This is a genomic window from Propionivibrio pelophilus DSM 12018 (assembly GCF_059569095.1).
This window is the reverse complement of record NZ_JCANUT010000009.1, coordinates 1-82547: the sequence shown is the minus strand read 5'-3', so window position 1 is coordinate 82547 and position 82547 is coordinate 1. Positions and strand designations below refer to the sequence as shown.

79 protein-coding genes, 1 tRNA gene, 1 pseudogene and 1 riboswitch are annotated in these 82547 nt (G+C 62.7%); of the genes and pseudogenes, 29 read left to right on the top strand and 52 right to left on the bottom strand.

Features of this window, described 5'->3' with window-relative positions; translation table 11 throughout:
- The coding region (locus BO74_RS06520) for a transposase (RefSeq protein ID WP_496440942.1) at positions 1-260 on the bottom strand (260 nt) is incomplete at its 3' end.
- A gap of 68 nt (positions 261-328) precedes the next feature.
- Here BO74_RS06520 and BO74_RS06515 point away from each other — a divergent pair.
- From BO74_RS06515 to BO74_RS06490, 6 genes are all read left to right on the top strand, one after another.
- On the top strand, positions 329-979 hold the full coding sequence (locus tag BO74_RS06515; protein WP_496440941.1) for a hypothetical protein: 651 nt from the start codon (positions 329-331) through the stop codon (positions 977-979).
- Positions 980-1040: 61 nt separating this feature from the next.
- Complete coding sequence (locus BO74_RS06510; protein WP_496440940.1) at positions 1041-1361, top strand: putative quinol monooxygenase; 321 nt, start codon at positions 1041-1043, stop codon at positions 1359-1361.
- Positions 1362-1450: 89 nt separating this feature from the next.
- Positions 1451-2440, top strand: a complete 990-nt coding sequence (locus BO74_RS06505; RefSeq protein WP_496440939.1) for a TRAP transporter substrate-binding protein — start codon at positions 1451-1453, stop codon at positions 2438-2440.
- Between the two features lie 136 nt (positions 2441-2576).
- Positions 2577-3110, top strand: a complete 534-nt coding sequence (locus BO74_RS06500) for a TRAP transporter small permease (RefSeq protein WP_496440938.1) — start codon at positions 2577-2579, stop codon at positions 3108-3110.
- Positions 3107-4369 carry a TRAP transporter large permease gene (locus tag BO74_RS06495; RefSeq protein ID WP_496440937.1) on the top strand — a complete coding sequence of 421 codons (1263 nt, stop codon included), beginning with the start codon at positions 3107-3109 and terminating at the stop codon, positions 4367-4369. The genes BO74_RS06500 and BO74_RS06495 overlap by 4 nt, the downstream gene beginning before the upstream one ends.
- A gap of 65 nt (positions 4370-4434) precedes the next feature.
- Entirely contained in the window at positions 4435-5469 is a 1035-nt protein-coding gene (locus BO74_RS06490; protein ID WP_496440936.1) for a hypothetical protein, read from the top strand.
- Here the strand turns inward: BO74_RS06490 and BO74_RS06485 are convergent.
- From BO74_RS06485 to BO74_RS06405, 17 genes are all read right to left on the bottom strand, one after another.
- Positions 5454-6095 (bottom strand): SLOG cluster 4 domain-containing protein, encoded by a 642-nt coding sequence (locus tag BO74_RS06485; RefSeq protein WP_496440935.1) that lies wholly within the window; start codon positions 6093-6095, stop codon positions 5454-5456. The genes BO74_RS06490 and BO74_RS06485 overlap by 16 nt on opposite strands.
- Positions 6079-6897: an ABC transporter permease gene (locus BO74_RS06480; RefSeq protein WP_496440933.1), complete on the bottom strand. Its 819-nt coding sequence runs from the start codon at positions 6895-6897 to the stop codon at positions 6079-6081. Before BO74_RS06480 ends, BO74_RS06485 begins: the two co-directional genes overlap by 17 nt.
- 10 nt (positions 6898-6907) lie before the next feature.
- Complete coding sequence (locus BO74_RS06475) at positions 6908-7978, bottom strand: extracellular solute-binding protein (RefSeq protein ID WP_496440932.1); 1071 nt, start codon at positions 7976-7978, stop codon at positions 6908-6910.
- 21 nt (positions 7979-7999) lie between these two features.
- Positions 8000-9055, bottom strand: a complete 1056-nt coding sequence (locus tag BO74_RS06470; RefSeq protein WP_496440930.1) for an ABC transporter ATP-binding protein — start codon at positions 9053-9055, stop codon at positions 8000-8002.
- Positions 9056-9057: 2 nt separating this feature from the next.
- Complete coding sequence (locus BO74_RS06465) at positions 9058-9849, bottom strand: ABC transporter permease (protein WP_496440929.1); 792 nt, start codon at positions 9847-9849, stop codon at positions 9058-9060.
- Positions 9850-10003: 154 nt separating this feature from the next.
- Positions 10004-10882: a DMT family transporter gene (locus BO74_RS06460; protein ID WP_496440928.1), complete on the bottom strand. Its 879-nt coding sequence runs from the start codon at positions 10880-10882 to the stop codon at positions 10004-10006.
- Positions 10875-12359, bottom strand: coding sequence for a sensor domain-containing diguanylate cyclase (locus BO74_RS06455; protein WP_496440926.1), 1485 nt, complete (start codon positions 12357-12359; stop codon positions 10875-10877). Before BO74_RS06455 ends, BO74_RS06460 begins: the two co-directional genes overlap by 8 nt.
- A 285-nt stretch (positions 12360-12644) precedes the next feature.
- Positions 12645-13223, bottom strand: coding sequence for a lipocalin family protein (locus tag BO74_RS06450; protein WP_496440924.1), 579 nt, complete (start codon positions 13221-13223; stop codon positions 12645-12647).
- A gap of 41 nt (positions 13224-13264) precedes the next feature.
- Positions 13265-14386, bottom strand: a complete 1122-nt coding sequence (gene tcuB, locus BO74_RS06445; protein WP_496440922.1) for a tricarballylate utilization 4Fe-4S protein TcuB — start codon at positions 14384-14386, stop codon at positions 13265-13267.
- Positions 14373-15785: an FAD-dependent tricarballylate dehydrogenase TcuA gene (gene tcuA / locus BO74_RS06440; protein ID WP_496440921.1), complete on the bottom strand. Its 1413-nt coding sequence runs from the start codon at positions 15783-15785 to the stop codon at positions 14373-14375. The genes tcuB and tcuA overlap by 14 nt, the downstream gene beginning before the upstream one ends.
- A 78-nt stretch (positions 15786-15863) precedes the next feature.
- Complete coding sequence (locus BO74_RS06435; protein WP_496440919.1) at positions 15864-16790, bottom strand: LysR family transcriptional regulator; 927 nt, start codon at positions 16788-16790, stop codon at positions 15864-15866.
- 130 nt (positions 16791-16920) lie between these two features.
- On the bottom strand, positions 16921-18198 hold the full coding sequence (locus BO74_RS06430) for a TRAP transporter large permease (protein WP_496440917.1): 1278 nt from the start codon (positions 18196-18198) through the stop codon (positions 16921-16923).
- Positions 18195-18752 (bottom strand): TRAP transporter small permease, encoded by a 558-nt coding sequence (locus BO74_RS06425; RefSeq protein WP_496440916.1) that lies wholly within the window; start codon positions 18750-18752, stop codon positions 18195-18197. Before BO74_RS06425 ends, BO74_RS06430 begins: the two co-directional genes overlap by 4 nt.
- Complete coding sequence (locus BO74_RS06420) at positions 18749-19669, bottom strand: amidohydrolase family protein (protein WP_496440915.1); 921 nt, start codon at positions 19667-19669, stop codon at positions 18749-18751. Before BO74_RS06420 ends, BO74_RS06425 begins: the two co-directional genes overlap by 4 nt.
- Before the next feature lie 21 nt (positions 19670-19690).
- Positions 19691-20677: a TRAP transporter substrate-binding protein gene (locus BO74_RS06415; RefSeq protein ID WP_496440914.1), complete on the bottom strand. Its 987-nt coding sequence runs from the start codon at positions 20675-20677 to the stop codon at positions 19691-19693.
- A gap of 104 nt (positions 20678-20781) precedes the next feature.
- Positions 20782-21798, bottom strand: a complete 1017-nt coding sequence (locus tag BO74_RS06410) for a TRAP transporter substrate-binding protein (RefSeq protein WP_496440913.1) — start codon at positions 21796-21798, stop codon at positions 20782-20784.
- 51 nt (positions 21799-21849) lie between these two features.
- A complete protein-coding gene (locus BO74_RS06405) occupies positions 21850-22824 on the bottom strand; it encodes an amidohydrolase family protein (protein WP_496440912.1) in 975 nt (324 codons plus the stop codon).
- Positions 22825-22947: 123 nt separating this feature from the next.
- On the opposite strand from BO74_RS06405, the gene BO74_RS06400 reads away from it, so the two are divergent.
- The gene (locus BO74_RS06400; RefSeq protein ID WP_496440911.1) at positions 22948-23895 is read left to right on the top strand and encodes a LysR family transcriptional regulator; all 948 of its coding nucleotides are present in this window, start codon (positions 22948-22950) and stop codon (positions 23893-23895) included.
- Positions 23896-23944: 49 nt separating this feature from the next.
- On the opposite strand, the gene BO74_RS06395 is transcribed toward BO74_RS06400, so the two are convergent.
- Together BO74_RS06395 and BO74_RS06390 are read right to left on the bottom strand one after the other, a co-directional pair.
- Positions 23945-24199: a hypothetical protein gene (locus BO74_RS06395; RefSeq protein WP_496440909.1), complete on the bottom strand. Its 255-nt coding sequence runs from the start codon at positions 24197-24199 to the stop codon at positions 23945-23947.
- Between the two features lie 92 nt (positions 24200-24291).
- Positions 24292-25158 carry a YicC/YloC family endoribonuclease gene (locus BO74_RS06390; RefSeq protein WP_496440907.1) on the bottom strand — a complete coding sequence of 289 codons (867 nt, stop codon included), beginning with the start codon at positions 25156-25158 and terminating at the stop codon, positions 24292-24294.
- A 102-nt stretch (positions 25159-25260) separates the two neighbouring features.
- Here BO74_RS06390 and BO74_RS06385 point away from each other — a divergent pair, with 102 nt between their 5' ends.
- Genes BO74_RS06385 through hemW form a run of 5 tightly spaced genes read left to right on the top strand, consistent with a single transcriptional unit; the run spans position 25261 to position 29686 of the window.
- Complete coding sequence (locus tag BO74_RS06385; protein WP_496440906.1) at positions 25261-26229, top strand: serine/threonine protein kinase; 969 nt, start codon at positions 25261-25263, stop codon at positions 26227-26229.
- Positions 26226-27146: a PP2C family protein-serine/threonine phosphatase gene (locus BO74_RS06380; protein ID WP_496440905.1), complete on the top strand. Its 921-nt coding sequence runs from the start codon at positions 26226-26228 to the stop codon at positions 27144-27146. The genes BO74_RS06385 and BO74_RS06380 overlap by 4 nt, the downstream gene beginning before the upstream one ends.
- A gap of 7 nt (positions 27147-27153) precedes the next feature.
- A complete protein-coding gene (rph, locus tag BO74_RS06375; RefSeq protein WP_496440903.1) occupies positions 27154-27870 on the top strand; it encodes a ribonuclease PH in 717 nt (238 codons plus the stop codon).
- Positions 27867-28457, top strand: a complete 591-nt coding sequence (gene rdgB, locus BO74_RS06370) for an RdgB/HAM1 family non-canonical purine NTP pyrophosphatase (protein ID WP_496440901.1) — start codon at positions 27867-27869, stop codon at positions 28455-28457. Before rph ends, rdgB begins: the two co-directional genes overlap by 4 nt.
- On the top strand, positions 28454-29686 hold the full coding sequence (gene hemW, locus BO74_RS06365; RefSeq protein WP_496440900.1) for a radical SAM family heme chaperone HemW: 1233 nt from the start codon (positions 28454-28456) through the stop codon (positions 29684-29686). The genes rdgB and hemW overlap by 4 nt, the downstream gene beginning before the upstream one ends.
- Before the next feature lie 9 nt (positions 29687-29695).
- Here the strand turns inward: hemW and BO74_RS06360 are convergent, their stop codons facing one another.
- Together BO74_RS06360 and BO74_RS06355 are read right to left on the bottom strand one after the other, a co-directional pair.
- Positions 29696-30505: a PEP-CTERM sorting domain-containing protein gene (locus BO74_RS06360; protein WP_496440899.1), complete on the bottom strand. Its 810-nt coding sequence runs from the start codon at positions 30503-30505 to the stop codon at positions 29696-29698.
- Between the two features lie 103 nt (positions 30506-30608).
- Positions 30609-31766 (bottom strand): ankyrin repeat domain-containing protein, encoded by a 1158-nt coding sequence (locus BO74_RS06355; protein ID WP_496440898.1) that lies wholly within the window; start codon positions 31764-31766, stop codon positions 30609-30611.
- 50 nt (positions 31767-31816) lie between these two features.
- On the opposite strand from BO74_RS06355, the gene BO74_RS06350 reads away from it, so the two are divergent.
- Positions 31817-32368: an energy transducer TonB gene (locus BO74_RS06350; protein ID WP_496440897.1), complete on the top strand. Its 552-nt coding sequence runs from the start codon at positions 31817-31819 to the stop codon at positions 32366-32368.
- Here BO74_RS06350 and trmB read toward each other — a convergent pair whose 3' ends face one another.
- The 6 genes from trmB to BO74_RS06320 all read right to left on the bottom strand — a co-directional run bounded on the left by trmB (position 32369) and on the right by BO74_RS06320 (position 39588).
- The gene (gene trmB, locus BO74_RS06345; RefSeq protein WP_496440896.1) at positions 32369-33094 is read right to left on the bottom strand and encodes a tRNA (guanosine(46)-N7)-methyltransferase TrmB; all 726 of its coding nucleotides are present in this window, start codon (positions 33092-33094) and stop codon (positions 32369-32371) included.
- A gap of 42 nt (positions 33095-33136) precedes the next feature.
- Positions 33137-34735, bottom strand: a complete 1599-nt coding sequence (locus BO74_RS06340; RefSeq protein WP_496440895.1) for a bifunctional aminoglycoside phosphotransferase/ATP-binding protein — start codon at positions 34733-34735, stop codon at positions 33137-33139.
- A 106-nt stretch (positions 34736-34841) separates the two neighbouring features.
- Positions 34842-35609 (bottom strand): 3'-5' exonuclease, encoded by a 768-nt coding sequence (locus BO74_RS06335; protein ID WP_496440894.1) that lies wholly within the window; start codon positions 35607-35609, stop codon positions 34842-34844.
- 15 nt (positions 35610-35624) lie between these two features.
- Positions 35625-37502, bottom strand: a complete 1878-nt coding sequence (locus BO74_RS06330) for a DUF294 nucleotidyltransferase-like domain-containing protein (protein ID WP_496440893.1) — start codon at positions 37500-37502, stop codon at positions 35625-35627.
- Between the two features lie 47 nt (positions 37503-37549).
- Positions 37550-39181 (bottom strand): BCCT family transporter, encoded by a 1632-nt coding sequence (locus tag BO74_RS06325; protein WP_496440892.1) that lies wholly within the window; start codon positions 39179-39181, stop codon positions 37550-37552.
- Between the two features lie 333 nt (positions 39182-39514).
- Positions 39515-39588, bottom strand: a tRNA-Gly gene (locus tag BO74_RS06320).
- Between the two features lie 225 nt (positions 39589-39813).
- Between BO74_RS06320 and fusA the strand changes: the two genes are divergently transcribed.
- Positions 39814-41871: an elongation factor G gene (fusA, locus tag BO74_RS06315; RefSeq protein WP_496440891.1), complete on the top strand. Its 2058-nt coding sequence runs from the start codon at positions 39814-39816 to the stop codon at positions 41869-41871.
- Positions 41872-41935: 64 nt separating this feature from the next.
- Here fusA and BO74_RS06310 read toward each other — a convergent pair whose 3' ends face one another.
- Positions 41936-42640, bottom strand: a complete 705-nt coding sequence (locus tag BO74_RS06310; protein WP_496440890.1) for a transglycosylase SLT domain-containing protein — start codon at positions 42638-42640, stop codon at positions 41936-41938.
- A 254-nt stretch (positions 42641-42894) separates the two neighbouring features.
- Here BO74_RS06310 and BO74_RS06305 point away from each other — a divergent pair, with 254 nt between their 5' ends.
- From BO74_RS06305 to cbpB, 5 genes are all read left to right on the top strand, one after another.
- Positions 42895-44079: a VanZ family protein gene (locus BO74_RS06305; RefSeq protein ID WP_496440889.1), complete on the top strand. Its 1185-nt coding sequence runs from the start codon at positions 42895-42897 to the stop codon at positions 44077-44079.
- Between the two features lie 32 nt (positions 44080-44111).
- Positions 44112-44420: a (2Fe-2S) ferredoxin domain-containing protein gene (locus BO74_RS06300; protein WP_496440888.1), complete on the top strand. Its 309-nt coding sequence runs from the start codon at positions 44112-44114 to the stop codon at positions 44418-44420.
- Between the two features lie 10 nt (positions 44421-44430).
- Positions 44431-45069 (top strand): alpha/beta hydrolase, encoded by a 639-nt coding sequence (locus BO74_RS06295; RefSeq protein ID WP_496440887.1) that lies wholly within the window; start codon positions 44431-44433, stop codon positions 45067-45069.
- Positions 45070-45111: 42 nt separating this feature from the next.
- A riboswitch (cobalamin riboswitch) is annotated at positions 45112-45303 on the top strand.
- Positions 45304-45379: 76 nt separating this feature from the next.
- Complete coding sequence (gene cbpA, locus BO74_RS06290) at positions 45380-45526, top strand: modified peptide precursor CbpA (RefSeq protein WP_496440885.1); 147 nt, start codon at positions 45380-45382, stop codon at positions 45524-45526.
- The gene (gene cbpB, locus BO74_RS06285) at positions 45527-46906 is read left to right on the top strand and encodes a peptide-modifying radical SAM enzyme CbpB (protein WP_496440883.1); all 1380 of its coding nucleotides are present in this window, start codon (positions 45527-45529) and stop codon (positions 46904-46906) included.
- 65 nt (positions 46907-46971) lie between these two features.
- On the opposite strand, the gene BO74_RS06280 is transcribed toward cbpB, so the two are convergent.
- The 6 genes from BO74_RS06280 to BO74_RS06255 form a co-directional block, all read right to left on the bottom strand.
- Entirely contained in the window at positions 46972-48594 is a 1623-nt protein-coding gene (locus BO74_RS06280) for an NAD(P)-binding protein (protein ID WP_496440881.1), read from the bottom strand.
- Positions 48594-49607, bottom strand: a complete 1014-nt coding sequence (locus tag BO74_RS06275) for a thiamine pyrophosphate-dependent enzyme (RefSeq protein WP_496440879.1) — start codon at positions 49605-49607, stop codon at positions 48594-48596. The genes BO74_RS06280 and BO74_RS06275 overlap by 1 nt, the downstream gene beginning before the upstream one ends.
- Before the next feature lie 10 nt (positions 49608-49617).
- The gene (locus tag BO74_RS06270; protein WP_496440876.1) at positions 49618-50874 is read right to left on the bottom strand and encodes a transketolase C-terminal domain-containing protein; all 1257 of its coding nucleotides are present in this window, start codon (positions 50872-50874) and stop codon (positions 49618-49620) included.
- Positions 50867-51460, bottom strand: a complete 594-nt coding sequence (locus tag BO74_RS06265; protein ID WP_496440874.1) for a 2-oxoacid:acceptor oxidoreductase subunit gamma family protein — start codon at positions 51458-51460, stop codon at positions 50867-50869. Before BO74_RS06265 ends, BO74_RS06270 begins: the two co-directional genes overlap by 8 nt.
- Before the next feature lie 240 nt (positions 51461-51700).
- Complete coding sequence (locus tag BO74_RS06260; protein WP_496440872.1) at positions 51701-52837, bottom strand: PilT/PilU family type 4a pilus ATPase; 1137 nt, start codon at positions 52835-52837, stop codon at positions 51701-51703.
- A gap of 21 nt (positions 52838-52858) precedes the next feature.
- A complete protein-coding gene (locus BO74_RS06255; RefSeq protein ID WP_496440870.1) occupies positions 52859-53905 on the bottom strand; it encodes a type IV pilus twitching motility protein PilT in 1047 nt (348 codons plus the stop codon).
- A 67-nt stretch (positions 53906-53972) separates the two neighbouring features.
- Between BO74_RS06255 and BO74_RS06250 the strand changes: the two genes are divergently transcribed.
- Genes BO74_RS06250 through BO74_RS06235 form a run of 4 tightly spaced genes read left to right on the top strand, consistent with a single transcriptional unit; the run spans position 53973 to position 56316 of the window.
- Positions 53973-54662 carry a YggS family pyridoxal phosphate-dependent enzyme gene (locus BO74_RS06250; protein WP_496440945.1) on the top strand — a complete coding sequence of 230 codons (690 nt, stop codon included), beginning with the start codon at positions 53973-53975 and terminating at the stop codon, positions 54660-54662.
- Positions 54659-55471, top strand: a complete 813-nt coding sequence (proC, locus tag BO74_RS06245) for a pyrroline-5-carboxylate reductase (RefSeq protein WP_496440868.1) — start codon at positions 54659-54661, stop codon at positions 55469-55471. The genes BO74_RS06250 and proC overlap by 4 nt, the downstream gene beginning before the upstream one ends.
- 1 nt (position 55472) lies before the next feature.
- Positions 55473-56021, top strand: coding sequence for a YggT family protein (locus BO74_RS06240; RefSeq protein WP_496440866.1), 549 nt, complete (start codon positions 55473-55475; stop codon positions 56019-56021).
- A 7-nt stretch (positions 56022-56028) separates the two neighbouring features.
- Positions 56029-56316: a DUF167 domain-containing protein gene (locus tag BO74_RS06235; RefSeq protein ID WP_496440865.1), complete on the top strand. Its 288-nt coding sequence runs from the start codon at positions 56029-56031 to the stop codon at positions 56314-56316.
- Between the two features lie 3 nt (positions 56317-56319).
- Here BO74_RS06235 and BO74_RS06230 read toward each other — a convergent pair whose 3' ends face one another.
- Genes BO74_RS06230 through BO74_RS06210 form a run of 5 tightly spaced genes read right to left on the bottom strand, consistent with a single transcriptional unit; the run spans position 56320 to position 60051 of the window.
- Complete coding sequence (locus BO74_RS06230) at positions 56320-57576, bottom strand: dihydroorotase (protein WP_496440863.1); 1257 nt, start codon at positions 57574-57576, stop codon at positions 56320-56322.
- 3 nt (positions 57577-57579) lie between these two features.
- A complete protein-coding gene (locus tag BO74_RS06225) occupies positions 57580-58539 on the bottom strand; it encodes an aspartate carbamoyltransferase catalytic subunit (RefSeq protein WP_496440861.1) in 960 nt (319 codons plus the stop codon).
- Entirely contained in the window at positions 58532-59038 is a 507-nt protein-coding gene (gene pyrR / locus BO74_RS06220; protein ID WP_496440859.1) for a bifunctional pyr operon transcriptional regulator/uracil phosphoribosyltransferase PyrR, read from the bottom strand. The genes BO74_RS06225 and pyrR overlap by 8 nt, the downstream gene beginning before the upstream one ends.
- Positions 59016-59498: a Holliday junction resolvase RuvX gene (gene ruvX, locus BO74_RS06215; RefSeq protein WP_496440858.1), complete on the bottom strand. Its 483-nt coding sequence runs from the start codon at positions 59496-59498 to the stop codon at positions 59016-59018. The genes pyrR and ruvX overlap by 23 nt, the downstream gene beginning before the upstream one ends.
- A complete protein-coding gene (locus BO74_RS06210) occupies positions 59491-60051 on the bottom strand; it encodes a YqgE/AlgH family protein (RefSeq protein ID WP_496440856.1) in 561 nt (186 codons plus the stop codon). Before BO74_RS06210 ends, ruvX begins: the two co-directional genes overlap by 8 nt.
- A 57-nt stretch (positions 60052-60108) precedes the next feature.
- Between BO74_RS06210 and BO74_RS06205 the strand changes: the two genes are divergently transcribed.
- On the top strand, positions 60109-61557 hold the full coding sequence (locus BO74_RS06205) for a cryptochrome/photolyase family protein (protein WP_496440854.1): 1449 nt from the start codon (positions 60109-60111) through the stop codon (positions 61555-61557).
- On the opposite strand, the gene BO74_RS06200 is transcribed toward BO74_RS06205, so the two are convergent.
- From BO74_RS06200 to BO74_RS06180, 5 genes are read right to left on the bottom strand one after another with little or no spacing between them, the layout of a single operon-like run.
- Complete coding sequence (locus BO74_RS06200) at positions 61535-67189, bottom strand: hybrid sensor histidine kinase/response regulator (protein ID WP_496440853.1); 5655 nt, start codon at positions 67187-67189, stop codon at positions 61535-61537. The genes BO74_RS06205 and BO74_RS06200 overlap by 23 nt on opposite strands.
- A gap of 34 nt (positions 67190-67223) precedes the next feature.
- A complete protein-coding gene (locus BO74_RS06195) occupies positions 67224-69389 on the bottom strand; it encodes a methyl-accepting chemotaxis protein (protein ID WP_496440852.1) in 2166 nt (721 codons plus the stop codon).
- A 59-nt stretch (positions 69390-69448) separates the two neighbouring features.
- Entirely contained in the window at positions 69449-69964 is a 516-nt protein-coding gene (locus BO74_RS06190) for a chemotaxis protein CheW (RefSeq protein ID WP_496440851.1), read from the bottom strand.
- Positions 69965-69978: 14 nt separating this feature from the next.
- A complete protein-coding gene (locus BO74_RS06185) occupies positions 69979-70341 on the bottom strand; it encodes a response regulator (RefSeq protein WP_496440850.1) in 363 nt (120 codons plus the stop codon).
- Positions 70342-70392: 51 nt separating this feature from the next.
- A complete protein-coding gene (locus BO74_RS06180; RefSeq protein ID WP_496440944.1) occupies positions 70393-70752 on the bottom strand; it encodes a response regulator in 360 nt (119 codons plus the stop codon).
- Between the two features lie 448 nt (positions 70753-71200).
- Here BO74_RS06180 and thiE point away from each other — a divergent pair, with 448 nt between their 5' ends.
- The gene (gene thiE, locus BO74_RS06175) at positions 71201-71848 is read left to right on the top strand and encodes a thiamine phosphate synthase (RefSeq protein ID WP_496440849.1); all 648 of its coding nucleotides are present in this window, start codon (positions 71201-71203) and stop codon (positions 71846-71848) included.
- Positions 71835-73115: a glutamate-1-semialdehyde 2,1-aminomutase gene (gene hemL / locus BO74_RS06170; RefSeq protein ID WP_496440847.1), complete on the top strand. Its 1281-nt coding sequence runs from the start codon at positions 71835-71837 to the stop codon at positions 73113-73115. The genes thiE and hemL overlap by 14 nt, the downstream gene beginning before the upstream one ends.
- Before the next feature lie 24 nt (positions 73116-73139).
- On the opposite strand, the gene corA is transcribed toward hemL, so the two are convergent.
- From corA to BO74_RS06135, 7 genes are all read right to left on the bottom strand, one after another.
- On the bottom strand, positions 73140-74444 hold the full coding sequence (gene corA / locus BO74_RS06165; RefSeq protein ID WP_496440846.1) for a magnesium/cobalt transporter CorA: 1305 nt from the start codon (positions 74442-74444) through the stop codon (positions 73140-73142).
- 119 nt (positions 74445-74563) lie between these two features.
- Entirely contained in the window at positions 74564-75283 is a 720-nt protein-coding gene (gene mtgA / locus BO74_RS06160; protein ID WP_496440844.1) for a monofunctional biosynthetic peptidoglycan transglycosylase, read from the bottom strand.
- Entirely contained in the window at positions 75280-76098 is an 819-nt protein-coding gene (aroE, locus tag BO74_RS06155; protein ID WP_496440843.1) for a shikimate dehydrogenase, read from the bottom strand. The genes mtgA and aroE overlap by 4 nt, the downstream gene beginning before the upstream one ends.
- 37 nt (positions 76099-76135) lie before the next feature.
- Positions 76136-77086 carry a cell envelope integrity TolA family protein gene (locus BO74_RS06150; protein WP_496440841.1) on the bottom strand — a complete coding sequence of 317 codons (951 nt, stop codon included), beginning with the start codon at positions 77084-77086 and terminating at the stop codon, positions 76136-76138.
- Positions 77037-78980, bottom strand: coding sequence for a ribonuclease catalytic domain-containing protein (locus BO74_RS06145; RefSeq protein WP_496440839.1), 1944 nt, complete (start codon positions 78978-78980; stop codon positions 77037-77039). Before BO74_RS06145 ends, BO74_RS06150 begins: the two co-directional genes overlap by 50 nt.
- Positions 78981-78988: 8 nt before the next feature.
- Positions 78989-79558, bottom strand: a complete 570-nt coding sequence (locus BO74_RS06140) for a YqiA/YcfP family alpha/beta fold hydrolase (RefSeq protein ID WP_496440837.1) — start codon at positions 79556-79558, stop codon at positions 78989-78991.
- Positions 79555-80379 (bottom strand): undecaprenyl-diphosphate phosphatase, encoded by an 825-nt coding sequence (locus BO74_RS06135; RefSeq protein ID WP_496440836.1) that lies wholly within the window; start codon positions 80377-80379, stop codon positions 79555-79557. Before BO74_RS06135 ends, BO74_RS06140 begins: the two co-directional genes overlap by 4 nt.
- A 147-nt stretch (positions 80380-80526) precedes the next feature.
- Between BO74_RS06135 and BO74_RS06130 the strand changes: the two genes are divergently transcribed.
- The 3 genes and pseudogenes from BO74_RS06130 to BO74_RS06120 all read left to right on the top strand — a co-directional run.
- Positions 80527-80976: a rhodanese-like domain-containing protein gene (locus tag BO74_RS06130; protein ID WP_496440834.1), complete on the top strand. Its 450-nt coding sequence runs from the start codon at positions 80527-80529 to the stop codon at positions 80974-80976.
- Entirely contained in the window at positions 80973-82196 is a 1224-nt protein-coding gene (locus BO74_RS06125; RefSeq protein WP_496440832.1) for an MFS transporter, read from the top strand. Before BO74_RS06130 ends, BO74_RS06125 begins: the two co-directional genes overlap by 4 nt.
- 147 nt (positions 82197-82343) lie before the next feature.
- A pseudogene (locus BO74_RS06120) lies at positions 82344-82547 on the top strand (IS110 family transposase); the annotation flags it as partial.

The following is an 82547-nucleotide window of genomic DNA, read 5'->3' as shown; positions in this document are numbered from 1 at the left end:
AGATCACGCTCCAGTTTCACTTCCGCCAATTCCTTGCGCAGTCGCGCCAGTTCAATTTCCGTTTCCGTCGGCACCCTCTGGCCTTGCCCAACCTTCGCCAGGTTGCCTGTACGCGACGCCCGCACCCAATTGCCAAGACTGCTCTTTGGCACCGACAAGCGCTTCGCTGCCGCATCCACCGACAGCCCTTCCGCTTCCACCAGCTTCACCGCTTCCGCCCGAAATTCCAGCGTGTAGATCCCTTTCGGTAGTCGTTCCATCCTTGTCCTCCGTTCCTCACATTTTACGAAACGTTGGACTCCACTTTTTTCAGCCTACCTCAATCGCCGTGGCCAACGGCACCGGTCTCGACTGTCCGGACGACGGCCTCGCCTTCCCGCCGACCGGCCTGCACGACCTGGCCAAGGTCTTCCGCCCGGCGGCCGACGGCGGGCGTCTGCCGCGCGCCGGCCTGGTTGACATCGCCGCCAGCCAGGAGCCGGATGGACGCGAGGTGGTCAACAACATCCGCTACGGCGTCTTCGTCACCTTCAAGGCACCGAACGAGTACGCCAAGGCCTGCTTCAAGCAGTACGGCCTGCTGGTCGATCCGTCCGGCTGGTACGGCTCGATGTGGCGCCCGTTCCACATGATCGGTCTGGAAACCAGCATCAGCGTGCTCTCCGCGGTGCTGCGCAACGAGCCGACCGGCTGCTCGAAGGAATTCCGCGGCGACGCGGTGGCCACCGCCAAGCGCGACCTCAAACCCGGCGAGATGCTCGACGGTGAGGGCGGTTATGCAGTCTGGGCCAACGCCATTCCGGCGAAGAAGAGCCTCGCCGTCGGTGGCCTGCCGATCGGCCTGGCGCACAACGTCAAGCTGATCCGCCCGGTGGCCAAGGACACGCCGGTCACCTTTGCCGACGTCGAACTGGTCAATGACCTTGATGTCGTCGCGCTGCGCAAGCAGATGGAACGCGACTTTCCCAGCCAGGCCTGATCCGGCCCGCTTGTTCCCAGTCCTTTGATGCCGGCCCGCAGGGGCCGGCGGGGAGACCTGTATGCAAAACAAGGCAAGCCACGTCGTCATCGCGGAATTCGAGGTCCGGCCGGAGCGCTTTGCGGAATTCATCGCCCTGGCCCGGCGCTTTTCGGTGGAGTGCGTCGAGAGCGAACCCGGTTGCTGGCAGTTCGACGTCGTCGAGCTGACAACGACGCCCAACGGCGTGCTGTTCTACGAAGCCTACGATGATGTCGCCGCCTTCCAGGCGCACTGCGCTACCCCGCATCTCGCGGCGTTCAAGAAAGCGTTCAAGGATCTGGTCGTCGGCGAAAAACCGCTGCGCCAGGGTTCTCGCGCCAGCGCGCCGATCGCCGATTGATCCGTCTCACGCATTACCCGTTCGGTTTCCGATACTGCAGTCAGTTTTCTGTTTTACCCGTAGCACCACTCACAACAGGAGGAGCAAACATGAAGACTCGATTCAACTGGTTGGCCATTACCCTCGCCGCCGGCACGCTCTGTGCCGCGCAATCCGTACTCGCCCAGGCCCCGCTCAAGCTGACCCTGGCCCATGCCGTCGCGCCGAGCAACCCGCGGGCGATGGCCGCCGTGAAGTTCGCCGAGCTCGTCAGCCAGAAGAGCGGCGGGCGCGTGACCATCCAGGTTGCCGGCGCGGCCCAGCTCGGCGACGACCTGACGATGCTGTCGGCCCTGCGCACCGGCACGCTGGACATGAGCATGAACTCGCAGGGACCGGTCTCGTCGGTGTTGCCGGAACTCTCCGCGCTCGGCCTGCCCTACATCTTCTCGAGCCAGCAGAAGGCGTGGGAACTGCTCGACGGCCCGATCGGCGACGAACTGGCGAAGAAACTCGAACCGAAAAACCTGATCCTGCTGTCCTGGATGGACAATGGCATCCGCCAGATCACCAACAACAAGCGGCCGATCACCACGCCGGACGACCTCAAGGGCATCAAGATCCGCACGCCGCCCGATCCGTCCACCGTCGATGCCTTCCAGGCGATGGGTGCCAGCACGCAGCAGATCAACTTCAGCGAGCTGTATATCGCGATCCAGACCGGCGTCGTTGATGGCCAGGAAAACCCGCTGGCCAACATCCACGCCGGCAAGCTGCACGAAGTACAGAAGTACATCTCGATCACCAACCACAAGTACGAATCGACGCCGTTCCTGATGAGCAAGATCACCTGGGGCAAGCTCTCCGCCGACGACCAGAAGCTGATCAAGGAAGCCGCCAAGGAGGCCACGGCCTACCAGCGCAACCTGATGGCTGAGGCCGACGTGAAGCTGATGGCCGAATACAAGGCCATGCCGTCGCTGCAGATCAACGTCGCCGACCAGACACCGTTCAAGGCCGCCACCCAGAAGGTCTGGGACGCCTGGGAACAGAAGCCCTTCGGCGATTTCGTGAAGAAGCTGCGCGCCGCGGCGAACTGAGCGACCTGAGCGACTTGCAGCGGACTGGCGGGTCTGTCGCTGTCGCCCCACCGTTCCGTCGCCCCGGCCGTCCAGGCCGGGACTGTCCCCTCCGGTCCCGGCCTGGCGGCTTCCCGCCTGATCTTGAGGAGTTCCCATGAATCAATTGCTTGTTTCCACCGCGCAGCTGATCGACCGGGGTGTCGGGTCGTTCTGCCGGCTGGTGCTGATCACGACCGGGTTGTTCATGCTGGCCGTCCTGACCATCATCGTCCTGCAGCGCTACACCGGTATCGGCACGTTCGACTCCGGTAACGAGCTCTGCTCGCTCACCTTCCCGATCTTCGTCATGGCCGGCATCGTCGACGCGGCCCGCAAGGGGGCGCACGTCGCCACCCAGATCCTGCTCAATGCGCTGGGCGCGACCGGACGGATCTTCCTGGTGGTTTTTCTGCACGGGATCACGGCCATCGCGTATTTCTACCTGGCCTGGTATGCCTACCAGAATGCGCTGATCGCCCACGACGAACTGAGCACCGTCCTGCAGGTTCCCGGCAGCCTTGGCTACGGCAGCCTCACCGTCGGTCTGTTCCTCGTCGGGCTGTGCAGCCTCGGCGCGATCGTCCGCCACACGCTTGGTGGCGAAAACGTTCATGTCAATCTTGCCGATGCCGGCCCGGGGGTCGTATGAGTCTGATCATGGTCATTGTCTTCGCCTTCCTGCTGGCGATTTCCTATCCGGTCGCGCACGCGCTGGTCGTCGGCACCACGCTCGGCATCCTCTCCAGCGACCGCATCCCGATGTTCGCCGTCATCCAGCAGCTGATGGCGCCGTCGCAGAGTTTCCCGCTGATCGCCATTCCGTTCTTCGTGATGTCCGGCGAGCTGATGATGTCGGGCAAGCTCGGCAAGCATCTGATCGACTTTGCCACCGATCTGGTCGGGCGCTTCCGCGGCGGCCACGCCCAGGTCAGCGTGCTCGGCTCGACGCTGTTCGGCGGCGTCTCCGGTTCCGCCGTGGCCGATGCCACCGCGCTTGGTTCGATCCTCGTGCCCTGGCAGAAGAAGCTCGGCTACCCGGGCGCGTTCTGCGGCGCCACCATCGCCGCCGCGTCGACGATCGACATCCTCATCCCGCCGTCGATCCCGCTGATCCTCTATTCGCTGGTCTCGAACGCATCGATCGGCGGCCTGTTCTACGCGGGAATCATTCCCGGCGTCCTGCTCGCTTCCGGATTCCTCGCGGTGTGCAATATCAGCGCGCGGCTGCGCGGCTTCCCCTACGAGAAGAACCCGGTCGACTGGGGGCAGATGGCCAAGCGCGCCATCTATGCCCTGCCGGCGCTGATGCTCCCCGTCTTCGTCCTGGTCGGGCTGCGCTTCGGCTTCGCCACGCCGACGGAAGTCTCGGTGATCGCGGTGTTCTACGCACTGTTCGCCGGGATGTTCATCTACCGCGACATGACCTGGGAGCGCATCACCAAATCCGTGGTCTTTGCGGGCGCCGCCTCGGGCGTTGTTCTCCTTCTGATCATGGGTTCGTCCTGTGCCGGCTGGATCATGACGCTGGAGCAGATTCCCGAGCGCTTCATTGAATGGGCGCAGGGCAGCTTCGACAGCCAGGTCGGCATCCTCGCGCTGATGAACCTGCTGATGCTCTTCGCCGGGATGTTCATCGACCTGCCGGCGGCGATCCTGCTGCTCGGCCCGCTGTTCGTGCCGCTCGCCACCGCTTACCACATCGACCTGATCCAGCTCGGCGTGATGATGGTGGTCAATCTGGCGATCGGACTGTATTCGCCGCCGGTCGGCACGACGCTGTTCATCGGCAGCATGCTGGCCAAGGCCAGTATCGGCCAGACGGTGAAGGAGCTGTTGCCGTTCTACGCAGTAGGTTTGATTGTCCTCGGCATGATGACCTACATCCCGGCCATGACCCTGCGCTTCTGAATTATCATCCCGGGGAGTGCATGCAATTCCCGGGATTTTTCATCGACACGAAGGATCAACGAACCATGAACATTCACAAGCAGGTCCTGGCCAACCTGAACGGCTGCTACGCCGTCAATGCGTTCAACCTCGGCGGGCAGCCACACATCCTTCTGGCCTCCGAAGCCGAAGGCGGCCGCTGCCTGGCCTGGAAGGCGCCGGACTACAGCGAATCGCATGCGATCTGGGACGGCCCGGGCGGCACCATGTCGATCGTGCCGATTCCCGGTTCCGATGGCGAGTTCCTTGCCGTGCAGAAGTTCTTCCGCATGTACGACTGGGAGGGGGCGAAGATCGTGCATGTCCGGCCGGGCGGGTCTGGCACCTACGACGTCAAGGACGTCCTGCCGCTGCCCTACGTGCATCGCTTCGACCTGCTGCCGGTCAACGGCCGCAACTACTTCATTGCCTGCACGTTGGCGCGGAAGAAGCAGACCGCCGCCGACTGGGCCAATCCCGGCTGCATCTGGGTCGGCGAATACACCGCCGACGGCCTGGTCGGTTTGCGCGTGCTCAAGGACGGCTTGACCAAGAACCACGGCTACAGCCGGCAGGAAATCGGCGGCGTCACCCGCGGCCTGGTTACCTGCGAGGAGGGCGCGTTCGAAGTCACGCCGCCGCAGACGCCCGACGGCGACTGGACGGTGCGCCAGTTCATGGACTGGCCGATCAGCGACATCTCGGCGATCGACATCGACGGCGACGGCGAACTTGAATTCGCCACCATCGAGTCGTTCCACGGCCAGTACTTCCGCGTGTACAAGATGATCGACGGCAAATTCGAGAAGATCTACGAGCACCCGGAAGTCACCGAGTTCTACCACGTCGTCGTTGGCGCCACGCTGGCCGGCACGCCGGTGTTCGTCGGCGGCTGCCGGCGCGGCAAGCAGCAGCTGTTCTATGTCCACGCCGAACAGACGGCCCCGCTCAAACTCACGGCGACAGTGATCGAGGAAGGTGTCGGCCCGAGCAACGCCTGCGTGGTGCACGAGCCGGGGCGCGACATCATTGCCGTCGCCAACCGGGAAACCAACCAGGCGGCGCTTTACATCGTCACCTGAACGGCCAGCACGCAGCTCGCCACCGCATCGAGCGCCCGCTCGACCGAATCGACGTGCTCGACGCCGTCGACACGGGCTGCGCCTTCCAGACCGATGACGCGCTTGCCGAACTGGCGGCCGAGCGCCACTTCCGACAGCGTGCCAAAGCTGTCGCCGATGACCACCAGGCAAAGCGCGGCGCGCGCGATCAGCGCGTTGCGCGCCTCGCCGATGCCGGTGGCAATGACGATGCCGACGTAGGGATTGGCGAACGCTGGATCGGCATCGGGCAACAAGCCGATGCTGACGCCGCGGCCGGCTGCGACGCCGCGACAGGCGGCTTCCATCACGCCGTGCCGCCCGCCGCAAATGATCGGCAGTCCGATTTCCGCCAGACCGCGACCGACCGCTTCGGCGGCCTGCAACTGCCCGGCCGTCGCCTCGCGCGGACCGATCACGCCGACCGGAACGCGTAGCGCGAAACTACTTTCCCGCTGCAGCCAGGTCGCGGCTTTTCGGCCGTCGACCGGTTCGCCGACAGTGGCTGAGGTGGCGGCATTCCACACTCGCTGCTGTGGATCGAAACAGCGGCCGTGCTCGTCGAATAGCCGGCCGAGGGCGCGGTTGAGTTTATAGGTGGCGTTCATGGCGGGTTCCAAACCATTCTCCAACGGTCATGATCGAGGCGCACGCGGCGGTGATCATCAGGGCCAGCGCCGCCGCCGCGGGGAAATCCGTGCCTGATTCGGAAATCAGGCTGTAGAGCTGCAGGGGCAGGATGTTGAGCTGGGTGCCGACCAGCGCCAGCGCCGTCCCGTAGGCGCCAAAGACTACCGCCGCGACGAGGCAGAACGCCGCCGCGAGCGGCGCCGCCACCTGCGGCAGCAATACCTGCCGGAGCGCCTGGCCGGGCGTGGCGCCGAGCGATTCAGCCACCTGCAGTTGCGCGCGGTCGAAGTTGACCAGCACCGGCAGGATGCCCATCACCACGCGCGGGATCAGGTAGTACGACGCGGCGAAAGCCAGCCCCCAGGCGGTAAACAACGCCTTGCCGATCACGCCCGGATCGAAGCCGATATAGCCGAGCAATTGCGTCACGAGTCCGGCGCGGCCATAGCCGAGGATGAAACCGTAGGCGACGATCAGCCCGGAGAAGGTCAGCGGCAAGGCGATGAACAAGGAATACAGCGTGCGCCGTTTCTCGGGCAAGCGCGACAGGTGGTAGGCGACGGCAAAGCCGACGACGGTCGACACGCTTGCCGCCACCAGCGTCAGCGACAGGCTGCCCGCCAGCGAAGCCCAGAAGGCAGGCAGGGCGAACACCCGAACGAAGGCGGCGGTGCCCTCGCGCAGCGCATCGACGCCGACCCCGGCGACCGGCAGTACGAAGAACACCGCCAGGAACAACGCCGCCGGGGCAGTCAGCAGGAGACGCAGGGGCACGCGCATGGGGCGGACGCTACTTCGAGCCGGTGGCCGCCGCCCAGCCCTTGTCGATCTCGGACTTCTTCGCCGCTGCCGCGCGCACGTCGAGCGGGCGCACCTGCGGCGCTTCAGGAAGCTTGTCGGCCACGGAGTCGGGCAGTTTGACGCCCGGCACCGATGGACGTACGAAGCCTTGGGCGAAAATGCCCTGCCCGAGGTCGGTCATGATGAAGTTGAGCCAGAGCTTGCCTGCGTTGGGGTTGGGGCCCTTCTTCACCAGGCTGATGCCGTAGGGAGCGGCGGCTGACGCTTCCTTGGGGATCACGACGGCAACCGAGTCACCCAGGCCATCGACGTACTTGGCCTTGAGCCCGTCGTTCTCGTAGGAAATCCAGATCGGAATCTCGCCCTTGATGAACTGGGCGTACGGCGTCGTCCCCAGCACGCGTAGCACGTTGCCGGACTGATGCAGCTTGCCAAGGTAGTCGAGCCCGGGCTGGACGTTGTTCATGTCGCCGCCGGCACCGAAATTGGCGGCGAACGACAGCACCTGCCCGACACCCGTCGAACGCGGATCGAGATAGACGATCGAGTTCTTGTAGTCGGGCTTGAGCAGATCAGCCCACGACTGCGGCACGTCCTTCACCAGCTTGGTATTGACGATGAAGGCCACGGTCAGCGAGTGGATGGTGAACCAGCGTCCTTCCGGATCGCGGAAAACCTCCGGCAGCTTGCCAAAATTGACCGGCTTGAACGGCGCGACGACGCCTTTGTTGACCGCGTCGACCGCCGAGGCAGCGAAGTAGTAGGCGGTGTCGGCCTGCGGACGGTTGCGCGCCTTTTCCAGGGCCACGACGGTGGCACCCGAGCCAAGGTCGTTGTAAACGAGTTCGACACCCGGGTAGCGTTTCTTGAAGGCGGCGAACTGGGCCGCCCAGTTGGCCCAGGTCGGGCCGGTATCGAAGCTGACGGCCATGCCCTCCTTCTTCGCCGCCTCATAGAGTTTCTTCTCTCCCGGATACAACTCCGGCGAGTCGAGCACCGTCTGCGCCACCACGCCGGAAGCGCACAGGGCGGCCGCGAGAATCCATCGTCTGGCTTGCATCGTTGACTCCTTTCATTCCTTTCAGGTCACAGGGAGGAACTGCACCGCGTCGCGCGGGATATGCACAAGGGAAATGTCCTCGCGCGTGGCAGTGTCGATTTTCAGGACGCCTTCTCCGACCGCGAGTTCGATCTCGCGACTGGCGCCGAAAAAGCGGTCATGGATTACCTTGGCCGCAAAATTGTTTTCGCCCGGCGGGCCGGCCGCTGGATCACCGGGTACCGGCACGATCTTTTCCGGACGCACCAGCAGCCGCACGGTGGCGCCGTCTGCGAGTGCGTGCCCGGCCGTAGCGATTCGCCCGATCGGCGTGTCCACCGCGTCGGCCCCGACGACCCTGCCGTCGAGCAGATTGGCCCGGCCGATGAAGCCGGCGACAAAGGCATCAGCCGGCTTGTCGTACATCTCTTGCGGCGGCGCGACCTGGATCAATCGCCCCTCGCGCAGGATGGCAATGCGGTCGGCGAGCGACAGCGCCTCGTCCTGGTCATGGGTGATCAGCAGCGAGGCGATGTTCTGCTGCTTCTGGATGCGCCGGATTTCGTCGCGCATCGACAGGCGCGTCGCCGCGTCGAGCGCCGAGAGCGGCTCGTCGAGGAGCAGCACGCGCGGGCCGAACACCAGCGCGCGCGCCAGGGCCACGCGCTGCTGCTGCCCGCCGGACAGTGCCGCGGGCAGGCGCTCGCCGTAGCCGGAAAGGCCCACCATGTCGAGCATCGCCTCGGCGCGGCGGCGCCGCTCGCCGAGCGGCACATCGCGCACCCGCAACGGGTAGGCGACGTTCTCCCAGACGCGCATGTGCGGAAACAGTGCGTAGGACTGGAAAACGATGCCGCACTGGCGCTCCCGCACGGCGACGCCGGTGACGTCCTCGCCGTCGAGCAGCACATGCCCGGAGGCACAGGGCAGGAAGCCGGCGATCAGCTTGAGCAGTGTCGTCTTGCCGCAACCGCTCGGGCCGATGCAGACGACCAGCTCGCCCGGCGCGATGTCCAGCGAGAGATCGAAGATGCCCGCCTTCCCGCCCGGATAGCTGAATGACGTGTTGGCGATGCGAACCGATGGCATATCGCTCATGCTCAGCCCCCCGCCATCGACGTGCGCGCCGCGCCGCGCGCCGAATACGCGGCACTGAACGAGGCGACCAGCGCCAGCAACAGCAGGATCACCGTCGCGGCGCAGGCGAACCCCGTGGCGCCATAGAACGCCTGCAGCAGCACCACCGGGTAGGTGCGGTTGAGGAAGCCCGACACCAGGTTCGAGAACTGGAATTCGCCGATCGACAGAGCAGTGACGACGATCAGGCCGGACAGCATCGAGTGGCGCAGCGCCGGCACGACGATGTGCAGGAAACGCTGCGGTGCCGAACTGCCGAGCGACTCGGCGGCGTCTTCCAGCGCGCGCAGGCCGAGCCGCTGCATGTCGGCGACGACGGTCTGCAGGAAATACGGCAGGCACAGGACGATGTGCCCGGCGATCAGCAACCAGATGCTGCCGAGCCAGGGCAGCGTGTCCGAGGAAAACACCAGGATGAAGCCGAAGGCGAGGACCAGCGGCGGCAAGGCGACCGGCAACTGGTACAGCACGCGCGCGGCGGCGCGGACTTTCGGATTCGGGGTGCGATAGACGGCATAGGCCAGCGGCAGGCCGATCGCCAGGCAGGCAGCCGACGTCGCCAGCGCCACCGAGAGGCTGGCCGAGAAGGCCCGGCGGAAACTCGGATCGGCGGCCACCTCCTGATACCAGCGGAAGGTGAAGCCCGTCGGCAGCAACGTGTTCAGCCACAGGTCACCGAACGAGCCGGTGAACAGCAGCGCTATCGGCAGCGCCAGATAGGCGAGATAGGCAACGGTAACCCAGCGAGACAGCATGCGCGCTCCTCGAGGAAAGGCGGTTGCATGAAGAAAAGTATAGGCAGGGGAAGTCGACATTGCGACATTGCGACAACTCGAGACGGATTTCACCGCCCCGCCCTCGTCAGGCGAAATGATCGTAGCCAGCCGGCGTGACGGTTTTGTTACCGGCTCAGCGTCGCAGCGACACCGAGCCCACGGCACCGAGGATCAGCAGCGAGGCGACGATCTCCTGCCAGCCGAGCGGCTCGCCGAGGAAAATCACGCCGCCGAGAACGCCGATCAGCGGCGTCGACAGCGAGGATACCGACGAGACGGCGACGGGAACCATCTGCACGATGCGGTTCCACGCCCAGTAGCAGAACATGAAGGCGACGATGATGTTGTAGAGCATGCCCAGGATCGGACCGATGCTGGGCACGACGAGTCGCGAGGTTTCCAAGGGAATGGCCACACCCAACAGTGGCAGGCTGCCGGCGAGCATCATCCACCCGGTCAACGCCGACGTCGGCATGCTCACCGCCAGGCGCTTTAGCAGCACGACGCCGGTCGCCCAGCTCCACGCGCCGAGAATCATGCAGGCCACGCCGACCGGCGCACGCAGCATGCCCTCGACACTGCCGCCCATCAGCACCACGATCCCGGCCAGGCCGAGCAGCAGGCCGAGCACCGTGCGCCCGCTCAAGCGGTCGCCAAGCAGCACCACCGACAGCAGCATCGACCACAGCGGCATCGTGTAGCCTAGCAACGCAGCGCGACCGGAAGGCAGCAGGGACACACCGATGATCACCAGCGCGTTCCAGCCGGAAATGTTGAACGCCGCCAGCCACAGCACCCGCCCCCACTGGCCGGACGGCACCTTGATCGGTATGCCGCTCAGGCGCGCCAGGGCCAGCATTCCCACGCCGCCGAGCAGCAGGCAGCAGGAACGGAAATAGAGCGGCGGCACCTCGCTGAGCACCATCTTCATGACCGGCCAGTTGGCGCCCCAGAACAAGGAAAGAGCCGCCAGCAGGATCAGACCCTGGCGGGGAAGACGGTCGCTAGCCATCGATCACCCGGTTTCTTCCGCCGTCCTTGGCCTTGTAGAGCGCCTGATCGGCGCGCATCAGCGCCTCTTCGAAGGAATCGTTTTCGGGACGCACCTCGGTCACGCCGATGCTTACCGTGACCCGGATCAGCGCACCATCGTCGGTCATGGCCAGCGGATCGGCTTCAACCGCGGCGCGCATCCGCTCGGCGATGATCAGCACGCCGGCCCGGTCGGTTTCCGGCAGGACCACGGCGAATTCCTCGCCGCCCAGCCGCCCCGCCGTATCCTGGTCGCGCACCATCGCCTTCATCACCTGCGCTACCCCCTGCAACACCCGGTCGCCGACGGGGTGTCCCCAGGTATCGTTCACCCGTTTGAAATGATCGACATCGAGCATCATCAGCGCCAGCGGACTGCCGTAGCGGCGCATGCGCGCGAGCTCATGCTGGCCGGTCTCCATGAGGTAGCGGCGATTGAACAGCCCGGTGGCCGCGTCCTGTGTCGCCAGCAATTGCAGTTCCTCCGTATTTGCCTCGATTTTCCGCAAGGCCCTGACGAGTTTTAACGTGAACGCCCCGCCCCAGAGAGTGACTACCAGCAAGGCCAATGCACCGATGAGCACCTGCCAGCGCCATGTGGCCAGCGTACTTTCGACCGTCGATGTCACCGTCACGACAAGCGGATAACGATCGAAGCGCTTGAAGCTGATGAAGCGATTGGTGTCGTCCACCGGCGATCTGTTGACCTGAATCACTCCGGATCGCTCCGACAGCATGGTTTCCCAAGGGACGTAGTTGGCCACTACGGGTTTGCCGACCAGATGTTCGGTTTGCGGGGCGCGTGCCAGCAATGTCCCGTCATCGCGCCAGAAGGAGATCGAGCCATCCGGTTTGGGCCGTTCAGCCTCGAAGGCGGCACCCAGCACGCTCAGATTGATCGAGGCATTGATTACCTCCAGGCCGTAGTGCGGCTTCCGCATGCGCACCGTGATCGGCAAGCGCCATTGTCCCGAGACGCGACTGATGACCGGGGTGCCGATATGACGGCGGCCGGGCGGTGCGTTGATTACCGCTCGGAAGTACTCGCGGTCGGCGACGTTGTCGAGCGGCTGATTCGACCGGCAGGGAAAATAGAACAAGCCGCCGTTCGAGGTAATCAGGCGGACGTCGATCAGGCTGCCGGTGCGCTGGCGAAAATCTCCGATCAGCGCGTGAAATCCCGGATCGTCACAAGGATCGGTGGTTGCGTTCTCTTCCAGCCAGCGTTCGGCGGTCGCCTGGAAAATCTCCGCCGTGTTGACCATGTGTTGCACATATTGCTCGACGGCATGGTTCAACTGGAGCAAGCCCGCCTCGGACGTGGAAACCGCTTCCTGACGGTGGTAGATCGCCCAATAGGCGAAGAATCCCCACAGGCTGGACAAAAACAGCGCGGTGAGGAGGACGACGTTGCGAGCCGCCCGGCGATTCTCCCGAAGTGTTTCCTGGAAAGCCATACGGTTCCGATGAGAATGAGCCACCCCATTCTAGCGGATGCAACCACGGCTCCGCGCTCTTCGGTACGCACAATGAAGCAAAAAAAATCCCGAGCCGGTGTGGCTCGGGATTGAAAGTCCCATCGTTGCGATGGGTCAGGGAGGGTCAAACATTGTCAGCGGGGGACGCTGAAGCAACGGTTTGGAGTGTACGTTTTAGCTGTCGCGCTGTCTGTGCGCCTTGTTGCCTTGTTTTGTGACGCTCTGTAATGGTTGCATGCCAATTGCATCTCCTTGCCTATCCGTTCAGCGCACGGGCGCGAGCCCGTTGCCTTGTGGAGTGATTTCGAGTCGGTCGAGATCGAATCCCATCGCGCCCAGGCGGCCGAGCAGGGCCGCATAGCGCGCCGCGTCGACCGTGGGTGTCCGCGAGAGCACCCACAGGTAGTCGCGTTTCGGCTCGCTGATCGCGACCAGCCGGTAGGCGTCATCGATGTCGACGACCCAGTAATCGCCCCACACCGCCGGAATGAAGGACAGCCAGGCCGGGGCGAAGCGCACTTCCAGCGTCGGCGAGTTTGCTCCGCCCACGAGCCTGGCAACCCCGTTGGCCGCTTCGAACTCGCCGTTTTCCAGACGGCAGCGGTTGATGACCTGCACCCGGCCATCCGGCATCAGCGAATACTCGGCGCGCGTGTCGGCCACGCATTGTTTCTGGAAACGATTCGGGTACTTGGCAATCTCGTACCAGGTACCCATGTAGCGCTCCACGTCCAGCGAGGGTACGGTGACCAGCGGCGGAACGGGCGTTTGGGGCGGATTGCCGGCGGCTTGCGCGCTGAAGGCGACTAGACAGGAAATGATGGGCGCGAGAAGGAAGCGCATGAAGTGTGTTCCCCGGAAATGTCTGGAGAACAATGGACCGCCTAATCGCCGCCCAGTTTCAACCGACACGGTTGTCGCTTTTCAATCGCCCATTTGAGAAGTGCCGCCGATCGATAGATCCCGTGGGCGAACTTGCCGTACGGGAGCGTCAGGAAGAAGGCCATCACCGCGCCGAGATGCACGACCAGCAATACGCCCATCGCCGCCGTATCGCGCCAGGCCAGCAGGGCCAGGCCGCTGGCGCTGGTCAGCAGCAACAGAACCATAAACCCGCGATCGAGTGGGCGCTGTGCCGGGTCACCGTGGAGCGGATGGCGGCGCAGGTTGCACCACAGCAGGCCGGCCGGGCCGATCACCAGGCCAATCCCGCCCATCGTGCCAAGCAGGACCGGCAGGCTGGTCAGGGCATACGGCGCGTGGATGCCGAGAACATAGTGATAGAGCGTGGCGGCCAATGTGGCCGCGAAACAGAGCAGGAAACCGTAGAAGGTGAGATGGTGGAAGTCCCGCCGCCACAGCGAGAAGGCATCGTCCTCGTTGTTGCAGCCTTCGCCATGGCCGCCGTCGAGATATTTGAGCGTCAGGATGGCGTGCGTCGTTTCGGTCGCTGCCGCGGCATTCGGCGCGCCTGGCGCGACATCGCGCCAGAACCGGCCGACCCCCACGCCAAGCGCCAACGCGGCCAATGCGAACACGACGCCGAACAGCCACACCAGCGTGCCATGCGGAAACAAGGCGAAGAAGTTGCCCGGTGCATCGACACGCTCGAACAGGTTGCCGGCAGGCACGAAGAAGAACAGCACCAGGCTCGCCAGCAGCGCCAGCACCAAGGACCAGCCAGCATGGCGGTACACCGCGCCCATGCAAGAGGGCCAGGCATAGTCGGTATAGGTTTTCCCGCGCAGCCGGGCCATCGCCTGCGGCACGTTGACCACGAACTCGTGCGGCGGCGCGTACTGGCAGGCATGCAGACAGGAGCCACAGTTATGGCAGAGGTTGGCCAGGTAATGCGCGTCGGCCTTGGCGAACTCGATGCGCCGGGTCATGGCCGGGAAGACGGCGCAGAACCCTTCGCAGTAGCGGCAGGCGTTGCAGATCTGCATGACGCGCGCGACTTCGGCCTCCGCGTTGTCGGACACGCTCCGCTGTTCACTCGCTTGCATGACGTACCCTTGTGTTTGTTTCCCGGACGGCGCGCGCGGCCTGTGTGCCGGCAATGCGTCCGAAGGTGGTGCCGATGGACATGCCAATGCCGGCCAGATAGCCTTTTCCGAGCACGTTACCGGCCATCATTTCGCCAGCGACGAAGAGATTGGTGCTTGGCTTGCCGGCGAAATGCACCGCGGCGTGCTCGTTAACTTTCAGGCCGAGGTAAGTGAAGGTGATGCCCGGACGCAGGGCATAGCCGTAGTAGGGTGGCGTATCGAGCGGCAGCGCCCAGTGCGTCTTGGCCGGCGTGAGTCCTTCCGTGTGGCAGTCGTCGAGCCTCGTATGATCGAAGCGGCCGACACGGCAGGCGGCGTTGTAGTCGGTTACGGTGCGCATGAAGCGCGCTTCGTCCAGTCCCAGTTTCCGCGCCAGATCGTCGAGCGTTTCGGCCCGGACGCCGGGGAAAACCGGCGGCATGAAGCGGCCGATGGCTTTAGAGTCGATGATCGCGTAGCCGATCTGCCCCGGCTGGCGGGCGACCAGCCGACCCCAGATGGCGTAGCGCTTGGGCCAGAAATCCTCGCCTTCGTCATAGAAGCGCTCGGCATTGCTATTGAGCATGATGCCCAGCGATACGCAGTCGACGCGGGTACAGATGCCGCCGTCGTAGAGCGGCGCGCGTGCGTCGATGGCCACGCAATGCGATTGCGACGGGTCGCCAATGGCGTCTGCGCCGGACTTGATCAGGTGCTTGAGCAATACACCGCGGTTGAAGCGCGTGCCGCGGATCAGGAAATTGTCGGCCGGCCATTCGCCGTGTTCGTTCTGTCCCCAGGCCTCGCGCAACCACGCGCGGTCGGATTCGAAGCCGCCGGCGGCAACGACGCAGGAACGCGCGGCGATCCGCTCACTGCCGATGCGTGCGGCAACGAATTCGCCATCGCGCAACTCCAGCGCGTCGACCGGCGCGTCATAGCGGATGTCGACGCCGAGGCGGGCCGCACTCCGGTAATAGGCATTGACCAGCGCCTTGCCGCCGCCCATGAAAAATGCGTTGGTGCGCGCGGTATGCAGCGCACCGGAGAGCGAGGGCTGGAAATGCACGCCGTGGCGGCGCATCCAGTCACGGCAGGAGGCGGTGCTGCGGATGACCAGTCGGGCCAGCGTCTCGTCGGTCAGCCCGCCAGTCACGCCGAGCAGGTCGCGCCAGTATTCGTCTTCCGGATAGGCGTCGACCAGCACATCCTGCGGCGCGTCGTGCATGCAGCGCAGGTTGCGCGTGTGCTGCGAGTTGCCGCCGCGCCATTCGCGCGGGGACGATTCCAGCAGCAACACGGACGCACCTGCCTCGCGCGCGGACAGGGCGGCACACAGGGCAGCATTCCCGCCGCCGATCACCAGAACATCGTGCATCGTCAAAAGCTCCATCGAATGACGATGACTTTAGGGCGCTCCCGACCCTGCCGCCAGAGGGGGTTCGGGAAGAGGTGTTTACGCTTTGTAAAGCGTCGCGCCCGGCCATTTCCCGCTGATCACCAGCGTTCGGGCAACGTCGGCGAGTACGACGCGAGCCGCCAGACCGGCAGGCGACAGTTCGTCGTCGGACAGGCTGACCAGCAGATTCGGCCGGTGTGCTTGCGCATTGGCTAATTCCAGCGCCGCCAGCCCCGGATCGTCGAGCCGCGCCGTGGCAGCGCCCGGCTGGATCGTGGCGCCCAGGCCGGCGCGTACGGCGTCCATGAGCATCGCCAGCCCGTCGATTTCCAGAGCGACATTCAGCACGACGCCGGCACGCGCCACCGCCGCCTCGATCAGCGCGCGCAACCCGTGCTGGTCGCTGGGCAGGATCAGAGGCAGAGCGGCAATCTGCCCGAAACTCAATGACCCCTGTTCGGGAAGGGAAAGAACATCCCGCCGTGCGATGACGAAGAGCCGTTCCTCCAACAGCGGCATCAGGCTCCAGCGCTGTGCGCGTTCTGCCTGGAAGAGCACCGCCAGGTCGAGCTGGCGCATCCCGATCATCGACGCCAGGTTGCCGGAAAGGGTTTCAACGAGGCGCACACCGATGTCCGGATAACGCTCGCGCATGGCCAACAGGAAGGGCAAGCCGAGCACGGCCCCGGTGCTCGGCGCCAAGCCCACGCTGACCAGCCCGGACAGACGCGCGTGCCGTGCCGCGGTTTTCGCCGCCTCGGCATGGCGGATGGCCAGCTGTGCTTGCGGCCAGAAGGCCAGCCCGGCTTCAGTCGGCACCACGCCGGTGGAAGTGCGCTGCAGGAGGCGCGTCGCCAGTTCGCTCTCCAGCCGACTGATCTGTTGGCTCAATGCCGAGGTGCCGACGCCAAGCTGCTGCGCCGCGCGGCCCATGCTGCCGAGTTCCACGACGCGGACGAAATAATGCAGTTGGCGCAGTTCCATCTTCCAGAGTCTCGGGGCATCTTTTCCAGGTCGGATCATACCCCGCCGAAGCGACACAAAAAAACAGGCCGGCGACTGGAGAAGGCTTACAGTCGCCGGCCAAGGCTGCCGCGAGGCAACCACGCTTCACTCACAGAAACCACTTCATCGGCACCAGCACCAGTTGCGGGAAGAGCACCAGCAGGAACAGCAGGCCTGCCTCGGCGAAGAAGAACGGCCAGACGCCGCGGATCACGTTGGCCATCCCGGCCTTGGAGACGCCGCCGACCACGTTCAGCACCGTGCCGACCGGCGGGGTGAGCAGCCCGAGCGAGACGTTCATCACGAACAGCACGCCGAAGTAGACCGGGTCGATGCCGGCCTGCTTGACCACCGGCACGAGGATCGGGCCAAGGATCAGGATCGACGGCATCAGGTCGAGCGAGGTGCCGATGATCAGCACCAGCACCATGATGACGAGGAGGAGCAGGGTCGGGCTGTCCATGAACGGCTGCAGCAGGGCCACCGTCTGCGTCGGAATGTCGGCGATGGTGATCAGCCAGGCCGAGACCATCGCGCAGGCGACGAGGAACATGATCGTGCTGGAGGTCTTCAGTGCCGAAAGCAGGATTGCCGGCAGTTCCCGGAAGCGCAGTTCGCCGTAGATGAACAGGCCGACGACCAGCGCGTAGAACACCGCGACGACCGCCGCTTCTGTGGCGGTGAACACGCCGATCTTCATGCCGCCGATGATCACTACCGGCAGGATCAGCGCCCAGATGCCCTCACGCAACGCCTTGAGCGCATTCTTCGCATCGAACTTGTGCTGCGAACCGGTCGGCTCCTTCCTGGCGACGAACCACCAGGTTGCGGAGAGCGTCGTGGCCCAGAGCAGGCCGGGGACGATGCCGGCGAGGAACAGCTTGGTGATCGACAGCTGCGTCGTGACGCCGAAGACGACGAAGGGAATCGACGGCGGGATGATCGGGGCGATGATCCCGGCCGACGCAATCAGGCCGGCCGAGCGCGGCACGTTGTAGCCGGATTCACGCATCATCGGGATCAGCAGCGCGGCGACGGCCGCCGAGTCAGCTACCGCCGAACCGGAGATGCTGGCGACGATGGTCGCCGCGAGGATGGCGACGTAGCCAAGGCCGCCACGCACCTGCCCGACCAGCGCCTGGGCGATGCCGACGATGCGTTGCGACATGCCGCCGGCGTTCATCAGCTCGCCGGCGAGCATGAAGAAGGGCACCGCCATCAGCGGGAAGTTGTTGGCGCCCTCCATCAGGTTCTGGGCGATGATCTGGGTGTCGAAGTTGTCCATCTGGATCATCAACGCGACACCGCAGATGAGCAGGGAAAAGGCGATCGGCGTACCCAGGGCGATGACCACCAGAAGGACACCGATAAACGTCAGGATGGTCATGCGTTGTCTCCGCTATCGTTCGATTCTTTCTGTTCTTTCTGCTCTTCAGGCAGTGACTGGGCGTGCGGGAAAAGCTCCTCGCGGGGCATGCGCCCGGTCACTTGGCGCCACAGCGAGTGGCCGAGCACCAGGACCATGCCAACGCCCGAGAAAAGCAGGGACGACTGGATGTAGCCCATCGGGATGCCCGTCACCGGCGCGAGGTCGTCCATGCCGATGATCACCTGCTTCCAGGTGCCATCCACCAACAGTACGCAGCAGGTGAAGGTCAGCCCGTCGGACAGGAAACGGCAGACGCGCTGCCCGCGCTCGCCGAGTTTCTCGACGAAGCTGGTCACACCGAGGTGACCGTGTTCGCGCAGGACGATCAGCGCGCCGATCAGGGTCAGCCACATGAACAGGAAGCGCGAGACTTCCTCCGAAAAGACGATCCCGGAGTTGAATCCGTAACGCAGCACCACGTTGCCGAAGACCAGCACGGCCATGATCGCGAACATCACGATCAGGACGTTTTCGACGACTTTGATCAGTTTCCCCAAAAGCTTCATTGTCATTGCATCGGCTCCATCCGGTAGAAAGCGCGGGCATTGTCACACCAGATCGCCTGCTGTGCGCGCTCGTCGAGATGCGCCAGCGCCTCGGCCATTGCCCGCACCAGCGCCGGATAGCTGATGCGCAGCCCGGCGACCGGGAAGTTGCTGCCGAACATGGCGCGCTGCCAGCCGAAGATGGCGACGGCATCGCGTACCACGGGCAGATTGTCCTCCAGCCGCCACGGCCGGTCGCGCAGGCCAAGTTCCGAGAGACGGACATGCACGTTGGGCCGCGCGGCGAGTGCTTCCATGCCGCGGCGCCAGGCGGCGATCCCGGCTTCGCTGCGATCCCAGGGCAGGCCGGTATGCTGCAGCACGACCGGCAACCCGGGGAAGTCGCGCAGGACCGCCGCAGCCTCCTCCAGATGCCAGAACGGAACGCGCAGATCCCAGGCCAGGCCGTGCTTTGCGAGACGTTCCAGCGCCGCCGGCCAGCGCGGGTCGTGCAAGGAACCCGGCTGGTCGGCGACACTGTCCTGCGGCCGGCGCGAGGTCACCGGCTTGAAGCGGATCGAGCGGGTCAGCGGGTACGCCGCATGCTCGGCCAGACGTTCATCGGCATCCGGTGCGAGCAGGTCGACGTGTGCCACGACGGCATTGGGCAGGCCGCTTTGCGCGGCCTGTTCATGCACCCACCGCGTTTCCGCCAGCGCCTGACTGCGATCGCCCTCGGCCTCGATATGCACGCTGGCGACCACCGGCATGCCGCTCCACGATTCGCGGAAATCCTGCGGCAGGTAGTCCCGGCAGAGCAGGTAGTACTCGCCGAGGATGAACTTCGTGGCGTCGTATTCCTCGCCCAGCCAGGGGTAGCGGATCTGCCGCAGGTCCCACAGATGGTGGTGCGAATCGACGATCGCCTTGGGCAATGCAGTCATGGCGTTCTCCTGGAATGGCGATCAGCGCAGGGCGTCGACGGCCTTGAGCAGTTCGTCGCCGTTCTTCTCGACGAACATCTTGCGTACGTCATCCTTCACGACCGTCTTGATGCTCTCGATGTCGGGGTTCTCGACGATCTGCATGCCGTGCTTGCGTAATTCGGCCAGCGCCGCGTCTTCGCCCTTGGCGTTGAGATCGCGCTGGAAAGATCCGGCCTTGACCGCTTCTTCCAGCAGGATCTTCTGGACCTCGGGCTTGAGCCCATCGAACTTGCCCTTGTTCATCACCACGATCAGCGCGGTATAGGCATGCTTGGTCAGCGAGAGATACTTCTGCACCTCATGCATCTTGGTCGAGAGCATCACGCTCGGCGGATTTTCGTGACCGTCGATGGCTTTCGTTTCCAGCGCCGAGAACACTTCCGAGAACGGCATCGGCTGCGCGGCGGCGCCGAGCAACTGGAAGGCCTTGATGTGCAGCGGGTTCGGTGTGGTACGCAGCTTCAGGCCCTTGATGTCCTCGGCCTTGTTAACCGGCCGCTTGCTGTTGGCCAGGCTGCGGTAACCGACTTCCCAGAAGGCCAGCCCCTTCATCCGGAAGGCTCCCAGTTCGTCGAGCAGCGAACGGCCGAGCGGACCATCCACCACCTTCGCCACGTGCGCCGGGCTGTCGAACAGGTAGGGCAGGTCGAGGACGAGCAGCTTGGAGACGATGCCGGTGAAATACGGGTTGCCGGACATCTCGATGTCGATCGTTCCGCCGCGCACGCCGGAGATCATGGTGTTGTCGTTGCCGAGCTGGTTGTTCGGGAAGATCTGGATATCAACACCCCCGTTCGTCCGTGCCTTCACGTTCTTGGCAAACTCAAGCGCGGCAATATGCTGCGAGTCAGTCACCGGGTGGGCGTGGCCAAAGCGGAGCTTGACCGGCGCGGATTGCGCCCAGGCGGCGCCGACGGAAAGACCGAACAGAACGGCGGCAACGGTTCCTGCAAACTTGATTTTCATGTTGAACCCTCTCTAGGTGGAAAATGGCGCTCTCTGCGGAACGCTTGTTCAGGATGACCGGACGCCGACGCTCCGACGCCCGCTCTCCCTGATTTGGCTACAAATTACTTCGGTGCCTTGGCGATCGCCTCGAAGAAGGCCTTGGCCGTGTCCTCGCCCACCGCCGCCTGATGCTTGGCGATCACCGGTTGCAGCTTCTCGCGCATGCGCTGGCGTTCGGCGTCCGAGACGTCGTTGATCTCCATGCCGGCCTTGATCAGTTCTCCGCGCGCCTTGGCGTTGAGGTCGCGGCTGGCCTGGCGCTGGTACTCCGTAGCCTCGTGTGCCGCATCCTTCATCAGCTTCTTGTCGGCATCACTCAGCTTGTCCCAGAACTTCTTGGAGGCGATCAGCACCTGTGCGTCATAGGCGTGCCCGGTCGTCGAGAGGTATTTCTGCACGTCGTAGAACTTCTGTGCCTGCACCACGGTGTAGGGATTCTCCTGGGCATCGACGGCCTTCGTCTCCAGCGCGGTGAACAGTTCGTTGACCGGCATCGGGATGGCATTGGCCCCCAGTCCCGAGAACAGGTCGATGTACAGGTTGTTCTGCATCGTGCGCACCTTGATCCCGGCCATATCCTCGGCCTTGACGATGGGATGCTTGCTGTTGGTGAAGTGACGGAAACCGTTCTCCCAGTACCCGAGACCGACCAGGCCCTTGTCGGTCAGCTTGGCGAGGATGCTCTGCCCGAACGGCCCGTCGAACACCGCATAGGCCTGCTTCTCGCTGGCGAACGAGAAGGGCAGGCCGAACACGCCGAATTCCTTCACGAGGTTGGCCAGCGTCGCCGTGGACGGGGCGGTAAATTCCTGCGTGCCGCCGCGCAGCGCCGCCTGCATCTGCTGGTCGCTGCCCAGTTGCGCGCCGGAATAGACGGTGATCTTGATCCGTCCCTTGCTCTTCTGATCGACGATCTCGGCGAACTTGCGCGCACCGAGGGTCTGCGGATGGCTGTCCGGCAGCGAGGTGCCGAACTTGGCCTTGATCTCCTGGGCGACGGCAGCGGTCGTACCGAGGCACAGGGCGGCGGCCACGATGGCCAGCGAGCTGCGCAGGGTCATTGCCTTCAGTGCTTTCATGCGAACCTCCTGATGAGTTTTGGCGTGGTTGGTTACAACGTACAGCATGAATCAGCGCAACCCGTACAGCACGGTTGCGTTATCGCAGAACAACGCCAGGCGTTGCTCGGGAACCAGGCTCCGGGTCAGCGTCTTGAAGCCGCTCCAGAGGTCATTCAGCGTGACGACGATCGCATCAACCGGATGATTGCTGGCGAACAGGCAGCGCTCGACGCCGAAGTCCTCGATCAGCGCGTTCACCACCGGCGCCTGCTGCTCGACGGTCCACGGTTCACCACACACGCCGATGCCGGAGATCTTCATCATCACGTTCGGACAGGGGGCGAGCGGGGCCATCGCCGTGCGCCAGGCCCGCAGCGTTTCCTCGTCGCGGGTGCCGGGCAGCCCGGCATGATTGACGATGATCCGCGTCTCAGGGAAATCGCGGGCCAGTTCGACCGCCTCGTACATGTGCCACCACGGCGCCTGCAGTTCAAACATCAGGCCGTAGGCTGCGAGCCTGGCATAGCCTTCACGCCAGCGCGGGCAGCGCATCGACCCCGGCGCAGACCAGTCGTCGCGACAATTCTCGCGTGTCGTGCAGTTCGGCTTGTGTCGCACACTGCGCACGAAACCCCGCAGAGGCGGGCGGGCGTAGATCTGCATCAACTCCTCGGCGTCGGCGCGATCGAGCCAGATCTGCGCGGCCATGGCCTGCGGCTTGCCGCAGCGCTGCGCCAGGTCGGCCATCCAGAACGCTTCGCCAGCCGGATCATCAGGCGCCCATTCACCCTCCATCACCACGTGCCGCAGGACGCGATGATCGCCGCAGGCGGCGGCGTAGTCGGCGGGCAGGAAATCCTTGCAGATGGCTTCGTAGTCGCCGTAGCGAAACGGAATGCGGGGCAGTTCGGTCAGCCAGGGATGCGGGTTGTGCATATCCCAAAAATGATGATGGGCATCCACGATCGGCAACAGCCGCTCGTCGCCGGTCGCGAGAAATTCATCCCTGGCCTGCGCCAGATCGGGCAGCAACGCTGAACTCATGACGTGCGCAGTCCTCCACTGATGACCATTCCCTTATAGGTATGCGGCAGATCGTAGCAACGTCATTGATTTCCGAATACTGAAAGTATTTAATATATCGATCACCTCTGGTTATCAAACTCCATGCCATCATCCCGCACCGAACAGCTGCTCAACCGCCTGCGCATGCGCCAGATCGCCCTGCTGCTGGCCATCGACGAATTCCGCACCCTCCACGCTGCCGCCCAGCACCTCGGGATGACCCAGCCGGCGGCCAGCAAGATGCTGCACGAGCTCGAAGAGGCGCTGGGTGAAACGCTGTTCGACCGGATCGGGCGCGGGCTGACGCTCAACCCTGCCGGACAGGCAGTGCTCAATACCTTCCGCGGAATGCGCAACAGCATGGCGGTGTTGAGCCGCGAACTCGATGAACTGCGCCTCGGCAGTTCCGGAAAGCTGCGTGTCGGCAGCATTACCGCCGCCGCCCCGGCACCGCTGAGCGCGTCCATGATCCAGCTCAAGGAAGACTATCCACTGCTATCGATCGAGTTGAACGTCGACACCAGCGATCGACTGATCGAACTGCTGCGCGACGGCCGCCTCGACGTGGTCATCGGACGCATGCCCGATCCGGCCAGTCCGGCCAATCGGGACTGCGTGTTTACCCCGATCGGGGAGGAAGCGCTCTCGGTTGTTGCGGGCTGCGAGCACCCGCTGGCGCAACCGCCGGCCAGGCGTTCACTCGAGTTTTCGGAACTGCTCGACTATCCGTGGATCGTGCAACTGCGCGGGAGCCCGCTGCGCGAAATCATCGAGCAGGAATTCCGCAGCCATCATGCGGCACTGCCGCGCGGACTGGTGGAAACGTCTTCGTTCCTCACCGCGGCGGATTTGATCGCGCGTAGCCGGATGATCGCGATCATCCCGCAATCGATGGCGAAGCACTTCGCCCGGCACAACCTGCTGCGCATCCTGCCCTACAAGCTGACCCACACGCTATCGTCGTGGGGCAGCCTCGTCTTCCACGACCGGCACATCAACCCGGTGATGCGGCGCTTTCTCGACCTGATGCATACCGACAGCGCCGCCTGATTTCACAGAGCCGTACAGGCAATCCGCGGGGGAGTCGCGGCAACCGCCTTCACTCTCCCGAGCAATAATTCGCCACGGGCAGACCAGCAAATCGCGCAATCATGTTGTATTCAGCCACGGAGAACCGTCGCCCTTCATCAATATCCTGCGAGTACGCCTTGGCCACGATGTCGCCTGCATTCGTCGCATCCGGAACCAGGCTGTCCGGCCCATAGGCAAGGCCGCCAAGAATGAATGCCGGCTGGGAGAATGAGGCAGATTCGTGGTCTGTCGTCAGTATCCCTTTTGCGATGGCGATCTGCATTCTGTTTTCCTTCGGCAACGCGGCCAGGCAGCATCGCTGTTTATCGTCGAGTTATTCAGCGGAAACTCGACGTCCAGCGGCGTCCCGATTCATCATTCCAAATTCTGGATCTGCTCGCGCATCTGCTCGATCAGCAGCTTAAGCTCCATCGCCGTCTGCGAGACTTCGGCGACGACTGACTTGGAGCCGAGCGTATTGGCTTCACGATTGAGTTCCTGCATCAGGAAATCAAGGCGTTTGCCGCAAGCGCCACCGGCCGCCAGGACCCGCTCGACCTCGTCGAGATGGGTGGACAGGCGGGCCAGCTCTTCGGCCACGTCGATGCGCACGGCAAACACCGCAACTTCCTGGCGGATCCGCTCGTCATCGGCCGAGCCGAGTGCGTCGGCCAGTCGCTGCTTGAGCTTTTCCTGAAAGGCGGCCTGTGCCGCCGGAATGCGTGGCTCGACTTCGCGCACCAGCGCGCGCATGCGCGTCACGCGCTCCATGATCACGGCGGCGAGCTTTTCGCCTTCGCGCGAGCGGCTGGCGGTAAAGTCGTCCAGTGCGTCTTTCGCCAGGGCCAGAGCTGCCGGAACGAGCGTCGCACTATCGAGCGACTCGTCGCCGAACATGCCGGGCCAGCGCAGCACGTCACTGACAGTCAAAGGTTGCGCATCGGGCAACTCGCCACGCACTTGCGTTTCGAACGCCTTCAGGCGCTGCAGCAGGTCGGCATTCAGTGTCGTTGCCTGGGCGCGCGCGGACGACGCGGAAAAACCCATCCGGCATTCGAGCTTGCCGCGCGCCAGCCGTGCCCCGAACATCTCGCGCAACGCGGGTTCGGCCACGCGCAACTCCTCGCAGACACGGAACTGGATGTCGAGATAACGGGAATTGACACTCTTGAGCTCGATCTGCAACACGCCGCATTCGAGATCGAGGTTCCTGGCGGCATAGCCGGTCATGCTGTAGATCATGGAAAAGTCCCGGGGAAAGGTGTCGGAGACGCCGGCCGGCTTTACAGTATTTCGCCAAAGCCCGAAAATGGCCGGAAAACCCACATCATAGCTTTGATACTGATGGCGCAACAAGCCAACCACGCGCTGCCTTCCGGCTTCCAACTCGACGAGTACCGCATTGAACATCAACTCTCGCTGGGAGGATTTTCGATCGTCTATCTGGCGACCAACGGCGATGGGCAATACGTGGCCATCAAGGAATATCTGCCGAACAGCCTGGCCCTCCGCCCCGAGGGAGAAATCACGCCGGCCATCAGCGACGAGCACATGCCGGCTTTCCGCTACGGAATGAAGTGCTTCTTCGAGGAGGGGCGCGCACTGGCCAGGCTGTCGCATCCAAACGTAGTCCGCGTGCTCAACTTCTTCCGCGCCAACAATACCGTCTACATGGTGATGGAATACGAGCACGGGCGCACGCTGCAGGAAATAATCCAGAAGAACCGTGCAGTGATCACCGAGAATTTCTTGCGCAACGTGTTCACCAAGCTGCTCAACGGGCTGCGCGAGGTGCACGTGAACAAGCTGCTGCACCTCGATCTGAAGCCGTCGAACATCTACATGCGCAACGAAACCATTCCGGTCCTGATCGACTTCGGTGCCGCACGGCAGACGCTGGCCAGTGACACGCCCATGCTCAAGCCGATGTACACCCCGGGCTTCGCATCACCCGAGCACTACCGCCAACGCGAATTGCTCGGCCCGTGGAGCGACATCTACAGCGTCGGAGCGTCGATGTATGCCTGCCTCGCCGCTTCGGCACCGCAGGCGGCGGACAACCGCAATGAAAAGGACAAGCTGGTGCCGGCCATGGTGCGCTGGGAGGGACAGTTCTCCGACCAGTTGCTGGAAACCATCGACTGGTGCCTGTGCCTGAATCATCTCTATCGCCCGCAGAGCGCGTTCGCCCTGCAGAAGGCCCTGACCGAGCCAGTCACCGCGCCCAAACCGCCGGCGCCTGCCGCCAGCAGCAAAAAGACCTGGCTCGATCACGTCGTCGGAAAATTCAAAGGAAAGGCGGAACCGAAGTGAAGTTCACCATTTACCAGGAATCGCGGCAAGGCAAGCGCAAAAACAATGAGGACCGACTGGCCCACTGCTATTCGCGCGATGCGCTGATGACGGTCATCGCCGACGGCATGGGCGGGCACTACTACGGGGAAATCGCCGCGCAGATCGCCGTGCAGTCGGTGACCGAAGCCTTTCAGCGCGAGGCCAACCCGAAAATTGAAGAGCCGTTCACGTTCCTCAACCAGGCAATGCTCAACGCGCACCATGCGATCATGGATTTCACCGAGACGCATCGCCTGGACGACTCGCCACGCACCACCTGCGTCGCCTGCATCATCCAGGACAACATCGCCCACTGGGCGCACGCCGGCGACTCGCGCCTGTACATCTTCCGCGACGGGACGACGCTGACGCGCACCCGCGATCACTCGCGCGTGCAATTGCTGATCGACCAAGGGCTGATCAGCGAAGCACAGGCGGCGCACCACCCTGATCGCAACAAGGTCTACAGCTGTCTCGGCGGGCGGCAGGATCCGGAGATCGAACTCTCACGCAAGACGCCACTGGAGGCAGGCGATGTCATCGCCCTGTGCACCGACGGCCTCTGGGGGCTGTTCCCTGACGACGCGCTCGGCTCCGCGCTGGCCACGCCGAATCTTATGAAAGCCGTCCCCGATCTGATGGATCTCGCCGACGACCGCGGCGGCCCGAACGCCGACAACCTGTCGGTCATCGCCGTTCGTTGGGAAGACACCTACGTCCAGCCGGGCTCCGGCCAATCCACGGCGATCCACACCCAGACCATGCCGCTCGGCGCCCTCACCACCCGCCTCGACGAATTCGGCCGCCATCCGAAGTACAAGACCGAACTCACCGACGACGAGATCGAACGCGCCATCAACGAAATCCGATCCACCATTCAGAAATACTCGAAATAGGAAACCCATGCGCCCCAGCCAACGCCAACCCGCGCAATTGCGCGACGTCCGCATCACCCGCCAATTCACTTGCCACGCCGAAGGCTCCGTGCTCATCGAGATGGGCAACACCAAGGTGCTGTGCACCGCCAGCGTTGAAGAATCCGTCCCCCCGTTCCTGCGCGGCAAGGGCCAGGGCTGGGTCACCGCCGAATACGGGATGCTGCCTCGCTCGACGCATACGCGCACGGCGCGCGAAGCGGCCAAGGGCAAGCAGTCCGGGCGCACGCTGGAAATCCAGCGCCTGATCGGCCGCTCGCTGCGCGCCGTCACAGATCTCGTTGCCCTCGGCGAACGCCAGATCACCCTCGACTGCGACGTGCTGCAGGCCGACGGCGGCACCCGCTGCGCGTCGATCACCGGCGCTTGGCTGGCGCTGAACGACGCCTGCGCCAAGCTCGTCGCCGAAGGCAAGCTGGCTACCAGCCCGGTGCGTGACCACGTCGCCGCCGTATCTGTCGGCATCTTCGAGGGCCAATTGGTACTCGACCTCGACTACCCGGAGGACTCGGCCTGCGACACCGACATGAACGTAATCATGACCGGTGCCGGCGGCATCGTCGAAATTCAAGGAACGGCGGAAGGCGAGCCGTTTACCCGCGCCCAGATGAACCAGCTGGTCGACATGGCGGAAGCCGGCATCGGCGAATTGATCGTCAAGCAGAAAGAGGCGCTCGCCGCATGAAGCTCGTCGTCGCCTCGAACAACCCGGGCAAGCTGCGCGAATTTGGCCAGTTGCTCGCCCCGCTCGGCTGGGAAACGATTCCGCAGAGGGAACTCGACGTTCCCGAATGCGAGGAGCCGCACGTCACCTTCGTCGAAAACGCGCTGGCCAAGGCCCGGCACGCGGCGGCCTGTACCGGCCTGCCGGCGCTGGCCGACGATTCCGGCCTCTGTGTGCACGCCCTCGGCGGCGCACCGGGCGTCTTTTCCGCCCGCTATGCCGGCGAGCCGAAATCCGATGAGCGCAACAACGAGAAGCTGGTCGCCGACCTCACCGACAGGAGCGACCGGCGCGCCCATTACGTCTGCGTGCTGGTCTTCGTCCGTCACGCCGACGACCCGCAGCCGATCATCACCGAAGGCGAGTGGCACGGCGAAATCGTCGATGTGCCGCGCGGCCAGGGCGGTTTCGGGTACGACCCGTATTTCTTCCTGCCCGACGCGGGCGTCACCGCGGCGGAACTCGACTCCGCCGAAAAGAACCGCCGCTCGCATCGCGGGAAAGCGCTGGAGCAGCTCGTCGCACGCCTGAAATCCGGCGCCGCATGACCGAGCGGAAGCACTCGCGCGTCATCGCGATCCACCCGTCTGGACGAATCGATGACGCACGCAGCGGCACGCTCGAATTCCGTACGCCGCTACCGCTCTCGCTGTATATCCACGTGCCGTGGTGCGTACAGAAATGTCCGTACTGCGATTTCAATTCACACGCGGTCCGCGAAATCCTGCCTGAAGCCGAGTACCTTGCCGCACTCGTCGCCGACCTCGAATCGGCGCTGCCGCTCGTCTGGGGACGCAAGGTCGTCAGCATCTTCCTCGGCGGCGGCACGCCGAGCCTGCTCTCGGGCGAGGGAATCGACACGCTGCTGACCGCCGTCCGCACCCGCCTGCCGCTGGTGCATGACGCGGAAATCACCCTCGAAGCCAACCCCGGCACCGTCGAGGCGGGCAAGTTCGCCGCGTTCCGCGCCGCCGGCATCAACCGCCTCTCGCTCGGCATCCAGAGCTTCGACAACGCCCACCTCAAGGCCCTCGGGCGCATTCACGACGGTGACGAGGCCCGCCGGGCCATCGAGATCGCCGCCCGCCACTTCGACAATTTCAACCTCGACCTGATGTACGGCCTGCCGGGGCAGACCATCGACCAGGCGCTTGCCGATGTCGAGCAGGCACTCGCCTTCGCCCCGACGCACCTTTCCTGTTATCAGCTGACCATCGAGCCGAACACGGCCTTTGCCGCAGCGCCGCCGGCCCTGCCCGACCCGGATCGATGCGCCGACATGCAGGAAGCCATCGAGGCCCGCCTCGCTGCTGGCGGCTTCACGCACTACGAGACATCGGCCTTCGCTCGTCCCGGGCGGCAATGCCTCCACAATCTCAACTACTGGACGTTTGGCGACTACCTCGGTATCGGCGCCGGCGCGCACGGCAAACTGACGCTGCACGACGGCAAGGCATGGGAGGTACGCCGGCAGATGCGCTGGAAACAGCCGAAGCAGTACCTCGCCGGCGTCGCAAAAGGACGTCTGCTCCAGGACGAATTTTCCGTCCCGGCGGCCGATCTGCCGTTTGAATTCATGATGAACGCTCTCCGCCTTATTCAGGGATTCGATCCCGCTTTGTTCGAAGCACGCACGGCGCTACCGCTGCTTGCCGTCGAAACGATCCTGCGTCAGGCGGAAGACGAGGGACTGATCGTGCGTGAGCCCGGACGGATCGCACCGACCCAGCGCGGCCAGCGCTTCCTCAACCGGCTGCTGGAAATGTTTCTGGCGTGATCGCTGCTCTCAGCGTTCCTTGCGGCGACGCAAGCCTCCGCCGAGCAAGCCGACCATCCCGACACCAAACAGCGCCAGCGAGCCGGGTTCCGGCACGGCAAACCCGGGATCGACGATGATGCTGTCGTTGGCGCAGTTCTGGGTCCAGTGAATATTGAACTCGCTGCCGTCCCAGCCCGCCGCATACAGCAAATCGAGATCCAGGCTGATTTCGTAGAAGAAGTGCTTATCACTGTTCCACTGGCCATAGCCACCGGCACCATTCTTAGAATAGTCGTACGTCGCCGTGCCGATCAGCGTTCCGCCAAGAAGAGATGTGGGATGCAACGGATCGGGGACTCCCCCGGACTTCTTAACCTCTTCTCCATTCGCATCCCAAAGACCATATGCCCACACCGGATTGCTATAAACGCCACCGGCAACGCCGAAGCCTCCGGTTATGATGTTGATCCCCAGTTCGTAGCTACCGTTTTTGCCGAAATCTATAGCAAAGTCGCCGGCGCCATAGCTGTTTTTCAACGGATTGTTTGCAGTCGCGGGATCGTGCCCGGCAATCAGGGCAATCCACAACGCCCCATCTTGGATGGTCGCATATAGGGCCTCAGCATCATAAGCCTGACCGCCATATCCTGGATCGAGATAAGTGTTTGTATTCCCGGTCGCATCCTCTACCGTGTAGAGCACTCCCGGAAGCGACGAGGCCCACGTGTTGTGATCGATATTCCAGTCAGACAAATTGCCGTTGACGAGAAGACTGGCACCGGCGGCACCGGAGAACAAAGCGCTTGCGGCTAGTGCTGAGACAAAGAGTTTTTTCATGGCGATCGCATCACCGGAAAATGGCAGGCTCTCGCAAAATAACCGCCCTCGTACATTTACGCTGTGAAATTATTCACACGGGCCAACAAACTTCGACAACCAACTATTTTTGAGCTTCCACTGCCTCGTAAAGCTCTTGTCGCAGCCCCTCGGCAGGACGGCCCTGTGCTTCGTCCAAACGAATCTGCCGCATCAGGTCGGCAATGCGTGCCTGAATTGCCAACCGGTCAGCCGGCGTCACCTTGAGCACCGGCACGGGTTCACCCTTCTTCGCATTCGCTGGTTTCACCGGATTATCCGTTGGCCGGCGGGCGGTGATCTGTGCCCGCTCGCCGCCGAACTGGTTACGCTTGGCAGTGATGACAATCGACTTACCCTGGTACGGCAGGTGCGCCGGGCGCCGGACCGCGCGGCGCGCCATCGCCTTGGCACGAACCTCTTCGACGACGCGGCGCAACTCGACATGCAGATGCTCGCTCGGCAAACCTTCGGCCTCGGCCTCGCGAATCTTCTGCAACAACACTTCGATCTCGCTCGGCGCGGCGGCCGACTTGATCGGCTCACCGAAATCCTCCTTCGGCGCCTTGACCGCGATCTCGAACTCTTCCGGCGAGGAGATCATCTTGCCCAGCCGGTAATGGTCGTAGCGCATCGCCAGCACGAGAGACGTGTCCCCCCAGTCGTTCTTCGCCCGCGTGTCGGCCCCCGACTCAAGAAGCGTCTTGGCGATTTCCTCGCGCCCTTCCCGCGCAGCCATCATCAGCGGCGTCGAACCGTTGGGCGAACGCGCATTCACGTTTGCTCCGCGCTCGATCAGGTACTTTGCCAACTCGGTATGGCCGTTGAACACGGCGTAGTGCAACGCCCCCCAATAATTACCCTCGCGGTTGACTGGAGCGCCATGGGTCAGCAGCCATTTCGCCGCCTCCACATGCCCGTTCCATACCGCCAACTGCAGCGCCTGCTCGCCATTGCGGTTGCTCCGCCGCGGATTGGACCCGTGAGAAAGAAAGAGTTGCATCATGTCGATGTTGCCATGCCAGGCCGCGTTCATCAGACCGGTGCCGAACTGGCTTCCTTCGAAGTCCGGATCGAGCCCTTCATCAAGCCATTCTCGAACACTGGCAACATCCCCGCGTTCAACAGCCCAACTGAAAGCCGCCGGGTCGGGCAAGGCAGCAAATGCCGCACCGGACAGAAAACACGAACAACATAACAGCGCCATCAGGCGCTCACGCATTGCCACACACACCTTAAGCATCTAACGCTCCCGGAGCACTTCCATTCCATTTGTTGCACAATACCGGATCCATGCCGCTCCGCCTGATTATCGCCGTTACTCTCTCGCTTGTCCTGCACGGTGGCCTGTTGGTCGCCGATGCATTCAAGCCGGCCGCACCTCGACCGCGACCTGCGCTTCAGGCCATTTTGCGTCTTCCTCCCGAACCAGCACGTCCGGCAGAAACTCCGCCCATTCCGGACTCGTTGCTGAAGAACACGATCGAGGAGGAAGCGCTGCAGGAGGACGCACCAAAGCCGCCGCCCCCCGTAGCGAAAAAGAAAATCGAGACACCCAACACGAGCCCCCCCACCCCGAAACCGCTCACCCAGCGTGAAATCCGCGCCGTGCAGGAAAAACTGGCGGAGTACGTGTTCTATCCGGAACATGCACGGGCCTTGGGGATCGAGGGAACGGTCGAGCTGTTCATCGAACTCTCTGCGAACGGAAAAGTCGAGGATGTGCGCGTTGTTTCCAGCAGCGGGTACCCGATTCTCGACAACGCCGCCATCAAGGGGTTCTACGCGATCGGCCGCCTGCCGGGAACATCGGACACCTGGTCCTACACATTCCAGCTCGAGTGATCAGGCCTTGCGGCGAAACACCAGATCCCAGACGCCGTGCCCCAGGCGAATGCCGCGCTGCTCGAACTTGGTCAGCGGCCGATAGTCCGGGCGCGGCGCGTAGCCGTCGGCGGTGTTTGCCAGCAAAGGCTCGGCTGACAACACTTCGAGCATCTGCTCCGCGTAGTTTTCCCAGTCGGTCGCGCAGTGAATGTAACTGCCCGGCTTGAGGCGGCGTGCCAGTGTTGCCACCAGCGGTGACTGGATCAGGCGGCGCTTGTGGTGGCGGGCCTTCGGCCACGGATCGGGAAAGAAGATGTGCACGCCGTCGAGCGATCCCTCGGGGATCATGTCGCGCAGCACTTCCACCGCGTCGTGCTGGATGATGCGTTGGTTGGCCAGATTCTTCTCGGCGATCAGCTTGCACAGGCTGCCGACGCCCGGCGTGTGCACCTCGACGCCGATGTAGTCATTCTGCGAGTTGGTCTCGGCGATCGCCGCCGACGTTTCGCCCATGCCGAATCCGATTTCGAGAATGTGCGGCGCACTGCGCCCAAACACGGTGTCGAGGTCGAGCAGCGAGACGGCATAGGGTATGCCGATCTTCGCCATCATCTCATCGTAGTAACGCTGCTGCGCATTCGAGACGCGGCCCTGACGCAGCACGAAACTGCGGATGTGCCCGGCCCGCCCGGCCGTGTAAACGCCTTCCGTCTCCCGGGTTTCGGTTTCCAAACCTTGGTTCATGGGAGCATCTCCGCCGGTCTTTTTGAAAAGCGGGCGATTTTATCATGTGCCCGCCGAGGGGCTCCCCGGAAACCCGGCCAAGCGGCGCGACAAATCCTCACGCATGATGTCTTCGGTCGCTACCCGCAGGCAATCAACGTACTCGTCGGCAGAGAGCGGCTCCTGCGAACGCAACTGCTCCGTCAGAACGGCACAATCCGCCTCCGAGGGATCGCTGCCAGCGCGTGCGCGCGCAGCCAGACGCTGACGCAGAACAGTTTCCGGCGCCTGGCAATCGATCAGCCGGAAAGGGATGCCCAGCTCCGCCGCCAGCGAACGGAAAAGGCGCCGCTGCCACGCGGCGAGACTGGCTGCGTCGACGATGACAGGGAAGCCGGCAGCGAGGACTGTCCGCGCCTGTTCCGCCAGACGCGCATAGGTCGCCGCCGTCATCTCCGGACCGTAGATCCGCCCTGACACGGAACAACTGTTGCCGCGTGCCGCCAGGCCGGCCAGCCGCTTGCGCTCGACATCGGAGCGCAGACGCACCGCCCCGGTCGTCTCCAGCAGAATCTGTGACACCCAGCTTTTTCCTGCGCCGGACACCCCATGCATCAAGCCCAGGAAACGTTGGCGCCCGTACATCGCACGCTGGGCGCAGGCGATGTATTGATCACAAACCGCCCGTTCATGATCGCGCTTTCCCGGCTCTTCCTGCGACGCCCGAATCGCCGCGACCTTGGCGCGGACCAACGCCCGATAACTCTGATAGAACGTCAATAGCGCCAAACCGCCGCAATCGCCGGTTTCCTCCAACCAGCGATCGAGGAAACGGTGAGCGTAATCCGGTCGCCCACGTTCTTCGAGATCCATCGTCATGAAGGCAACTTCGTTGATGACATCGATCCAGCGCAGTTCCGGGTTGAACTCGATGCAGTCGAAGATCACCGGCTTCCCGAGGATCAGCGCAACGTTCCCCAGATGCAGATCGCCGTGGCATTCGCGCACCCTCCCATCAAGCTTGCGAGCGGTGATCAGGTCCGCGAAATCCGCGCAGCGATCGCGGCTCCACGCCTCGAGGGTTTGCAAGCTCCCCGCGTATCCGCCTGCAGTAAGAAGCCGGCGTAGCTGCCTGAAATTCGCTGCAACCGGCGCCCACACGGCCTCTGGAGACCCGAAGCCCGCGTCGGGCGGACAACGCTCCGCCTGCGTGTGAAACTCGGCGACACGCTCGGCCAGCAGATCGATCACTTGCGGCGGCAGGCGCTTGCTCGCCAGGCGACTGGAGAGCAATGCCGACTGGGCGAAGCGGCGCATTTCCACCGCGTACTCGAACGGCACGCCAGCGCCACCGATCTGCGGCGCATCGGGCGCTCCGCTCAGCGCCACCACCGCGCGATAGAGCTCCGGCGCGAGGCGCCGATTGAGCCGCAATTCCTCCTCGCAATAGCGCCGGCGTTTCTCCAGCGTGGAAAAATCCAGAAAGCCGAGATTCACCGCCTTCTTGATCTTGTACGCCGTCCGCCCGACGAGCAGCACATAGGAAATGTGCGTCTCGATCAAGCGCACGGCGCCTCTCGCTGCCAAAGCCCGCTGCAAGGAGGCAACCAAAGCTGCCTGGGCGCGCCCGGCATCAGGCGACAACAGGGGAACTACGCGCATGGCCTCCTCGCTTTCGGCGGCCTCCGGCAAAGCCGCTTTCCCCTTGAAGGCTAGATCAGCCGACCCAGCCACGCAAACGGTCGTCCGCTTCAGGCAAGCAAATGGATCACTGCCACAGTTCGCGCAGCGGCATCTCCGGGCTGAACCGGTGCGCCACCTGTGCCTGCAACAATTCGGCGGTAGCGAGCGCGTCGGTCAGCGCATGATGAGCGCGGTAGCGCGGCAAACCGTAGCGTTCGCGACTGTCGGCCAGGCGGATCGACACAGGCGGGGGCTTCCACCCCAGCAGGCGCGCAAAGAAGCCTGGCGGTGACTGACGATGCAGACGGGCTTCCAACTCCATGGTGTCGATGACCGGAAACTGAAGCCCCTCCCCGACACGCGCCCTCAGCGCAAGATCGAGAAAGCTGCGCTCGATCTCCTTGCAGTGCACGACGACGACGCGCCCCGTTAGCGCGGCGAGCAAATCATCGACAATCGCGTCAAGATCGGGAGCCGCATCGATCTGGGCGTGCGTGATCGCATGGATCGTGACCGACTCCGGATCAAGTCCGGTGCGGGGTCGCACAACCCAGTAGCGCGAGGCACTGGAAGCGATGCGATCGAGCATCATCGGCACCACGCCGATGCTCACGATCTCGTCGCGTTCGGGATTCAGGCCGGTGGTTTCGACGTCAAGCGCGACCATCGGCACATCCTTCAGCGGCGCATCACCTGCCGGCGTCCCGTGGGCATAGAAAGTCCGTAACCGGGAATCGCGCGCACCAGCGGCCAGGTCGGCGAAACGCCGCGGCCAGTCCGGCCCGGGAAGCGGCTTGCGCTCCCGGCGGGGAATGCTACCTGGCGTACCCGCCAAATCTCCGCGGTGCAGCATCGCGCGCCCTCGTCCTCAGTTGGCCCGTCCCGGGTGGTAGCGGTATTTGAGGAATTTCTGCGCGTTGCTCAGAATCTGGAAGGCGTCGCGCAGGCTCTTGCGTTCGAATTCGGACAGCTTCTCCGGATCGATGCTGTTGTCGGGATCGGCGCCGGCGGCAAGGTCCTCGGCCTGATGACGCCCGCGCACCATGGAGATGAATTCGAGCGCATCGTACAGATCCTGGCCACGGCCAAGCGGCAGGATCGCCGCGTCAATGATGTCCTTCAGGCGCTCGAAGGAATTCAGCGCCATCGAACCGATCGCCAGCCCATGTACCCGGACCAGGTCGGAGAGCGGCGCCGTTCCGCGGCGCTTGATGTTGATCACCCGGCTGTGGCGGCCATCGGACTCCACCACGAAGTCCTTGAAGAAGCCCAGCGGCGGCGTACGCAATAGCGCGTTGCGCGCCATGCAGGCGAGAAAGCGCGAATTGCCTCTGGCCTTGCGCGCGATCAGTTCGCGCAGGCGCATCGCCCACTCCACTTGCCCCCACACGCCATCAAGGTCGAAGAAGATGCCGGCATTGAGCAGCGACTCCGGCGTCGGACGCTCGATCCAGTCGGTGAAGGTGCGCTCCCACGCTCTCAGCGGCTGACGCCATCTCTCGTTGGTCGCCATCACCCCGCCGCTGCAGTAGCTGTAGCCACAGCGCGCCAGCCCATCGCAGACGAAGGTGGCAAGCGCCTTGAAGTAGGCGTCGTGACGCGCCGGATCGAAACGGTTGTCCAGCACCAGCGCGTTGTCCTGGTCCGTGACGATCAGTTGCTCCTGCCGCGCCATCGAGCCGAGGGCGAGGAAGCAGTACGCCACGGGAGGCGGGCCGAGTTCGGCCTCGCCCAGCTCCAGCAGGCGCTGCTTGAAGCTGCGCCCGATCGCCGCCATTGCGCTGCCGACCATGTGCGAACTCGCGTCCTCGCCCAGCATGCGCACAAAGCAGGCGCGCACATCCGGCACCAGCGCGGCAAGCTCATCCACCGATTGCTGGCGGAAAATGCTGCCGACCACGAACAGGCTGTTGCGCGATTCATAGCGGATGATGTCCGACAGGGCGATGATGCCAAGCGGCCGCTGGTTCTTCATCACCGGCAGGTGATGCACGTTGCGGCGCAGCATCGCCAGCATGGCTTCAAAGACCAGCTGGTTGTGGGCGACCGAGGCCACGCCGGCGGTCATGATCCCGGCCACCGGCGTATCGTAGGGGAGGCCGGGTGCCAGCAGGCGGGTACGCAGATCACGGTCCGTCAGGATGCCCGACAGCAGGGGAAGATCGGGCACATCAGGATTGTCATCGACGATCAACAGCGAGGACACGCCTTCCTCCGCCATGCGCTGAGCCGCCTCCCGGGCAGTTGCGCCGCTGCCCAGCGTCACAGCCGGGCGGCTCACGAGAACCTCGACCGTGGCCGACATCAGGTCGTTGGCGTCGGCACGGCGCGACACCACCTGACGCAGACGCGTGCGATCCTCGATCTCTACGTAGTCGGCAAAAACCTCATGCTGCTCGAACAGCTCGAGGAACACCGGCTGCGGAATCAGGTACAGCAGCGTATCCTCCAGCGCCTGCGCCGGAAAGCGCACACGGCCGTGGCGCAGCAGACCGAATTCACCAAAGTAGCCGCCCGCCGTCAGGCGGTTGTACAGCGTGCCATTTCGCCGGAAAACCTCGACCGCGCCACTGCGCACCACGTGCCAGAACTCGGCCGGCTGACCGAACTCGACGATTTTCTCGCCAGCCTTGTAATAGCGCACGTCGACAGCGACCGCCACGTTCTGCAGTGCATCTTCCGGCAGTTCGCAAAACGGCGGATGGGAACGGAGGAAGTCGAGAATTTCAAGCTGTTCGACCTGCATGGTTTCATCCGGCAAATGCTCTGCGAGCCCGGCTCGCAGAGCAAGGATCAGGAAACGCGCGGCTCGGAGGCCAACCCCTTGATGATGGCCATGCTCGCCACAAGCAAGACGACGGTGAAGGGCAACCCCGTAGACACCGCCATTGCCTGGAGCGCTACCAAGCCGCCGCCGAGGATCAGCGCAATCGCCACCAGCCCTTCGAACACGGCCCAGAAGACGCGTTGCGGCAAAGGCGCATCGACCTTGCCTCCCGCCGAGATCACGTCGATGACGAGCGAGCCCGAGTCAGACGAGGTAACAAAGAACACCACCACCAGCACGATGGCGATGAAGGAGGTGATCTGCGCCAGCGGCAGCACATCGAGCATGGTGAATAGTTGCAGCGGCAACTCGGCCTTGCTCGCCGCCTCGTAGCCGTCCCGGACCCGCTGGATGATCGCAGTCTCGCCGAACACCGTCATCCACAGCACGCACGCCAGGGAAGGCACGATCAATACCGAGACGATGAATTCGCGCACGGTGCGACCGCGCGACACGCGCGCGATGAACATGCCGACGAACGGCGACCAGGAGATCCACCACGCCCAGTAGAAGGCCGTCCATCCCTGCGAGAAGTTGACGTCGTCACGCCCGAACGGGCTCGCGAGCGCCGGCAGGTACTGGATGTAGGCAACGAGATTGCTGAAAAAACCTTTGGCGATATCGAGCGTCGGCCCGACGAAGATCACGAACAGCATCAACAACAGGGCGATCGCCATGTTGATCTCGGACAGGCGCTTGACCCCCGCATCCAACCCGGCGACGACCGATGTCAGCGCGATTGCGGTAATGCCGATGACCAGCAGCACCTGGGTGGTCTCACCCAACGGCACGTCGAACAGGAAATTGAGCCCCGAACTGGCCTGCGCGGCACCGTAGCCAAGCGAGGTTGCCAAGCCGAAGAGCGTCGCCAGCACCGCCAGGATATCGATGAGGTGGCCCGACCACCCCCACACGCGCTCGCCCAGCAACGGGTAGAACACCGAACGGATCGTCAGCGGCAGGCCCTTGTTGAACGAGAACAGGGCCAGTCCCAGTGCCAGCACCGCGTATATCGCCCACGGATGAAGCGCCCAGTGGAAAATCGTGGCGGCCATGCCCAGGCGGGTAGCAGCGGCAGCATCGCCTGCTGCGCCAGCGAGCGGCGCCCAGTCGGTGCGCACGCCGTTCTCGATCACCGTACCCCCCATCGCGCTGCCGAAATGCGACAACGGCTCGGACACGCCGAAAAACATCAGCCCGATGCCCATGCCAGCTGCGAAAAGCATCGAGAACCAGCCGAGATAGGAATAATCCGGCACCGCTTCCGTGCCCCCCAGACGTACGCGGCCCAATGGTGAGAGCGCCACCACCAGGCACACCAGCACAAAGATGTTTCCCGCGCTGAGGAAGAACCAGTCCAGATTCGACGTCAGCCAGCTGCGCATGCCACTGAACATCGGCTCAACCTGGTTCTGGAAGGCCAGTGTAAGCACGACAAACGCGACCACCAGCAAGCCTGAAACGGCAAACACACGGTTGTGGATATCAAGGCCGAAAGGGCCGACATTCACGACGATGTTGTCTTGCCCAACCTTGTAGTCGGTATTGATCGGATTAACCGCCCCGTCGGGGACCATCGGGTCTTTTTTCTCTGCCATCGCGACTTCTCCATGACATGCTTCCGGATTGAGAATATCCGTTTTCAAAATAGCAGTCAGCCGATTACTTTTGCATCTGTTTCAAGCAAGCTGTGAATTTTCAGGACGCCTGACGCGGCGATGGCCTGCTTGAGATGATCACAAACGCGCCGCCAGAAGATGACGGGATTCAGCTACTCCGCAGCTTGAGTATCCACCCCTGAAGCAAGGCCGATACGCAGTCAAGTGTCAAGTAGAGGCTGGCGCTCCTGGATCTCAATGACCGACTGTCTGGAAAAAATACTTTCCTGACAGCAGCTTATAGAACTCAGTGGGTGACCATGGAAGAAAAACTGGAGCGGGTGAAGGGAATCGAACCCTCGTATGCAGCTTGGGAAGCTGCCGTTCTACCATTGAACTACACCCGCGAAGGCGCACATTCTATGCGTTTGAGCGCAAGTGTTCAATCTGAATCAGAAAATTTCGGCGCATGCGTTCGTCGATCGAGAAAACTCGGGTTGGCACTTGGCTGGCAAGACATAAAGCGTAGAATGAAACCGTTGTGTTGGATCATGCGTAATCGGTAGCTCGACTCAGGGTATTGCCGTATTTGCACCCCACGTCGAGCATTTTCAAAAGAACTGGGGGAAAACATGGGTCAGAACAACACGGTCAACCTTCGTACTGTAGCCATTGTCGGCCATGGCGCAGCCGGCAAGACGTCACTTGTCGAAACGCTGCTCGCCGCGGCCGGCGCGATTCCCAGCAAAGGCTCTGTTGAAAAAGGAAACACAGTCTGTGACCACGACCCGCTGGAGCGGGAACTCGGTCACTCCATCCAGTCCGCAATCGCCTCGCTGAACTGGATTGATAGACAAATCCACGTAATCGACACACCCGGATACCCCGATTTCGCCGGGCAAGCCATCGGCGCCCTCGCCGCCGTCGACACCGCACTGGTTGTCATCAACGCACAGAACGGCATCGAGCTATCGACCGAGCGGATGATGAAACTGGCGGCTGCGCGCAATCTGTGCCGGATGATCGTGATCAACAAGATCGATGCGGAAAACGTCGATCTCCCCAAACTGGTCGGCGAGATCCGCGAACGTTTCGGACGCGAGTGCATGCTTCTCGATTTGCCATCGCACCACGCTCAGGATGTCGTCGAAGTACTCGGTCACGACGGTGGCGAAAGCGATTTTGAATCAGTCGCCGCGATGCACCGCGCCCTGATCGACCAGATCGTCGAGGAGGACGAAGACCTGCTCGCCCGTTATCTGGATGAAGGTGCCGACCCCTCCGTCGAAGAACTGCATGCCCCCTTCGAAAAGGCACTGCGCGCCGGCCACCTGATTCCCATCCTGTTCGTCTCGGCCAAAACCGGCGCCGGCGTTCCGCAATTGCTCGACGTCCTGGCAAAACTGGCGCCGAACCCGGCGGAGGGGAATCCCCCCCCGTTCTTCAGCGGCGAACCGGACGATCCGGACGCTGCGGCATTCGATGCCGTACCCGACCCCGGCAAGCACGTGCTGGCACATGTCTTCAAGATCGTCAGCGACCCGTTCGTCGGAAAGCTCGGCATTTTCCGCGTCCACCAGGGAACGATCCGGAAGGACACCCAACTCTTCGTAGGGGAGGCCAAACGCGCATTCAAGGTCGGTCACCTCTACCGCCTGCAAGGCAAGGAATACGTCGAGACAGAGGCACTCGTTCCGGGCGATATCGGCGCCGTGGCCAAGGTAGACGAAATCGAATTCGACGTGGTCCTGCACGACTCGCACGATGAAGACCACATCCATCTGAAGCCGCTCGAATTCCCGGAACCGATGCAGGGTCTGGCGGTGGAAACCAAGCGCAAGGCCGACGAGCAACGGCTTTTCGACGTATTGCACAAACTCGAGATCGAGGACCCCTGCTTCAAGGTCGAGCGCCACCCGACCACCAACGAAACCGTCATTCGCGGCTTGGGTGAGATTCACCTGCGCACCAAACTGGCCCGACTGGCCCAGCAATACAAGATCGAACTGGCGACCAGGCCTCCGCAAATCGCCTACCGCGAGACGATCACCAAGAAGGCGGAAGGACATTGCCGGCACAAGAAACAAACCGGCGGCGCCGGCCAGTTCGGGGAGGTCATGCTGCGCGTCGAACCACTGGAGCGCGGAGCCGGCTTCGAATTCGTCGACATGGTCAAGGGCGGGGTGATCCCCGGCGTATTCATGGCCTCGGTCGAGAAGGGCGTCCGTCAGGCGCTCGCGGACGGCGTCGTCGGCGGATTCCCGGTGCACGACATTCGCGTGATTGTCCATGACGGCAAGTCACATTCGGTAGACAGCAAGGACATCGCGTTCTTCACCGCGGGGCGAAAAGCCACCATTCAGGCCATCCAGGACGCAACGCCGATCATCCTCGAGCCCGTGGTGGATATCGAAGTCCTGGCTCCGGAAGCTTCCGTCGGTGATCTGTCGGGCGACTTGTCCAGCAAGCGCGGCCAAGTGACGGGTACCCAGCCGCGCGGCACAGGGACGATGGCCATCAGCGGCAAGGTGCCGCTCGCTGAACTGGACGATTATCAAGGCCGGCTGAAGTCCCTGACCGGCGGCCAAGGTTCATACAGCATCGCGTTCTCGCACTACGCGGCGGTACCCAGCGGCACGCAACAGCAACTGGCAGCGCAGCACAAGACTATCGGTCTGGAAGACGACTGACCAGGCAAGCGACAAAGCCAGCGACCCGCCACAAGCGGGGGCTGGCTTGCGATGCGATACGCGATCAGGCGTTCGACGCCAAATTCAGGTCCCGGCGCACGGCTTTTTCCATGCGGGCCTTTTCCGCCAGCACCTTGTTCGCATAACCGCTCTCGGGATCGGACGACCCGGCATATTGTTGCAGCCCCGGGACCAGCCCGCCGCGACGTTTTATCGCCTCCTCGAGCACGCCGACGCCGACACGGATGTTCACTGCCGGATCGAAAAGATGGCGACTACCCAGCCCGGCCGGGAATTTGTCCATGTGGAAACGCGGAATAACCTGCATCAGGCCGCGCGCGCCCAGCGAGCTTTCGGCGAACGGATTGAACCCCGACTCGATACCGATGATCGCCAGAATCAGCAAGGGATCAATACGGCGTTCCTTGCCAATCAGATCCGCGGCCTCGACGATCGGCCTCACGGCTTCGGGCGAAACACGATAACGACGCTTCACGTAGCTAAGAACCGCCGTGAACTGGGGCTTGGCTTCGGGCACACCACGATGCACAAGACCTTCGCCAGAAACCGGAAGGACGGCAGGAACGGAAGCCTCGACGACCGGCGCAGGAACCTGTGTGCCAGCCGGCACGTCCTGCTCATCAAAAAAGTGACCGACGGTGCCGAGAACGAACAGCAACCCGACAATCATCACTGCGTACTGGGTAAAACTGGAGACGGCATCCAGACTGCGTGCCATCGATTTTTTGAGAGTTACAGCAACAGACATGCTCTCTCCTTTCACTGTTGTCATCGCGCAAACAGACAAACTTGCCGTGCGACAAACGGTTATAGGCGGGTGCATTGCCCGGAAGCGGCAGAAGGAAGGAGTGCCGCAGGGCAAAACTACTTCAGGAACTGAACGTCGTCAGTAGTAGAGTCAAAGAAAAAAGACAAGTTCCGCACTACGCCGCTCCTGAACAACGGCCTCCACAGTGCGGGAGAGCGCGAACTCTATTCATTGGACCGGATTTTGTCAAGCCCATGACTTTTCTGAAGAAAATGCATGACGACGGACTCCATCAACGCCCGGTGAAGATAGAATCACCTCTGCACGACATTCCACGCACGACAATGGCCGCAGGCAAGTCATCCGCTCACGTACCGGCAGAAGGCGCACAACCGGCGCCTTCCTGGCGCTTGCCGCGCTATCTGGCTGGCTGCTACTTGCTCCTGATCATCTACGCCAGCCTGCACCCTTTCTCCGGCTGGCAATCCCCCGGACTCTCGCCCTTCGTCTTTCTGGAAGCAGCCTGGCCTCGTTACTGGACAGGGTTCGACCTGGCGGCCAACATCGCCGCCTACCTGCCACTCGGATTTCTTCTGACACTGGCCCTCGGTGCGCGGCACAGCAAAGCCTGCGCCGCGCTTCAGGCCTTCGCGCTAGGGACACTCACCAGTTTCGCCATCGAAACCCTGCAGTCGTTCCTGCCAAGCCGAGTCCCCTCTTCCCTCGACTTGATCTGCAACGGAACCGGGACCGGACTGGGAGCGCTCCTGTCGATATGGTTTGGTGCAACGCTTTTCGCAAAGATCGATAACATTCAGCGTCAATTCCTTGCGCACATTCCCAACAGCGAGTACGGCCTTGTGGTGACCGGCCTGTGGATGATTACCCAGCTTTCTCCAGAAACCGTCCTGTTCGGATCCGGAGACCTGCGCCAGCTATTCAGCATCGCTCCACCTGTTCCCTATGCGGCACATTCTTTCTTCGCCATGGAAACCGGCATCATCATCTGCAACATGCTCGCCGTCGGTCTGCTGATGCGCACCTTCTTCTTGCCAAAAGCCAACGCCTGCGTAGCTTTGCTCGGTTTTTTCCTTTTTTCCCTGTTCATCCGCACGCTGGGCGCCATCATCCTGATCGGGCCTCAAAGCGCGTTTGCCTGGCTGTCGCCCGGCGCCGGCCTCGGACTCATGCTTGGGGGAGTCCTGCTGCTGGCAGCGCAATACATACCCCGCCCAGCCCGCATCGCGCTCGCAGGCGTCACGCTCATGGCGGGAACTGTTCTGGTCAACATCACTCCATTCAACCCTTACTCTGTCGCCGCACTGACTGCATGGCGCCAGGGACACTTTCTCAATTTCAACGGGCTTACCCGGCTGACTGCCAGTTTCTGGCCGTTTTTATCGCTCCCCTACCTGATTCTGCTCGGACGACGCATATAGCCCAACCAGAAAAATTACTTGAGGACCGGACCATGAGCTACTTCAAACACCATGTCTTTTTTTGTTGCAATCAGCGTGAAAATGGCGAGAGCTGTTGCAACAACCTCGGCGCAAGCGAGGCTCTGACTTACGCGAAAGACCGGATTGCCGAGTTAAAACTGAAGGGGAAGGGAAATATTCGCATCAACAAGGCGGGGTGCCTGGACCGATGCGACGAAGGCCCCGTTCTCGTCGTCTATCCCGAGGAGGTGTGGTATCAGTACGTTGATACCGACGATATCGAGGAAATCGTCCAGGAGCATCTGATCCATGGCCGGGTGGTTGAACGCCTCAAGATCTAGGCCCACCCGAATGAAGCCAACCACCCGAACAATCGCCATCGATGGCCCAGCAGGGAATATCGAAACACGGGTCGATTCGCCGGATGACCCTCGGGGCATCGCTTTGGTCTGCCATCCGCACCCCCTGTTCGGCGGCACCAACGAAAACAAGGTGGTACACACCGTCGCCAGCACCTTGGGCCGGATCGGCTATGCCGTGTTCAGCCCGAATTTCCGCGGGGTGGGTGCCAGCGAGGGAAAACACGACGACGGACGCGGCGAAACCGAGGACATGCTGCTGGTGCTCGACGAAGCCAAACGCATTTTCGGCGAACTGCCCGTCGTGCTGGCCGGCTTCTCATTCGGCGCCTACGTGCAGTCGCGCGTGGCCGACGCGCTAGCCAAGTCAGGCCAACCGGCCCGGCGACTGATCCTGGTCGGCACCGCCGCCGGCCACGTCGAAGGCGCGCGGAACTACGCCACGGAGGCAGTCGCCGAGGACACCCTGGTCATCCACGGCTCGGCAGATACCACGGTTCCGCTCGACAACGTTCTGGCCTGGGCCGAACCGATCGACCTTCCAGTCATCGTCATCCCGGGGGCCGACCATTTTTTCCACCGCAAGCTGCACATCATTCGCGACATCATCCTGCGCGCCTGGCGCGAGTAACCGCCTGATGACAATGACTTGACCCGCCCCCGGCGGTCAAGGACAATGCGCGCTCCATTCAATCCGACGAAACGGAACACGGTGCAAATCCGTGGCGGGCCCGCCGCTGTATCCGGGGACGAACGCTGCACGGTCGGCAACGACCAGCCACTGACGGAGAACACTCCGCCGGGAAGGCGCAGCGCTCAGGCTGATCCGGTAGCCAGAAGACGTGTCGGACTGAAGCGGAGCTTTGGCAAGGGCTCCGGCTGAAGGTATGCAGCCGCGTACCTTCAGCCGGAGCCCTTTTTCATTTCCCGAGGAGAGGAACATGTCGCAAACCGTTCAAAAGCAAGATCACCAGGCCGCACAAACCAGCCAGCCCGCTGCTCCGACCATTGCCATCCGCAAGAGCTGCAATCCGGACGGCATCGGCCTCTCGCACTATGTGCTGATGGACAAAAAAGCGGCCAAGTAGATGACCGACGCCAATTTTGCCCGGGCCGCATCCTGCGGCCCGCTGATTCCCATGGACATCGGCCACGACATCTATGCCGCCGTCACCGACCCGAACACGGCCTTTTGGGCGCTCGTCGACAAGACACGCATCGCCGAAGCGATGGCCGAAAGCACACCGCTGATGCAGGATTTCCGTGCCAAGGCCGACGGCTTCGCCCGTGAACTCCACGCTTTGCGTTTCGAGCTGACGCCTTCCGGGGTGTACCTCAACCCGACCGAGCGCTGCAACCTGAACTGCACCTATTGCTACCTGCCGAGCAAGCAACGCAGCGGTGGCCAACACATGTCGACAGACCGTCTGATCGCCGCGCTCGGCAAGCTGCGCGACTATTTCCGCTCGGCCATGCCGGAAGGCCGCACGCCGCGTGCCATTTTCCACGGCGCCGAACCGCTGATGAACAAGGCGGCGGTTTTCGCGGCGATAGAGGAATTCGGCAACGACTTCGCCTTCGGCATCCAGACCAACGGCACGCTGCTCGACCGGGAGGCGATCGACTTTCTGACCAGGCGCAACGTCAGCATCGGCCTTTCGCTCGACGGCCCGGTCGCCGGCATCACCGACGCCACGCGCCTCACCTGGGGCGGCAAAAGCGTTCACGACAAGGTATTGACGGCCATGGACGCCTTGCGCGGTTACGGCTCGTGGAGCGTGATCACCACCTGCACGACCGAGAATCTGGCGCACCTGACACGGATGGTCGAGCTGTTTCACGCGCACGAGGTGCCGACCTGCATGCTCAACACCCTGCGCTGTACGCTGCCCGGCGCCCGCGGCGTCAAGCCAGCCGACGCCGACATGGGCAAGGCCCTCTTCGCCGCGCTCGACCGCACGCACGCGTTGTACCGCGCAACCGGCCGCAAGCTGGTCGTCGCCAACTTCGCCAACATCCTGCTCGCCATCCTGGCGCCGACGGCGCGACGGCTGATGTGCGACATCTCGCCCTGTGGCGGCGGGCGAGCCTTCTTCGCCCTGGCCGCCGACGGCAACCTGTATCCGTGCAGCGAGTTCATCGGTCTGCCACGCTTCAACGGCGGCAACCTGTTCGACGAGGGCGGCGTCAATGCGGCGCTGGCATCCGACGCTTTCCGCACCGTCACTGCGCGGAACATCGACACCTTCGCACCGTGCGACGACTGCGCCATCCGCCATTTCTGCGGCTCGCCGTGCCCGGCCGAAGCGCACGAGATGAACGGCGGCATGGACAGGATCGGCGCCTTCTGCGAGTTCTACAAGGAGCAGGTCAACTACGCGCTGCGCCTGATCGCCGACAGCAAAGCCGACGACTTCCTGTGGGACGGCTGGGACGCGGACACCGAAACCACCTTCCTGATGCAGTAACGCCGCATAAAAAAGACGGGACGGTGACTCGCGTCACCGTCCCGTTTCACTTCACACAACGAGGATCAGTTGTTTTCCGGCACCATGTTGATCGCGCCGCACGGGCACTCCGACACGCAGAGGCCGCAGCCCTTGCAGTAGTCGTAGTTGAACTGGAAGCCCTTGCCCGGCCCGAGCTTGATCACCGCGTTGTCCGGACAGACGCCGTAGCAGTTGTCGCACTCGAAGCAATTGCCACAGGACAGGCAGCGGCGCGCCTCGAACAGCGCATTGGTCTCATCGAGCCCGCCCTGGACTTCCTCAAACGTCGATTGACGGCGGATGATGTCGAGCATCGGCCGCACGGTCTTCGGCGCATCGGAGTAGTACCAGGTGTTGAGGCGCTCGAAGGTGGCGAGCTGCGGCTTCGGCGGTGCGACGTAGGCCGTCCCGCGCAGCCAGCCGTCAATGTTGCGCGCAGCCTTCTTGCCGTGGCCGACACCGACCGTGATGTTGCGCTCGGTCGGCACCATGTCGCCACCGGCGAAGATACCAGCGTGACCGGTCATCATGTTGGCATCGACCTTGACCGCGCCATCGGTAACTTCCAGCCCGGGAACGCCCTCGAGCAACCCGAGGTCGACGTCCTGACCCAGCGCCAGGACGACCGAATCGGCCTCGAGCGTCTCGATTTCGCCGGTCGGTTGCGGGAAGCCGTTGGCGTCAAGTTCCATCTTCTCGACGGTGATCGAGGCGTCGCCGGCTTTCTTGATCGTCGACAACCACTTGATCATCACGCCTTCCTGCATCGCCTCCTCGACCTCGAAGTCGTGCGCCGGCATCTTGTCGCGGGTGCGGCGATAGACGATGATCGGTTCGGCGCCCATGCGCTTGGCGGTACGGGCCACGTCGATCGCCGTGTTGCCGCCGCCGTAGACCACCACGCGGCGGCCCAGCATCGGCTTCTCCTCGCCTTCCATGCTGCGCAGCACCGAGACCGCGTCAACGATCTTCGAGACCGCGCCGGCCGGGATGTTGGTGCGCTTGCCGATATGCGCGCCGACGGCCAGGAAGGCCGCGTCGAAGTTGCCCGCCTTCATCGTTTCGAGGATGTTGTCCACCTTGGCGTTGAGCTTGACCTCGACACCCATCTCGACCACGCGCTGCATTTCGGCATCGAGCACGTCACGCGGCAGGCGGTACTTGGGAATCCCGAAGCGCATCATGCCGCCGAGCATTGGCCCGGCTTCATACACGGTGACGCGGTGGCCGAGGCGGCGCAGGTGGTACGCGGCCGACATCCCCGACGGGCCGCCGCCGACGATCAGCACATGCTTGCCGCTTTCCTCGGTCGGCTGAACCAGCTTCCATTTGCGCTTGATCGCCTCGTCCCCGAGGAAGCGCTCGACCGAGTTGATCCCCACCGCAGCATCCAGGTTGGCGCGATTGCAGGCGCCTTCGCAGGTGTGATAGCAGACCCGTCCCATGATCGCCGGGAAGGGATTGTCCTTGGTCAGATGCTGCCAGGCTTTTTCGTAGTTGCCGGACTCAGCATGGAACAGCCAGCCCTGGATATCTTCGCCCGCCGGGCACTGATTGTTGCAGGGAGGCAGGCGGTTCACGTAGACCGGCCGCTCGGTACGCCAGGAGCCGGTATGGTTGGCGAGCGACGAACCGGGATCCAGGGTAATGGCAAAAGGCTTGTTCATCAGTTCGCCTCCTTCTCAAGCAAATCGTATTTGCGGATGTTCTTGTCGGCTATCGCTTGCAGCCGGGCGATGGTGTCGACCGCCGGCGTCTTGCCGAACAGGTGGGCAAAGCGCTTCTGCGGCCGCAAGTACTCTTCGACCGGCAGCAGGCGGCGGATCTTGGTCGAGTGGGTCAGTTCACCCCGTTCGGCTTCGAAGACCGGGAACAGGCCGGTTTCCTTGGCCAGACGCGACATCCGCAGCGTATCGTCAGACGCGGTTCCCCAGCCGAGCGGACACGGCACCAGGATATGCAGGTAGCGCGCACCGCGGAAGGTCATCGCCTTGCGCACCTTGTATTCGAGGTCACGCAGGTCAGCCACCGTCGCTGTCGCGACGTAGGGAATCTCGTGCGCCATGGCAATCGCCGGGACGAACTTGCCCTGCCCGAAGGGGTTGCCGGGCTCCGGGCCGACCGGCATGGTCGTCGCCGTGCGCGCTGCCGGCGGCGTCGCCGAACTGCGCTGGATACCGGTGTTCATGTAGCCGCCGTTGTCGTAGCAGATATAGAGCACATCGTCGTTGCGCTCGAACATCCCGGACAGGCAGCCGAAGCCGATATCGGTCGTGCCACCGTCACCGCCCTGCGCGACGACGCGCACATCACCGGCGAGGCCCTTTTGTCGCTTGACCTTGCGGGCCGCCGCCACGCCGGTTGCCACTGCCGCGGCGTTGCCGAACAGTGAGTGAATCCAGGGAATCTGCCAGGACGTTTCAGGATAGGGCGTGGAAAACACTTCCAGGCAGCCGGTGGCATTGACCGCCACCATCTGCTTGTCGGTGGCATGCATTGCCGCGTCGATGGCATAGCGTGCGCCGAGCGCCTCGCCGCAGCCCTGACAGGCGCGGTGCCCCGAATTCAGGGAGTTGGTCCGCTCCATGTTGGCTTGCACGCTGCGCTGATCCTGCGTCAACAAGCGGTTGCCGACGGTGAACGTGCCGGTCTGGTAGAACTTGACGGGTTGAAAGCTCATGGTCGTGTCCTCAGCTGTGTTGGGCAACGTGGCTGCTGCCGACGTCGCGCAGGATGTTCTCGGCGACCGGGCCGGAGCGGCGCTTCTGGCGCTCGCGCTCCAGTTGCTTGTTGACAATGTTCCAGTCCAGATCGAGGAAGGTCAGCGGGGGAAGATCGTCGCCCAGCGCCTTGTCGAAGATGGCCCGCAAGGATTTCTTCAGGATCGGACGCCCGCCCAGGCCGGCAATGACCGTGTAGTCCTTGACGCTGGCGCCATCGAGCGCGGTGCGCACATCGGTGGCGACAACGCCGCCGATACCGACCGAAAACGCCTTCTCGAGAACGACGATGCGCGTCGCGCCTTTCAGGGCCTCGCGCACGGCTTCAAGCGGGAACGGACGGAAGGAGATGATGCCGAGAACGCCGATCTTCACGCCCTGCTCGCGCATTTCGTCGACCGTATCCTTGATCGTGCCGAGTACGGAGCCCATCGCAACCACGACCGTTTCCGCGTCGTCCAGGCAGTAGCCGCGCACCAGACCGCCCGAGTCCCGGCCGAACCCTGCCTTGAATTCCTCGGCGATTTTCGGGATCAGCTCCAAGGCGCGCAGCTGCTTCTCGTGCTCCAGATAGCGCACTTCTGCGAAGGCTTCCGGCCCGACCATGGCGCCGATCGACACCGGATCGGCCGGATCGAGCACCTGACGCGGTTCATACGGCGGCAGGAAGGCATCGACCTGCGCCTGCGTCGGGATATCCACTCGCTCGTACGCGTGCGTAAGAATGAAACCGTCCATGCATACCATCACCGGCAAACTCAGTTCCTCGGCCAGCTTGAACGCCTGGATATGCAGATCGACCGCCTCCTGGTTGGTCTCGGCGAAGATCTGGATCCAGCCGCTGTCACGCTGCGACATCGAGTCCGAATGGTCGTTCCAGATGTTGATCGGCGCGCCGATCGCGCGGTTGGCCAAGGTCATGACGATGGGCAAGCCGAGGCCGGAGGCGTTGTAAACCGCCTCGACCATGAACAGCAGGCCTTGCGACGCGGTAGCCGTATATGTCCGCGCACCGGCCGCCGACGAACCGATGGCCACGCTCATGGCGGCAAATTCGGACTCGACGTTGATGAACTCGCAGTTCTGCACTTCACCGGCCTTGACCATCTCGCCGACGCCCTCGACGATGTGCGTCTGCGGGGAAATCGGATAGGCACAGATCACTTCCGGCCGGCACAGCGCAACCGCCTTGGCAACGGCGTGCGAGCCCTCGATTTGCTTAAGCATTGGCAACCTCCTTGCTGAGATCCTTGGCGCGCGCCAGGACCATGTTGAACGCTTCCGTCGCCGCGGCGACGTTGCCTTGCGCAACCTTCCCCGAGAACTTGGCGTTGATCGCCTTGCACACCGACTCGAGGTTCAGCTTTCCGGAAAGCGCGGCGAACCCGGCCAGCAACGGCACGTTGGGCACGGGGCGGCCGACGTGCTTGAGCCCCAGGTCGGTCGCCGGAAGGGTGCACAGGCGATCGGCGGGGAACTCACGCACCACGTCTTCGATACCAAGCTCTTCGAAGGTCTGCTTGGTGTTGATCAGGACAAAGCCATCCTTCTTCAGACCGGCGAACACATCGATCTGACGAAGCAGACTCGGATCCTGGATGATCAGAGCATCAGGCTCCATGATCGGCTCCCGCGAGCGGATCTCACGATCCGCGATCCGACAGAAGGCCACCACCGGCGCCCCCGTCCGCTCCGAACCAAAACTCGGAAAGGCTTGCGCATGATGCCCTTCCTCGAATGCGGCGATCGATAACATTTCCGCCGCCGTTACCACTCCCTGGCCTCCGCGGCCGTGAATACGCACTTCGAACATACACTCTCCGATCCGTTGATTATCGAAGCCACCCCACCCACAACCCACTTAATGAGTTAATGGAACTAAACGATGATGGTTAGGAACTAATTGTACAACTGGAATTCCGAATTGTGAAACGATATTTCAATTATCAAAATCCGATCGAAGCAGTAGGATATTTTGCAAAGCGGTACGTAAAAAAACGACGCCCCGGTCTGGGCCGGGGCGATCTGTCGGGAGAAACGAAAAACAGTCGGATCAGACGACTTCGAGGTGACCAATCCCCGAGTTGAGGTCACGATCCTTCGAGTCCTTGCTGTGCAGCTTGATCTGCAAGCGCAGGTCGTTGATCGAGTCGGCATTCCGCAGCGCATCCTCGTAGGTGATCCGCCCGGCCTCGTAAAGATCGAAGAGTGCCTGATCGAAGGTCTGCATGCCAAGCTCGCGGGAACGCTTCATGACCTCCTTGATTTCATGCACTTCACCCTTGAAGATCAGATCCGAAATCAGTGGCGAGTTGAGCAGGATTTCCACGGCGGCGACCCGCCCCTTGCCGTCCTTCTTCGGCAACAGCCGTTGCGAGACAAGCGCCCGCAGGTTGAGCGACAGGTCCATCAACAGTTGATGACGGCGCTCCTCCGGGAAAAAGTTGATGATCCGGTCAATGGCCTGGTTCGAGCTGTTGGCGTGCAGCGTGGCCAGACACAAGTGCCCCGTTTCGGCGAAGGCGATGCCGTAGTCCATGGTATCGCGGTCGCGGATTTCGCCCATCAGGATGACATCCGGCGCCTGCCGCAAGGAGTTCTTCAGGGCCGCCTCCCACGAATCGGTATCCACACCGACCTCGCGCTGCGTGACGATGCACCCCTTGTGCTCATGGACGAATTCGATCGGATCCTCGACCGTGATGATATGCCCCTGGCTGTTCCTGTTGCGCTGGTCGACCAGTGCCGCCAGCGATGTCGTTTTACCAGTACCCGTACCGCCAACGAAGATCACCAGCCCGCGCTTGGTCATCGCAATGTCCTTGAGCACTGTCGGCAAGCCGAGTTCGTCGAGCGTCGGAATCGTCTGGTTGATGGTCCGGCAAACCACCGCCACGCGCCCCTGCTGGATCAGTGCGTTGACCCGGAAGCGCCCGATTCCCGACGGTGAGATGGCGAAATTGCACTCCTTCGTCGCCTCGAATTCCGCAGCCTGACGATCGTTCATGATCGAGCGGGCCAACTCGGCGGTATGCTGCGCCGTCAGCGCCTGATTCGAAACTGGAGTTACCCGCCCGTCGACCTTGATCGCCGGCGGAAAATTGGCGGTGATGAATAGATCGGACCCGTTCTTCTGCGACATCAGACGCAGCAGATCCTGCATGAATTTCAAAGCCTGATCGCGTTCCATGATTTTCCTTTAAGCAGATCGTCAAGCGCCCGGGAAGGAATCCTTGTTCGCCGCCCGCGCCCGCGCTTCCGCGCCCGAAACGACATTGCGGCGAACCAGTTCGAGAAGGCTCTGGTCGAGCGTTTGCATGCCGAGCTGGGCACTGGTCTGGATCACCGAATACATCTGCGCCACCTTGTTTTCACGGATCAGGTTGCGGATTGCCGGCGTGCCGATCATGATTTCGTGCGCCGCCGTCCGCCCCATGCCGTCCTTGGTCTTGAGCAGCGTCTGCGAAATGACGGCGCGCAGCGACTCGGAAAGCATCGAACGCACCATTTCCTTCTCGGCGGCAGGGAAAACGTCAACCACCCGGTCGATGGTCTTGGCCGCACTGGAGGTATGCAAGGTACCGAAAACGAGGTGGCCGGTTTCCGCGGCCGTAAGGGCAAGGCGAATCGTCTCCAGATCACGCATTTCGCCGACCAGAATGACATCCGGGTCTTCACGCAACGCCGAACGCAAGGCGTTGGAAAATGACAGGGTGTGCGGACCGACCTCGCGCTGGTTGATCAGGCATTTCTTCGATTCGTGCACGAATTCGATCGGATCCTCGACCGTGAGGATGTGCGCGTGATCGTTCTCGTTGATGTGATTGATCATGGCCGCCAGGGTCGTGGATTTCCCTGAACCGGTCGGCCCGGTCACCAGAACAACGCCACGCGGGTATTCCGAAATATCCTTGAAGATGCGCGGACAACCAAGGTCTTCAAGCGTGAGGACCTTGGACGGAATCGTCCGGAAAACCGCCCCCGCGCCCCGGTTTTGCACAAAGGCATTCACCCGGAAACGCGCCAGATTGGGAATCTCGAACGAAAAATCGCACTCCAGCGTCTCCTCGTAGTGCTTGCGCTGCGCGTCGTTCATGATGTCGTACACCATGGCGTGCACGTCCTTGTGCTCCATCGCCGGCAGGTTGATCCGGCGAACATCGCCATGCACCCGGATCATTGGCGGCAATCCGGAGGACAGGTGGAGGTCGGAAGCCTTGTTCTTGACGCTGAAGGCGAGCAGTTCGGTAATATCCATCGAGGGGCATCCTTGGGAGCAATCAGGGGAGTGTTATACTTTCGGGCCGCTCCTAGCGAAGCTGATTATGACAACAATCTCCGCCAACCTGCAAGCCGTTCTGGCACGGATCCGCAGCGCCGCGCAGGGTTGTGGGCGAGAGCCTGAAGAAGTGCGTCTGCTCGCCGTCAGCAAGACGTGGCCTGCCGCGTTCGTGCGCGAGGCTGCCGCCGCGGGCCAACGTGCCTTCGGCGAGAACTACGTGCAGGAAGGGGTAACCAAGGTCGCCGAAGTGGGCTTGCCTGACCTGGAGTGGCATTTCATCGGCCCATTGCAAAGCAACAAGACGCGCCCGATCGCCGAAGCCTTCCACTGGGTACATTCCATCGATCGCTTCAAGATTGCCGAGCGCTTGGCGGCACAGCGTCCCGACACGCTGCCGCCGCTGCAACTATGCCTGCAAGTCAATATCAGCGGCGAGAAAACCAAGAGCGGAATTTCACCCGACGAGACTCTTTCGCTGGCGTCCCGGATTGCTCAGCTCCCCCGCATCAAGTTGCGTGGGCTGATGGCAATCCCCGAGGCGACCGACGATTTCGCTCGGCAGCGGCAACCATTTCGGCAATTGCACGAATTGTTCGATTATCTCAACACTCACGGTCTTGCACTCGACACGCTCTCGATGGGCATGTCAAACGACCTTGAAGCCGCCATTGCGGAGGGCGCCACGCTCGTCCGCGTAGGGACGGCACTATTTGGGGAAAGACACACATCATGAAAATCACCTTTCTTGGCGGCGGCAACATGGCCAGTGCCCTCATCGGCGGTCTGCTGAACAACGGATTTCCGGCCAATGAAATTGCCGTCATCGAGATCAACGACGAAAACCGGGCCAGCCTCGAACGCTCTTTTGCCATTCGCACTTACGCCACGCCCGATGCCAGCGCGCTCTACTGTGACGCCCTGCTGCTCGCCGTGAAACCGCAGCACATGCGCGAAGCGTGCCTTCCGCTGCAGCCGCTCATCGATCAGCAACTCGTCATCAGCGTCGCCGCCGGCCTGCGCCTTTGCGACCTCTCTCGCTGGCTCGGCGGACACGACCGGCTGATCCGGGCGATGCCGAACACGCCCGCACTGATCGGCGCGGGCGTCACCGGGCTCTATGCTCTCCCGAGCGTTTCCGAGGCGGAGCGCCTCGGCGCGGAACGTATCATGCACGCCGTCGGCAGCACGGTCTGGGTGAACGAAGAGTCGCAGATCGATGCGCTGACCGCCATTTCCGGTAGCGGCCCGGCCTATGTTTTCTACTTCATCGAATCGCTGCATCAGGGAGCCATCGAACTCGGCTTCAACCCGAAACAGGCCCGCCAGTTGTCGATCGAAACCGTACTCGGGGCAGCGCGCCTCGCCTCGCTATCGGAAGAGCCCGCCAGTGTCTTGCGCGAACGCGTCACCTCGAAAGGCGGGACGACCGAGGCGGCCTTGCGCGCCATGACCGAAGGTGGCCTGAAAGAAGCGATCATCGCGGGAACCAAGGCCGCCAACGCGCGCGGCGGCGAACTCGCCGACCTGCTGGGCAAGGACTGAGATGGCCGGCCCGTTGATCCAGGCGCTGTTGCTGATCGTAAACTCCGTCGTCGGCTTTTTCTCGATTCTTCTGCTGGCGCGATTTTTCATGCAGATGCGACGCGTCCCGTTCAACACGCCGGCGGCTTCTTTCGTGCTCAGGCTGACCAACTGGCTGGTCCTGCCACTGCGCAAGGTCATTCCCCCGGCCTTCGGACTCGACTCGGCCAGCCTGGTCGGCGCCTACCTCCTGCAAATTCTCGCGCTGGCCGTCCTGCTGCTTCTCCAGCCAAGGCTGATTCCGCTGGCCCCCGCGGAAATTGCCGGCATCATCCTGCTTCAGGGTCTGCTAGCCGTAGTGCGTCTCTGCGTTTATCTGTTCATCGGACTGCTCATTGCGCAGGCGGTGCTGTCCTGGGTCAATCCGTACTCGCCCCTCGGCCGCCCGATCGGCGCGATGACCGATCCGCTGCTACGACCGCTGCGACGCATCATTCCTCCGATTGCCAACGTTGACCTGACACCGCTGATCGCCATCCTCGCCGCCCAGGTTGTTCTGATTTTTCTCTGAAACGACCATGCCCGAGTGGCTTCATCACCACGGCACGCGCACAACGCTGACGCTGCATATCCAGCCGGGAGCGAAGAAAACCGAGATAGCCGGCACCTATGGCGATGCGTTGAAGATCCGCCTGCTGGCGCCCCCCGTCGACGGCAAGGCGAATGCCGCCTTGCTGGATTTTCTGGCGAAACGGCTCGGGCTGGCCAAATCGAAAATTTCGTTGATCAGCGGCCAGACCTCTCGCCGCAAAGTGGTCGAAATCGCTGAAGACGTGCCCGACCTCGAAACACGTCTTCAAGCCTGACGCTCAGACCGCGAAAACTACACGCCCACCGACCAGCGTCACACAGACCCGCCCGGACATTTCCCAGCCGAGGAAAGGCGTGTTCTTCCCTTGACTGTGAAGTGTCTCCGGCCTGACGCACCAAGGCTCTTCGGGGTCGAAGACGCAGATATCGGCACGCTGTCCGACACCGAGCGAGCCAGCATCAATACCCAGAGCCGCGGCAGGATCGCTGGTTACCCGGGCAATCGCGGTTGCCAGAGGAATCTTGTCTTCAGCCGCCCACTTGCAGACCAGAGGCAGCAGCAGTTCCAACCCGACAGCACCGGGAGTCGCTTCGGCAAACGGCAGCTGCTTGCCGTCCTCGTCCACCGGGGTATGGTCAGAACATACCGACGCCAGGCCTTCGGCAACCGCAGCCCGCAAGGCAGCACGGTCGCGATCGGCGCGGAGAGGCGGATCGAAGCGGGCATGGCTGTCGAAATAGCCGATATCCGTCTCCGAAAGGTGCAGGTGGTGAATCGCCACATCGCATGAGACTTTCACGCCAGCCACCTTGGCTTCCCGGATCAACACCATTCCGGCGGCCGAGGAGATCTTGGAAAGATGCAGACGAACCCCGGTTTCACGCGCAAGATGCAGCGCCGTCGAGATCGCCAGCGTTTCTGCACAGACCGGAATGGCGGCCAAGCCGAGCCGCGACGCCACTTCACCATCGTGCGCGACGCCGTTGAGTGCGAGGTAATGATCCTGGGGATGCAGGCGAATCGCAAAACCGAAGGTCGCCGCATACTGCATGGCGCGATACAGGATCTGGGTGTCGAAAATGGGGCGTGTGGCCTGCGAGAAGGCGATACAGCCCGCCCGCGACAACCCCGCCATTTCCGCCAGCTTTTCACCGCCAAGCTGCTGCGTCAGCGCGCCCACCGGAAACACGCGAGCAAGACCGATCGACTCGCTGCGCTGAACGAGCCGCTCGACCAGACTGTGTTCGTCCAGCGGCGGCTTGGTGTCCGGAGGACAGGCGACCGAGGTGACCCCGCCGGCGACAGCCGCCAGGAGTTCCGCGTCGAGATTCGTCAATCGTGCAGAAAGATCGACCAAACCCGGACAGACGATGCGTCCAGCGGCATCGATCGTCTTGTCCGCAGCAAAACCAAGTGGGGCGCTTCCGACCGCGCAGACAACGCCATTGGCCACGAACACATCTGCCTGCGCATCAACGCCGTTTCGCGGATCGATCAGCCTGCCGCCTTTGATATGGATGCTTTGCTCTTGCATTGCTCAGTTCCCCGCCAGAATGCTCATCACCGCCATGCGCACGGCAATGCCGAAGGTTACTTGCGACAGAATCACCGCCTGCGGTCCATCAGCCACTTCCGAATCGATTTCCACACCGCGGTTCATCGGCCCGGGGTGCATCACGATGGCGTCCGGTTTGGCCAGCGCCAGAACTTCCGGCGTCAGGCCATAAGACCTGAAATATTCCTTGGCCGAGGGCAATAACGCCCCGTTCATTCGTTCGTTCTGCAAACGCAACATGATCACCACATCGCAGTCGCGAACCCCTTCGCGCAGGTCATGGCATACGCGCACTCCCATTCGCTCGATATCCGTCGGCAACAACGTCTTCGGCCCGACAGCGCGAACTTCCGCCGCGCCGAGTACGCCCAGCGCCTGGATGTCGGAACGCGCCACCCGGGAATGGAGAATGTCGCCGACGATGGCCACCGTCAGATTCGAAAAATCCTTCTTGAAGTGGCGGATCGTGTACATGTCCAGCAACCCCTGCGTCGGATGCGCGTGCCGCCCATCGCCCGCATTCACCACGTGCACGTCGTCGCGACCGGTCCGTCGCAAGTGGTCGGCAATCAGGTAAGGCGCGCCGGACGAGGCATGCCGCACCACGAACATGTCCGCGTGCATCGAAACGAGGTTGTCGATGGTATCGAGTAGCGTTTCGCCCTTGGCCGTCGAGGAGCGCGCCACGTCGAGATTGATGACGTCGGCGGAAAGCCGCTTGGCGGCGATTTCGAACGTCGTGCGCGTGCGGGTCGAGTTCTCGAAGAACAGGTTGAACACGCTCTTCCCGCGCAGCAACGGCACCTTCTTCACGTCGCGGTCGGAAACCTCCAGAAAGCTCGACGCCGTATCGAGAATCTGCACCAGCACCTCGCGCGGCAACCCGTCGATCGACAGCAGGTGGGTCAATTCGCCATGGACGTTGAGTTGCGGGTTATGCATGATCGACACACCTCCATTGCAAACGGCCGGACGCATCGGGCTCGAGCACCAACTCCTGGGAATCGGCCAGCTCGACCTGCCACGCGCAGAACTCGGCATAGATGGGCAATTCACGCCCGCCCCGGTCGGCCAGGACGGCCAGTCGGACGCTGGCGGGGCGTCCGTAATCGAACAGTTCATTGATCGCCGCCCGTGTCGTCCGCCCCGTGTAGAGCACGTCATCGACGAGAATCAGCGGCCGTCCTTCGACTTCGAAAGGAATGCTTGTCGGCTTGACCTGTGGATGCAGCCCTTTTTCGCCGAAATCGTCACGATAGAACGAAACATCGATCAACCCGATTTCATCGGGCAAGCCTAGCAGTTCGCTCAGTCGGCGAGCGATCCAGGCCCCGCCGCTATGGATACCGACCAACATGGTTCCGGGTTGCAAATTCGGGCGAATCATCTCCGCAAGCGCGACGCATTGCGCTTCGGCATCAGGTAAGGTCGGGAGAGACATGGCTAGAGGAATCCGTACGGTTTTGAGAAATTCGCTGGAAGAAGGACTGCAGGATGATTTGCGCGGCCACGGCATCCAGATGCTCCTTGGCGCCCCTCGCATTGTAGCCACTTTCATGCAGCCTTTCCTCCGCCTCGGCCGAACTCAGACGTTCGTCGGCATAATCGACGGTCATCCGGAAGCGGCCGCGCAGCTGATTGGCGAAACGTGTGCAGCGCGCAGTCATGGCGTGCGGCGTGCCATCAAGCGCTACCGGCAGACCGACGACCAGCCCTGCCGGCTTCCACTCGTCGATCAGGGCGGCGATAGCAGAGAAGCGCTCATCGTTCCGTTCGCTACGGATCGTCTTCAACGGGTGCGCCATTCCGAGCGGCCACTCGCCGACCGCGACGCCGATGCGCTTCTCGCCGAAGTCGAACGCCAGATACGTTCCGCGCCTGGGCGCATCCGCCTCAGGCATGACCCGCATGCCCGGCGAGGTTGGCGGGGTCGATGCCCAGCAGTTGAAGCGCCGAAGCAAGTTTTTGTTCGTGCGGCAATTCGAAAAGAATCTTTGGATCGGCCGGAACGGTTAGCCAGGCATTCTGGGCGAGTTCATGTTCGAGCTGCCCCGCGCCCCACCCGGAATAGCCGAGCGTAACCACCATGTCCTGCGGCGACCCGCCCAGACCAAGCGATTGGAGGACATCGCGCGATGTCGTCAGCCCGATGTCCTGACTGACCGCCAGCGTCGACTGCCAGGCCCCCAGCGGGCGATGCAGGACAAACCCGCGGTCGGTCTGCACGGGGCCGCCGAAAAGCACGGGCGAGTCTCCCAGCACCTCCTCGCCCAGGGGCACATCGATCTTCCGGAACAGGGTCGCCAGGTTCATGTCGATCGGTCGATTGACGATCACGCCGAGCGCGCCTTCATCGTTGTGCTCTGCAACGAACACCAGGGATTTGGCAAAATAGGGATCCTCCATCGTCGGCATGGCGATGAGGAAATGATTGGTTAGACTCAGGCTGGCCATGATGGCCCGTATTTTATCGCTCTATCGCCGCAATCTGACGCCACAAAGGGGACACTCTTGCTCGATTCCGTTCTGGTCTGGTTCCGGCGTGATCTGCGGGACAACGATCATGTCGCGCTCGCCGAAGCCACACGGCGTGCCCGCAAGGTTTATTGCGCCTTCGTATTCGATCGGCAAATCCTCGATCCGCTGCGCGGAACCGCCGACCGCCGTGTCGAGTTCATCCGCGAGTCGCTCGTGGAACTCGATTCCGCGCTGAAAGGCTCGGGAGGCGGAGTGATCGTTCGGCACGGATTTTCTGCCGAGGAAATTCCTCGCCTGGCCAACGAACTTGGCGTTTCTGCTGTATTCGCCAACCGCGACTACGAGCCGGCGACAAAGCATCGGGATGCAACGGTTGAAGCGACGTTGCGCGAGTACGGCGTTGCTTTCGAGTCCTTCAAGGACCAGTCGGTCTTCGAACATCCGGAAGTACTCACCGCAGCCGGCCGCCCGTTCGGCGTCTACACGCCCTACAAGAACGCCTGGTTGAAACGCCTGACGGAAGAGGATAGCGCCTGTTTTTCCCCCATCCCGAACAAACTCGCCCCAGCGCCAGCGCCTTGCCCGATTCCGCCCCTCGGCGAACTGGGTTTCCTGCCCACCGACCTCATCGATGTGGGGATCGTTCCCGGCATGAGGGGGGCTCGCCGCCTGCTCGATGATTTTCAAGGCCGCATGCTCCACTACGGAACGGCACGCGACTTTCCGGCGGCCAAAGGCGTCTCCTACCTGTCGGCACATCTCCGTTTCGGGACGATCTCGATCCGCGAACTGATCCGGGCCGCGACAGCGGTCGGGGCGCAAGCTGGCGAGAGCGGCGCCGCCGTCTGGTTGTCGGAGCTGATCTGGCGGGACTTCTACTTCATGATTCTCGACTGTTTCCCGCACGTCGTAGATCATTCGTTCAAAGCCGAATTCGACCGCATCGAGTGGGAAACCGGAGAACTCGCCGACACCCGCTTCGAAGCCTGGCGAAACGGCACGACGGGCTACCCGCTGGTCGATGCGGCCATGCGCCAACTGAACCGGACGGGATACATGCACAACCGGCTACGCATGGTCACCGCGTCGTTCCTGATCAAGGATCTGGGGATCAACTGGCGTCGCGGCGAAGCGTATTTTGCCAGCCAGCTGAACGACTTCGACCTCGCCGCCAACAACGGCGGCTGGCAATGGGCCGCGTCGAGCGGCTGCGATGCGCAGCCCTATTTCCGGATATTCAACCCGGTCACCCAATCGGAACGCTTCGACCCGCAGGGCAAGTTCATCCGGCGCTATCTGCCTGAACTGGCCGCCGTCCCGGACCGATGCATCCATGCCCCCTGGCGAATGACCGCGCAGCAACAAAAGGACTGCAACGTCATCGTCGGCAAAGACACCCCGGCGCCCGTCGTCGATCACGACGAAGCGAGGCGCCGGACGCTGGAGCGCTACGCGGTCGTCAAGAAGCCTGGCGGCGCCTAGCCACGTGCTCGGCAACCAGCCGCAGAAGCTCTTCCTCCTGATACGGTTTGCCGAGGTAGTGGTTGACGCCGATCTCGAACGCATAGTTGCGATGCTTGTCCGCCGTACGCGAGGTGATCATGATGATCGGCACATCCTTCAGGCGCGCATCGGCGCGAATGTTGCGCGTCAGGTCGAAGCCGTCCATGCGCGGCATCTCGATGTCCACCAGCATCACGTCGGGCACCACGTCGAGCAACTGCTCCAGCGCTTCGACGCCATCCTTGGCAACGAGCACCTGATACCCCTCCCGCGCCAGCAAACGTCCGGTGATCTTGCGCACGGTCAGCGAGTCGTCCACGACCATGACGGTCGGCAGGGTCGCCTGCGCCCCCTCTTCTGGTGGCACCACCACGGGCACCTCTTCCGGTTGCGTGCTTGCCTGTACCACTGCTTCCACCGGAGTTCGCGTACTCAATGCCACGGGATTCAGGATCAACACCACCTGACCGTTACCCAGAACCGTAGCGCCATCCACCCCCACCACGCGGGCAATCTGCGGCCCGATGTTCTTGACGACGATTTCCTCGTTGCCGAGCAACTCATCCACCTGGACCGACAAGCGGCGGGCACCGCTGCGCAAAAGCAATGTCCAGTACTGGCGATGCTGTTCCGGCAATGCCTGGCGGTCACCGAGGAGATGCGGGAGATAACTGAACGGATAATGATGCCCCATCCATTCCGCGCTGCCGGCATCCCGGATCCGCTTTAGCGCCGGCTCCTTCAGATCGAGCACCTGCTCGATCATCACGGACGGGATGGCGTAGGTCTTGCTGCCGGCACGAACCAGCAAGGCCTTGGTGACGGCCAGCGTCAGCGGGATGATGAGCCGGAATTCGGCTCCCTCGCCAGGGGTCGAGAGTATTTCGATACGTCCGCCAAGGCTGCCGATCTCGGTCTTTACCACGTCCATACCGACGCCGCGACCGGCAACCTGAGAGACCTCCTCCGCCGTCGAGAAACCCGGCGCGAAGATCAACTCGGCCAATCGCTCCGGAGAGACCTCGTCCTCCGCCCGGATCAACCCCGCAGCGATCCCGCGGGAACGGATCCGTTCGTAATCGAGACCCGCGCCATCGTCGGCGAGCGCCAGTACGATTTCATTACCTTCCTGCTTGAGGGACAGCGAGATATCGCCGATTTCCGCCTTGTCTCTGGCTCGCCGGGTTTCACGATCTTCCAGGCCATGGGCGATGGCGTTGCGCAGCATGTGCTCCAGTGGCGCGGCAATCTTCTCCAGCACGCTCCGGTCGAGCTCCACCTGCCCGCCCTTGATCTCCAGGTTGGCGCGCTTGTTCAACTCCTTCGACGTTTGCCGAACGATCCGGTACATGCGATCAGCCAGACTGCTGAACGGCACCATGCGCACCGCCATCAGCTCCTGCTGCACTTCGCGGTTCAGGCGCGCCTGGGCGATGAGCGCCGCGTTGGCGTCATCGAGATTCTTGAGCAGGTTCTGCTGGACAGTACCTACGTCGTTGACCGACTCCGCCATCATCCGGGTCAATTCCTGGAACCGGGTGAACCGGTCGAACTCCAGCGGGTCGAACCCGGCGTGACGCTCATCGGCCAACGCCTCGCGTGACTGCATTTGCGATTCGGCCTGAATCTCGATTTCCCTGAGCTGCCGACGCAAGCGAATGACGTTTTCGGTCAGATCGAGCAGGGAATCTTTCAGACTGCGCATTTCCCCTTCGATACGAGAACGGGCGATGGCCAATTCCCCGGCCTCGTTAACCAGGCGATCGATGACACCGGCGCGAACACGGAGGACCGCCTGCTGTTGTGCTGCGTCACCTTCAACTTCCGCGGCAACATCGACAAGTCGCGTACGGTCGGCGCGGCGCTCGACAAAACCTTGCGCCGGACGTTCGCCCGTTTCCTGTGGCGGCGAGGCCGGCATAACCGTCGCGCCAGTCGCCGATGTTTCCGGAGCCTGCACTTCGTCGGCTCCAAGCACTTCGCCCCGCTCCAGACGCTCGACGATTTGCCTGATGGAGTCGAACGCGCTTTCGATCTCGTCGATGACGTCCGCAGAAGCCACGCCGGCCTTGGCCACCTCGCCAATCCGAGTTTCAAGCGCGTGCGCGATCTCGCCGAGCGTCATGGCCCCGGCCATCCGCGCACTGCCTTTCAGGGTATGCATTTGGCGGGAAAGCACCCGCACGACCTCGGCACTGCCGGGATCAGCACGCCACGCGCGCAATTGCGAGGAAATCCCCTGATTGATCTCCGCAGCTTCTTCGAGGAAGATCGGCAGCAATTGCTCGTCGAGTTCGTCGTTCAGTGACGGCACCGCCGGCACGAGCGGAGGACGCTCTGCCGGCACATCCGCCAGCACGTCTACGATCTCTCGGACTTCGGACGGAAGGGCCTGTTCCTGAGCAGGCTGTCGCTGTTCACTGAAGTCATCCGGGGACTTGTCCGGAATCTCCAACTGCACATTGGCGGTAACGACAACGGCAGGATAAAGCCCGTCGAGTTCTTCGACCAGGCCAGGAGGAACGCTGATTTCCTGTTGCTTGGCTAGCGCCGCGAGCATCAGCTCAAGCTCTCCCACCGTTCTCCTGATTACACCGAGGGCTTCCAGGCTGCCCGGAGTTTCCGAATGATCGCGCCGCAGCAGGGCGTGCTCCAGGGCGTACCCCAGCTGGTTGATCGGAGTAAGGCCAACCGTGGCGGAGATTCCAGCCAAGGTATGCGCGGCACGATACATGTTTTGCGGAGTCGGAGCCGAGTCAGCACTCTCCAGAACAGGAAGTTCACGACGCAGCGTCTGCAGATGCGCATTCGCTTCTTCCGAGAAAATCTCGAACAGCGCAGGAGAAATTGTGAGGCGCTGATGAGGCTTCGTCACCTCGGGCCGTGCCGGCTCCAGCGGTTCGCTCGCATCGCCCCCGGTGAATGTCTCGTCCCCGGACAACGGCGGCTCGCCCGCGTACAGATCTTCGTTTTCCGGGTCTTCCAAGGATGCGAAAGCAAGCCCTTCTTCCTGCGCAACGGGAGCCGCGGAGGAAAAATCGACATGGATGATTTCAGCCGTCGATTCCGCACCCGCCGGCAAGCCTTCTTCAATCGGACCGATCTCGATGCTCTGGCTTTCCCCAACCTCAGCATCCGCCGGTGTCACTACCTGCGAATCCTCAGGTTCTTTCTGCGCGGCACCTTCTGTTCCTGAGCGCAACGCCTCCGCGCGGGCGACCATCTCGGCAGGATCTGGCGCACGCCCCTTCCCGGTTTCCAGATAGCGAACCCATTCCGAGAAAATGCCGGACGCGTGTTCGAGCAAATCGAGCAATGCCCCGCTGACACCCATTTCCAGGCGAAGCCAGAGATTGAGCGTCTGCTCGATCGCCCAGGCGGCCTCTCCCACATCCTTTAGGCCGACCATCCGGCCGCTGCCCTTGAGGGTATGGAAAGAGCGTCGAATGGTCGTCAAACTATCCAGGTCATGCGTCTGTGCTTTAAGCGCAGCCAGATTCTCCCCGATGGTACCGAGAACCTCGTTCGCCTCCTCCAGGAAGATCCCCAGCAATTCGGCATCGATCTCCTCGCTGCTGGCCTGCGACAGATGCACGGTATCCTGCGAGGGCTGCAGATCATCTGCAGCGCCTGACGTGAGCATGCCCATCGCCTGATCGATCTGCGGCGCGGCATCGGTACCGCCATCGAGAACTGACAGGATCGCCTTGGTCTGTTCGCCAAGCACCGAATCGGCTACAAGGTCAGCATCGTTCTTCAGCGTGACGAGATTCTGTCTGAGTTCCGCGCGCAACTCCGCGTCCTGAGGCTGCTCCTTGAATGCGCTCAACAAGGCCTGGGTTTCGCGCTTGCTTTGCTGGACCTCCTGTTCGACCGACGTTTCCTGGTCAAACTCTTCGCCTTCGGGAACTTCCTCCGGCGCTCTCGATTGCAGCCTGCGTACGAAACTGTCGTAGTCGCTCTCGCCATGCGGCAACGCATCAACAAAAAATCCGAGCACCGACAAACGACCCGCCAGACTTTCGAAATCGGATTCCAGAGGCGCATAATCCGGCGAGGAAAAGCGCCTCACATCCTCCTGGCATTCCTGCAGCGCGGCAACTGCCCCGTCATGGCGCAGCATCGTCAGAACGCCAACGATCTGCCTGAACGGGGTCTCAAGACTGGCCAGGTCCGGGCGCCGCTCGACGTCCCGGAAGAATCCGTCCAGAACCTGCTCGATCTGCACCAGGTTGCTCTGAATCTCCTTGGCAACTTGCGCAACCAGCAATTTCTCCTGAGCCTGCCGCGACATTTCGTCGAGAAGAGGAATTTCCGCTCCCGATTGCGGCAGCTTGCCCGAGACACAAGCGTGTATCCGCTCGACGGTCACATCGACCTGATGCGCGAAATCAGCACCGAGACGGCCAAAATTCTTCGCTGCATTCTGCGCCAACAGGATCGCGGTGGCGACCTCCATGGCCATGGCGTCGGAATGGCGACCGGCATCCGCGGACAGCCAGTTCGCCGCGACGACGATCGATTGCGCCAAGCGGCGAAAATCAGTGTGCCCCAACTGTTCCACGAGTCCGGCCAGCGTTCCTGCGTTCTCTCTGAATGCCTCCAGGGTCGACCGGTTCCCCGCGCAGAACTTGCTCCACGATTCCTCGAGCACCTCGATGACATCGCGCAACCGGCCTGACACTGCCAGGCCTGCTTCGTCGGCGTCCATGCTGTCCTTGGACGGAATCGACAGGTCAAGACCGTATGCCTGCTTGATCTGCCGAACCGAGGCGCTATCACTTTCAACGTTCCCGACCAGGAACAACGCGTCGCGCATCAAGCGCTCGGCAACGTTCTTCGAACCCTCGATCAGGCGGCGAATCTGCAGGTCGATGCGTGCGCACAGTTGCTTTACGCCCGCCGTGTCGAAAATCGCGCCATCGCTCATGGCTGCAAGCAGGCCGGACGCCACCCACCAGAACGAGCGAGCGGAGTTCGTCTCTTGCGTCGCTTCGATCTGCTGCACCGCGCCAAGCATTTCCCGGATGCCAGAACGATCGGCCGGAGCACGCAGCCACGTCAGAAGTCCTTTTTGAAAACAGACACGCTCCTGCTTCAAAAACTGCTTGTAATCCTCCGGAGAAAACTTCTTCACCGGCACACCCGGACGGGGCGGACGAACCGAAAGATCAGGGAAAAACAGATCGACCGGTACCACGCGCTCGACCCCACGCGCCAACTGAATCTCCTGGTAGAGGGGAAACAAGCGCAAAGGCTGATTCGGCAAACCGCTGATCAGCCCGTCAAGGTAATGCCCTATCGCCTCCAGCCCTCGTTTCGCCACATCGACGGCGGCCCCGCCAGCGGGACAACTCCCCTGCTCGATCCTCTCCAGCAGGTTCTCAAGCGCTTCCGCGAACCGGGTCACCCCATCCAGGCCAACGATGGCCAACGCGCCGTGGACCTGATGCAGATGCGTCCGGCAGAATTTGATCTGGGTTGGATCACCCTGCCCGGCAGGGGCAGACACATAGCCATCCAGCGCTTTGACGGCGTGAGCCAGCGCGAGATCAATTTCGCTTTTGACCCAGGTCAGCGGGCCAATATCAAATTCGGTCACGGCACTCATCTAGGGCAGTTTCTCCGATCCGGGCAGAGAACGATCAGCCGACCTTGAAGCCCGCAACGGATCCTTTGAGTTCCGTGGCAAGACTCGCCAGTTCGCCGACCGCCAACGCGGTCTTTTGCGTACCTACGGTGGTTTGTTCAGTCACGCGCAGAATGTCCTGCATCTTGCCGGCCACCCCGGTAGCAGCATCCGCCTGCTTCCGGGTAGCGTCGGAGATGTTCTCGATCAGCTCCGCCAGGTTCTGCGACACGTGCCCGATCTCCGCCAGCGCCTGCCCGGCGGCGTCGGACAGTTTCGCTCCTTCGACCACCCCGCGCGTCGACTCCTCCATCGCGGATACGGCACCCTGCGTATCGGTCTGAATCGTCTTCACGATCGCGGCGATCTGCTTGGTCGCCTCGGCAGAGCGTTCGGCCAGTCGCTGCACTTCTTCGGCAACCACCGTGAAGCCTCGCCCGGCATCGCCTGCCGAAGCGGCCTGAATCGCCGCATTCAGGGCCAGCACGTTGGTTTGCTCGGTAATGTCGGAAATCAATTCGACGATCTCGCCGATTTCCTGCGAGGACTCGCCGAGACGCTTGATCCGCTTGGACGTTTCCTGAATCTGCTCGCGAATCTCGTTCATGCCCTTGATGGAATCCTGTACCGCCTGCGTTCCCTTGCCGGCCGCAGCAAGCGATTGACGGGCAACCTGCGCCGACTGGTCCGCTTCGCCGGAAACCTGGGTCATCGAGCTCGCCATCTCCAGGACGGAATGCCCCGCTTCCTGGATTTCGCGCGACTGACGCTCCGCGGCATCAAGAAGTTCTTCGGAGGTCTGCTGGGCGATTTCAGTCGCAGTTGTCACGCGGCCCGCGGCGTCATTGATTCGCCCGACCAGAACCCTCAGTTCCTCAACCGTGTAGTTGATCGAATCCGCGATCGCGCCGGTGATGTCTTCCGAGACCGTTGCCATGACCGTCAGGTCCCCATCCGCCAGGTCACCGAGTTCATTCATCAGGCGCAGAATGGCATCCTGGTTCTGTCGATTGATCGCCTCGGAATCCTGCCGGCTCTGCTCGGCCAGCGCAGCCTGCCGCCGCGTATCATCGAGATAGACCTTGGCCATCATGGCCAGCACGGCCAGCGCGAGGAGGATGAAGACGGTCAGCGATACGACGTAAACCGTCCGCTCGGTTGTGCCAACCTGATAGGCGCTGGCCAGCGAGTCAGCCGCGTCAAGAAGCGCTTCGTTATCAACGAAGATCCGTGCTCCGGCCTGCTTGGCGAAGACCAGTTCCTGCATCCCCGAGAGAATGTCACCGACAGCGCCCTGATAGTCCTTGAAGGCGATTTCCAGTTCACCGACGACGCGTCGCGTTTCGCCATCCGCCGCCGGCATGATGCGCAGTTCTTCGCTGCCTTTGGCGAAAGCCGTCAGGAACTCGCGGAAGGTATTGGTATCCTTGCCGAGCTGGAAGGCGATCTCGGGGCTGATGGCGTCGCCGATTCGCAGCGCCGCAACGTTCTTGGCAATTCGTTGCGTTAGCATCACCAGTTGGTTGGCCGCGGCGATTTCGCGGACGTTCGCGCCCGTTTGCAATTTGTGTGCAGCCAGCTGCTCGGTAAGATCAAGCAACAGCGCATTGTTTTCGCCAATGGAGAACGTGCGCATCCCGAAGATCACCATCTTCTTTTCCAACCCGAGCAGTTGGGTCGTGTTGCGGTCGGTCACCTCCCAGTTGGTTTCCAGGTTGCGGAGTTGCGCCCCGACCCTTTCCGGTGAAGGCGGCACGGTGAGCCCGAACAACTCGCCACCGTTTTTCAGTCGATCCATGTTGAACGCGAACTTGCCGTGCGAGTCGCGCAGGAGCATGAAGGCGAAGGGATCTCCCTGCAATGCAAGGCTGGACGCCTTGGCGAGACGCTGCGAGAGCATGCGCAACTCTCCAGCCGTTGCAACGTAGGCCGTGTTGTAGGCCGAGGCACGGTTGTCCTGGAAAACCAGGCCGGCGATGACCGCCATCAGCAACACCAACGTAAGACCGAGAATCTGCAACTGCCGGGTTACCGGATACTTCGCCAGGAAACCGAAACCTACGGTTTCCGGCCCCTTCACCGGGGAAATCGGGACATCCGACGGGGACTGAATGGTTACAGTCTGATCGCCAGAACTCTCGCTGCCCCGCTTGAACTTGGGCAGGCTCAACTTGAAAGGCATAAAAATCTCCGGTTCGACCGCTCAATGTAATAGTTTATCGACAGCAATCACAACAAGACTCAGCCCGAGACGCTGATATCCATGAACGCTTCGTCCGCCAGCAACGCCTTGACATCAAGGAGTTTCCAGCGACGCCCCTCCTTGTCGGTAAACGCCTGCGCCGCCCATTCCGGCGCATTCACGTCAGGCGCCGCGCTGGTCAGGTCATCCCTGTTGCGCAGGCCCAGCATGCGGTTTACCAACAACGCCGCATTGTTCCCGTGGCGCGTCCCGATCAACAACAACCGGGAAGCCGCATTTTGCGGCGTGCTTTCCTTGCCCTGAAAGGCAGAAAAATCAGTCACCGAATAAAGATTCCCGCGAATGTTCGCCATGCCGACGAACCAGGGTTTCGTCAGCGGCACATCCGTCAAGTGCTGCAATGGAACCACTTCACCGGAATCGGCAAGGGTAACCAGCCAGTATTCCGCCCCGGACTGGATGCCAAGCAACCCGGCCGCGCTCCGTCCGGCCACGCCGGCAAGACGCGCCGCCAGATGCGCCTGAAACTCCCGCAGACTCCCCTTGGTGGCCATGTGTTATACGCCGGTCAAAGCGCAGCGATTTTCGCCAGAAGATCTTCGCCGTTCACCGGTTTCACGATGTAGTCAAGGGCCCCCTGCCGCAGCCCCCAGATCCGGTCGGTCTCCTGCCCCTTGGACGTGCAGACGATGATCGGAATGTGCTTGGTCGCCTCGTCCCGGGTCAGTGTCCGGGTCGCCTGGTAACCGTTCAGACCCGGCATGACGACATCCATCAAGATCAGATCGGGCAATTCCCGCCGCGCCTTCTCGATACCTTCCTCGCCGTTCTCGGCGGTGATCACCTGATAGCCGTTCCGGCTGAGAAGTTCGACGAGAACATGGCGCTCGGTCGGCGAATCATCAACGACGAGGACTGTTTTAACCGGCATGATATCTACTCCCTCATTGCTTCAATACAATTCAAAAAACGACGGACCAGCCTAGGCGCGTTGAGTCGCCAGGGTGGCGACCGACTGCAGCAGGCTGTCCTTAGTGAAAGGTTTGGTCAGGTACTGATCGGAACCGACCATTCGCCCCCTGGCACGGTCGAACAAGCCATCCTTGGACGACAACATCACCACCGGCGTGGCACGGAACCGTGGATTCTTCTTGATCAGCGAGCAGGTCTGGTAGCCATCAAGACGCGGCATCATGATGTCGCAGAAAATGATGTCCGGCTGATGATCCGCGATCTTCGCCAAGGCATCGAATCCATCCTCGGCAAGGATGACCTGACAACCGGCCTGCACCAGAAAGATCTCCGCACTGCGCCGGATCGTGTTGCTATCGTCGATGATCATCACCTTGATGCCGCTCAGGCTTGCAACATTCGCCAATCGCCACCTCCCGAATATTTGCGGAATGACCTGCTCCACAAGACCATTGAAATGCGCACGGCTCTTTTTATTCCGCGGAGCACTATACATCAGTCACATATATTTCAACCACTTCTGCCGGCATGCTGAGGCATTGATTCAAATACACGCCCCCGGTGCAAGACACATGGCCAGCGACCGCCCGGCACGGGACAGTTGCCTGCGCACTTCCGCTTCCTGCACTCCATCCTCAACCGCATGGCACCGCGTGCATTTCGGTTAGAATCCGGCAAAGACAAGCGCCCGATTCTAGCCAACGCCGGCCAAGGATGCCAAGCGTTTCTTGCTATGAGCATGCGCTTCCCATTACGCGAAACTCGCCGAGCAGTCCGAAGTGATCATGCTCGACTGGTCAAGGGGGCCCAAAAACCGCATGACATGCAGACCATTTTCCGGACTTTACGCAATCACGCCTGACGGGCTGGATGAGGATGCTCTGCTCTCCCGGGTTGATGCAGCCTTGCGCGGCGGCGTGCGGATTCTCCAGTATCGCGACAAAAGCAACGATGCCGAACGCCAATCGCGCGTTGCGCATGAATTGCGCAAACTGTGTTCGCAACATGGCGCCGCCCTGATCATCAACGACAACGTCCCGCTCGCCATCACCGTCGGCGCCGACGGCGTTCATCTGGGTGCCGAGGATGGCGACCTCGCCGCCGCCCGCGCGGCTCTCGGGCCGGAGCGGATACTGGGAGCCTCGTGCTACGCCAGTTTCGACCTCGCCGTCGCTGCGGCAAAAGCCGCGGCCGATTATGTCGCCTTCGGCGCAGTTTTCCCATCGCCGACCAAACCGCTGGCCGTTCGCGCCGATCTGTCGCTCTTCGCGCGTTGCCGGAAGGAGTTGTCGATTCCGGCTTGCGCGATCGGGGGAATCACGCTGGCGAACGCACGCCCTGTCATCAACGCCGGAGCCGACCTGCTGGCGGTCATTACCGACCTGTTCGAGGTGCCGGACATCGAAACCCGCGCCCGCGACTTCCAGACCCTTTTTTTCGAGGAACAACACCGTGACCACTCGTAGTGAAGATCTGTTCGAACGCGCCCAACGGCACATCCCCGGCGGTGTCAATTCGCCGGTACGCGCCTTCCGCTCCGTGGGAGGAACACCCTGCTTCGTCTCCAGCGGCAGCGGTGCCAGAATCACCGACGTCGACGGCAAGTCGTACCTCGACTACGTCGGATCGTGGGGCCCCCTGATTCTCGGGCATGCACACCCCGACGTCGTGGCCGCGGTCCGGGACGCCGCCGGCAAGGGACTTTCCTTCGGCGCGCCGACCGAACTGGAAGTGGAAATGGCCGACCTGCTGTGCAAGCTGCTGCCCTCGCTCGACATGGTCCGGCTGGTCAGTTCGGGCACGGAAGCGACAATGAGCGCTATTCGCCTCGCGCGCGGCCACACGGGGCGGGATCTGCTGATCAAGTTCGAAGGCTGCTACCACGGCCACAGCGACAGCCTGCTGGTCAAGGCGGGGTCGGGCATGCTGACCTTCGGCAACCCGAGCTCCGGGGGTGTGCCGGCCGATCTCGCGCAGCACACGCTGGTCCTCGACTACAACGATGCCGAGCAGGTCGAACAGGCCTTCGCCCGTCACGGCGACCGCATCGCGGCGGTGATCGTCGAACCGGTCGCTGGCAACATGAATCTCGTCGCGCCTGACCCCATATTCCTGCAGACATTACGTACTGAATGTACCAAGCACGGCAGCGTTCTTATCTTCGACGAGGTGATGACCGGCTTCCGCGTCGGTCCGACCTGCGCGCAAGGCCTATACAGCATCACCCCCGACCTGACCACTCTCGGCAAAGTCATCGGCGGCGGCATGCCTGTCGCCGCTTTCGGCGGCAAACGGGAGATCATGGAGAAGATCGCGCCGCTGGGGCCGGTCTATCAGGCCGGAACGCTCTCTGGCAACCCGGTCGCCGTCGCAGCTGGCTTGACGACACTCAAACTGATCCAGACGCCGGGATTGTTCCCGGAACTCGAACGCAAGACCGAACTGCTCTGCGACGGGCTGAGCGCCGCGGCCGTGAAGCATGGCATCGCCTTCTCCGCCCAGTCGGTCGGCGGCATGTTCGGCCTGTACTTCCGGGCACATTGCCCGCGCAACTTCGGCGAAGTCATGCAGTGCGACACGGCGGCATTCAACCGCTTCTTCCACGCCATGCTCGATGCCGGGCATTACTTCGCGCCATCGGCCTACGAGGCCGGGTTCGTTTCGGCGGCGCACAGCGAGGCGGATATCAAGGCGACGATCGACGCCGCCGAAGCGGTCTTCCGGAGTTGGTGACTTCCGCCGGGGCTGGCGGCTGACTCAGCGCAGCCAGCCCTTCTTGTGGAAGAACCAGAACGGCACGGCGATCGAGACCAGCATCAGGCCGAGCGAGAACGGGTAGCCGTACTTCCAGTGAATCTCCGGGAACCATTCCTGGAAATTCATCCCGTAGATGCTGGCGATCAGCGTCGGCGGCAGCATGGCGACGGACGCCACCGAGAAGATCTTGATGATCTTGTTCTGGTTGATGTTGATGAAGCCGACGGTCGCATCCATCAGGAAGTTGATCTTCCCGAACAGGAAGGACGTATGCCCGTCGAGCGACTCGATGTCGCGCAGGATCTGGCGCGCGTCGTCAAGCTGGTTGGGCGTCAGCGATTTGCCGCGGATCAGGAAGGACACCGCCCGCCGCGTGTCGTGCACGTTGCGCCGGATCCGCCCGTTCAAATCCTCCTCGCGGGCAATGTCGGCCAGAATCCGTGCCGCCTCCGCGTCCGTCACCTGCGTTCCGAGCACTCGCCGGCTGGACTCTTCAAGCGAGGCGTAGACGTCCTCGAGCGTATCCGCCGAGTATTCCGCATCGGCGGCGTAAAGGTCGAGCAACACGTCCTTGCCGTCGGTCACATAGCCGGGCTGCGTACGCGCACGCAAACGCTGCAAGCGGAAAACCGGCAGCTCCTCGGTCCGGACAGAAAACAGCACGTCGCGATGCAGGATCAGCGCCACCGCCACGTTGCGCGACTCTTCCTTGGTGTCGAGCAGGAAGTCGGAGTGCAGGTGGATTTCCCCGTTATCCTCCACGTAAAAGCGTGCGCTGGCCTCGAGGTCGGTCAGGTTGCTCGGATTCGGCAACTCGACATCGTAGAAGCGGCCGACCCAGGCGCGAATCTCCGGCGTCGGCGCCACCAGGTCGATCCAGATCGGCTTCAGACACTTCAGGTCGTACGGGGTCGTTACGCTGATCTGACTAAGCCGGCCATTGCGCAGCTCGAAAGCGGAGACCGAGGTTTTCTCATTGCGCAGATGGCTGTCGCAGATCAGGTCTTCGCGGATTTCGTCGGAAAGAATTTCGAGAATCGCTTCGCCGCGCTCCTCGCGCACCTCATACCAGACGACCAGTCGCTCTTCCGGCTCGAGAACCTCGATGATCCTGGCGATCTCGTCCAGCGGCACCCGCTCCAGCAGGCTGCGCAGTTCGGCGAGATGCTGCTTGTGCACGACATCCTCGACCAGATCGTGGCGCGGCATGTCCTGTCGGTGGACCAGGCCCTCCACGAGCTTTTGTTTGGCGAGCAGTTCTCGCACGCTGCCCAGGAAATCGGGGCTGTTTTTTTCTTCGCTCATTGGGAGGATCTCCCCTGGATCAGGTGTTCACGATCGGGCTGGAGGAGTGCGCAAGCGCCTGGCCACGCACCAAAACTGGGGCCGATTCTAGCACGCCGGAGCGCGCCGGCAGGGCCGCGTCAAGGGATTCTGGCAGCCGGCATTCGCGACAGGATCAGTGCCGACTTGCGGACCAGTCCCGGAGCGTTGCGATGGCGATCGTAGTAGCGCGGGCTGGGCACCATGCCGGCCAGACGAGCAGCCTGCTCCGGCGCAAGTTGCCCGGCACCGATCCTGTAGTAATGCCGGGCCGCCGCCTCGGCGCCGAAAACGCCGTTCCCCCACTCGATCACGTTCAGATAGACCTCGAAGATGCGCTGCTTGCTCCACACCGTCTCGATCATCAACGTAACCACGGCCTCCTGGAGTTTGCGCCACGGCGTCTTCTGCGGAGAAAGAAAGAGATTCTTGGCCAGCTGCTGGGAAATGGTCGACCCGCCCGCGACGATCCTGCCGCGCCGCAGATTCTTCTCCATCGCGCGCTGGATGCCGTCCCAGTCGAATCCGTCGTGCTGGGTGAACAAGTCGTCCTCGGCAACGATCAGGGCGCGCTTGAGATGAGGAGAGATTCGCGAGTAGTCGAGCCAGTGCTTCTTCAGTTGCGCGCGCGGTGCCTTTACTTGCAGTTCAGCCAGACGGATTTCCATGAACCGGGTCATATCCGGATCGACCCAGTTCCACAACACGACCCAGCCGAACAGCCAAAGCTGGTACAACAACAACACGCCGCCCAGGGCCGCCAGCCCCCACTTGAGCCAACGGAGGAAGAAAGCGATCGCCGCGCGCGCCGCGTCGGTCATGCCTTTTTCTGGAGCAACTCCGCGACCGGCCGGACATCGGGACGCACCCCGCGCCAAACGTAGAACGACTCGGCGGCCTGTTCGAGCAGCATTCCCAGCCCCTCGGAGATCATCCCGGCGCCCTGGTTGCGCGCGAACGCGCGGAACGGCGTGTCGCCCAGACCGTACATCATCTTGTAGGCCAGGCTTCCGGGAGCAAAGATCCCCTCCGGCAGCGGCGGCATCGTGCCGCTGAGGCTCGCCGAAGTAGCGTTGATCACGATGTCGAAGACCTGGCCGGCCAGATCCTCATAGCCGCAGCCGCTGACCGGCCCGAGCGACGCAAAACGTTCGGCCAGCGAGCGGGCTCGCACCACGGTGCGGTTGGCGATGACCAGCGATGTCGGGTGCTCGCCGAGCAACGGCCCGACGACGCCCCGCGCCGCGCCACCCGCGCCGAGCAGCAGGATGCGCTTGCCCTGGATCGGATAGTTCAGGTTGACCATGATGTCGCGCAACAGGCCGACACCGTCCGTGTTGTCGCCCACCACTTCGTTGTCGTTGAACACCAGGGTATTTACCGCGCCAGCCTGTTCGGCACGCACGGTCAACCGGGTCGCCAGCTGGAAGGCTTCCTGCTTGAACGGCAGCGTCACGTTGGCGCCCTTGCCGCCTTCGGCGATGAAGGCATCCACCGCATCGGCAAACCCGTCGGTCGGGGCGAGAATCGCCCGGTACTCGATGTCCTGGCCGGTCTGGCGGGCAAACGCCATCTGGATGATCGGCGACTTGCTGTGGCCGATGGGGTTGCCGAAAACGCAGTATTTGTCGGTCATTTCGAATTGCCTCAGGGAAAGATGAAAACGAGGTGAATCAGTTAGTCGTCGCGACCTGACTGCCTTTGGTAAACGTCCAGGTGCGGGTAATTTCGAGAATGTCGAAATCACGCGCGATATCGGGAGGAAAATTGGCGAAAGGTTCCGCCATCCGCACGACGCGCCGCGCGGCATCGTCCAGCACCCGGCTTCCCGAGGAGCGATCGATGTCGATCCGTTCCACGCTGCCATCGCTCTTCAGGCGAACGGACAGCACCAGGCTACCGTAGATCTTTCCGCGCGCAGCCTCCGGGTAGTTGAGCGTACCGATGCGTTCGACTTTCTGCCGCCAATCGTCGACGTAGCGAGCGAACCGGTATTCCCTGACACGGGCGCTGGTCAGGCGCCCCACGCGCGGGCGCTTGTTGTACTCCTCCGTCTGCCGGGCGATCTCGCCTTCCAGCCGGGCCATCTGCAGCGACTTGCTAACCAGATCCAGCCCGCTCGGCACGGCTTCCGCAACCGGGGGCGCTTCGGTCTCCGCGGACTCCTTGACCGCGGCTTTCGGCTTTCCCTTGGACTGGGCGAGCAGCTGTTTTTGCCTGGCCTCCAGCGTCCGCACGCGCTTCTGGGCCTGCTCGAGGTCGTTGCCTGCCTGCTGACGGGGCGAAGGGGGCAACGGCGTCTTGACTCGTCGTTCCTGCTCGCTGTTGCCACCGCCATCGAGGTTGGCTTGGGCCAGCGCCTGGGCGTCCTTCGGCGCCCGTGCCGACTTGGCGTTGACCAGGATGATGTCCAGCGCCTTTTCCTGAAAGGCCCGCGACGCATCCGGATACTTGAAATGCAGCGACAAGAGCACGGCGTGCAGGACCAGCGAAAACGCGAGGGCGATACCGAAGTTGCGCTCGCCCGGCGAGCGCAGCACCACCGGCGGGTTCAACGCCATGACCGCGCTCATATCAACCGGCCGACCCTTCGCTTTCCGCGCTTTCTTCTGCTGCTTCTTCATCGAATTCGTCATCCCGCACAACAACCGCTTCCAGGGTTTCCAGATAGCGGCAACCCAGCTCGAGCGTCAAGAAATCGATCGTCTCCACCGACAGACGCACGCGCTGCCCCGGCGCCAGATCGGGAACCGAAGGCACCCGCTGCAGCAGCGGCAGGTGGTCGAGTTTAACCAGATTCTCCCGGCGGATGGTGGCGTCGATCGTCTGCACACCTTCCTGTCGCAGCCAGCGCAGGCACCAGTAGCGTTCCATCTGCCGCTGGAAGTCGGCGTAGGCACTGTAGGTCAGGTCGAAATCGCGCATGGCGGCAAACAGCAGTTCGGACTTCGGCTTGAACGGCGGCGCCTCGCCTTCGAGACAGGCAATCAGCTGCCACTGGTTGATCAGGTCGACGTACCGGCGCAACGGCGACGACGACCAGGCATATTGATCGACGCCGAGTCCATCGTGCGGCAACGGCGACGTAGTCATGCGCACCTTGCCCCCGGTCTGTGCCCGGTAGATCGCCGGCACGCCCTTGTCGGCGAGCAGGCCGCCCCAGGTGCTGTTGGCGACGATCATCAGTTCCGACACGAGCTTGTCGAGCGGGCTGCCGCGCTTCCGTTCGCTGATTTCCACCCGGCAGTTCTCGGGATCGGCCAGATCGCCGCCAATGGAAAAGTTGTAGTCATTGACGCCCTGGACGGCGGACGGCTTGCCGCGCCGGCCTTCGCAGGCATTTGCCAGCTGCCACAGGGTTTTCAGCTCGTCACGGAACGGGAACTCGGACAGTCCGCCGGCCAGCGTCTGCTCGTTGAACACCGGCTCGACGTCGTGGTGGCGCAGATTGGCGGCAATCGGCACGATCTCGACGCACGACTCGTGGCCAGTGATCTCGAACTCCGGGGTCACCGTCAGATACAGCGACACGGCCGGGCAGTCACGCCCCTCGGCCAGGGTGAAATTGGCCACCGCCGCGTCGGGCAGCATGGTGATCTTGTTGCCCGGCATGTAGACCGTCGACAGGCGCGCACGGGCAATCAGGTCGAGCGGCGAATGCAACGCGAATCCGAGTCCCGGCGCGGCGATATGGATGCCCACCCGCCAGCCGATGCCCGGCAGTTCCTGCAGGGAAAAGGCGTCGTCGATCTCGGTCGTCGCCGCATCGTCGATGGAAAACGCCCGCACGTCGGCGCGCGGCAGATCGCCGGGAAGGGTCGGCGCATCGACCTCGGGGAAGGCGGTACCGCGCGGGAACTGCTCGCGCAGAAAACGCTGATAGTGAAAACCGTAGGCCGACGGAATGGCGCCGCACTTTTCCAGCAGATGCGGCGCCGACAGCCCGGTTTCCGCACACGCAGCCTCGAGCGCCTTGGTCTCCGGACGGTTGCGGTCGGGCTGGTAGAGCAGCTGGTCGAGCAGCGGCTGGAACTCGCCCGGCAGGACGAACGCCTTCAGTTCGCCGACCATGCGTTCGACGGCTAGCGCCTGCTGACGCTTCTTTTCAAGACCGGCCAGAGCGGCTGCGAGAATGTCGGGAGGCGCCTTGCGGAAGCGCCCTTTGCCTTTGCGGTGAAAATAGACGGGCGCTGCGTGCAGGGCCAGCAGCAGCGCAACCGCTTCGCCCGCAGAGGCTTTCTGTCCGTTGCCGCCGAAGTAGTCGTCGGCAAGATCACAAAAAGAAAACTCGCCATCGGCCGCACACTCCCAAAGGAATTCGGTTTCGACCCCTGCCGCCAGTTCTTCGGCGCGCGCCAGCAATTCGCTCGGCGCCGGCTCCTTGAAGCGCAGCAGGACATTCGACGACTTGATCTTGGCGCGCTTGCCGGACGCCATCTCGACCTGCAACGACGTGTCGTTGTCGGCCAGAACCGTCCCCGCCTTGAAGGCGCCCTCTTCTTCAAACAATACATGCATCGCGTGGATTATAACCGGCAAAATTCAATGAGTTGCGGCAAAAAGTCGGGGAACCGCGAGAAGCTGTGATCGCCGCCTTCGAGCACGATCTGGCGGCAGCCGGCGTAGCGCGCCACCGCCTGGCGGTAGTCGAGCACCTCGTCGCCGGCCTCGACCAGCAGCAGGTAGCGCGACGGTGTCACTTGCGGCGCCTCCAGCGCGCGCAGCTGCCCAATATGCTCCGTCGTGAATTCAAACGACTCGTGCGTGTGCAGGTTGGTCTGCGTGCCGAGGTACTTTTCCAGCGAGATCGGCGCGACGACCGCCGGATTGATCAGCGCGGCGCGCAAATCGTACTTCTCGGCAAGCCAGGTAGCGTAGAAGCCGCCGAGCGAACTGCCGACGACGGTCAGCGGCCCCGATTCGCGGGCGATGATCGCGTCCGCCTGGCGAATGGCCTCGTCCGGCACCGGCGAGAGAAAGGGGCAGAACAGTCGTTCGCTTTGCCCTCTTTCCGCCAGGGTATCGGCCAGCAGCCGCGCCTTCCACGACTGCGGCGACGAGCAGAAGCCGTGCAGATAGAGAATGCCGGCGCTCACGAAACGGACCACGCCACCAGATCGAACTGCCAGGTCAGCAGCACGACGATGCCGAAGGCGATCCGGTACCAGGCGAACGGCGTGAAATCGTGCGACGAAATGAAGCGCAGCAGCCAGCGCACGCAGAGGAACGCAGAGACGAACGCGGCGATGAAGCCGACGGCCCACATCGCCAGATCATCGGCATTGAGCAGCGCGCGTTCCTTGTAGAGGCTGTAGAAGGTCGCCACGATCAGCGTCGGTATCGCCAGGAAAAAGGAAAACTCGGTCGCCGCCCGGCGCGACAACCCGAACAGCAGGCCGCCGATGATCGTTGATCCCGAACGCGACATCCCGGGAATCAACGCCAGCGCCTGGGCAAAGCCCAACTTGAGCGCGTCCAGCGGCGTCATCTCGTCGACCGACTGCACCCGGACCACATGCTCGCGCCGCTCCGCCCACAGGATCAGCAACGCCCCGACAATGAAGGCGGTGGCCACCGGCAAGGGCTTGAACAGATGCGCCTCGATGGCCGACTTGAACAACAGGCCGAGGATGGCCAGCGGCAGGAAGGCAATGAACAGGTTAAGGACAAAACGGTTGGCAAGACGATCTCGCCCCAGACCGCGCACCACGCCGAGAATGCGTTCGTGATATTCCCAGACCACGGCCAGAATCGCGCCCGACTGGATGACGATCTCGAACAACTTTCCCCGATCGTCGTTGAAGTCGAGCAGGTCGCCGACCAGAATCAGGTGGCCGGTGGAGGAAATCGGCAGGAACTCGGTCAATCCTTCGACGATGCCCAGAATCAGGGCCTTGAAAAGAAGCAGCGCGTCCACGGGGGGCACATCCGGAAAAAAGGATGACGATTCTATCAGGCAACGCCACACCCACTTCCGCTGTCTAAAACGCGACTCCGCAACCGCCATCGTGCCGCCCGCCCCCGCGGTATACTTTCCGCCCGCTGACCTGTCGAGAACCGAACCATGAAAGCCTCTCCGTTCACCCTGACCGCAATTCTGGCCAGCCTGCTGCTTCCTGCCGCCCACGCCGAAGTCATCAACATCGACAACGCCGAACTGGCCCGCCTGACGGCCAAGGGCGTACCGGTCATCGACATCCGCACCGCCGGCGAGTGGAAAAGTTCCGGCGTCATTCCGGGCGCCAAACTGCTGACCTTCTTCGACGAACGCGGCAACGCCGATCCGACGCAATGGCTGGCCTCGGCCAAGGGCATCGCCAAACCTGAGCAGCCGGTGATCCTGATCTGCCGCAGCGGCAACCGCACGCGCGCCGCCGCGCAGTTCCTCTCGGAACAAGTCGGCTACAAGACGGTTTACAACGTCACCCACGGCATGAACGGCTGGATGGCGGAGAAGCGCGCGATCGTTCCGCCCACGCAGGCGATGACCTGCGCGCCGGGACTTCCCTGTTGAATTCGACCGAGGCGCCGTCCTCCTTCGCCCACCTCCTCGCCCAGCGCCCGTTCGTCCTCTTCTGGCTGGCTCGCCTGTTCGGCACACTCGCCAACCAGATGCTGATGGTTGCCGTTGCCTGGCAGATGTACGACATCACCGGCAGCGCCTGGGATCTCGGGCTGGTCGGGCTGTTCCAGTTCGTGCCGCAGCTGGCGATGACCCTGCCGGCCGGGCACCTCGTCGACCGCTTGCATCGCGGCCGTGTCTTTGCCACGTGCATGGCCGCCCAGACAGCCGTTGCCCTGTTGCTGCTCTCCGCGATACCCGGCGGGTTTGCCACACGCGGCCTGCTGCTCGGCATATCCATCGTCTTTGGCATCTCCCGCGCCTTCCAGATGCCGTCGCAACAGGCACTCATCCCGCAGCTGGTCCCACCCATCCTCCTCGTGCGAGCAATCGCTCTTTCGACCAGCGGCATTCAGGCCGCGATCATCTGCGGCCCGGCACTTGGGGGCGTGCTCTACACCGTCGGCGCCATCACGGTCTACGGCGCGGGGGCCGTCATGCTGACCCTCGCTTTCGCGCTCACGCTGGCAGTGCGCTACGACCACCAGCCGGCGAATGCGGCCAACACCCTGCGCAGCGTCTTCGCCGGGGTGTCCTTCGTGTGGACGCACAAGATCCTGCTCGGCGCCATGTCGCTCGACCTCTTCGCCGTGCTGCTCGGCGGCGCAACAGCCCTTCTGCCGATCTTCGCCCGCGACATCCTGCACACCGGCCCGGTCGGGCTGGGCCTGCTGCGCTCGGCTCCCGCCGTCGGCGCGCTGACCATGTCGCTGGCACTGGCCCGCTGGCCGCTGGAGAACCGCGTCGGCCACCGCATGCTGGCCTGCGTCGCGGCCTTCGGCGTGTGCATGATCGTCTTCGGCCTGTCCTCCAGTTTCGCGCTGTCACTGGTGGCACTGGCCATTTCCGGCGCAGTCGACAACGTCAGCGTGGTCATCCGCCTGACCCTGATGCAGCTCGAAACGCCCGACGAGATGCGCGGCCGCGTCGCCGCCGTCAACACCATCTTCATCGGCGCCTCGAACCAGCTCGGCGAATTCGAGTCCGGCGCCACCGCCGCGCTGTTCGGTCCGGTCGGCTCGGTGGTTCTCGGCGGCATCGGCACGCTGCTCGTCGCCGCCGGCTGGATCCGCTTGTTCCCGGCGCTGGCGACGCGGGACCGGATGAAATAACGCCCCTCTGCTTGTTAGGGAAGCGCTGATTTATTGAAGATTCGTCATTCCGGCGCAGGCCAATGGGATGGACTCCTCCCTTGCACCGGCATCGATGTGCCAGACTGGAGTTGTCACCAACCAGTCAAACGAAGGAAGGAGTCCAAGATGAACCTTACGCGCGTTGGAGTGGATTTGGCAAAGCAAGTATTTCAGGTGCATGGCGTGGATCGGCACGAAGCGGTGCAGGTCAAGCGAACGCTCTCGCGCCGGCAAGTGCGCAGCTATTTTGCCGGGCAAGCGCCCTGCCTGATTGGCATGGAAGCGTGCGCCAGCGCCCATTACTGGGCGCGCGAACTGAGCCAGTTGGGA

What these genes read in the sequence shown, in the direction of transcription:
- BO74_RS06465 (WP_496440929.1), bottom strand. Translation starts at nt 9,849, where the DNA reads ATGCTGTCTCGCTGGGTTACCGTTGCCTATCTCGCCTATCTGGCGCTG.
- BO74_RS06490 (WP_496440936.1), top strand. Translation starts at nt 4,435, where the DNA reads ATGAACATTCACAAGCAGGTCCTGGCCAACCTGAACGGCTGCTACGCC.
- BO74_RS06300 (WP_496440888.1), top strand. Translation starts at nt 44,112, where the DNA reads ATGAGCTACTTCAAACACCATGTCTTTTTTTGTTGCAATCAGCGTGAA.
- BO74_RS06485 (WP_496440935.1), bottom strand. Translation starts at nt 6,095, where the DNA reads ATGAACGCCACCTATAAACTCAACCGCGCCCTCGGCCGGCTATTCGAC.
- BO74_RS06355 (WP_496440898.1), bottom strand. Translation starts at nt 31,766, where the DNA reads ATGCTTAAGGTGTGTGTGGCAATGCGTGAGCGCCTGATGGCGCTGTTA.
- BO74_RS06455 (WP_496440926.1), bottom strand. Translation starts at nt 12,359, where the DNA reads ATGGCTTTCCAGGAAACACTTCGGGAGAATCGCCGGGCGGCTCGCAAC.
- fusA (WP_496440891.1), top strand. Translation starts at nt 39,814, where the DNA reads ATGGGTCAGAACAACACGGTCAACCTTCGTACTGTAGCCATTGTCGGC.
- BO74_RS06310 (WP_496440890.1), bottom strand. Translation starts at nt 42,640, where the DNA reads ATGTCTGTTGCTGTAACTCTCAAAAAATCGATGGCACGCAGTCTGGAT.
- thiE (WP_496440849.1), top strand. Translation starts at nt 71,201, where the DNA reads ATGACATGCAGACCATTTTCCGGACTTTACGCAATCACGCCTGACGGG.
- BO74_RS06190 (WP_496440851.1), bottom strand. Translation starts at nt 69,964, where the DNA reads ATGGCCACCAAGGGGAGTCTGCGGGAGTTTCAGGCGCATCTGGCGGCG.
- BO74_RS06305 (WP_496440889.1), top strand. Translation starts at nt 42,895, where the DNA reads ATGACTTTTCTGAAGAAAATGCATGACGACGGACTCCATCAACGCCCG.
- BO74_RS06200 (WP_496440853.1), bottom strand. Translation starts at nt 67,189, where the DNA reads ATGAGTGCCGTGACCGAATTTGATATTGGCCCGCTGACCTGGGTCAAA.
- BO74_RS06350 (WP_496440897.1), top strand. Translation starts at nt 31,817, where the DNA reads ATGCCGCTCCGCCTGATTATCGCCGTTACTCTCTCGCTTGTCCTGCAC.
- cbpB (WP_496440883.1), top strand. Translation starts at nt 45,527, where the DNA reads ATGACCGACGCCAATTTTGCCCGGGCCGCATCCTGCGGCCCGCTGATT.
- BO74_RS06400 (WP_496440911.1), top strand. Translation starts at nt 22,948, where the DNA reads ATGCCATCATCCCGCACCGAACAGCTGCTCAACCGCCTGCGCATGCGC.
- BO74_RS06450 (WP_496440924.1), bottom strand. Translation starts at nt 13,223, where the DNA reads ATGCGCTTCCTTCTCGCGCCCATCATTTCCTGTCTAGTCGCCTTCAGC.
- BO74_RS06395 (WP_496440909.1), bottom strand. Translation starts at nt 24,199, where the DNA reads ATGCAGATCGCCATCGCAAAAGGGATACTGACGACAGACCACGAATCT.
- BO74_RS06430 (WP_496440917.1), bottom strand. Translation starts at nt 18,198, where the DNA reads ATGACCATCCTGACGTTTATCGGTGTCCTTCTGGTGGTCATCGCCCTG.
- BO74_RS06295 (WP_496440887.1), top strand. Translation starts at nt 44,431, where the DNA reads ATGAAGCCAACCACCCGAACAATCGCCATCGATGGCCCAGCAGGGAAT.
- BO74_RS06260 (WP_496440872.1), bottom strand. Translation starts at nt 52,837, where the DNA reads ATGGAACGCGATCAGGCTTTGAAATTCATGCAGGATCTGCTGCGTCTG.
- BO74_RS06270 (WP_496440876.1), bottom strand. Translation starts at nt 50,874, where the DNA reads ATGCTTAAGCAAATCGAGGGCTCGCACGCCGTTGCCAAGGCGGTTGCG.
- BO74_RS06280 (WP_496440881.1), bottom strand. Translation starts at nt 48,594, where the DNA reads ATGAACAAGCCTTTTGCCATTACCCTGGATCCCGGTTCGTCGCTCGCC.
- pyrR (WP_496440859.1), bottom strand. Translation starts at nt 59,038, where the DNA reads ATGTCTCTCCCGACCTTACCTGATGCCGAAGCGCAATGCGTCGCGCTT.
- BO74_RS06415 (WP_496440914.1), bottom strand. Translation starts at nt 20,677, where the DNA reads ATGAAAATCAAGTTTGCAGGAACCGTTGCCGCCGTTCTGTTCGGTCTT.
- BO74_RS06255 (WP_496440870.1), bottom strand. Translation starts at nt 53,905, where the DNA reads ATGGATATTACCGAACTGCTCGCCTTCAGCGTCAAGAACAAGGCTTCC.
- BO74_RS06435 (WP_496440919.1), bottom strand. Translation starts at nt 16,790, where the DNA reads ATGGAACTGCGCCAACTGCATTATTTCGTCCGCGTCGTGGAACTCGGC.
- BO74_RS06185 (WP_496440850.1), bottom strand. Translation starts at nt 70,341, where the DNA reads ATGCCGGTTAAAACAGTCCTCGTCGTTGATGATTCGCCGACCGAGCGC.
- BO74_RS06240 (WP_496440866.1), top strand. Translation starts at nt 55,473, where the DNA reads ATGGCCGGCCCGTTGATCCAGGCGCTGTTGCTGATCGTAAACTCCGTC.
- mtgA (WP_496440844.1), bottom strand. Translation starts at nt 75,283, where the DNA reads ATGACCGACGCGGCGCGCGCGGCGATCGCTTTCTTCCTCCGTTGGCTC.
- BO74_RS06500 (WP_496440938.1), top strand. Translation starts at nt 2,577, where the DNA reads ATGAATCAATTGCTTGTTTCCACCGCGCAGCTGATCGACCGGGGTGTC.
- BO74_RS06340 (WP_496440895.1), bottom strand. Translation starts at nt 34,735, where the DNA reads ATGCGCGTAGTTCCCCTGTTGTCGCCTGATGCCGGGCGCGCCCAGGCA.
- BO74_RS06410 (WP_496440913.1), bottom strand. Translation starts at nt 21,798, where the DNA reads ATGAAAGCACTGAAGGCAATGACCCTGCGCAGCTCGCTGGCCATCGTG.
- BO74_RS06130 (WP_496440834.1), top strand. Translation starts at nt 80,527, where the DNA reads ATGAAAGCCTCTCCGTTCACCCTGACCGCAATTCTGGCCAGCCTGCTG.
- BO74_RS06425 (WP_496440916.1), bottom strand. Translation starts at nt 18,752, where the DNA reads ATGACAATGAAGCTTTTGGGGAAACTGATCAAAGTCGTCGAAAACGTC.
- BO74_RS06390 (WP_496440907.1), bottom strand. Translation starts at nt 25,158, where the DNA reads ATGATCTACAGCATGACCGGCTATGCCGCCAGGAACCTCGATCTCGAA.
- rdgB (WP_496440901.1), top strand. Translation starts at nt 27,867, where the DNA reads ATGAAGCTCGTCGTCGCCTCGAACAACCCGGGCAAGCTGCGCGAATTT.
- BO74_RS06510 (WP_496440940.1), top strand. Translation starts at nt 1,041, where the DNA reads ATGCAAAACAAGGCAAGCCACGTCGTCATCGCGGAATTCGAGGTCCGG.
- BO74_RS06460 (WP_496440928.1), bottom strand. Translation starts at nt 10,882, where the DNA reads ATGGCTAGCGACCGTCTTCCCCGCCAGGGTCTGATCCTGCTGGCGGCT.
- BO74_RS06230 (WP_496440863.1), bottom strand. Translation starts at nt 57,576, where the DNA reads ATGCAAGAGCAAAGCATCCATATCAAAGGCGGCAGGCTGATCGATCCG.
- BO74_RS06275 (WP_496440879.1), bottom strand. Translation starts at nt 49,607, where the DNA reads ATGAGCTTTCAACCCGTCAAGTTCTACCAGACCGGCACGTTCACCGTC.
- hemW (WP_496440900.1), top strand. Translation starts at nt 28,454, where the DNA reads ATGACCGAGCGGAAGCACTCGCGCGTCATCGCGATCCACCCGTCTGGA.
- BO74_RS06265 (WP_496440874.1), bottom strand. Translation starts at nt 51,460, where the DNA reads ATGTTCGAAGTGCGTATTCACGGCCGCGGAGGCCAGGGAGTGGTAACG.
- trmB (WP_496440896.1), bottom strand. Translation starts at nt 33,094, where the DNA reads ATGAACCAAGGTTTGGAAACCGAAACCCGGGAGACGGAAGGCGTTTAC.
- proC (WP_496440868.1), top strand. Translation starts at nt 54,659, where the DNA reads ATGAAAATCACCTTTCTTGGCGGCGGCAACATGGCCAGTGCCCTCATC.
- BO74_RS06145 (WP_496440839.1), bottom strand. Translation starts at nt 78,980, where the DNA reads ATGCATGTATTGTTTGAAGAAGAGGGCGCCTTCAAGGCGGGGACGGTT.
- BO74_RS06210 (WP_496440856.1), bottom strand. Translation starts at nt 60,051, where the DNA reads ATGGCCAGCCTGAGTCTAACCAATCATTTCCTCATCGCCATGCCGACG.
- BO74_RS06385 (WP_496440906.1), top strand. Translation starts at nt 25,261, where the DNA reads ATGGCGCAACAAGCCAACCACGCGCTGCCTTCCGGCTTCCAACTCGAC.
- BO74_RS06250 (WP_496440945.1), top strand. Translation starts at nt 53,973, where the DNA reads ATGACAACAATCTCCGCCAACCTGCAAGCCGTTCTGGCACGGATCCGC.
- BO74_RS06150 (WP_496440841.1), bottom strand. Translation starts at nt 77,086, where the DNA reads ATGAAGAAGCAGCAGAAGAAAGCGCGGAAAGCGAAGGGTCGGCCGGTT.
- BO74_RS06420 (WP_496440915.1), bottom strand. Translation starts at nt 19,669, where the DNA reads ATGACTGCATTGCCCAAGGCGATCGTCGATTCGCACCACCATCTGTGG.
- BO74_RS06180 (WP_496440944.1), bottom strand. Translation starts at nt 70,752, where the DNA reads ATGATCATCGACGATAGCAACACGATCCGGCGCAGTGCGGAGATCTTT.
- BO74_RS06325 (WP_496440892.1), bottom strand. Translation starts at nt 39,181, where the DNA reads ATGGCAGAGAAAAAAGACCCGATGGTCCCCGACGGGGCGGTTAATCCG.
- aroE (WP_496440843.1), bottom strand. Translation starts at nt 76,098, where the DNA reads ATGACCGACAAATACTGCGTTTTCGGCAACCCCATCGGCCACAGCAAG.
- tcuB (WP_496440922.1), bottom strand. Translation starts at nt 14,386, where the DNA reads ATGCAAGCGAGTGAACAGCGGAGCGTGTCCGACAACGCGGAGGCCGAA.
- BO74_RS06195 (WP_496440852.1), bottom strand. Translation starts at nt 69,389, where the DNA reads ATGCCTTTCAAGTTGAGCCTGCCCAAGTTCAAGCGGGGCAGCGAGAGT.
- BO74_RS06330 (WP_496440893.1), bottom strand. Translation starts at nt 37,502, where the DNA reads ATGCAGGTCGAACAGCTTGAAATTCTCGACTTCCTCCGTTCCCATCCG.
- BO74_RS06480 (WP_496440933.1), bottom strand. Translation starts at nt 6,897, where the DNA reads ATGCGCGTGCCCCTGCGTCTCCTGCTGACTGCCCCGGCGGCGTTGTTC.
- BO74_RS06495 (WP_496440937.1), top strand. Translation starts at nt 3,107, where the DNA reads ATGAGTCTGATCATGGTCATTGTCTTCGCCTTCCTGCTGGCGATTTCC.
- rph (WP_496440903.1), top strand. Translation starts at nt 27,154, where the DNA reads ATGCGCCCCAGCCAACGCCAACCCGCGCAATTGCGCGACGTCCGCATC.
- BO74_RS06235 (WP_496440865.1), top strand. Translation starts at nt 56,029, where the DNA reads ATGCCCGAGTGGCTTCATCACCACGGCACGCGCACAACGCTGACGCTG.
- BO74_RS06225 (WP_496440861.1), bottom strand. Translation starts at nt 58,539, where the DNA reads ATGCATAACCCGCAACTCAACGTCCATGGCGAATTGACCCACCTGCTG.
- tcuA (WP_496440921.1), bottom strand. Translation starts at nt 15,785, where the DNA reads ATGCACGATGTTCTGGTGATCGGCGGCGGGAATGCTGCCCTGTGTGCC.
- BO74_RS06335 (WP_496440894.1), bottom strand. Translation starts at nt 35,609, where the DNA reads ATGCTGCACCGCGGAGATTTGGCGGGTACGCCAGGTAGCATTCCCCGC.
- BO74_RS06475 (WP_496440932.1), bottom strand. Translation starts at nt 7,978, where the DNA reads ATGCAAGCCAGACGATGGATTCTCGCGGCCGCCCTGTGCGCTTCCGGC.
- BO74_RS06470 (WP_496440930.1), bottom strand. Translation starts at nt 9,055, where the DNA reads ATGAGCGATATGCCATCGGTTCGCATCGCCAACACGTCATTCAGCTAT.
- cbpA (WP_496440885.1), top strand. Translation starts at nt 45,380, where the DNA reads ATGTCGCAAACCGTTCAAAAGCAAGATCACCAGGCCGCACAAACCAGC.
- BO74_RS06505 (WP_496440939.1), top strand. Translation starts at nt 1,451, where the DNA reads ATGAAGACTCGATTCAACTGGTTGGCCATTACCCTCGCCGCCGGCACG.
- BO74_RS06405 (WP_496440912.1), bottom strand. Translation starts at nt 22,824, where the DNA reads ATGAGTTCAGCGTTGCTGCCCGATCTGGCGCAGGCCAGGGATGAATTT.
- corA (WP_496440846.1), bottom strand. Translation starts at nt 74,444, where the DNA reads ATGAGCGAAGAAAAAAACAGCCCCGATTTCCTGGGCAGCGTGCGAGAA.
- BO74_RS06360 (WP_496440899.1), bottom strand. Translation starts at nt 30,505, where the DNA reads ATGAAAAAACTCTTTGTCTCAGCACTAGCCGCAAGCGCTTTGTTCTCC.
- ruvX (WP_496440858.1), bottom strand. Translation starts at nt 59,498, where the DNA reads ATGCCTGAGGCGGATGCGCCCAGGCGCGGAACGTATCTGGCGTTCGAC.